The 112,973-nt window shown below is 61.6% G+C and carries 113 protein-coding genes and 1 tRNA gene (1 of these 114 running past the window's edge); 49 read left to right on the top strand and 65 right to left on the bottom strand.

What is annotated here, in order from left to right; translation table 11 throughout:
• The 3 genes in view from F1609_RS23275 to F1609_RS23265 are tightly spaced (at most 21 nt apart) and all read left to right on the top strand, a layout consistent with a single transcriptional unit that may run on beyond the window.
• On the top strand, nt 1-897 hold the 3' portion of the coding sequence (locus F1609_RS23275) for an ABC transporter permease subunit (RefSeq protein WP_166879820.1). The gene continues 312 nt to the left of window position 1, outside the view; only the last 897 of its 1,209 coding nucleotides appear in the window; its start codon lies off the left edge, out of view; the stop codon is at nt 895-897.
• A 21-nt stretch (nt 898-918) separates the two neighbouring features.
• Nucleotides 919-1,692: an ABC transporter ATP-binding protein gene (locus F1609_RS23270; protein ID WP_167079041.1), complete on the top strand. Its 774-nt coding sequence runs from the start codon at nt 919-921 to the stop codon at nt 1,690-1,692.
• On the top strand, nt 1,689-2,414 hold the full coding sequence (locus F1609_RS23265; RefSeq protein ID WP_167079040.1) for an ABC transporter ATP-binding protein: 726 nt from the start codon (nt 1,689-1,691) through the stop codon (nt 2,412-2,414). Before F1609_RS23270 ends, F1609_RS23265 begins: the two co-directional genes overlap by 4 nt.
• A 370-nt stretch (nt 2,415-2,784) precedes the next feature.
• Here the strand turns inward: F1609_RS23265 and phaP are convergent, their stop codons facing one another.
• Nucleotides 2,785-3,354 carry a TIGR01841 family phasin gene (gene phaP, locus F1609_RS23260; RefSeq protein ID WP_167079093.1) on the bottom strand — a complete coding sequence of 190 codons (570 nt, stop codon included), beginning with the start codon at nt 3,352-3,354 and terminating at the stop codon, nt 2,785-2,787.
• A gap of 427 nt (nt 3,355-3,781) precedes the next feature.
• On the opposite strand from phaP, the gene F1609_RS23255 reads away from it, so the two are divergent.
• The 3 genes from F1609_RS23255 to pbpG all read left to right on the top strand — a co-directional run bounded on the left by F1609_RS23255 (nt 3,782) and on the right by pbpG (nt 6,563).
• Complete coding sequence (locus F1609_RS23255) at nt 3,782-4,627, top strand: DMT family transporter (RefSeq protein WP_229422013.1); 846 nt, start codon at nt 3,782-3,784, stop codon at nt 4,625-4,627.
• 8 nt (nt 4,628-4,635) lie between these two features.
• Complete coding sequence (locus F1609_RS23250) at nt 4,636-5,331, top strand: nitroreductase (RefSeq protein WP_167079038.1); 696 nt, start codon at nt 4,636-4,638, stop codon at nt 5,329-5,331.
• 152 nt (nt 5,332-5,483) lie between these two features.
• Nucleotides 5,484-6,563, top strand: a complete 1,080-nt coding sequence (pbpG, locus tag F1609_RS23245) for a D-alanyl-D-alanine endopeptidase (protein WP_167079037.1) — start codon at nt 5,484-5,486, stop codon at nt 6,561-6,563.
• Between the two features lie 84 nt (nt 6,564-6,647).
• Here the strand turns inward: pbpG and F1609_RS23240 are convergent, their stop codons facing one another.
• Nucleotides 6,648-7,430 carry an IclR family transcriptional regulator gene (locus tag F1609_RS23240; RefSeq protein WP_167079036.1) on the bottom strand — a complete coding sequence of 261 codons (783 nt, stop codon included), beginning with the start codon at nt 7,428-7,430 and terminating at the stop codon, nt 6,648-6,650.
• Between the two features lie 148 nt (nt 7,431-7,578).
• Between F1609_RS23240 and F1609_RS23235 the strand changes: the two genes are divergently transcribed.
• From F1609_RS23235 to F1609_RS23220, 4 genes are all read left to right on the top strand, one after another.
• On the top strand, nt 7,579-7,965 hold the full coding sequence (locus F1609_RS23235) for a diacylglycerol kinase (RefSeq protein WP_167079035.1): 387 nt from the start codon (nt 7,579-7,581) through the stop codon (nt 7,963-7,965).
• A gap of 116 nt (nt 7,966-8,081) precedes the next feature.
• The gene (locus F1609_RS23230) at nt 8,082-8,642 is read left to right on the top strand and encodes an RBBP9/YdeN family alpha/beta hydrolase (RefSeq protein ID WP_167079034.1); all 561 of its coding nucleotides are present in this window, start codon (nt 8,082-8,084) and stop codon (nt 8,640-8,642) included.
• A gap of 65 nt (nt 8,643-8,707) precedes the next feature.
• On the top strand, nt 8,708-9,346 hold the full coding sequence (locus F1609_RS23225) for a peroxiredoxin (RefSeq protein ID WP_167079033.1): 639 nt from the start codon (nt 8,708-8,710) through the stop codon (nt 9,344-9,346).
• 157 nt (nt 9,347-9,503) lie between these two features.
• A complete protein-coding gene (locus F1609_RS23220; RefSeq protein ID WP_167079032.1) occupies nt 9,504-10,277 on the top strand; it encodes a sulfite exporter TauE/SafE family protein in 774 nt (257 codons plus the stop codon).
• A 31-nt stretch (nt 10,278-10,308) separates the two neighbouring features.
• Here F1609_RS23220 and F1609_RS23215 read toward each other — a convergent pair whose 3' ends face one another.
• Nucleotides 10,309-10,719: a hypothetical protein gene (locus F1609_RS23215; protein ID WP_167079031.1), complete on the bottom strand. Its 411-nt coding sequence runs from the start codon at nt 10,717-10,719 to the stop codon at nt 10,309-10,311.
• Nucleotides 10,720-10,935: 216 nt separating this feature from the next.
• Here F1609_RS23215 and cysT point away from each other — a divergent pair, with 216 nt between their 5' ends.
• The 6 genes from cysT (at nt 10,936) to F1609_RS23185 (ending at nt 16,409) form a co-directional block, all read left to right on the top strand.
• Entirely contained in the window at nt 10,936-11,838 is a 903-nt protein-coding gene (gene cysT, locus F1609_RS23210; RefSeq protein ID WP_167079030.1) for a sulfate ABC transporter permease subunit CysT, read from the top strand.
• A complete protein-coding gene (gene cysW, locus F1609_RS23205; protein ID WP_167079029.1) occupies nt 11,835-12,770 on the top strand; it encodes a sulfate ABC transporter permease subunit CysW in 936 nt (311 codons plus the stop codon). Before cysT ends, cysW begins: the two co-directional genes overlap by 4 nt.
• Nucleotides 12,767-13,840 (top strand): sulfate/molybdate ABC transporter ATP-binding protein, encoded by a 1,074-nt coding sequence (locus tag F1609_RS23200; protein ID WP_167079028.1) that lies wholly within the window; start codon nt 12,767-12,769, stop codon nt 13,838-13,840. The genes cysW and F1609_RS23200 overlap by 4 nt, the downstream gene beginning before the upstream one ends.
• Entirely contained in the window at nt 13,837-14,775 is a 939-nt protein-coding gene (locus F1609_RS23195) for a CysB family HTH-type transcriptional regulator (RefSeq protein WP_167079027.1), read from the top strand. Before F1609_RS23200 ends, F1609_RS23195 begins: the two co-directional genes overlap by 4 nt.
• A 124-nt stretch (nt 14,776-14,899) precedes the next feature.
• Nucleotides 14,900-15,175, top strand: coding sequence for a hypothetical protein (locus tag F1609_RS23190; RefSeq protein ID WP_187363110.1), 276 nt, complete (start codon nt 14,900-14,902; stop codon nt 15,173-15,175).
• A 10-nt stretch (nt 15,176-15,185) separates the two neighbouring features.
• A complete protein-coding gene (locus tag F1609_RS23185; protein WP_167079026.1) occupies nt 15,186-16,409 on the top strand; it encodes a DUF2325 domain-containing protein in 1,224 nt (407 codons plus the stop codon).
• A 27-nt stretch (nt 16,410-16,436) separates the two neighbouring features.
• Here F1609_RS23185 and F1609_RS23180 read toward each other — a convergent pair whose 3' ends face one another.
• From F1609_RS23180 to F1609_RS23155, 6 genes are all read right to left on the bottom strand, one after another.
• Entirely contained in the window at nt 16,437-17,312 is an 876-nt protein-coding gene (locus F1609_RS23180; RefSeq protein WP_167079025.1) for an extracellular catalytic domain type 1 short-chain-length polyhydroxyalkanoate depolymerase, read from the bottom strand.
• A gap of 102 nt (nt 17,313-17,414) precedes the next feature.
• Nucleotides 17,415-18,461: an aldo/keto reductase gene (locus tag F1609_RS23175; protein ID WP_167079024.1), complete on the bottom strand. Its 1,047-nt coding sequence runs from the start codon at nt 18,459-18,461 to the stop codon at nt 17,415-17,417.
• A 24-nt stretch (nt 18,462-18,485) separates the two neighbouring features.
• Nucleotides 18,486-19,523 carry a quinone-dependent dihydroorotate dehydrogenase gene (locus F1609_RS23170; RefSeq protein WP_167079023.1) on the bottom strand — a complete coding sequence of 346 codons (1,038 nt, stop codon included), beginning with the start codon at nt 19,521-19,523 and terminating at the stop codon, nt 18,486-18,488.
• 76 nt (nt 19,524-19,599) lie between these two features.
• A complete protein-coding gene (locus F1609_RS23165) occupies nt 19,600-20,328 on the bottom strand; it encodes an arginyltransferase (RefSeq protein ID WP_167079022.1) in 729 nt (242 codons plus the stop codon).
• 95 nt (nt 20,329-20,423) lie between these two features.
• Complete coding sequence (gene aat / locus F1609_RS23160; RefSeq protein ID WP_167079021.1) at nt 20,424-21,152, bottom strand: leucyl/phenylalanyl-tRNA--protein transferase; 729 nt, start codon at nt 21,150-21,152, stop codon at nt 20,424-20,426.
• Complete coding sequence (locus F1609_RS23155) at nt 21,136-21,735, bottom strand: NUDIX hydrolase (RefSeq protein ID WP_167079020.1); 600 nt, start codon at nt 21,733-21,735, stop codon at nt 21,136-21,138. The genes aat and F1609_RS23155 overlap by 17 nt, the downstream gene beginning before the upstream one ends.
• Nucleotides 21,736-21,915: 180 nt before the next feature.
• On the opposite strand from F1609_RS23155, the gene F1609_RS23150 reads away from it, so the two are divergent.
• A tRNA-Met gene (locus tag F1609_RS23150) sits at nt 21,916-21,992 on the top strand.
• A gap of 66 nt (nt 21,993-22,058) precedes the next feature.
• Here the strand turns inward: F1609_RS23150 and F1609_RS23145 are convergent.
• The 4 genes from F1609_RS23145 to F1609_RS23130 all read right to left on the bottom strand — a co-directional run bounded on the left by F1609_RS23145 (nt 22,059) and on the right by F1609_RS23130 (nt 27,022).
• The gene (locus tag F1609_RS23145; RefSeq protein ID WP_167079019.1) at nt 22,059-23,633 is read right to left on the bottom strand and encodes a methyl-accepting chemotaxis protein; all 1,575 of its coding nucleotides are present in this window, start codon (nt 23,631-23,633) and stop codon (nt 22,059-22,061) included.
• Nucleotides 23,634-24,000: 367 nt separating this feature from the next.
• Nucleotides 24,001-25,032, bottom strand: a complete 1,032-nt coding sequence (locus F1609_RS23140; RefSeq protein ID WP_167079018.1) for a MerR family transcriptional regulator — start codon at nt 25,030-25,032, stop codon at nt 24,001-24,003.
• A 67-nt stretch (nt 25,033-25,099) separates the two neighbouring features.
• The gene (locus F1609_RS23135; protein ID WP_167079017.1) at nt 25,100-25,984 is read right to left on the bottom strand and encodes a DNA-3-methyladenine glycosylase family protein; all 885 of its coding nucleotides are present in this window, start codon (nt 25,982-25,984) and stop codon (nt 25,100-25,102) included.
• A 30-nt stretch (nt 25,985-26,014) separates the two neighbouring features.
• Nucleotides 26,015-27,022: an XdhC family protein gene (locus tag F1609_RS23130; protein ID WP_167079016.1), complete on the bottom strand. Its 1,008-nt coding sequence runs from the start codon at nt 27,020-27,022 to the stop codon at nt 26,015-26,017.
• Nucleotides 27,023-27,079: 57 nt separating this feature from the next.
• On the opposite strand from F1609_RS23130, the gene F1609_RS35105 reads away from it, so the two are divergent.
• Nucleotides 27,080-27,208, top strand: a complete 129-nt coding sequence (locus tag F1609_RS35105; RefSeq protein WP_267876807.1) for a hypothetical protein — start codon at nt 27,080-27,082, stop codon at nt 27,206-27,208.
• Nucleotides 27,209-27,213: 5 nt separating this feature from the next.
• Here F1609_RS35105 and F1609_RS23125 read toward each other — a convergent pair whose 3' ends face one another.
• The 15 genes from F1609_RS23125 to F1609_RS23055 form a co-directional block, all read right to left on the bottom strand.
• Entirely contained in the window at nt 27,214-27,612 is a 399-nt protein-coding gene (locus tag F1609_RS23125; protein ID WP_167079015.1) for a surface-adhesin E family protein, read from the bottom strand.
• Entirely contained in the window at nt 27,609-28,700 is a 1,092-nt protein-coding gene (locus tag F1609_RS23120) for a M48 family metallopeptidase (protein ID WP_167079014.1), read from the bottom strand. The genes F1609_RS23125 and F1609_RS23120 overlap by 4 nt, the downstream gene beginning before the upstream one ends.
• Before the next feature lie 12 nt (nt 28,701-28,712).
• Complete coding sequence (gene dut, locus F1609_RS23115; RefSeq protein ID WP_167079013.1) at nt 28,713-29,162, bottom strand: dUTP diphosphatase; 450 nt, start codon at nt 29,160-29,162, stop codon at nt 28,713-28,715.
• Nucleotides 29,163-29,176: 14 nt separating this feature from the next.
• The gene (gene coaBC, locus F1609_RS23110) at nt 29,177-30,397 is read right to left on the bottom strand and encodes a bifunctional phosphopantothenoylcysteine decarboxylase/phosphopantothenate--cysteine ligase CoaBC (protein ID WP_167079092.1); all 1,221 of its coding nucleotides are present in this window, start codon (nt 30,395-30,397) and stop codon (nt 29,177-29,179) included.
• Nucleotides 30,398-30,414: 17 nt separating this feature from the next.
• Nucleotides 30,415-30,933 (bottom strand): signal peptidase II, encoded by a 519-nt coding sequence (gene lspA, locus F1609_RS23105; RefSeq protein WP_167079012.1) that lies wholly within the window; start codon nt 30,931-30,933, stop codon nt 30,415-30,417.
• Nucleotides 30,934-30,954: 21 nt separating this feature from the next.
• The gene (ileS, locus tag F1609_RS23100) at nt 30,955-33,876 is read right to left on the bottom strand and encodes an isoleucine--tRNA ligase (protein WP_167079011.1); all 2,922 of its coding nucleotides are present in this window, start codon (nt 33,874-33,876) and stop codon (nt 30,955-30,957) included.
• A gap of 69 nt (nt 33,877-33,945) precedes the next feature.
• Nucleotides 33,946-34,917, bottom strand: coding sequence for a bifunctional riboflavin kinase/FAD synthetase (locus F1609_RS23095; RefSeq protein WP_167079010.1), 972 nt, complete (start codon nt 34,915-34,917; stop codon nt 33,946-33,948).
• 157 nt (nt 34,918-35,074) lie between these two features.
• Entirely contained in the window at nt 35,075-36,316 is a 1,242-nt protein-coding gene (locus tag F1609_RS23090; RefSeq protein ID WP_167079009.1) for a tetratricopeptide repeat protein, read from the bottom strand.
• 67 nt (nt 36,317-36,383) lie between these two features.
• Entirely contained in the window at nt 36,384-36,812 is a 429-nt protein-coding gene (locus F1609_RS23085; protein WP_187363109.1) for an ExbD/TolR family protein, read from the bottom strand.
• Between the two features lie 78 nt (nt 36,813-36,890).
• Entirely contained in the window at nt 36,891-37,331 is a 441-nt protein-coding gene (locus F1609_RS23080; protein WP_167079008.1) for an ExbD/TolR family protein, read from the bottom strand.
• A 6-nt stretch (nt 37,332-37,337) separates the two neighbouring features.
• Nucleotides 37,338-38,270, bottom strand: coding sequence for a MotA/TolQ/ExbB proton channel family protein (locus tag F1609_RS23075; protein ID WP_196785480.1), 933 nt, complete (start codon nt 38,268-38,270; stop codon nt 37,338-37,340).
• 88 nt (nt 38,271-38,358) lie between these two features.
• Nucleotides 38,359-39,024 carry an energy transducer TonB gene (locus F1609_RS23070; protein WP_167079007.1) on the bottom strand — a complete coding sequence of 222 codons (666 nt, stop codon included), beginning with the start codon at nt 39,022-39,024 and terminating at the stop codon, nt 38,359-38,361.
• A 647-nt stretch (nt 39,025-39,671) separates the two neighbouring features.
• Entirely contained in the window at nt 39,672-41,198 is a 1,527-nt protein-coding gene (locus F1609_RS23065) for a SpoVR family protein (RefSeq protein ID WP_167079006.1), read from the bottom strand.
• 30 nt (nt 41,199-41,228) lie between these two features.
• Entirely contained in the window at nt 41,229-42,497 is a 1,269-nt protein-coding gene (locus tag F1609_RS23060) for a YeaH/YhbH family protein (protein ID WP_167079005.1), read from the bottom strand.
• A gap of 88 nt (nt 42,498-42,585) precedes the next feature.
• Entirely contained in the window at nt 42,586-44,508 is a 1,923-nt protein-coding gene (locus F1609_RS23055) for a PrkA family serine protein kinase (RefSeq protein ID WP_099875539.1), read from the bottom strand.
• Between the two features lie 600 nt (nt 44,509-45,108).
• Between F1609_RS23055 and F1609_RS23050 the strand changes: the two genes are divergently transcribed.
• Both F1609_RS23050 and F1609_RS23045 read left to right on the top strand, forming a co-directional pair.
• Nucleotides 45,109-46,125 carry an adenosine deaminase gene (locus F1609_RS23050; RefSeq protein ID WP_167079004.1) on the top strand — a complete coding sequence of 339 codons (1,017 nt, stop codon included), beginning with the start codon at nt 45,109-45,111 and terminating at the stop codon, nt 46,123-46,125.
• 18 nt (nt 46,126-46,143) lie between these two features.
• Nucleotides 46,144-48,678 (top strand): ABC transporter permease, encoded by a 2,535-nt coding sequence (locus tag F1609_RS23045; RefSeq protein WP_167079003.1) that lies wholly within the window; start codon nt 46,144-46,146, stop codon nt 48,676-48,678.
• 35 nt (nt 48,679-48,713) lie between these two features.
• Here the strand turns inward: F1609_RS23045 and F1609_RS23040 are convergent, their stop codons facing one another.
• Entirely contained in the window at nt 48,714-49,706 is a 993-nt protein-coding gene (locus F1609_RS23040; protein ID WP_167079002.1) for a response regulator, read from the bottom strand.
• A 20-nt stretch (nt 49,707-49,726) separates the two neighbouring features.
• A complete protein-coding gene (locus tag F1609_RS23035) occupies nt 49,727-51,061 on the bottom strand; it encodes a sensor histidine kinase (protein ID WP_167079001.1) in 1,335 nt (444 codons plus the stop codon).
• Between the two features lie 152 nt (nt 51,062-51,213).
• On the opposite strand from F1609_RS23035, the gene cqsA reads away from it, so the two are divergent.
• From cqsA to F1609_RS23020, 3 genes are read left to right on the top strand one after another with little or no spacing between them, the layout of a single operon-like run.
• Nucleotides 51,214-52,458, top strand: a complete 1,245-nt coding sequence (gene cqsA / locus F1609_RS23030) for an alpha-hydroxyketone-type quorum-sensing autoinducer synthase (protein ID WP_167079000.1) — start codon at nt 51,214-51,216, stop codon at nt 52,456-52,458.
• Nucleotides 52,459-52,490: 32 nt separating this feature from the next.
• Nucleotides 52,491-52,880, top strand: a complete 390-nt coding sequence (locus F1609_RS23025; protein WP_167078999.1) for a group II truncated hemoglobin — start codon at nt 52,491-52,493, stop codon at nt 52,878-52,880.
• A gap of 4 nt (nt 52,881-52,884) precedes the next feature.
• Nucleotides 52,885-54,222, top strand: a complete 1,338-nt coding sequence (locus F1609_RS23020) for a DNA recombination protein RmuC (protein ID WP_167078998.1) — start codon at nt 52,885-52,887, stop codon at nt 54,220-54,222.
• Between the two features lie 5 nt (nt 54,223-54,227).
• On the opposite strand, the gene F1609_RS23015 is transcribed toward F1609_RS23020, so the two are convergent.
• From F1609_RS23015 to F1609_RS22990, 6 genes are all read right to left on the bottom strand, one after another.
• Nucleotides 54,228-55,100 (bottom strand): MHFG family PEP-CTERM protein, encoded by an 873-nt coding sequence (locus F1609_RS23015; RefSeq protein ID WP_167078997.1) that lies wholly within the window; start codon nt 55,098-55,100, stop codon nt 54,228-54,230.
• A gap of 309 nt (nt 55,101-55,409) precedes the next feature.
• Nucleotides 55,410-56,699 carry a molybdopterin molybdotransferase MoeA gene (gene moeA, locus F1609_RS23010; protein ID WP_167078996.1) on the bottom strand — a complete coding sequence of 430 codons (1,290 nt, stop codon included), beginning with the start codon at nt 56,697-56,699 and terminating at the stop codon, nt 55,410-55,412.
• Between the two features lie 20 nt (nt 56,700-56,719).
• The gene (mobA, locus tag F1609_RS23005; RefSeq protein ID WP_187363115.1) at nt 56,720-57,274 is read right to left on the bottom strand and encodes a molybdenum cofactor guanylyltransferase MobA; all 555 of its coding nucleotides are present in this window, start codon (nt 57,272-57,274) and stop codon (nt 56,720-56,722) included.
• Nucleotides 57,275-57,343: 69 nt separating this feature from the next.
• Nucleotides 57,344-58,456: a GTP 3',8-cyclase MoaA gene (gene moaA, locus F1609_RS23000; protein ID WP_167078994.1), complete on the bottom strand. Its 1,113-nt coding sequence runs from the start codon at nt 58,454-58,456 to the stop codon at nt 57,344-57,346.
• Entirely contained in the window at nt 58,449-59,783 is a 1,335-nt protein-coding gene (gene chrA, locus F1609_RS22995) for a chromate efflux transporter (RefSeq protein WP_167078993.1), read from the bottom strand. The genes moaA and chrA overlap by 8 nt, the downstream gene beginning before the upstream one ends.
• A 74-nt stretch (nt 59,784-59,857) precedes the next feature.
• A complete protein-coding gene (locus F1609_RS22990; protein WP_167078992.1) occupies nt 59,858-63,094 on the bottom strand; it encodes an Rne/Rng family ribonuclease in 3,237 nt (1,078 codons plus the stop codon).
• Between the two features lie 808 nt (nt 63,095-63,902).
• Here F1609_RS22990 and F1609_RS22985 point away from each other — a divergent pair.
• From F1609_RS22985 to F1609_RS22970, 4 genes are read left to right on the top strand one after another with little or no spacing between them, the layout of a single operon-like run.
• The gene (locus tag F1609_RS22985; RefSeq protein ID WP_187363108.1) at nt 63,903-64,895 is read left to right on the top strand and encodes an RluA family pseudouridine synthase; all 993 of its coding nucleotides are present in this window, start codon (nt 63,903-63,905) and stop codon (nt 64,893-64,895) included.
• Nucleotides 64,896-64,947: 52 nt separating this feature from the next.
• Complete coding sequence (locus F1609_RS22980) at nt 64,948-65,607, top strand: HAD-IIIA family hydrolase (RefSeq protein ID WP_167078990.1); 660 nt, start codon at nt 64,948-64,950, stop codon at nt 65,605-65,607.
• Nucleotides 65,607-65,981 (top strand): Rieske (2Fe-2S) protein, encoded by a 375-nt coding sequence (locus F1609_RS22975; protein ID WP_167079090.1) that lies wholly within the window; start codon nt 65,607-65,609, stop codon nt 65,979-65,981. Before F1609_RS22980 ends, F1609_RS22975 begins: the two co-directional genes overlap by 1 nt.
• A 44-nt stretch (nt 65,982-66,025) precedes the next feature.
• The gene (locus F1609_RS22970) at nt 66,026-67,018 is read left to right on the top strand and encodes a S49 family peptidase (RefSeq protein ID WP_167078989.1); all 993 of its coding nucleotides are present in this window, start codon (nt 66,026-66,028) and stop codon (nt 67,016-67,018) included.
• A 524-nt stretch (nt 67,019-67,542) separates the two neighbouring features.
• On the opposite strand, the gene F1609_RS22965 is transcribed toward F1609_RS22970, so the two are convergent.
• A complete protein-coding gene (locus tag F1609_RS22965) occupies nt 67,543-67,926 on the bottom strand; it encodes a hypothetical protein (RefSeq protein ID WP_167078988.1) in 384 nt (127 codons plus the stop codon).
• A gap of 247 nt (nt 67,927-68,173) precedes the next feature.
• Here F1609_RS22965 and F1609_RS22960 point away from each other — a divergent pair, with 247 nt between their 5' ends.
• A complete protein-coding gene (locus F1609_RS22960; protein WP_167078987.1) occupies nt 68,174-68,890 on the top strand; it encodes a pseudouridine synthase in 717 nt (238 codons plus the stop codon).
• Nucleotides 68,891-68,909: 19 nt separating this feature from the next.
• Complete coding sequence (locus tag F1609_RS22955; RefSeq protein WP_167078986.1) at nt 68,910-69,908, top strand: fumarylacetoacetate hydrolase family protein; 999 nt, start codon at nt 68,910-68,912, stop codon at nt 69,906-69,908.
• Here F1609_RS22955 and F1609_RS22950 read toward each other — a convergent pair.
• Nucleotides 69,905-70,393 carry a DUF6328 family protein gene (locus F1609_RS22950; RefSeq protein ID WP_229422012.1) on the bottom strand — a complete coding sequence of 163 codons (489 nt, stop codon included), beginning with the start codon at nt 70,391-70,393 and terminating at the stop codon, nt 69,905-69,907. The genes F1609_RS22955 and F1609_RS22950 overlap by 4 nt on opposite strands.
• A 160-nt stretch (nt 70,394-70,553) precedes the next feature.
• Between F1609_RS22950 and flhB the strand changes: the two genes are divergently transcribed.
• Nucleotides 70,554-71,732, top strand: coding sequence for a flagellar biosynthesis protein FlhB (gene flhB, locus F1609_RS22945; RefSeq protein WP_167078985.1), 1,179 nt, complete (start codon nt 70,554-70,556; stop codon nt 71,730-71,732).
• Nucleotides 71,729-73,813 (top strand): flagellar biosynthesis protein FlhA, encoded by a 2,085-nt coding sequence (flhA, locus tag F1609_RS22940; RefSeq protein WP_167078984.1) that lies wholly within the window; start codon nt 71,729-71,731, stop codon nt 73,811-73,813. Before flhB ends, flhA begins: the two co-directional genes overlap by 4 nt.
• Before the next feature lie 330 nt (nt 73,814-74,143).
• On the opposite strand, the gene F1609_RS34750 is transcribed toward flhA, so the two are convergent.
• Nucleotides 74,144-74,626, bottom strand: a complete 483-nt coding sequence (locus F1609_RS34750) for a GIY-YIG nuclease family protein (protein WP_229422016.1) — start codon at nt 74,624-74,626, stop codon at nt 74,144-74,146.
• Nucleotides 74,627-74,689: 63 nt separating this feature from the next.
• On the opposite strand from F1609_RS34750, the gene flhF reads away from it, so the two are divergent.
• The 6 genes from flhF (at nt 74,690) to F1609_RS22905 (ending at nt 79,705) form a co-directional block, all read left to right on the top strand.
• The gene (gene flhF, locus F1609_RS22930) at nt 74,690-76,018 is read left to right on the top strand and encodes a flagellar biosynthesis GTPase FlhF (RefSeq protein ID WP_167078983.1); all 1,329 of its coding nucleotides are present in this window, start codon (nt 74,690-74,692) and stop codon (nt 76,016-76,018) included.
• Between the two features lie 37 nt (nt 76,019-76,055).
• The gene (locus F1609_RS22925; protein WP_370661661.1) at nt 76,056-76,838 is read left to right on the top strand and encodes a MinD/ParA family ATP-binding protein; all 783 of its coding nucleotides are present in this window, start codon (nt 76,056-76,058) and stop codon (nt 76,836-76,838) included.
• Nucleotides 76,839-76,853: 15 nt separating this feature from the next.
• Nucleotides 76,854-77,585, top strand: a complete 732-nt coding sequence (locus F1609_RS22920) for an RNA polymerase sigma factor FliA (protein WP_167078981.1) — start codon at nt 76,854-76,856, stop codon at nt 77,583-77,585.
• A complete protein-coding gene (locus F1609_RS22915; RefSeq protein WP_167078980.1) occupies nt 77,567-78,313 on the top strand; it encodes a flagellar motor protein in 747 nt (248 codons plus the stop codon). The genes F1609_RS22920 and F1609_RS22915 overlap by 19 nt, the downstream gene beginning before the upstream one ends.
• Before the next feature lie 2 nt (nt 78,314-78,315).
• A complete protein-coding gene (motD, locus tag F1609_RS22910) occupies nt 78,316-79,074 on the top strand; it encodes a flagellar motor protein MotD (RefSeq protein ID WP_167078979.1) in 759 nt (252 codons plus the stop codon).
• 130 nt (nt 79,075-79,204) lie between these two features.
• On the top strand, nt 79,205-79,705 hold the full coding sequence (locus F1609_RS22905; RefSeq protein WP_167078978.1) for a hypothetical protein: 501 nt from the start codon (nt 79,205-79,207) through the stop codon (nt 79,703-79,705).
• Nucleotides 79,706-79,797: 92 nt separating this feature from the next.
• Here F1609_RS22905 and F1609_RS22900 read toward each other — a convergent pair whose 3' ends face one another.
• A complete protein-coding gene (locus F1609_RS22900) occupies nt 79,798-80,895 on the bottom strand; it encodes a M35 family metalloendopeptidase (protein WP_167078977.1) in 1,098 nt (365 codons plus the stop codon).
• A gap of 329 nt (nt 80,896-81,224) precedes the next feature.
• On the opposite strand from F1609_RS22900, the gene F1609_RS22895 reads away from it, so the two are divergent.
• Complete coding sequence (locus F1609_RS22895; protein ID WP_167078976.1) at nt 81,225-83,060, top strand: amidohydrolase; 1,836 nt, start codon at nt 81,225-81,227, stop codon at nt 83,058-83,060.
• Between the two features lie 159 nt (nt 83,061-83,219).
• On the opposite strand, the gene F1609_RS22890 is transcribed toward F1609_RS22895, so the two are convergent.
• The 4 genes from F1609_RS22890 to flgA form a co-directional block, all read right to left on the bottom strand.
• On the bottom strand, nt 83,220-83,798 hold the full coding sequence (locus F1609_RS22890; RefSeq protein ID WP_167078975.1) for a type 2 periplasmic-binding domain-containing protein: 579 nt from the start codon (nt 83,796-83,798) through the stop codon (nt 83,220-83,222).
• Between the two features lie 330 nt (nt 83,799-84,128).
• Nucleotides 84,129-84,608, bottom strand: coding sequence for a flagella synthesis protein FlgN (locus F1609_RS22885; protein WP_229422011.1), 480 nt, complete (start codon nt 84,606-84,608; stop codon nt 84,129-84,131).
• A gap of 24 nt (nt 84,609-84,632) precedes the next feature.
• Nucleotides 84,633-84,938 carry a flagellar biosynthesis anti-sigma factor FlgM gene (gene flgM / locus F1609_RS22880; RefSeq protein WP_166882390.1) on the bottom strand — a complete coding sequence of 102 codons (306 nt, stop codon included), beginning with the start codon at nt 84,936-84,938 and terminating at the stop codon, nt 84,633-84,635.
• A gap of 107 nt (nt 84,939-85,045) precedes the next feature.
• On the bottom strand, nt 85,046-85,750 hold the full coding sequence (gene flgA, locus F1609_RS22875; protein ID WP_167078974.1) for a flagellar basal body P-ring formation chaperone FlgA: 705 nt from the start codon (nt 85,748-85,750) through the stop codon (nt 85,046-85,048).
• 183 nt (nt 85,751-85,933) lie between these two features.
• On the opposite strand from flgA, the gene flgB reads away from it, so the two are divergent.
• The 11 genes from flgB (at nt 85,934) to flgL (ending at nt 97,058) form a co-directional block, all read left to right on the top strand.
• A complete protein-coding gene (flgB, locus tag F1609_RS22870) occupies nt 85,934-86,356 on the top strand; it encodes a flagellar basal body rod protein FlgB (protein ID WP_167078973.1) in 423 nt (140 codons plus the stop codon).
• Nucleotides 86,357-86,358: 2 nt separating this feature from the next.
• Nucleotides 86,359-86,760, top strand: coding sequence for a flagellar basal body rod protein FlgC (gene flgC, locus F1609_RS22865; RefSeq protein ID WP_167078972.1), 402 nt, complete (start codon nt 86,359-86,361; stop codon nt 86,758-86,760).
• A gap of 26 nt (nt 86,761-86,786) precedes the next feature.
• A complete protein-coding gene (locus F1609_RS22860; protein WP_167078971.1) occupies nt 86,787-87,500 on the top strand; it encodes a flagellar hook assembly protein FlgD in 714 nt (237 codons plus the stop codon).
• Between the two features lie 39 nt (nt 87,501-87,539).
• Complete coding sequence (locus tag F1609_RS22855) at nt 87,540-89,060, top strand: flagellar hook protein FlgE (protein WP_167078970.1); 1,521 nt, start codon at nt 87,540-87,542, stop codon at nt 89,058-89,060.
• A gap of 191 nt (nt 89,061-89,251) precedes the next feature.
• Nucleotides 89,252-89,998 (top strand): flagellar basal body rod protein FlgF, encoded by a 747-nt coding sequence (locus F1609_RS22850; RefSeq protein WP_167078969.1) that lies wholly within the window; start codon nt 89,252-89,254, stop codon nt 89,996-89,998.
• Between the two features lie 74 nt (nt 89,999-90,072).
• Nucleotides 90,073-90,855 (top strand): flagellar basal-body rod protein FlgG, encoded by a 783-nt coding sequence (flgG, locus tag F1609_RS22845; protein ID WP_167078968.1) that lies wholly within the window; start codon nt 90,073-90,075, stop codon nt 90,853-90,855.
• 19 nt (nt 90,856-90,874) lie between these two features.
• Nucleotides 90,875-91,519, top strand: coding sequence for a flagellar basal body L-ring protein FlgH (locus F1609_RS22840; protein ID WP_167078967.1), 645 nt, complete (start codon nt 90,875-90,877; stop codon nt 91,517-91,519).
• Nucleotides 91,520-91,530: 11 nt separating this feature from the next.
• The gene (locus tag F1609_RS22835) at nt 91,531-92,637 is read left to right on the top strand and encodes a flagellar basal body P-ring protein FlgI (RefSeq protein WP_167078966.1); all 1,107 of its coding nucleotides are present in this window, start codon (nt 91,531-91,533) and stop codon (nt 92,635-92,637) included.
• A 10-nt stretch (nt 92,638-92,647) separates the two neighbouring features.
• Nucleotides 92,648-93,646: a flagellar assembly peptidoglycan hydrolase FlgJ gene (flgJ, locus tag F1609_RS22830; protein ID WP_167078965.1), complete on the top strand. Its 999-nt coding sequence runs from the start codon at nt 92,648-92,650 to the stop codon at nt 93,644-93,646.
• 175 nt (nt 93,647-93,821) lie between these two features.
• Entirely contained in the window at nt 93,822-95,786 is a 1,965-nt protein-coding gene (gene flgK, locus F1609_RS22825; protein ID WP_167078964.1) for a flagellar hook-associated protein FlgK, read from the top strand.
• A gap of 33 nt (nt 95,787-95,819) precedes the next feature.
• Nucleotides 95,820-97,058, top strand: coding sequence for a flagellar hook-associated protein FlgL (gene flgL, locus F1609_RS22820; protein ID WP_167078963.1), 1,239 nt, complete (start codon nt 95,820-95,822; stop codon nt 97,056-97,058).
• Between the two features lie 80 nt (nt 97,059-97,138).
• Here the strand turns inward: flgL and F1609_RS22815 are convergent, their stop codons facing one another.
• From F1609_RS22815 to F1609_RS22715, 21 genes are all read right to left on the bottom strand, one after another.
• Nucleotides 97,139-97,960, bottom strand: coding sequence for a hypothetical protein (locus F1609_RS22815; RefSeq protein WP_167078962.1), 822 nt, complete (start codon nt 97,958-97,960; stop codon nt 97,139-97,141).
• Complete coding sequence (locus tag F1609_RS22810; RefSeq protein ID WP_167078961.1) at nt 97,957-98,304, bottom strand: hypothetical protein; 348 nt, start codon at nt 98,302-98,304, stop codon at nt 97,957-97,959. Before F1609_RS22810 ends, F1609_RS22815 begins: the two co-directional genes overlap by 4 nt.
• A 223-nt stretch (nt 98,305-98,527) precedes the next feature.
• A complete protein-coding gene (locus F1609_RS22805) occupies nt 98,528-98,716 on the bottom strand; it encodes a hypothetical protein (protein ID WP_167078960.1) in 189 nt (62 codons plus the stop codon).
• Nucleotides 98,707-99,030, bottom strand: coding sequence for a hypothetical protein (locus tag F1609_RS22800; protein ID WP_167078959.1), 324 nt, complete (start codon nt 99,028-99,030; stop codon nt 98,707-98,709). The genes F1609_RS22805 and F1609_RS22800 overlap by 10 nt, the downstream gene beginning before the upstream one ends.
• Entirely contained in the window at nt 99,014-99,754 is a 741-nt protein-coding gene (locus F1609_RS22795) for a hypothetical protein (protein ID WP_167078958.1), read from the bottom strand. Before F1609_RS22795 ends, F1609_RS22800 begins: the two co-directional genes overlap by 17 nt.
• 92 nt (nt 99,755-99,846) lie before the next feature.
• Nucleotides 99,847-100,611, bottom strand: coding sequence for a hypothetical protein (locus tag F1609_RS22790; RefSeq protein ID WP_167078957.1), 765 nt, complete (start codon nt 100,609-100,611; stop codon nt 99,847-99,849).
• The gene (locus F1609_RS22785; protein ID WP_167078956.1) at nt 100,608-101,096 is read right to left on the bottom strand and encodes a hypothetical protein; all 489 of its coding nucleotides are present in this window, start codon (nt 101,094-101,096) and stop codon (nt 100,608-100,610) included. Before F1609_RS22785 ends, F1609_RS22790 begins: the two co-directional genes overlap by 4 nt.
• A gap of 171 nt (nt 101,097-101,267) precedes the next feature.
• Nucleotides 101,268-101,735, bottom strand: a complete 468-nt coding sequence (locus F1609_RS22780) for a hypothetical protein (RefSeq protein WP_167078955.1) — start codon at nt 101,733-101,735, stop codon at nt 101,268-101,270.
• Nucleotides 101,736-101,871: 136 nt separating this feature from the next.
• Nucleotides 101,872-102,162, bottom strand: a complete 291-nt coding sequence (locus tag F1609_RS22775; RefSeq protein WP_167078954.1) for a hypothetical protein — start codon at nt 102,160-102,162, stop codon at nt 101,872-101,874.
• A gap of 118 nt (nt 102,163-102,280) precedes the next feature.
• Nucleotides 102,281-102,577 carry a hypothetical protein gene (locus F1609_RS22770; RefSeq protein ID WP_167078953.1) on the bottom strand — a complete coding sequence of 99 codons (297 nt, stop codon included), beginning with the start codon at nt 102,575-102,577 and terminating at the stop codon, nt 102,281-102,283.
• A gap of 154 nt (nt 102,578-102,731) precedes the next feature.
• On the bottom strand, nt 102,732-103,001 hold the full coding sequence (locus F1609_RS22765; protein ID WP_167078952.1) for a DUF7710 domain-containing protein: 270 nt from the start codon (nt 102,999-103,001) through the stop codon (nt 102,732-102,734).
• A gap of 2 nt (nt 103,002-103,003) precedes the next feature.
• Nucleotides 103,004-103,447 carry a hypothetical protein gene (locus F1609_RS22760; RefSeq protein ID WP_167078951.1) on the bottom strand — a complete coding sequence of 148 codons (444 nt, stop codon included), beginning with the start codon at nt 103,445-103,447 and terminating at the stop codon, nt 103,004-103,006.
• A 157-nt stretch (nt 103,448-103,604) separates the two neighbouring features.
• Complete coding sequence (locus F1609_RS22755; RefSeq protein ID WP_167078950.1) at nt 103,605-104,282, bottom strand: hypothetical protein; 678 nt, start codon at nt 104,280-104,282, stop codon at nt 103,605-103,607.
• 71 nt (nt 104,283-104,353) lie between these two features.
• On the bottom strand, nt 104,354-104,749 hold the full coding sequence (locus tag F1609_RS22750; protein ID WP_167078949.1) for a hypothetical protein: 396 nt from the start codon (nt 104,747-104,749) through the stop codon (nt 104,354-104,356).
• Nucleotides 104,750-104,878: 129 nt separating this feature from the next.
• Complete coding sequence (locus tag F1609_RS22745; protein ID WP_167078948.1) at nt 104,879-105,640, bottom strand: hypothetical protein; 762 nt, start codon at nt 105,638-105,640, stop codon at nt 104,879-104,881.
• Between the two features lie 57 nt (nt 105,641-105,697).
• Complete coding sequence (locus F1609_RS22740) at nt 105,698-106,204, bottom strand: hypothetical protein (protein ID WP_167078947.1); 507 nt, start codon at nt 106,202-106,204, stop codon at nt 105,698-105,700.
• Between the two features lie 306 nt (nt 106,205-106,510).
• A complete protein-coding gene (locus F1609_RS22735; protein ID WP_167078946.1) occupies nt 106,511-106,768 on the bottom strand; it encodes an immunity protein Tsi6 family protein in 258 nt (85 codons plus the stop codon).
• Nucleotides 106,765-111,201 (bottom strand): DUF6861 domain-containing protein, encoded by a 4,437-nt coding sequence (locus F1609_RS22730; RefSeq protein ID WP_167078945.1) that lies wholly within the window; start codon nt 111,199-111,201, stop codon nt 106,765-106,767. Before F1609_RS22730 ends, F1609_RS22735 begins: the two co-directional genes overlap by 4 nt.
• A gap of 167 nt (nt 111,202-111,368) precedes the next feature.
• The gene (locus tag F1609_RS22725; protein WP_167078944.1) at nt 111,369-111,875 is read right to left on the bottom strand and encodes a hypothetical protein; all 507 of its coding nucleotides are present in this window, start codon (nt 111,873-111,875) and stop codon (nt 111,369-111,371) included.
• 283 nt (nt 111,876-112,158) lie between these two features.
• The gene (locus tag F1609_RS22720; protein ID WP_167078943.1) at nt 112,159-112,431 is read right to left on the bottom strand and encodes a hypothetical protein; all 273 of its coding nucleotides are present in this window, start codon (nt 112,429-112,431) and stop codon (nt 112,159-112,161) included.
• Nucleotides 112,432-112,546: 115 nt separating this feature from the next.
• Nucleotides 112,547-112,973: hypothetical protein (locus F1609_RS22715; RefSeq protein ID WP_206752971.1), on the bottom strand; the 427-nt coding region annotated here is incomplete at its 5' end.

Raw genomic sequence — 112,973 nt, 5'->3', positions numbered from 1 at the left:
GGCGAATGGCTGGTGGCGATCATGGGACCGGAAATCAGGGAGAGCGGGATCCACCTGTCGGTCTGGCTGATCGTGCCGCTGGCGGCGGCCACGGCCGGCTTCTTCGGCGCCTTGCTGGGCGCGCCGACGCTCAAGCTGCGCGGCGACTACCTGGCCATCGTGACCCTGGGTTTCGGCGAGATCATCCGCATTTTCATGAACAACCTGAACGAGCCGATCAACTTCACCAATGGTCCGCAGGGCATTAACCTGATCGATCCGATCCGCATTTTCGGGGTCTCGCTGGCCGGCGAACCGGGTTCGAAAGCGACCGTCTTCATCGGCAGCTACGGCATGCCGTCAGTGAATGCTTACTACTTCCTGTTCCTGTTCCTGTGCATCGCCATCGTGTTCATCACCTCGCGCCTGCAGCACTCGCGCCTGGGACGCGCCTGGGTGGCGATCCGTGAAGATGAAATCGCCGCCAAGGCCATGGGCATCAACACCCGCAACGTCAAGCTGCTCGCGTTCACCATGGGCGCTTCGTTCGGCGGCGTGGCCGGCGCCATGTTCGCCTCGTTCCAGGGCTTCGTGTCGCCGGAATCGTTTTCGCTGACCGAATCGATTGCCGTGCTGGCGATGGTGGTGCTGGGCGGTATCGGCCATATTCCGGGCGTGATCATGGGCGGCATCCTGCTCGCGGCTTTGCCCGAAGTGCTGCGCCACGTGGTCGAACCCTTGCAAATGACCCTGTTCGGCAAGGTCCTGATCGAAGCCGAAGTGCTGCGCCAACTGCTGTATGGCCTGGCCATGGTATTGATCATGCTCAACCGTCCGGCCGGCCTGTGGCCGTCGCCCAAGCACGAAGACCGGCCCGATGCTGCCGAAACCAACAAAAATGGCGAGTTGCCGGCCTGATGGCCGCGTGAGGAAATCCAGATGAGCGAACAAGTCATTCTCCAGATCGACGGCGTTAATAAACGCTTCGGTGGTTTGCAAGCGCTGACCAACGTCGGCATCAAGATCATGCGCGGCCAGATTTACGGCCTGATCGGCCCGAACGGCGCCGGCAAGACCACTTTTTTCAACGTGATCACCGGGCTGTACCAGCCCGATACCGGCACCTTCGAGCTGGCCGGCAAACCGTATTCGCCGTCGGCCCCGCACCTGGTGGCCAAGGCCGGGATTGCCCGCACTTTCCAGAACATCCGCCTGTTCGGCGAGATGACGGCGTTAGAGAACGTGATGGTCGGCTGCCATGTGCGCACCCATCAAGGCGTGTTCGGCGCAGTGTTCCGGCACAAGGCGGCGCGCCTGGAAGAAGCGGCGATCCGCGCGCGCGCGCAGGAATTGCTCGATTTTGTCGGCATCGGCGCGTTTGCCAAGCGCACCGCCAAATTCCTGTCCTACGGCGACCAGCGCCGCTTGGAAATTGCGCGCGCCCTGGCGACCGACCCGCAACTGCTGGCGCTCGATGAGCCGGCGGCCGGCATGAACGCGACCGAAAAACTGGCGCTGCGCGAGCTGCTGATCAAGATCAAGAACGAAGGCAAGACCGTGCTGCTGATCGAGCACGACGTCAAATTGATGATGGGGCTGTGCGACCGCATCACCGTGCTCGAATACGGCAAACCCATCGCGGAAGGCTTACCGGCCGACATACAGAAAAATCCGGCAGTGATCGAAGCCTACCTGGGAGGTGCTCACGCATGAGCGACAACATTCTGAAAATCCAGGGCTTGAAGGTGGCCTACGGCGGCATCAAGGCCGTCAAGGGCATCGACCTGGAAGTGAACAAGGGCGAACTGGTGACCCTGATCGGCGCCAATGGCGCCGGCAAGACCACCACCCTGAAAGCCATCACCGGCACACTGCCCGATTGCAAGGTTGAAGGTACGATCAGCTACAAGGGCGCTTCGCTCAAGGGCAGTAAGTCGTTCGAGCTGGTGCAGCAGAAACTGGCCATGGTGCCGGAAGGGCGCGGGGTGTTTACGCGCATGTCGATCCAGGAAAACCTGCTGATGGGCGCCTACACGCGCAACGACAAGGCCGGCATCGAGGCCGATGTGGACAAGTGGTTCACGGTGTTTCCGCGCCTGAAAGAACGCGCGGCGCAGATGGCCGGCACCTTGTCGGGCGGGGAACAGCAGATGCTGGCCATGGCGCGCGCGCTGATGAGCCATCCGGAACTGCTGTTGCTGGACGAGCCGTCGATGGGCCTGGCGCCGATCATGGTGGAAAAGATTTTCGAGGTGATCCGCGACGTGCATAAGCAGGGCATTACGATCCTGCTGGTGGAGCAGAACGCGAAACTGGCGCTGGAAGCGGCCAACCGCGGCTATGTGATGGATTCGGGCGCGATCATCATGGGCGGCAATGCGCAGGACATGCTGCATGATCCGCGCGTGAAGGCGGCCTACCTGGGCGAGGAATAAGGCAGGAGGTTGCGGGCGCGTTATGTCGTTCGCTGGCCTGTCGCGTTATTTCAGCCACCGCCCTCGTCGTGGACCTGTCGCGTCATTCCAGCCACCGCCCCCCGTCGTCCCCGCGAAGGCGGGGACCCATAGCACGCGTGCGAGTGGATACCGTCGAGATTGACCTCTGAGCGACGGTGCTATGGATCCCCGCCTTCGCGGGGAAGACGGTAGTGGTGCGGGAGACGGTAGGGTACGGGAAACGGTAGTGGTGCGGAAGACGGCGCTGGTGCGGGAGGTCATGCCTGGCATGGAGTCTGCCCTGACGATTGCACCGCCCATAAAAAAACCCCGCAGCGCGGGGTTTTTTACTTCGTACAACAGCGGCAAATTAACGCTTGGCAGTGGTACGTGCAGCAACGTTCTGTGCAGCCTGGGTGAACTGCGATACCGCTGCGTTCACATTGGTTTCCATGGCTTCTTTGGCTTGCTTGGCGGTCTTGCTCATCTGCTCGTAACCGGCGTTGGCGTTACCGATCGATGCCTTGATCGCGGCAACCACGTTTTCCGAACCGGCCGGTGCATTCTTGCTCACTTCGTCAACCAGCGAGATGACCTTGCGGTTGGTTTCGGCGATCTGGAACTCGGCGGCTTTCGAAAATTCAGCCTGGGTGCCGGTAGCGATGGCAGCCAGTTGACGGCTGTACGACATCGCTTTTTCAGCGGTCGGCTGAGCCTGGGCAGCGGTCAGCGAGAAAAATTCTTGTGGATCCTTGCACGACAGCAGCTGCTTGGTAGCGATCGAGGACTCTTCCAGCGTTGCCTTGGCAGCGGTGATGTTCAACTCGACCAGCTTTTCAATGCTTTCGAAGGCCTTGGTCGTCAGCGACGAGTACAGCGCAAACTGCGATTCAAAGTTGGCTTTGGTGGCGTTTGAAAACTGCTCAGGGATTGCAAACATATATATTCTCCAAATATTGATTAATAGTATTGTTGATAAATGCTGCGTTGAACCGGTGAGGCAGAAAAATCTGTCAAGCCAAGGCTGAACAATAGGATTGTGCAGCGCAACAAAGTCTATTTTAATGATTTCCTGACCAGAGTCAAGCGAATCTTGTGCAGTGCACAAACGACTCGCGGCCAATTCAAATTGATGTGCTTGACAATATTGCGCAAGGCGATTCCATAGCGAAAACTGCCTCGCCTGTCATAGACAGAACCGGGCTTGGTAACATGGCAACGCGGCCCATGCTAGACTCGCTGTTCGCGCTGTCCCACCTGTTGATGCGGCGTATTGACGTTTCGGCGTCGAGCGCGACCCTTGATATATGTCAAACGAAACGTCTAAAAATGTTGCGCCGCGCCACAGTGCGTCCTGGCTGTCGCCGATGCCGGTGTTTTTCGTGCTGTTGTGGAGTACCGGTTTCATCGTGGCCAAGTTCGGCCTGCCGTATGCGCCGCCGCTGACCTTCCTGCTGCTGCGCTGCGCGGCGGTGCTGGCGGTGCTGCTGCCCATCGTGCTGATCTGGAAGGCGCCCTGGCCGACCGGCAGCATCGGCCATATCGCCGTGGCCGGTTTGCTGTTGCAGGCGGGCTACCTGGGCGGCGTCTGGTGCGCCATCAAGCTGGGCATGCCGGCCGGGGTCACCGCCCTGATCGTCGGCATGCAACCGATCCTCACCGCCGCCTGCGCGCCCCTGATCGGCGAAACCGTGCGTCCGCGCCAGTGGCTGGGCCTGCTGTTCGGCCTGACCGGCGTGGCGCTGGTGGTGTATGCCAAGATCACCCTGGTCGGCCTGTCGCCGCTGGCGATTGGCTTCAGCGTGCTGGCGCTGCTATCGATTACCGCTGGTACGATGTACCAAAAGCACTTTTGCCCGCGTTTCGACTTGCGCACCGGCACCGTGATCCAGTTCGCCTCCACCGTGGCGGTGCTGTTGCCGGTCGCGCTGCTGTTCGAAGGGCTCGACTGGTCGCTCAGCAGCATTACCTGGACGCCGCGTTTCATCGGCGCGTGGATGTGGTCGGTGTTTGCGCTGTCGATCGGCGCCATCTTCCTGCTGTTCCAGCTGATCCGCCGCAGCGATGCGACCCAGGTCACCAGCTTGCTGTATCTCACGCCGCCGACCACGGCGGTCATGGCCTGGCTGATGTTCGGCGAAGCCTTCAGCTGGCTGGGCGTGGCCGGGATGCTGGTGGCGGTCATCGGTGTGGTGTGTGTCGTCAAAAAATAGGAGAAACAATGTTGGCTAGTAAAGAACAAGCAATCGTGGACGCCGCCATCGGCTCGCGCCGTTCGATCCGTGCCTTCCTGCCGACCCCGGTCGCGCGCGAAGATATCGAGCAGATCCTGGCAGTGAGCGCGCGCGCCCCGTCCGGCACCAATATCCAGCCATGGAAGGTCACCGTGCTGACCGGCCAGGCCAAGGAGAGCCTGTCGCAAGCCATCCTCGCGGTCCACAACGACCCCGAGCAGGCCAGGCTGCACACGGAAGAGTATCCCTATTACCCGCGCGAATGGACCTCGCCCTACATCGAGCGGCGCCGCAAGGTGGGCCTGGACTTGTATTCGCTGCTGGGCCTGGAGCGCGACAACAAGGCCGGCATGCACGCCCAGTTCGGCCGCAACTACCGCTTTTTCGACGCGCCCGTGGGGCTCATTTTCACCATCGACCGGGTGCTGGAGCAGGGTTCGTGGCTCGATTACGGCATGTTTTTAGAGAACATCATGGTCGCGGCGCGCGGGCGCGGGCTCGACACCTGTCCGCAGGCGGCGTTTACCCCGTATCACAAGGTCATTGCCGCGCATCTTCAGCTGCCCCCCACTGAGATGCTGGTATGCGGCATGGCGCTCGGTTTCGCCAATCCCGGCAAGATCGAGAACACCCTGGTGACCGCGCGCGAACCTGTGGCAAGCTTTGTTCGCTTCATGGAATAAACGCGTACACTGTGACGGATGCAAGGGGCGTGCTGGCTAGCGACGTTGTAGCCCGGCACAAGACTTCCTCCGAATGTCAAATTCGTTTGCGATTGCTGAGTACTTTGCTAGACTTCAGCGATATCAGGTCAGCTCGCTTCAAAGGAATTCAGATGTATAAGTTTGTCTTGGGCGCTATCGCTTCCCTGCTGTTAGTCTTCACGCCGCCGGTCGAAGCCAAGGTCAAGGCCAAAACCAAGGCCGGGGTCAGTGCGGGCAAGGTCAAGGTCAAGAAGCCGGCCGCCGGCAAGGCGCGTTTCAAACGGCGCGAGATCGCGCCGCGCGTGGTGGCCGAAAGCCGCAATACCATGGTGCGCCGCACCGTCATGGTGCGCGGCAAGCGCAAGGCCGTGTATCAGCGCGTGATCGTTGCCGCCGCGCTGCCCGAACGGATCCGCCAGAGCGCCGGCGACCGTGCCGGCTTGAACCAGACGTCCGACCCGCTCGATCTCAAATCCAACGTCGCTTTCGTGCTCGACCAGAACAATGCCGAGGTATTGTTCGAGAAGAATGCGAATATCGCCTTGCCGATCGCCTCGATCACCAAGCTGATGACCGGCCTGATCGTGGTCGAAGCGCAGCAGGACATGGGCGAGGTGATCACGATCACCGACGATGATGTCGATCACGAAAAATTCACCAGTTCGCGCCTGCGCATCGGTTCCAGGATGACGCGCGCCAACTTGCTGCATATCGCGCTGATGAGTTCGGAGAACCGGGCGGCCTCTGCACTGGCGCGCAATTATCCGGGCGGCGTGGCCGGCTTTGTCGAGGCCATGAATGCCAAGGCGCGCCAGCTGGGCATGAACGATACGCGCTATGTCGATTCGAGCGGGCTGTCGAGCCGCAATGTGGCCAGCGCGCGCGACCTGGCCAAGCTGGCCATGTTCGCTTACAACCAGCCGCTGCTGCGCCAGTATTCGACCGATCCGAAATCGACGGTCGATGCCGGCGGCCGGCTGATGCATTACAACAATACCAACTACCTGGTCGCGATGCCGGATTGGGATATCGGTTTGCAAAAGACCGGTTTCATCAATGAAGCCGGGCGTTGCCTGGTGATGCAGACCGTGATCCAGGGCCGCGCCGTGATCATGGTGTTTCTCGATTCCAAGGGCAAGCAATCGCGCACCGCCGACGCGGGACGCATGCGGCGCTGGCTGGAAGCGTTACGGCAGCCGGGTTTGTCTTGATTTTCGCTGACGTTCGTTAATATCACTATCCTCAACACCGTCATTCCCGCGGGAATGACGGTCTTAAAGCAAGCGCTAAAAATACTAAACGGTCGGCCCGGTATACCCCAGGGTCGCCGAAATCTGGCTCGCGGTCGTCACCAGATCTTCCAGCCATTCCTCTTGCAAGCGATCGGCCGGCGCCGAAATCGACAAGCCCGCAATCAGCTTGCCCGAATCGTCATGGATGCCCGCCGCCATGCAGCGCACCCCCAGCTCCAGCTCTTCGTTATCGCGCGCATAGCCGCGCGTCCGGACCACGCTCAGCTCGCGTTCCAGCTTGCCCAGATCGGTAATCGAATTCTTGTTATGCCCGGCCAGCCCGGTGCGCGTGGCATAGGCCCGGATCGCCTTCGGTTCATCGACCGACAAGAACAGCTTCCCGGTCGAGGTCAGGTGCAGCGGACCGCGTCCGCCGATCGCGCGCACCACCTGCATGCCGGAGCGCTCCGAAAACGCGCGGTCGATGTAGACAATCTCATCGCCCTGGCGTACCGACAGGTTGATGGTCTGCTGGGTCTTCTTGTGCAGCGAGCGCATGAAGTCGAGCGCCGCTTCGCGCACCGACAGCCGGCTTTTCACCACATTGCCCAGCTCCAGCAAACGCATGCCGAGACGGTAGGTGCCCGGCTCGACCCGGTCCACGAAGCGCGTGATGACCATGTCGTTCAGGATCCGGTGCGCCGTCGAGGGATGCAGTCCGGATACCTTGGACAATTCCTTCAGGCTCACCGGATCGGTATAGTTGGCCAGCGCGTCGAGCAGGGCCACCATGCGCTCGATTACCTGGATCGAGGTTTTGGGTGCTTCAACGGTGTCGATTTTCATGATGTGGTTGGTGCAGTGCAGTATATGTCCTTTCTTTATACCACAATGTGAAAAGGATTGGCAATTTCCCTGCGCCGAGAGGCAAAGGTGGCGCGCTGGCGGCGGGGCGGGGCATAATGCGTTTTCCCTGTTATTTTGAAATGACTCCATGACCGAGCCTGTCAGTGAATTCAAGAGCAAAAGCGGCTTCAAACGCATCGTGGCGGCGACCGGCTATTCGATCGATGGCTTCAAATCGGCCTGGGCCAGCGAGCATGCCTTCCGCCAGGAACTGCTCATGGTCGTTATCGGCACCATCATCGCGCTGGTGCTGCCCATCTCTTCTTTCCAGAAACTGTTCCTGATCGCCGTGCTGGTACTGGTGCTGATCGTTGAGCTGATCAACTCGGCCATCGAAGCCGTGGTCGACCGGGTTTCGCTGGAGCGCCATCCGCTGTCGAAGAACGCCAAGGATTTCGGCAGTGCCGCCGTGATGCTGGCGGTTATGATTGCCGTGGCCTCGTGGGCGGTGGTGCTGTTCAACCGCTTTTATTAGCCAGTAAACTGAGCGATGCCGGCCCGCCTTATGCGTTGGCCGCATATCGAACCGCGAAACGATTCCTTCGTTTTTGTCCCATCGCGCCGTACTCTGGTGGTCCAGGAGGTGGCGCCATGATGGAACTCTTTCCCCATTTTCAAGTAATCGTGGTCAGCGGGCTGCATGACAGCGGGCCGGGCCATTGGCAGTCGCGCTGGCAGCGCCTGCATCCGGAATTCGTGCGCGTGCGCCAGGATGACTTCGGGCAGCCCGACCTGGCCGCCTGGGCTGCGCGCCTGGACCAGGTGCGGCGCGCCGATCCGCGTCCCGCGCTGCTGGTGGCGCACAGTTTCGGCTGCCTGACCGCCGTGCACAGCATCGCCCGCTCCAGCGAGGGCGTGGCGGGCGCGCTGCTGGTGGCGCCGGCCGATCCCGACAAGTTCGGCGTGGCCGACCGCCTGCCGGCGCTGTCGCTCGACTGCCCTAGCATATTGGTTAGTAGCGCCAACGATCCCTGGATGAGCGCGCCGCATGCGGCGCTGTGGGCGCGCCGCTGGGGAAGCGAGCTGGTCGAAGAGGGCAGGCTGGGCCACATCAACGCCGAATCGGGCCTGGGCGACTGGCCGTCCGGTTACAACTATTTGCAGCGTTTGGCCGAATTGGCGCACAATAGGGCGCTGGCCTTTTCGGCATGATTGACATCCGCGTATAAATTTCGAACCAGGTTCGAACAACTTTCGATGAACGATTGGAGATCACAATGAGTTTACGTCTGGGCGATACCGCTCCCGATTTCGAGCAGGATTCTTCGCTGGGAACGATCAAGTTTCACCAATGGGCGGGCGACTCGTGGGTGGTGCTGTTTTCGCATCCGGCCGACTTCACGCCCGTCTGCACCACCGAGCTGGGCCTGACCGCCAGGCTCAAGCCTGAATTCGACAAGCGCAACGTGAAAGCCATTGCCCTCTCGGTCGATCCGGCCGAGCTGCATAAAACCTGGATCAAGGATATTGAAGAGACGCAAAAGACCGTGGTCGGCTTTCCGATCATCGCCGATGCCGACAAGAAAGTCGCTGCCCTGTACGACATGATCCATCCGGAGCAGTCGGCCACGGCGACGGTGCGCTCGCTGTTCGTGATCGATCCGAAGAAAAAGATCCGCCTGACGATCACTTATCCGATGAGCACCGGGCGCAACTTCGACGAGGTGCTGCGCGTCATCGACGCCCTGCAACTGAGCGATGCCTACACCGTGGCCACGCCCGGCAACTGGCGCGATGGCGACGACGTCATCATCCCGCTGAGCGTGCAGGATCCGGAACTGATCAAGCAAAAGTATCCCAAGGGCTTTACCGCCGAGCGCGCCTATCTGCGCCTGACGCCGCAGCCGAACAAGTAAGCCGGCCTGTGCGGGAAGCCGGTTGCGCCAGTGGCGATCGGCATCCCGGCATGACCATTTTCGCCACGCCATCCTGGAACGCATAAGCAAATAAGCTTTCCGTTGTTTGAATCACGGCTCAGTCCCTATACCCTGAAGGTATTCTAGGGACTCATTCATGCAACTTACGTATATTGTTTCAGGTTTCGCCGTCGGCCTGCTGGTCGGCATGACCGGCGTCGGCGGCGGGTCCCTCATGACGCCGCTGCTCACGCTGCTGTTCGGCGTGCCGCCCTCGGTGGCCGTCGGCACCGACCTCGCGTTCGCCTCCATCACCAAATCTGCCGGTACCTTTACCCACCGCCTGCGCGGCACCGTGCGCTGGGATATCGTGCGCCATCTGTGCTTTGGCGCCTTGCCGGCCGCCGTGGCCGCCACCCTGGCGCTCAAGCAATTCGGCGCGCTCGACAAGGAAATCGGCCAGCTCATCCGTTACTCGATCGCCGGCTCGGTCATGCTGACCGTGATTGCGCTGCTGTTCAGAGGCAAGATGATGGCGTGGATCAACGCCAAGCCCGAGCGCCAGCTGCAGGGCCGGCCGCTGATGATCGCCACCATTGTTTCCGGTGCGGTGCTGGGGGTGCTGGTCACGGTGTCCTCGATCGGCGCCGGCGCCATCGGCGCAACCTTGCTGGTCATGCTGTATCCGCGCATGACCCCGGCCGAAGTGGCCGGCACCGACATTGCCTACGCCGTCCCGCTGACCGCGATCGCTGCCTTCGGCCACTGGTGGCTCGGGTCGATCGACTGGACCCTGCTCGCCATGTTGCTGATCGGTTCGCTCCCTGGCATTACCCTCGGCTCCTGGGTGGCCAAATCGGTGCCGGAAGGCTTCCTGCGCGGCTTGCTGGCGACGACCCTTACCCTGGTGGCGGTCAAGCTGGTGTTTTGATAGCTGCCGGGCCAGCTTGTTTTAGCTCCGCTTACGGCGGGCACGGCCAGGCCAGCGCCACCTGCGCGCGCAGGGCCGGGTCGGCGGCGACGATCGGCGCCAGCCAGCGCAGCACGGTCGCCGCTTCATGGCGCAGTTCGGTCCACAGCGCGAATTCGCAGTTGAGCGCGGCATTCACGTACACCCGCACCAGCAGCGCGCGCTCGACCGGCGTCGCCCCGGCCGCCGCGCCCAGGCGCACGTAGGCCGCCACCAGCGCCCGCATGTCGCCGTCGCGCGGCAGCATCGGCGCCGGATCGCAGTCCTGCGACCAGACCTGGAAGATGGCGCGCAGCCCCGGCGGCACGCTGACGCTGAGCACGGCGTCTTCGTCTTCTTCTTGCGCTGCCCGGCAACTGTCCGGCGCGCCGCCACTACCTTGCAAAGCTTGATGCTTGTCCATGGTTCCTCCTGATCGCTGCATGTCAGACAGCGCCGGGACGAGCCAGGTTCAGCCGTTCAAGCCGACCTTTGCGCCCGCTCAAGCCCACCGCATGGGCGCCGTCGGCGCAATCCTAATAGCTGATTGATCTATGCAAATAAGAAATGCTTCGTTTGCGTTATGAGGTTCTAGTGCGATTATTGCCGCCTATTAGACGAATTTGTAATAAGAGGCCCCATGTCCCCTTCATCTCCGAGCGACCAGCCGCCCCGGATCTTTCCCGGCTCCGCCTGGCTTTACCGCTGGTTCTATGTCAAGAGCCCGCGCCGGGTCTTGCCCGGCTTCGGCCTGACGCTCGGCTTCACCGTCTTCTACCTGTGCCTGATCGTCCTGATTCCGCTCTCGTCGGTGTTCCTCAAGACCTTCAGCATGACCTGGCCGGCGTTCTGGGAAGTGGTGGCATCGGAACAGGCAATCGCCTCCTACCGCCTCAGTTTCGGCGCCTCCTTCATTGCGGCGCTGATTAACACCTTCTTCGGCGGGATCGTCGCGTGGGTACTGGTGCGCTATGAATTCCCGGCCAAGCGCTTCATGGATGCGCTGGTCGACCTGCCGTTCGCGCTGCCCACCGCGGTGGCCGGCATCACGCTCACCGCGCTGTACTCGTCCAACGGCTGGATCGGAAAATACTTCACTGAGCTTGGCATCAAGGTTTCGTACACGCCGCTCGGCGTGGTGGTGGCACTGACCTTCATCGGCCTGCCCTTCGTGGTGCGCACCGTGCAGCCGGTGCTGGAAGACCTGGAAAAGGAACTCGAAGAAGCCGCCGCCAGCCTGGGCGCCAACGCCTGGCAGACGTTTACCCGCGTGGTGTTCCCGGCCGTGATGCCGGCCCTGGTGACCGGCTTTGCGCTCTCGTTCGCGCGCGCCACCGGCGAATTCGGCTCGGTTATTTTCATCGCCGGCAACCAGCCGATGATCTCCGAAATCACACCGCTGCTCATCTACATCAAGCTCGAAGCGTACAACTACGCCGGCGCCACCGCGATTGCCGTGGTCATGCTGGTGGCCTCGTTCGCGCTGCTGTTGGCGATTAATCTGCTACAGGCGTGGACCCGCGCCAGGACCGGTAAAAAATGAGCACCTTGACCAGCCAGGCCACCGCGCCAGAAGAGCGCCGCCCGCGCCGTTCGTTCCTCGAGCGTTTTTTGCGCCGCTCGCACCCGCTCGAACCGGTCTGGGTCAGCGCGCTGTTGAAACTCATCGCCCTGATTTTCCTGACCCTGTTCCTGTTCATTCCACTGGCCGCCGTGTTTGCGGAAGCGTTCAAGAAGGGCATCGACACCTATATCGCGGCGATCATTGATCCGGACGCCGTCTCGGCCATCAAGCTGACCGTCATCGCCGCCGCGATCTCGGTGCCGTTCAACCTGGTGTTCGGCGTGTGCGCCGCATGGTGCATCGCCAAGTTCGAATTCCGTGGCAAGTCGATCCTGCTCACCCTGATCGACCTGCCGTTCTCGGTCTCGCCGGTGATCGCCGGTTTGATCTATGTGCTCATGTTCGGCGCCCAGGGCTGGTTCGGCGAATGGCTGGCCAAAAACGATATCAAGATCCTGTTCGCGGTGCCGGGCATCGTGCTGGCCACGGTGTTCATCACCTTCCCGTTCGTGGCGCGCGAACTGATTCCGCTGATGCAGTCGCAGGGCAACGAGGAAGAAGAAGCCGCGCTGGTGCTGGGCGCCTCGGGCTGGGCCACGTTCTGGCGCGTGACCCTGCCGAACATCAAATGGGGCCTGCTGTACGGCGTGATCCTGTGTAACGCGCGCGCCATGGGCGAATTCGGCGCGGTGTCGGTGGTGTCGGGCCACATCCGCGGCGAAACCACCACCATGCCGCTGCACGTCGAAATCCTCTACAACGAATACAACTTCGCGGCCGCCTTTGCCGTCGCCTCGCTGCTGGCATTGCTGGCGCTGGTGACCCTGGCGATCAAAACCTTTGTCGAATGGCGGCTGCGCGAAACGCACGCGCTGCACGCCGCAGACCGCAACATGGAGCAGGGATCATGACGATCGAAGTCAAGAATATCAACAAGCGGTTCGGCGATTTCGTCGCCCTCGACAACGTCTCGCTGCAATTCCCGTCGGGCGAACTGACCGCGCTGCTCGGGCCTTCGGGCTGCGGCAAGACCACGCTGCTGCGCATCATCGCGGGGCTGGAGCATCCGGACCGGGGCAGCGTGCTGCTCGATGGCGAAGATGCGTCCGAGCGCCACGTGCGCGAGCGCCAGGTCGGCTTCGTGTTCCAGCACTACGCGCTGTTCAAGCACATGACGGTGTTCGAGAACGTGGCCTTCGGGCTGCGCGTCAAGCCGCGCCGCGAGCGTCCGAGCGAACAGCAGATCCGCCATAAGGTGCAGCAGCTGCTCGAACTGGTGCAGCTCGACTGGCTGGCCGACCGCCATCCGCCGCAGCTCTCGGGCGGGCAGCGCCAGCGCATTGCCCTGGCGCGCGCACTGGCGGTCGAACCGCGCGTGCTGCTGCTCGACGAGCCCTTCGGTGCGCTCGACGCCAAGGTGCGCAAGGAACTGCGGCGCTGGCTGCGCCGCCTGCACGACGACCTGCATGTGACCAGCATTTTCGTCACCCACGACCAGGAAGAAGCGCTGGAAGTGTCGGACCAGGTGGTCCTGATGAACAAGGGCCGGGTCGAGCAGCTCGGCTCTCCGGAGCAGGTGTATAACAATCCGGCCTCGCCTTTCGTGTACGGCTTTTTGGGCAATGTGAACCTGTTCCACGGGCGCGTGAACGACGGCGTCATGGCCAGCGGCGACGCCAGCTTCCTGGTACCGGAGCATGCCTCGGCCAGCAATGGGCAGGGCACCGCCTATGTGCGGCCGCACGACCTCGATATCGACCGCTATACGCCGGGCGCGGACGGCATCGTCGTCAAGCTGCGCCGCGCGCATGCGATCGGCCCGCTGGCGCAGCTCGATCTGGAGCGCGCCGACAATGCCGAATTGATCGAAGCGGTCATTCCCAACGAGCGCTATCGCCAGCTCGGCTTGAAGGAAGGCGAAACGCTGGTGGTGCGTCCGCGCCGGATGCAGGTGTTTGTCGACCAGGGAGCGGCGATATGAATTTCCAACAACTGCGGTCCATCCGCGAAGCGGCCCGGCGCGGCTACAACCTGACCGAAGTGGCCAATGCCCTGTTCACGTCGCAGCCGGGCGTGAGCCGCCAGATCCGCGAGCTCGAAGACGAACTTGGGGTGGTGATCTTCGAGCGTAACGGCAAGCGGCTGACCGGCCTGACCGATCCGGGCAAGGGCATTTTGAAGATCATCGACCGCCTGCTGGTGGAAGCCGAAAACCTGCAGCAGGCCAGCATGGAATACGCGGGCAAGAACAGCGGCACCCTGACCATTGCGGCGACCCACACCCAGGCGCGCTACGCGCTGCCGAAAGTGGTGCAGTCGTTCCGCAACGATTTTCCGGAAGTGCGCATCGCGCTCCAGCAGAGCGCTCCCGATCACATCGCCGAATGGGTCTTGTCGGGCAAGGCCGATATCGGCATCGCCACCGAGGGCCTGTCGCAGTTCCCCGACCTGGTGTCGTTCCCCTGCTACCGCTGGAGCCACCTGATCGTGGTGCCCGACGGGCATGCGCTGCTCAATTGCTCGCCGATCCGGCTGGAAGACCTGGCCGACTATCCGCTCATTACCTACGACGTCGGCTTCACCGGGCGCGGGCATATCGACGCGGCCTTCGCCAAGGCCGGGGTACGCCCCGACATCGTGCTCACCGCGATGGATTCGGACGTCATCAAGCAGTATGTGAGCCTGGGGATGGGCGTGGGGATCGTGGCCTCGATGGCCTTCGATCATGGCCGCGACAAGGGGCTGCGCGCGGTCGAAGCGTCGCACCTGTTCGCGCCCAACGTGACGCGCCTGGCGGTGCGGCGCGGCGCGTACCTGCGCGCGTATGCATATCACTTCATCGAGCAGTTCGCGCCCGATGTCTCGCGCGCCGACATCGAACGCGCGCTCGACGCCGACGCGCCGCGCGAAAGTTAGCCTGGGTCAGTGATTGCTTGCAAATGCGAATGATTCTCGTTTATACTTGATTTGAGCAAGCCATCCACCCACGCATAGCCCGCCGCCGCTGCCGCCAGCCACTGCACACCGTCAAGGAAGCATCGTGTCGAGCAAACATCCACAGAATCCAAGCGAGCCTTGCCAGCATGTGACGATCGCCGACAGCACCATCGGCCACGTCAGCATCTGCCCCGAATGCAGTGTGCTGCACCTGTCGCTGAACCATGTCTCGGTGCGCTTCACGCCGGAAGCGTTCCGCGCCTTGTCCGCCATGGTGGGCGACGCCCAGGCGCGCCTCGACCACGTGGCCCAGTCGAATGCCGCCGCCGCCGCCGCCGCCGTCATCGACGAAGCGCGCCACGGCCCCAAGCTGCACTAAGGAGAAGCGCATGTGCGACCACGATGCCAAAAAGCCGCTTGCGCGGTTCTTTCCTCCTGAAGGCGAAGCCGCTTCGCGCACTTCGTCGTCGCGCCGCCAGCGCCTGTGGGAGCTGCCGGCCAATACCCACTGCCCGGTGATCGGCGTGTGCCTGCCGCTGGGCGTGCTGCGTAAACTGGTGAACAAGGGCGTGCGCGGCCAGGCCCTGGCCGACGACTACGAAATCCACGTCGGCGCGGTGGCCGAATGCGCCAACCGCAACCGCATCTCAAACCTGCTGCAAGATGCGCTCGACCAGCGTTACGCGCTGGTGCTGCTGCGCTTTAAGGATGCGCGCAGCGGCGAGGCGGTCATGCAGCTGTGGCGCCAGGCGATCGCGCAGGGCGATGTGGCCGGCGCCTTCTGGGCCGCGCTGACACACCCGCGCAGCGACTTCCTGGTGCAGGACACGGTGCTGCGCGAGATGCACATGATCCAGCACCAGGCCGGGGCGACCACCCGCATCGACCATGCGCGCTACCTCGAACTGCAAGAAGAAAACGCGGCGCTGGCTACCGAACTGGCGCAGTCGCAGCAGCGCCACGTGCGCACCCTGGCCGACAAGGCGCGCGAGCTGGAACAGGTACAGGCGCAGTTGATGGCGGCGCGCGCCGAGCTGGTGGCGCGCGAGAGCAAGCTGGCGTTCCTGCAGGCAGATATGGCGGAGCTAAGCGCCTCGGTGCCGGAGCTGGAAGCGCGCACGCGGCTCAAGCAAAAGTTGGATGATGCCGGGCAGCGCTTGAATGCGCGCGACGTCCAGCTGGCGCAGCTGCGCCAGCAACTGGCGGCGTCCACGCGCCAGCTCGACGCCTTGCAGGCGGCGCGGCCGGTCGACGTGACGGTGTGCGAGGAAGACGCGGCCGAAGCCATCGCCGCCGCGCAGCTGGTCGACAAGACCTTGCTGTGCGTGGGCGGCCGGAGCGCCAGCGTGGCCAGCTACCGCTGCATGACCGAAGAAGCAGGCGCCCGCTTCGCGCACCACGACGGTGGCCAGGAGCACGGCGCCGATCTGCTCGACGCCAACCTGGCGGCGGCCGACCTGGTGATTTGCCAGACCGGCTGCATCAGCCACAATGCCTACTGGCGCGTCAAGGAGCACTGCAAGCGCACGGGAAAACAGTGCGTGTTCGTGGAAAATCCGAGCAGCACCAGTTTTTCGCGCGGGTTGCGCCAGATCGCGATTCTGGCCGCGTAGGCGTTTGCGCTCCCGCAGGCACAGCGCCTATTTGCGGTGCTTGGCCAGGAATTCCCAGATCACGGCATTGGCGTCGATATCGCGGCTGGTCCGGCCGAGCGGCAGGCCGACGTTGAAGGCGTCGGCGCCGGGCCAGGTATGGCCGCCATTCCTGACCGTGACCAGCGCCGCGCTCACGCCGTCGCGGCTTTGTTCGAGGTGCGTCACCTCGGTCTCGTCACGCTTGTCGCTATCGACCGTGCGCTCGCTCGCGGGTGCGCCATCGAGTCCGACATTTTTGAGCCAGTAGCGGTGCGACTCGCCGGCGGATAAATAATGCCCCGCCTTGCCCTCAAAAGCGACGATGGTGTCGGCCGTGCCGGCAATGTGCATGACCCCGATCCTGGCCGGTTTTGCATGCTGGTCGATGACCGTTTGCGGCGTCTGCGCGCCCACCACCGCCACCGCCGCAAAAAGATGGGGCAGTTCGGTCGCCACACGCAAGCTGAAAAAGCCGCCGCGCGACAGGCCGGTGGCGTACACGCGGCGCTGGTCGATGCGGTAATCGGCCTTCAGCCTGGCCAGCATCGCTTCGGTAAAACCGATATCGTCGCTGCTCTCCTTGCTGTCATGCGGCAGATTCACGTTCCAGTCCTGCTTGATCCCCTGCGGGTACACCACGATGAAGTTTTCGCGCTCGGCGCTCTGGTTCATGCGCGTGTAGAGCATCTGTTCGCGCATGGTCATGCCGCCGCCGTGGTAGTTGATCACGAGCGGGAATTGCTGTTGCGGGTTGGCGGCGTACGAGGCGGGCGTGTAGACGATGAATTTGCGCTTCACGTCCTGATGGACCAGCCGCTGTTCCTGCGCCGTGGCGGGAATCGAGGCGCAGAACAGGACGACGAGCGGGAACAGCGATTTCATGGGGCATCCTGGCGGAAGTGGAAAGACCCCAAGGTACGATACCGGATGTGAAAACCGTGTGAAGCCGCTGGCCGCCGCCAGCGGCTGGTTTATGCGCGTCGCTTATGCTCCCGGGTTGGTGATGCGCGCGTGGATTGCGTCGATCTCCGCCACCACTTCCGGCGCCAGGGTCACCGACACGGCATCGATGTTTTCCTTCAGCTGCGCCAGGGTGGTGGCGCCAATGATGGTCGAGGCCACGAACCAGCGCGAGTAGCACCACGCCAGCGCCATTTGGGTCGGCGTCATGCCGTTGGCGCGCGCCAGCTCAGCGTACTCCTTGACCGCCGCCAGCACCGGCGCGCGCAGATAGCGCGGGCTCCACGACGCCGGAAAAATCGTCAGCCGGCCACTCGCCTTGGGATCGTCCAGGTACTTCGCGCTCAACTGGCCGAACGCCAGCGGGCTGTAAGCCAGTAAACCCACCTCTTCGCGAAAGCAGGTTTCGTCCATCAGGCTGGTCTCGAAGGTGCGCGCGGTCAGGTTGTACAGGTTCTGCACGCTGGCGATGCGCGGCAAGCCTTTGATCTCGGCCTGCTTGACGAATTCGCTCACGCCCCACGCGCTCTCGTTCGACAGGCCGATATGACCGATCTTGCCGGCGTCGATCAGGTCCTTCAGACCGGCCAGGGTCTCCTCGACAGGAATCGCCGCGCGTTCCTTGGCCGGGTCGAACGCGGTGGCGCCAAAAACCGGCACATTGCGGCTCGGCCAGTGCAATTGGTACAAATCGATATGATCGGTCTGCAGGCGCCGCAGGCTCGTTTCCACCGCTGCGCGCAGGCTGGCGGCGTCCAGGTTCTGCTTTCCTTCGCGGACCCAGTGCAGGTTCGGATTCGGGCCGGCGGCCTTGGTCGCCAGCACGATCTCGCCGCGGCGGCCGGTCTTTTTGAGCCAGCTGCCGATAAAGCGCTCGGTGTCGCCCTGCGTCTGCGGACGCGGCATGACCGGATACATTTCGGCCGTGTCGACAAAATTGATGCCGCGTTCGAGCGCGTAATCAAGCTGGCTGTGCGCGTCGGCTTCGCTATTCTGCTCGCCGAAGGTCATGGTGCCGAGGCAGATCTTCGATACCTCGAGCGGCGTGCGTCCGAGCCTGGTCTTGATCATGGTGCGTTCCTTATGGTGCGTTCTTTACTGTCGAAGGGCCTGCGCGCAGTCGCGGATCAGGCCCGGTCCCTGGTAAATCAGGCCGGTGTACAACTGTACCAGCGAGGCGCCGAGATGGATTTTTTCTTTGGCGTCGGCGCCGCGCATGATGCCGCCCACGCCGATGATCGGCACCGCGTCGCCCAGTTCCTGACGCAGTGCGCGGATCACGATGTTCGACAGCTCGAACACCGGATCGCCCGAGACGCCGCCGGTTTCCTGGCCGTGCTTCATGCGCTCGACGTCGCGGTGACTGAGGGTGGTGTTGGTGGCGATGACGCCGTCGATCTTGTGGCGCAGCAGGGCGCCGGCGATATCCTTGATCTGGTCGCCGTCGACGTCGGGCGCGATCTTGAGCGCCAGCGGCACGTAGCGCTTGTGCTGGTCGGCCAGGCGCAGTTGCGCGTCTTTCAGGCGCGAGAGCAGCGCGTCGAGTTCCGATGCGCCCTGCAGCTGGCGCAGGTTGGCGGTGTTCGGCGAGGAGATATTGACCGTTACGTAGCTGGCGTACGGGTACACTTTTTCGAGGCAGTGCAGATAGTCGTCGACCGCGTTTTCGATCGGGGTGCTGGCGTTCTTGCCGATGTTCAGGCCAAGCACGCCCTGCTTGTCCTGGTAAAACTTCGAGGCCTGCACATTGGCGACGAAAGCATCGACGCCGCCATTGTTAAAGCCCATGCGGTTGATCACGGCGCGCTTGGCGGGGATGCGGAAAATACGCGGCTTGGGATTGCCCGGCTGCGGCCTGGGTGTGACGGTGCCCACTTCGATGAAGCCGAAACCGAGGGCGGACAAGCCGTCGATGTAGGCGCCGTCCTTGTCCAGCCCCGCGGCCAGGCCGACCGGATTGGGGAAGGTGATGCCCATGACGGTGCGCGGATCGGGCGCGGGTTTGCTCACCAGGCCGGTCAGGCCCAGCGCGGCCGCGCTACGCAGGAAGGGCAGGGTGACATTGTGCGCCGTCTCCGGCTTGAGGGTAAACAGCAGGGGACGACCTAAGGCATACAGCAGTTTCTGGGACATGGAGTGCTCGGGTTGGTGCGGGTCCGGCATTTTACCGTGAGCGGGGCCTGCCCGCTCACTATCGGCCAGCTCCCGGCTAGCGATCGAGCAGGCTCCAGATGCCGTTGACGCGCGCTTCCAGCGGCCGGAAGTTGATCTTGTAGGCCATCTTGGGACTTTGCTCGATCCAATATCCGAGGTACACGAAGGGCAGTTTCAGTTCGCTGGCCTGGGCGATCTGCCACAGCACGTTGTAGGTGCCGAAGGAGGCGCCAGGGACGTCGGGGTCGAAGAAGGTGTATACCGACGACAGGCCGTCCGACAGTACATCGATGATCGAGATCATGCGCAGCACGCCGTCGCCGTCGCGGAACTCCACCAGGCGCGTGTTGACGCGGCTTTGCAGCAGGAACTGGGCGTACTGGTCGCGGCTGTCCTGGTCCATGCCGCCGCCGACATGGCGCGTGGTCTGGTAGCGCAGGTAGAGCGCGTAGTGTTCGTCCGAAAAACTCAGGTTGGCGACGCTGGCCACCAGCGCCGCGTGACGAATCCAGGCGCGCCGCTGGCCGCGGCTGGGGGCGAATTCGTCGGCGCGCACGCGCACCGGAATGCAGGCGTTGCAGCCGTCGCAGTAAGGGCGGTAGGTGAAGATGCCGCTGCGCCGGAAGCCGTTTTTCACCAGTTCGGAGTAGACGTCGGCGTTGATCAGGTGCGAAGGGGTGGCCACTTGCGAGCGCGCCTGTCGTGCGTCGAGATAGCTGCACGGGTAAGGCGCTGTGGTGTAGAACTGCAGCGTCGAGAAAGGCAGGTCGTTTAAGTGCGTCATGCAGTCGCTTTCGATACGGCGTGGTTGCGAACGGGGTCCCTGGTTGCTTCCTTCGGTTCTATTGTAGCCAAACTTTACGCTGAACTTTACGCTGTTTACGCCATCTGTGTAAATGGCGATCCCGGTTTCCATTGCGCGATGCCGGGTTTGGCGATGGCGTCGCGTAAATGCGCCAGGAAGGTTCTGCGCGGGATTGGCGCTGCGCCCAGCGAGGCCAGGTGGCCGGTCTCCTGCTGGCAGTCGATCATGCTCACGCCCTGGCCGCGCAGGAAGGCAACCAGGAAGGCCAGCGCGATCTTGGAGCCGTCGGTCACGCGCGCGAACATCGATTCGCCGTAGAACATGCGGCCGATGCACACGCCATAGGCGCCGCCAACCAGTTCGCCATCGAGCCACAGTTCCGACGAGTGGGCGTACCCCATCGCGTGCAGGCCGCTGTAGCCGTCGACGATGTCGTCCGAAATCCAGGTGCCCGGGCCATCCTTGCGCGGGGCGGCGCAGGCGCGCATCACGTCCTCGAACGCGCTGTCGAAGCGCACCTCCCAGCGACCGCCTTCCTGCATGCTGCGCTCGACCCGGCGCAGGGCTTTGCGCAGGCTGTTGCTGATGCGAAAGTCTTCCGTCATCAGCACCATGCGCGGGTCGGTGCTCCACCAGAGGATGGGCTGGCCTTCGGAAAACCAGGGGAAGATGCCGTGCCGGTAGGCGCTCAGCAGGCGCTCGGGCGACAGGTCGGCGCCGGCCGCCAAGAGGCCCGGCGCCTCGGCCGTGAGCGCGGCGGAGACGTCAGGGAACGGCGAATCGGTTTCAAGCCAGGGAATCATGGTCGGGATCGCTGGAAATACGCATCGCCCGCAGCACGTCGTGCGTGTGGAAACCGAACGCGCCGCCCTCGCGCATGCGCGCGCAGTCGGCGAAAAACAGTTCCAGGGTGGTGCGGATGGTGGGGAAGGCCAGGTCGTCCCACGGAATCTCGTGCTCGGCGAACATGCGCGCGTCCAGGCTTTCGATGCCGGGCGCAAAGTCCAGGCTGCGCAGGCGGGCCAGGTAGAACAGGTGGACCTGGTGCACCTGGGCGACGTTGAGCAGGCTGAACAGCTTGCCGATCTCGATATCGGCGCCGGCTTCCTCTTCGGTTTCGCGAACGGCGGCCTCGGCGGTGGTTTCATTGTTTTCCATGAAGCCTGCCGGCAAGGTCCAGTAGCCGTGGCGCGGTTCGATCGCCCGCTTGCACAGCAGCACGCGCACTTCTTCGCCTTCTGGTTGCCATACAGGAATGGAGCCGACGACGAGTTTGGGGTTTTGGTAGTGGATCGCCGCGCATTGTTTGCAGACATAGCGCGGGCGGTTGTCGCCCTCGGGAATGAGCAGGTCGACGGGATGGGCGCACTCGGAACAAAATTTCATAGGAAAAGAGAAGAATGATTTTCGCTTACTGTACACCGATTGCGGGGCACATGCGGTGCGCGGCGGGCGTAAATGCGCGCTGGCGCACGGTCGCACGCCGTCCCCTTCCTGCTATCGCACATCTTGATTGGATTAATATTGCCTAATTCTGAAAAGCCCCCTATAATAGCTACATACAGACGCGGGGTGGAGCAGTCTGGCAGCTCGTCGGGCTCATAACCCGAAGGTCACAGGTTCAAATCCTGTCCCCGCAACCAAATTAGAAAAGCCCTTGATTCTGCAAAGAGTCGAGGGCTTTTTCCATTGTGGTTGTTGCCCGGCGGTTAGCGCTGCCGGCCAGGGGCGGCGTGGCGGTCGAGCTTGAATACGCTGAGCGCCTTGACCAGTACCGTGGTCTGCTCCTGCAGGCTGCCCGCCGCGGCGGCCGCTTCTTCCACCAGCGCGGCATTTTGCTGCGTCACTTCATCCATTTGCGTCACTGCATCGTTGACCTGGTTGATGCCGGCACTTTGCTCGCGCGAGGCCGAGGCAATTTCGTTCATGATGTTGGTCACCTTGTGCACCGATGCAATGATGTCCTGCATGGTGGTGCCGGCTTGCTGGGCCAGCGCCACGCCGCTGTCGACCTTGCCGATCGACACATCGATCAATTCCTTGATTTCCTTGGCCGCGGTGGCGCTGCGCTGGGCCAGGTTGCGCACTTCGGCGGCGACCACAGCGAAGCCGCGCCCCTGTTCGCCGGCCCGGGCCGCCTCCACGGCGGCGTTCAGCGCCAGGATGTTGGTCTGGAAGGCAATCCCTTCGATGATGCCGATGATGTCCACGATCTTTTTCGACGAAGCGCTGATATCGCTCATGGTGCTGGCGACCTGGGCCACCACGCTGCCGCCTTTACCGGCCACGGCGGACGCATCGTCGGCCATGGCGGTCGCCTGCTCGGCATTGCCCATGTTTTGCTGCACTGTGGAAGCCAGTTCCTCCATGCTCGACGCGGTTTCTTCCAGCGACGAGGCTTGCGATTCGGTGCGGCCCGACAAATTCATGTTACCGGCCGCGATTTCGCGCGTGGCCACGCCGATCTGCTGGGCGTTGCGGCGCACGTCGCCCACGATCGAATGCAGATTCACGCGCAGCTGGCGCAGGGTGCGCAGCAACTGGCCCATTTCATCGGCGCGGTCGCTGCTCATGTCGGTGGTCAGGTCGCCCCCGGCCATGATCTGGGTGGCGCGCAAGGCTTGCCGCAGCGGCCCCAGCACGGTGCTGTAGAGCACGTAGCACAGGTGCAGCAGGGCGACGATCGACAGGACCGCCAGCGCGATCAGCCACAGCGGGCGGGTGCTGCTGAACATGAGCGCCAGCATGGCAGCGAGCAGCAGGGTCACGGTGATGCCGATACGCTGGCCCAGCGAGATGCTCATCAGTGCGGACAGCTTGCCCAGCATCCCGTTGGCAACGGCGCGGCCATTACGCACGGCAAGCTGACGCGGATTGCCCGCTTTCAATTCGCGATACAGGGCGTCTGCCGCGCTGACCTGGGCGGCGGTGGGTTTGGTGCGCACCGACATGTAGCCGGTGGTCTGGCCATTGTCGAGAACCGGGGTGACGTTGGCCAGCACCCAGTAATAATCGCCATTCTTGCAGCGGTTCTTGACCAGGCCGCTCCACGATTGGCCGCTTTTGATGGTCGACCACAGGTCGGCAAAGGCTTCGACCGGCATGTCCGGATGGCGCACCAGGTTTTGCGGCGCACCGATCAGTTCTTCTTCGGTGAAGCCGCTGATCTCGATGAAGTACGGGTTGGCGTAGGTAATGTTGCCTTGGAGATCGGTCGTGGACACGATCGTTTCGGTATCACTGATGAGGATCTGCTTGTCAGTGACCGGCGTGTTAATCCGCATGTTTCCTCCGTACCTGTTGTCGGGGTGATAGCTCATACTAGTTCAGCCCGGGTATGGTGCGGAGAAATATTGCAAAGGTGTGGCGTATTCAGCGCATGTGAATATTCACAGTCCGCCGGTTCTGCTATTGGCTCCAGAGTAATCGCCAATGGCGGTGGCCGCCAGCGTGATGATCGCGCCAAAGACAAGCTGCATTCACAGCATCAGGTGCGCTTGCATGCCGACATCGCCATCTATGTCGACAACGTCGGGTGGCGGCGAGACCCCTGGATGCGGCCAATCTTTCCAGATCGTGAAAGTCTTCTTCCGACGCAAGGAGGATTCCCTTGCCCGTCGAGGGCGGACAAGGTTAACGCTATTTGAGGAACTAGCTCATCTGCTGGCGCATGGCCCCCATGGCTTGTCCGATGAACGCCTTCATCTCATCGGTGATCCAGCTGCCGATCATCAGCAGCGGTTCCTTGTCGTAAGCGAGGCGGATTTTCGCGTGGGTGGCGGGGTCGTCGCCGGCGAACGATTGCGACAAGTCGATCCACTCGCGCATCAACTGGCCCACCCGCGCATCGTCCGGCGCCGCGCCGTCGGCGATCGCCTTGCGCACCCGCGCGATCAGCGCCGGCCACTCGTCCATGCGGATGCGGTAGTGCGCATCCATGTACGCGAATTCTTCGGGCGAGACATATTTCTTGAACATCGCCAGGCGCGACTGGGCAAACGCTTCCTTCAAAAATGCTTCCACCTCCGGCGTGATGCCGTTCTGTTCGCGCAGCGCCGGTTCGCGCGCCTGCATGGCCAGGATGCGCACCATCACATCCGGGTCGCCGTTGGTATCGCGCTCGAGCTTGAGCATCCATTCCTGCGACAGCAATTGCGCTTCAAGGCTCGATGCCGGCGTGCCGGCGGCGAGCATCTGCTTGAAGCGCGCCACCATCGCATCCCACTCGGCGATGCAGGCGGCGTCGCCGGAGAAAAACGGCAGCTGTTTCAGTTCTTCTTTTGAAAAGTAAGTGTCGTACATGGTCATTAACTCCAAAGTGGTCAGCCACGCGGCCAGGTCCGGCTCCACCCCGGCACCGAGTTCGCCGTGCAGCCTTGTCAGCTGCGCGCGCAAGATGCCGGCCTGGTCGATCTGGCGGGTCAGCGCGGCGATCTGCTGCTCCACGATGTTCGACAGGCTGGAGGCCGGATTGGCCAGGAAGGTTCCGATATCGGCCAGCGACACGCCAAAGCGGCGCAGTGCCTGCACCTGATGCAGGCGGGCGATGTCGTCGCGGTTGTACAGGCGGTAGCCGGCCCCGGAACGCGCCGAGGGACTGAGCAAACCGATGGCATCGTAATGATGGAGCGCGCGTATGGTCAGCCCCGACCGTTTCGCCAGCTCGCCTATTTTTAACTTCATCGAATCGCTCCTTGTCTTCATGCGTGAACACAGTCTGGAGCCTGACGTGGCGTCAGGGTCAAGCGGATTATTCGCTGGCTGGCGGGTGCAGGCTGGCCCACAGGTGGGCCGCCGCCATGGTCCGGTGCGGCGCGTAGTTGGCCAGCAGCGCTTCGGTGCGCGCCATGTCCGGCTTGGCGTCTTCGCCCAGCAGGTGCTGCAAGGCCGCGCGGATGGCGACGTCGCCATGCAGCGAGCAGTCGGGGTAGCCGTAGCCGCGCAGCAGGGCGTAGTTGACGGTCCACGGGCCGATGCCTTTGACGGCCAGCAGCGACGCCGCGACCTGTCCCGCATCATGCCGGCGCTCGAGCGCCAGGGCGCCGCTGTCGACCAGTTGCGCAAGGCGCAGCAAGGTCTCGGCCTTGGAGCGCGAGAATTTGCGGGTGGTGAGCGTTTCCGCATTGAGGCGCGCCACATCGCCCGCTTCGGGGTAGCACCACAAGCCGCTGCTGTGCTGGCGGCCGGCCTGCAAGATGAACGTGCGGCGCAGCGCGATGGCAAAGGTGAGGTTGATTTGCTGGCCGATGATGGCCCAGGTCAGCGCCTCGAAAATCGTGGCCGACTGCACGATGCGTAAGCCCTGCTGGCGCCGCACCACGGGTCCGAGCAGCGGGTCGTGTGCCGCCGCCGCCAGGAACGGCGCCGGGTCGATCCGCAGCGCCAGGATGTTGAGCAGGGCGTCGTCGACCTGGCGCAGGCCGGCGCTCGTGAGCGCGCCGTCGGCGTCGACCGTGCACAGTGCGGCGTGCGGGCCGAGGGCGATGTCGAGCAGCACCGGCACGGCGCCGATCATCACGCCTTTGCGGATGCGCGCCGGCGCCACCTGTTCGGCCACGCCTTCAGGGTCGCGGCTGTGGAAGGCGGTAACGTCGGCGCTGCGGTAACCCGCCGGAAGAGGAATCGATTTTTGCACGAGGCGGGCCTGTTTCTGTTGGGAGATCGGCTACAGCGCACAGACCTCGGTGCTGGCCGGCTCCAGCGCCGCCGCATGGCGCACCTGCAGTTCGGCCGGCACGCCGTTCTTGACGGCGGTCAGTTCCGCGAGAATCGAGATCGCGATCTCGGACGGCGTCTTGCTGCCGATGTACAGGCCAATCGGCCCGTGCAGGCGCGCCAGTTGTTGGTCCGACAGGTCGAAGTGCTTGAGCCGCTCGCGCCGTTTGGCGTTGTTCAGGCGCGAGCCGATCGCGCCCACGTAGAACGCGTCGGACTTGAGCGCCTCCATCAGCGCCAGGTCGTCCAGCTTGGGGTCGTGCGTGAGCGCCACCACGGCGCTGCGGTGATCCAGCTGCGATTCGAGCACCAGGTCGTCCGGCATCATGTGCACCAGCTGCACCCCCGCCAGGTTCCAGCCGGCGCGGTATTCTTCGCGCGGGTCGCACACGGTCACGTAGTAATCCATCGCCGTGGCGATCTGCGCCAGGAAGCGCGAGAGCTGGCCGGCGCCGATGATGAACAGGCGCCAGCGCGGGCCGTGGATCGTGGTCAGCACGCCGCCGGCCAGCAGCTGGGCGTCGCCCGGCTGCGCCGCCGTCAAGGTGACCGCGCCGCTAGCCAGGTCGAGCCGGCGCGCCAGCAGTTCGTGCGCTTCCAGGCGCGCCAGCAGTTCGTCGATGGCGCTCGCTTTCGACAGCGGCTCGATCGCCAGTTCGATGGTGCCGCCGCAGGGCAGGCCGAAACGGTGCGCTTCGTCGGCGCTGATGCCGTAGCTGACCACCTCGGGAATGGCGCGCGTGATGCCGTGCCGGCGCACGCGTTCGATCAGGTCATCTTCGATGCAGCCGCCCGACACCGAGCCGACCACGCGGCCATCCTCGCAGATGGCGAGCGTGGCGCCGACCGGACGCGGGCTCGAACCCCAGGTCTTGATCACGGTGATCAATTCGCAGCGGTGACCGGCGGCGATCCACGCCGAGGCGGTCTTTAATACTTCCAGGTCTATGCTGTCCATTGGATCGAATATACTGGCGCTCCTGAATCGAGCACATGGTGGGTGGGAAGATGAGCAATGATACAAAAAAATGACGACGGTTCGCCGAAGTTCGGCCGTTTGCTGATCGTGCTGGTGGCGGTGGTGGTGTTTTGCGGCGTGCTGACGTGGATTATGGGGACGTATTTCCCCAATTTCCCGAGTTAGGCTTGTTATTTCCGGCGCTTGCAGATCACCTGCAGCGCGCCGTCCGAGACGCTGTCGGGCACGATGTCTTCGGGTGCGAATTTTTCGTACTTGAAGCTTTGCGAGACCGGCCCCTTGCCCATCGCCTCGGCGTAGTACACCTGGCTGAGCAGGGTGGTGGTGCGCTCCGCGCACGAATACAGGTGCAGCGCCTTCATCGACAGGTAGGGCGTGCCTTCGGGCGTGGCCTGCTCCTTCGCATACGACACCAGCGACCACACCTTGTAGCTCTTGTCGCTGCGGATGATGCTGCTCCTGTCGATGTACGACTGGCTGCCCGCGCTCGATGCGGCCGGCACCTTGACCCACTGCGCCGCCTGCGCGAGCAATGGGGCCATCAGGCAGGCGAGCAGCAGCTTTTTCATGGCGCGATGGGTTTCTTCGCCGCCTGCTTGGCCTTGATATCGGCCGTGGCCTTGTCGATCGCGGCCAGGCGCGCGGCCGTGGCAGGGTGGTTGGCGACGTAGCCGTTCAACACCGTGGCCGGATAGGCCGCGGCCAGGCGCTTCCAGAACGGCGCCGCGCCATGGATGTTCACGCCGGCGCGGGCCAGCAGGTACATGCTCAGATGATCGGCGGCGGCGTCGAGTTCGGCCGGCATGGCCTTGATGCCGCCGCTGCCGATCAGCATCGAGGTATCGGGACGCACGTTGGTCAGGTTGTCGATGATGCTGCCGATGGTGCCGACGTGGCGCTGCGCGGTGGCGTGTCCGAGGATGTTGTGCGCCATGCCCTTGGCCAGCAGGTAGGCGACTTCCTCGTCGTTTCTTGCGAACTGCAGCATGCCGCGCGTGACCATGACGCGCGAGCCATCGGCGTAGGAATTGATGTTATCGGCGTTGCCGAGTTCGATGACAAAACCGCAGGCGCGCGTGACTGGCACGGTCAGCTCGCGGGTCTTGTCGTCACGCTCGATCTGCAGCGCCAGGCTGGCCTGTTTGGCCACCAGCGGGCCGAACACCGAACCGACTGTGCTCGACGCACTGGGGCCGACCGGCAGCGTCTTGCCGCTGGCCGAAATGAGATTGTCGCCGCGCCGCAGGCCGGCACGCGCCGCGCCGCTGCCGGCCAGCACGCCGGTGACCTGGAGGCGCTCGCCCATGTCGAACGCAATCTGGGCCGCTTCGTTGTACTCGCCCGGATACCAGTAGCGGTTGCGCGCGGTGAAACCGAGCAGGTTGCGCGTGGACGACTTGCACAGGTCCGCGTTGTTGATCAGGATGGGGGCCGCGATGCGGTACAGGCGTTCCTGCAGGCTGGCCATTTTGGTCAGCGCCTCGGCTGCGGCGGCCATGCGCGGCGTGACCGCGCGCGCGGGCGGCTCGGCCGGTTGCTGCGGCATCGGGACGGTGGGAGTGGCATCGGGTGCTGGCCCGGTCGTCTCGCAAGCCGACAGCATCAGCGCCAGGCAGATGACCGGCACAGCCGGAAGCAGACCAGTGAAACGGGCCATAGAAGTCTCCAATTAGTGTTTTCCGGTGCTGCCGAAACCGCCGGCACCGCGTTCGCTTGTGTCGAAATCGTCGACGATGTTGAACCTCACCTGCACCACCGGCACCACGATCAGTTGCGCCAGGCGCTCCATGGGGTTGAGCGTGAAAGCGTTCTGGCCACGGTTCCAGGTCGATACCATCAGTTGTCCCTGATAGTCGGAGTCGATCAAGCCTACCAGATTCCCCAGCACGATGCCGTTCTTGTGGCCCATGCCGCTGCGCGGCAGGATCATGGCGGCGTAACCCGGGTCGCTCACGTGAATCGCCAGCCCGGTGGGAATGAGCACGGTGGCGCCGGCGTCGATGGTGATCGGCGCGTCGATGCAGGCGCGCAGGTCGAGGCCCGCGCTGCCCGGCGTGGCGTAGGCCGGCAGCTGGTCCTTCATGCGCGGATCGAGGATTTTGACGTCAATGGTTTTCATGGTGCGGATACTTTTTACTTGAGCAGGGAGCGCTGTTCGATGCGCCTTGCGATTTCTGAAATCAGCTGGCGCGCCAGGGTGAGCTTGTCGGCGCGCGGCAGTACGGTGTGGCCGGAGTCGTCGAACAGCATGATGCTGTTCTCGTCCTGGCCGAAGGTGTGGTGGCCGATATTGCCGACCAACAGAGGAATGCCCTTTTTTTCGCGCTTGACGGCGCCGTATTCTTCCAGGCGTTCCGATTCGGCGGCAAAGCCCACGCAGTACGGCCAGCCCGACACCGAGGTGGTGGCGGCGACCGACGCCAGGATGTCGGGATTCTGTTCGAACTCCAGGGTCGGCGTGGCGCCGTCGTCCTGTTTTTTCATTTTCTGGGTGCTGGCGTTGGCAACGCGCCAGTCGGCCACCGCGGCCACGCTGATGAACACGTGCTGGCCGCCGACGGCGTTCATCACCGCGTCGTGCATCTGGCGCGCGCTCTGCACGTCGGTGCGGCGCACCCCGTGCGGGGTGGCCAGCGCGGTCGGGCCGGAGATCAGGGTGACCTCGGCGCCGGCCTCGCGCGCGGCGCGGGCAATCGCGTAACCCATTTTGCCGGACGACAGATTGGTAATGCCGCGCACCGGGTCGATCGCCTCGAAAGTCGGCCCGGCGGTGATCAGGACGCGTTTGCCGGCCAAGACCTTGAGCTGGAACGAGGCGATGACTTCGTCGAGCAGTTCGGCGGGCTCCAGCATGCGGCCCAGGCCCGTTTCGCCGCAGGCCTGTTCGCCGGCGGCCGGACCGAAGATCCGTACGCCATCGGCGCGCAGCTGGGCGGCGTTGCGGCGGGTGGCGGGGTTTTCCCACATCTCGACATTCATGGCCGGGGCCACCAGCAGCGGTACGCGCTGCGGGCGCGCCAGGCATAAAGTGGAGAGCAGGTCGTCGCACACGCCGTGCGCGAGTTTGCGCATGAAGTCGGCCGAGCAGGGCGCGATCAGGATGGCATCGGCCCCGCGCGTCAGGTCGATGTGGGCCATGTTGTTGGCCACGCGCGGATCCCACTGGTCGGTGTGGACCGGATGGCCGGACAAGGCTTGCATGGTCACGGCGGTGATGAAGTGGGTGGCGGCGTCGGTCATGACCACCTGTACCGAGGCGCCCTGCTTGATCAGCGCGCGGCACAGGTCCGCCGCCTTGTAGCAGGCCACCCCGCCGGACAGGCCGAGGACGATCTTTTTACCTTGCAGGTCCATGCTCATGCGCCGTCTCCTTATTGCCGGTTTACGCGCCGCAGCTCGTCGAAGACGAACAGCGCGGCGCCGATGCAGATGGCGCTGTCGGCGATGTTAAAGGCCGGGAAGTGGCCCAGGCTGGCGATGTGGAAGTCGAGGAAGTCGACCACGTGGCCGTAGGCCAGGCGGTCGATGGCGTTGCCGATGGCGCCGCCCATGATCAGCGCGAGCGCCCAGCAAAACAGGCGCTGGCCGGCGTGGCGCTTCAACATGTACAAGATGAAGCCGACCGCGATGACCGCCACGCCGGTGAAAAAGTAGCGCTGCCACCCGGGCTGGCTGTTCAGGAAGCCGAAGGCGGCACCCTTGTTATAGGCCAGCACCAGGTTGAAGAAGGAAGTGATGACCTTCTCTTCGCCGAACACGAAGGTTTTCTGGATCGCGATCTTGGTGAGCTGGTCGAGCAGGATCACGATGGCGGCGATGCCCAGCCAGGGCATCAGGCCGGAACCGCCTTGCGGCGTGGACGAGAACAGCTGTTTCTTTTTGGTGGCCATGGGTCGGTTTCTTCTTTTTGTTTATGCGAAGGCGCGCTTCTCGCCGCTGCCGAACAAATTGCTGTAGCAGCGGCCGCACAGGCCCGCGTGCTCGGCGTGGGTGCCGACGTCGGCGCGGTAATGCCAGCAACGCTCGCATTTCGGCGCGCCGGAGGCGGCCACCTCGATCGCTTCACCGGCTTCGTCGGCCACTTCGCTCACTTGCGCCTGCGAGGTGATGAAGACGAATTTGAGGTCGTCGTCCAGGCTCGCCAGCAAGCGGTATTTGTCGCCGCTGGCCTTGATGGTCAGCTCGGCCTGCAGCGACGAACCGATGGCGCCGGACACGCGCAATTCTTCGAGCTGCTTGGTGACGTCGGTGCGCACCGCGCGCAACGTCGTGTACTTCTCGAGCAGGGCGGCGCCGTCGGCAACTTGAGGCATGCTCCAGAAGGTTTGCGTGAAGATGGTTTCGTCGCTGGCGGCAAAGGCCTCGGCGTCGGCAAACACGGCCCACGCTTCCTCGGCGGTGAAGCTGAGCATCGGCGCCATCACGCGCAGCAGGCTTTGCGTGATGTGCCACAGCGCGGTCTGGGCCGAACGGCGCGCTTGGGAATCGACGGCGGACGTGTACAGGCGGTCCTTGAGGATGTCCAGGTAAAAGCCGCCCAGGTCTTCCGAGCAGTAGTTCTGCAGCTTGGAGACGACCGGGTGGAATTCGTAGCGCTCGTAGTGGCTGGCGATATCGTTTTGCAGCGCACCCATGGCGGCGATGGCGTAGCGGTCGATCTCGAGCAGCCCGGCCATCGGCAGCGCGTGTTTGGCGTGGTCGAAGTCGGAGGTGTTCGCCAGCAGGAAGCGCAGGGTGTTGCGGATGCGGCGATACGATTCGGTCACGCGCTTGAGAATCTCTTCGGAGATCGACAGCTCGCCCGTGTAGTCGGTCGAGGCGACCCACAGGCGCAGGATGTCGGCGCCGAGGGTGTCGGAGATTTTTTGCGGCGCCATCGTGTTACCCAGCGACTTGGACATCTTCTTGCCCTCGGCGTCGACCGTGAAGCCGTGCGTGAGCAGGGCTTTGTACGGCGGGCAGCCATTGAGCATCGAGGACGTCAGCAGCGACGAATGGAACCAGCCGCGGTGCTGGTCCGAGCCTTCCAGGTACAGGTCGGCCGGGAAGTGCGACTGGGCCGCGTGCGAGCCGCGCAGCACGGTCTGGTGGGTGCAGCCGGAATCGAACCAGACGTCGAGCGTGTCCTTGTTCTTGACGTACATGTCGGCGTCCTCGCCGAGCAGGTCCTTCGGTTCGATGTCGAGCCAGGCGTCGATGCCGCGCTCTTCAAACATTTTGGCGATCTGTTCCAGCAGTTCGGGCGTGCGCGGATGCAGCTGGCCGGTTTCTTTATGCAGGAAGAAGGCCATCGGCACACCCCACTGGCGCTGGCGCGAGAGCGTCCAGTCCGGGCGGTTTTCAATCATGCCGTGCAGGCGCGCCTGGCCCCAGTCCGGGAAGAAGCGCGTTTCGGTGATGCCCTTCAAGGCGGTTTCGCGCAGGGTCGGGCCGCCGTCTTTTGGCGTCACGTCCATGCCGGCGAACCACTGCGAGGTGGCGCGGTAGACGATCGGCGTTTTATGGCGCCAGCAGTGCATGTAGCTGTGATCGAACATCTTCACTTCGAACAGGGCGCCGGCGGCGGTGAGCGCGGCGCAGATCGGCTTCGACGCTTCCCAGATGGTCATGCCGCCGAACAGCGGCAGGGTCGAGGCAAAGCGGCCGTCGCCCATGACCGGGGTCAGGATTTCGTCATCCTTCATGCCGTGCGCCTTGCACGAAATGAAGTCGTCCAGGCCGTAGGCCGGCGCCGAGTGGACCACGCCGGTGCCGCTTTCGGTGGTGACGTAATCGGCCATGTAGACCGGCGAGAGGCGATCGAAAAACGCATCGGACGCGTGCAGCGGGTGCTTGAAGGCGATGCCGTCGAAGGCGGCGCCAAGGCAGGTGGCGATGACTTTGCCTTCGAGCTTGTAGCGCGCCAGGCACGATTCGGCCAGGTCGGCGGCGAGAATGAGCAGCAGCGGCTTGCCATCGCGTGCGCTTTCAACCAGCGCGTAGCTTACTTCCGGATTGACGTTCAAGGCCTGGTTGGACGGGATGGTCCACGGCGTGGTGGTCCAGATGACGATGAAGCCATCGCCGGCCGGCAGTGCAGGCAGGCCAAAGGCGGCGGCCAGCTTGTCGGGCTGGGTAAAGGCGAAGCCGACGTCGATGGCCGGGTCGCGCTTGTCCTGATATTCGACTTCCGCTTCGGCCAGGGCCGAGCCGCAATCGAAGCACCAGTTCACCGGTTTCAGGCCGCGGTACACATAGCCTTTGCCCAGCAGGGTGCCGAGCGAGCGCAGTTCGTCGGCTTCGTTACGGAAGGCCATGGTCAGGTACGGGTTGTCCCATTCGCCGAGCACACCGAGGCGAATGAAGCCGGCGCGCTGGCGGTCGACCTGTTCGAGCGCGTAGGCGCGCGCCTTGGTGAGCACGTCGGCGGTCGGCAGGTTTTTGCCGTGCAGTTTTTCGATCTGGATTTCGATCGGCATGCCGTGGCAATCCCAGCCCGGCACATACGGCGCGTCGAAGCCGGCGATGCCGCGCGACTTGACCACCATGTCTTTCAGGATCTTGTTGACGGCGTGGCCGAGGTGGATGTCGCCGTTGGCGTACGGCGGGCCGTCGTGCAGCACGAACATCGGACGGCCCTTGGCCGCCTTGCGTACGCGCTCATAGATTTTTTTGTCTTGCCATTGCTTGACCCAGCCCGGCTCGCGCTTGGCCAGGTCGCCACGCATCGGGAACGGGGTGTCGGTCATGTTGACCGGGTACTTGCTCACCGGCTTGCCTTCTTTTTTAGGACCCTTGGGGGCTTGCGGGGCTTGCTGCTGCTCTGGTTTGCTGGTTTGGCTATTGTCGGACATATTTTTCTTCAAAGAGGTGTATCTGGGTGTCTTGGATCGTGACGCTCTGCTGCGTTCAAGCGGGTGGCGTCAAATTCGGTCTGGGGCGGTGAGGGCCGCGGCGCGCCGGGCGAACCAGGCGCGCGCCTGCTCGCTGTCGCGCGTGATCGCGGCGGTCAGGGTGGCCAAGCCGGTGTACTTTTCTTCGTCGCGGATCTTTTCGAGGAATTCGACGCGCACCATCTTGCCATAGCAGGACTGGGCGAAGTCGAACACGTGCACCTCGAGCAGCACGCGGCCGCTGTCGTCGACGGTGGGGCGCACGCCCAGGCTGGCCACGGCGGGCAGCGGTTCGGGCCCGAGGCCATGCACCTGGACGATGAAAATGCCCGACAGGGCAGGGCGGTGCGCCACGCGCAGGTTCAAGGTCGGAAAACCGAGCGTCCGGCCCAGCTTTGCACCGTGGATCACATGGCCCGACATGGCGTACGGGTGGCCGAGCAGCTGGCCGGCCTGCCCGAAGTCGCCCGCCGCCAGCGCCGTGCGCACCGCCGACGACGAGATGCGCTGGGCGCCGTGCATCACGGTGGGCAGCGTCTCGACATGAAAGCCGTGCTGCTTGCCCGCTTCGATCAGCATGGCGACGGTGCCGGCGCGCCGCGCGCCGTAGCAGAAGTCGTCGCCGACCATCAGCCACTTGACGTGCAGGCCTTCGACCAGCACGCGCTCGACGAAATCCTGGGGCGAGATGGCGGCGAAGTGTTCGTTGAAGTGTTCGACGATGACGCGGTCGATGCCGGCGTTCGAGAGCGACTGGAGTTTGTCGCGCAGGTTGGCGATGCGGTTCGGCGCGCGCGACAGGTCGCCGGCGCGGCGCGCGAAAAATTCGCGCGGATGCGGCTCGAACGTCATCACGGCCGCTTCCAGTCCCAGCTCGGAGGCGGCCGCGCACACGCGCGCCAACAATGCCTGGTGACCGCGATGGACACCGTCAAAGTTACCGATCGTGAGTGCGCAGGGGGCGCGCGCCCGGTCGTTGGGAAGACCGCGAAAAACCTTCATAGAGTGCTCTTGGGATGTCTGTGCATGAGGGAACCTCGAAACGGTCTTTCGAGGTCCCCATGAATAATCGAAGTAGCGATTATACGTTCAAAGCTAAAAAGCGCTGCCTGCAAGATGCAGACAGCGCTTTCGGGGGACTACCGTATCGCGGTGACGATCAAGCCATTGGATGGTTGATGGCCATGATCCAGTAGCGTGCCAGTTCGGCCGTGCCGTCCTTGCCGCCGACCGATTTGAGGGCGGTGATGGCTTTGGCTTTCTGGCCGGCCGCGGCGTACGCCTCGCCCAGGCGCAGCTTGGCGTCGTCGGGACGCTTGAGGCCACCGGCGGCGATGGCTTTTTCCATCATCGCCAGGCCTTTTTCGGCCTGGCCGGCTTGCACCATGCCGTAGCCCAGGCTCACCAGACCGTCTTTATCGGCGGCGGTTTGCAGCGCTGCCTCGGTGGTGGCGATGTTCTTGTTGAAGTCGGCCAGGGACTTGTCGGCCAGGTCTTTCAGGCGCTGGTGACGCGGCGCATCGGCGCCCACACCCAGGATGCCTGCCTTGTAGCCTTTTTCGACGATCTTGACCGCTTCGGCAGGGGCGCCGTCGCGCAGGACCAGCTGGGCCAGCTCCATGTACTCGCTCGGCTTTTTGAGCAGGTTGTTGGCCAGTTGCAGGCGCGAAACGTCGACGCGCAGGCGGTCGGCGAAACCAGGCTTGCTGACGATACGGTTCAGCAGGTCGGCCCAGTAGCTCGATTTCGGATGGTGGGCTGCCAGTTTTTCGATGGTTTCCACATAGCCGGCCTTATCGCCGCTCTTGTTCTGCAGATTGGCCATCATTTGCAGCGGTTCTTCCGGCGGCGTGCGGCCGGATTTGTCGTAGGCGGCCAGGTCTGCCTTGAGCAGGCGGGTGGCTTCGGCGGTGTTACCCATCGACATGTAATTCTGGATCAGGTAGGCGCGCAGCTTCGGATCGTCGCGGTCTTTCAGCGATTTCTGGATGGCGGCGTTGGCCTTGCCGAATTCCTTGGCGCGCATGTAAATGCCGATCAGGCCTTCGGAGAAATTGGCGCGTTCGCTGGCGGGCAGCTTGCCCGAGTCGATCAGTTTTTCGAACGAGCGGGCGGCGGTATCGTAGTCGCCGGCGGTCGAGGCGGCGGCAGCGCGCACGCGTTCGATCAGGTATTGCTCATTCGCGGTCGGGTTTTTGCTGTCGAGCTTGCGCAGTTCGTTCAGCGCGTCTTTCGCGCGTCCGGCTTGCATCATTTTCTGGGCAGCCTGCAAAGGACCACCGATTTCCGCGCGCACCGCTTCTGCTGCATAGGCAGTGGACAGTCCGACGACGGGCGTTGCTGCGGTAAAGCCAAGAGCGGCCATGGCGAGGCCGAGATGTGCGAGACGAAACTTGATCATTGGGACTCTTTCAATCAAAAGCGAAACGGCAGGATTACCCTGCCGTATCGTCAATTAGCAATAGCGCTTATTGGAACTGTTCGTTACCAACCATACCAATTTTTTTCACATTGAGGCGCTGCGCAGTTGCCATCACGCCGGCAACATACTTGTACTCAACCAGTTTGTTCGGACGCAGGTGCACTTCCGGCTGGTCGGCCATGGCAGCGACGGAATTCATCTTCGCTTCCAGGGCTGCACGGTCAGGAACGACCACGTTGTCCCACAAGATCGTGCCGTCGAAGTCGACGTCGATCGTGATGACCACAGGCGGTGTCGGCGGAACATCCGTTTTGCCGACAGGCATGTTCAGATTGACTGCATGGTTTTGTTTCGGAATCGTGATGATCAACATGATAATCAAGACCAACATCACGTCGATCAAGGGAGTCATGTTCATTTCCATCATTGGTTCCGGATCCGCGCCTGCGGCGGGAGAACCGACACTCATACTCATGATGTTTCCTTTTCTAATGTTGGAACCCGCAGGGCGCGGGACCGGTGCTGCTGGTCCCGCGTCCTGCTCAAGGAGGACTTAGCGGGTGCCGCCAGTTTTATCTGGTGGTTCCGTAATAAAGCCGACCTTCTGAATCCCAGCACGCTGTGCCGTGAACATCACCTTGCCGATGAACTCGTAACGGGTCTGTTGATCGCCGCGTACGTGCACTTCAGGCTGAGGCATCTTGACGGATTCCTTCTTCAGGAACTCGAACAGCTCGTTCGTATCGTTCAAACGGGTCTGGTTCCAGTACATGTCGCCTTCTTTATTGACGACGATGTTCACCGTGGTTGGCTTAGGTTTCAATGCCTGGTTGGTTTCCGAAGGCAACGCGATCTTTTGCAGCTTCAGAACCACCGGGCTCGTAATCAAGAAGATAATCAGCAGAACCAACATGATGTCGACAAGCGGCGTCGTGTTGATTTCTGACATGACTGCATCTTCTTCTCCGCTATCGGAGCCGACGCTCATGGACATGGTGAATTATCCGATCTTTTTAGCGCCGGCAGCACGGCCAGCTTCGCTGGTCGACATCGCACCCGAAATCAGGACCGAGTGAACGTCAGCGCTGAACGAGCGGACATCTTCCATGGCCGACTTGTTACGACGAACCAGCCAGTTGTAACCCAGAACCGCAGGAACCGCAACGAACAGACCGAACGCGGTCATGATCAGCGCTTCACCAACCGGACCTGCCACTTTATCGATCGATGCGTTACCCGACATACCGATGGCAGTCAGTGCATTGTAGATACCCCACACCGTACCGAACAGACCGATAAACGGTGCGGTCGAACCAACGGTTGCCAGGAACGACAGGCCGTCTTGCAGACGCGATTGAACTTTGTCAACAGCGCGCTGGATCGACATCGTCACCCAGGTCGACAGGTCGATCTGCTCAAGCAGGGCGCCGTCGTGGTGATTGGTTGCCTTGGTGCCGGTTTCAGCGATGAAGCGGAATGGGCTGCCTTCTTTCAGGGTAGCCGAACCAGCTGCGATCGACGATGCTTTCCAGAACTTAGCCTGGGCTTCTTTCGACTGCTTGAAGATTTTAGCCTGGTCGATCAGTTTGGTGATCAGGATGTACCACGAACCCATGGACATCAGCGACAGGATGATCAGCGTGCCTTTGGAAACGAAGTCGCCTTCGGCCCACAGTGCTTCGATACCGTACGGGTTGTGAACCGCTTCTTTTTCGCCTTCTTTGACTGCTGGTGCTGCTGCTTCAGGCGCCGGCGCTGCTGGAGCAGCCGCTTCAGGTGCTGGTGCAGGAGCTGGAGCTGCTGCGTCTGCCGCAGGGGCTGCCGCTGGAGCAGGAGCGTCAGCGAAAGCTGGTGCGGAAACCAGCGCCGAAGCTGCTGTAACCGAGAACAGGACAGCCGCCAGTGCAGCGGACAAACGGGTATTCTTAAACATGCTTCCTCCAAATTTATAAAATAATCAGTTCGCTGAACATAATGACAACGAAAATCACAGTAGTGAGACTAAACTGCCGCCTCGGTTCTTAATCCAGCGTCCAGACGTATTGCATTTGCATCCACGCTTGTTCCGGCTTGCCATCAACCATGGTTGGCTTGAACTTGCATTTACCGATGCCTTCTTTCGCTGCCTTGTCCAGGGCGCTGAAGCCGCTCGACTTGACAATTTTCGAATCGGCGACGCGACCGTCGGTACCGATCAGGAAAGACAGGGTGACCGTGCCGGTTTCTTCATTACGCAAGGAAGCTTTTGGGAACTCCGGTTTTGCGCAAGTGTTGAAGTCGGCGACCGCAGCGACGCGGACTGGATTCGGGTTGGCCGGTGGCGCTGCCGGTGCTGGCGGCGCAGGAGGCGCTGGACGTGGCAGTTCCGTCGTGGCCGGCTTGACATTGGTCGCCGTGGCGATCGTGTTCTGCACCGGTGGCGGTTGCTGTACGTTGACTTCGACCGGCGGAATGAACGGAGGCGGAGGCGCCTTCATTTCAGGCGGCGGCGGCGGTGGCGGAACATCCGGCGGAGGAGGCGGTTTGACCTCTTCGACAATCTTGGTTTCCACTGCTTCAGCCATTTTAGTGACCATGCGGGTACCCAGACCGCTTACGATCCCCCAAGCCACCAACGCGTGAATAGCAATGACGACCGCAATGCCAGTGAAATTCTTCCCGGGGTTCTTATCATGCGAAAAATTCATGCCTGCTTTCTCCAATACCAACTCTTTTTGTTGCTACTAAACCCACAAAACACGACAAGACCTTGAGCCGCATCCGGGACGTCGGCGAATTATACCTACGAATTCTTTTTTTACCATACATTTTTACGGCGCCAAACCGGTACGATCCGGAGCGTGAAAACGATTGTCAAGAGCCTCGCTAGAGCCATGACCTGCATCTTCCGGTAAAAAAAGCAATACTAAGATGCTACATTATTTGATGGGCATGTTTAAACGTACAAAATGCATGGAACAATGGATTGAACCCGTTGTTTCTTACACTTTGCTGACACTGCGCCAAATAACATTCGACCCCGACGTGGTGATTATGCTAACTATAGCTAGTTTCATTCATGGGGGTCGTCCTGTTGAAAGCCACGCTTGCGCATCCGGGAACTTGCTGTCGAAAGGCTGGCTGCGCAGCGCCGGAATGGTCGTCATCGGAGAGATGCCGGGCCAGCCTGGCGCGCCAAGCTATACGCCTGGCTAATGACTGTCATCACGTCAGCAATATAGCATATAGATGCGCGCGTACCAGTCTTTTTTGCGCGGACATGGACGATTCCGTTGCTCGCCTCTGGTAGGGCCGGGTGGAGCACCCGGAAGCCGGCGTTGCGCCGGCTGGCCGGCTACGAGCGATTGCGCTTCTCGCGCTTGCATTCGAGGCTGCTGAGGATGTTCCCGGAGGGGTCGACCGTGTCCAGATGGACATCGAAGCCCCACAGGCGGGCCACGTGCTTGAGCACTTCCTGGGCGTGCTGGTTGAGCGGACGGCGCTGGAACTGGGTGTGGCGCAGGGTCAGGGCCCGGTCGTCGCGCGTGTTCACTTGCCAGACCTGGATGTTGGGCTCGCGGTTGCCCAGGTTGTACTGTTCGGCCAGTTGCTGGCGCACGTAGCGGTAGCCGCGTTCATCGTGGATGGCCGAGATGGTCAGCTTCTCGTTCTTGTCGTCGTCGAGCACGGCAAAGAAGTGGAAGTCGCGGATCAGTTTTGGAGAAAGGTATTGGGCAATGAAACTTTCATCCTTGAAATTTCGCATCGCAAAGTCGAGCGCCACTCGCCAGTCGGTGCCGGCGATCGCGGGAAACCAGTCACGGTCTTCCTGGGTCGGGTTTTCGCAGATGCGGCGGATGTCGCTCATCATGGCGAAGCCCAGCGCGTACGGGTTGATGCCGCTGTAGTACTGGCTGGTGGCGGGCGGCTGGTAGACCACGTTGGTGTGGCTTTGCAAGAACTCCATCATGAAGCCGTCGCCAACGATGCCCTCTTTATATAGTTCCTGCAAGATCGTGTAGTGCCAGAAAGTGGCCCAGCCTTCGTTCATCACCTGGGTCTGGCGCTGCGGATAAAAGTATTGGGAAATCTTGCGCGTGATGCGGACCATTTCGCGCTGCCATGGCTCGAGCAGGGGCGCATATTTTTCGATGAAGTACAGCAGGTTTTCTTCGGGCTCGGGCGGAAAGCGGGGAATCGCCACGTCGGCCGCTTCCTCGTCGCGCCGCGGCACCGTGCGCCACAGTTCGTTGACCTGGGACTGGGCATATTCTTCGCGTTCTTTCTGGCGCGCGTTTTCTTGCGCCAGGGACAGCTTGGCCGGGCGCTTGTAGCGGTCCACGCCATAGTTCTGCAGCGCATGGCAGGAATCGAGCAGCAGCTCGACCGCGTCGATACCGTGACGCTGTTCGCACTCGGCAATGTAGTTCTTGGCGAACACCATATAGTCGACGATCGCATCGGCATCGGTCCAGGTGCGGAACAGGTAGTTGCCTTTGAAAAATGAATTGTGCCCGTAGGCAGCGTGGGCGATCACCAGTGCCTGCATGGTCAGGCTGTTCTCTTCCATCAGATAGGCGATGCACGGGTTCGAGTTGATGACGATCTCGTACGCCAGTCCCATCTGGCCGCGCTTGTAGCTCTTTTCGGTGGACAGGAAATGCTTGCCGAAAGACCAGTGGTTATACGAGACCGGCATGCCGACCGAGGTGTAGGCATCCATCATTTGCTCGGCGGTGATGATTTCGAGCTGGTTGGGGTAGGTGTCGAGCCCGAAGTTCCTGGCGACACGGCGGATTTCTTCGTGCGCGTGCTCGATCAGGTCGAAAGTCCATTCCGACTGTTCGGGCAGGGCGCGCGGGTGTTTGGGGTCTCTTGGCATGGCTGTGTTCTCCTGGTGCCGACGAGTTGCTTATTTGGGTTGCTTCTTGAATAGTTCACGGAAGACCGGATAGATGTCGGCCGGTGTGACGATTTTTTGCATCGCAAAGTTCGGATGGTGGTCCGACACTTCGGCGTACTGCTCCCACAGGTTCTGCGGCGGGCCGTCGGTGATTTCGACATAGGTGTAGTACTGGACCGCAGGCATGATGGTGTTGATCAGCAACTGTTTGCACAGCACCGAGTCGTTGTCCCAGTTGTCGCCGTCCGAGGCTTGCGCGACGTAGCTGTTCCACTCGCCGCTGCCGTAGCGCTCGCCGATGACCTTGGTCAGCAGGTGCAGCGCCGACGACACCACGGTGCCGCCCGATTCGCGCGAATGGAAGAATTCTTCCTCGTCCACTTCGGACGCGGCCGTGTGGTGGCGGATGAACACCACCTCGATCTTGTCGTAGGCGCGTTTCAGGAACAGGTACAGCAGGATGAAGAAGCGCTTGGCGGTATCCTTGCGGCTCTCGTCCATCGAGCCCGACACGTCCATGATGCAGAACATCACGGCCTGGGTCATCGGCTTGGGCACCTTGATGCGGTTGCTGTAGCGCAGGTCGAACGGGTCGATGAAAGGAATCGCCAGCAGCTTGGTGTGCAGGTGATGGATCAGGCGCTTGAGTTCGACCACGCGCGGATCGTCCAGCGGCGTGCCTTCTTCGAGCAGCGCCACCAGTTCGTTTTCGGCCTCCAGCACCGCCTTGCGCGAACTGCCGCCGACCGCGATGCGCCGCCCCAGCGCCCCGCGTAAGGAGCGCAGCACGTGGATGTTGGACGGCGTGCCCGACATATTGTAGCCGGCGCGCTGGTTCTTGAATTCGGTGGTGGCGGTCAGCTGGGTCTTGACCATGTTGGGCAGTTCCAGGTCTTCGAAGAAGTAATTCATGAATTCTTCGCGCGAAAGCTCGAAGATGAAATCGTCTTCCGATTGCTGGTCGCTGTTGCCCGCCTTGCCGCGTCCCGATCCGCCGCCGCCCTTGGGCCGGTTGAACTGGTCGCCTTTTTGATATTCCTTGTTGCCGGGGTTGATGGTTTCCCACACGCCGCCGTGGGCGTGGCCGAAATTCGGCTCGTTCACATCCTTGACGGGAATCGATACCTTCTCGCCATTTTCGATATCGGTGATCGAGCGGCCCTTGATGGCCCGCCCGACAGCGTCCTTGATCTGGCTTTTATATCGCCGCAAGAAGCGCTCTCGGTTGATCGCAGACTTGTTCTTGCCTTGCAAGCGTCGGTCGATGAGGTAAGTCAAAACGGGCCTCCTGCTTCAAATCCTGTTTGCGCCCGGGCAAGCGCCGTAGCGCGCCGGGCGGACCGCGACGGCCCGCTATCCGGCCGTCTTACGACGACTTGCGCACGCGCAGATACCATTCGCACAGCAGGCGCACCTGCTTGGCGGTGTAGCCTTTTTCCACCATGCGCGCCACGAAGTCGGCGTGCTTGTTCGCATCCTCGGCACTGGCCTTGGCGTTGAACGAAATGACTGGCAGCAATTCCTCGGTATTCGAGAACATCTTCTTCTCGATCACGGTGCGGAACTTTTCATAACTGGTCCAGGCCGGATTCTTGCCGCCGTTGGTGGCGCGGGCGCGCAAGCCGAAGTTGACGATCTCGTTGCGGAAATCCTTGGGATTGCTGATCCCGGCCGGCTTCTCGATCTTTTCCAGCTCGTTGTTGAGCGAATCGCGGTCGAAACTCTCGCCGGTGTCGGGATCGCGGAATTCCTGGTCCTGGATCCAGAAGTCGGCGAAGGTCACGTAGCGGTCGAAAATGTTCTGACCGTATTCGGAATAGCTTTCCAGGTAGGCGGTCTGGATTTCCTTGCCGATGAATTCGACATAGCGCTGCGCCAGGTGCTCCTTGATATACGAGAAGTAGCGCTGCTCGGTTTCGGGCGGGAACTGCTCGCGCTCGATCTGCTGCTCCAGCACATACAGCAGGTGCACCGGATTGGCCGCCACTTCGGTATTGTCGAAGTTAAACACCTTGGACAGGATCTTGAAGGCAAAGCGGGTCGAGAGCCCGTTCATGCCTTCGTCCACCCCGGCGTAATCGACATACTCGTGCATCGACTTGGCCTTGGGATCGGTGTCTTTCAGGTTCTCGCCATCGTAGACCAGCATTTTAGAGAAAACACTCGAATTTTCCGGGTCCTTCAGGCGCGACAAAATCGCGAACTGCGCCATCATCTTCATGGTGCCGGGCGCGCACGGCGCCTGCTCCAGCGAGGAATTGCGGATCAGCTTGTCGTAGATCTTGATTTCGTCGGACACGCGCAGGCAGTACGGCACCTTGACGATATATATACGGTCGAGAAACGCTTCGTTGTTGCGGTTGTTGCGGAAGGTTTTCCACTCCGACTCGTTGGAGTGGGCCAGGATGATGCCGTCGAAGGGAATCGCGCCGAAGCCCTCGGTGCCCTTGTAATTGCCTTCCTGGGTGGCCGTCAGCAGCGGATGGAGCACCTTGATCGGCGCCTTGAACATCTCGACGAATTCCATCAGCCCCTGGTTGGCCAGGCACAGGCCGCCCGAATAGCTGTAGGCGTCCGGATCGTCCTGGGCATAATCTTCGAGCTTGCGGATATCGACCTTGCCGACCAGCGAAGAAATATCCTGGTTATTCTCATCGCCCGGTTCGGTCTTGGAAATGGCGATCTGCTTGAGTACCGACGGATAGCGCTTGACCACGCGGAACTGGTTGATATCGCCATTGAATTCGTGCAGGCGCTTGACCGCCCACGGGCTCGGAATGGTGCGCAGGTAACGGCGCGGAATGCCGTAGTCTTCTTCGAGGATGACGCCGTCTTCTTCCTCGTTGAACAGGCCGAGCGGCGATTCGTTCACCGGCGAGCCTTTCAGCGCGTAGAAGGGCACCTGTTCCATGAGTACCTTGAGCTTTTCGGCGATCGACGACTTGCCGCCGCCGACGGGCCCGAGCAGATACAGGATCTGCTTGCGTTCTTCCAGTCCCTGCGCGGCATGGCGGAAGTACGACACCACCTGCTCGATGACTTCCTCGGTGCCGTAGAAATCGCGGAAGGCCGGATAAATCTTGATGACCTTATTGGCGAAGATGCGCGACAGGCGCGTGTCGTTGCGCGTGTCCACCAGGGTCGGTTCGCCGATTGCGGCCAGCATGCGTTCGGGCGCGCTGGCGTAGGTCAGCTTGTCCTTTTTGCACAGTGCCAGATACTCAGAGAGGGAATACTCCTCTTCGCGGGTACGCTCGTAGCGAGCTGCGTAGTTGTCAAAAATGGTCATTTGAATGTCCTTTAATGTGCTGTCACTACTTCACTGTCACTGGCAGTCTTACCGCAGGCGTGCTGTCAGCCCTGGATGTTAGGTACTCCTTGTGAGCCGTCGCCGGCTTTCCTGTTCCAGCAATCCCGAAACAAAAAACGGCTAACGATATTTATTATTTTTACCGGTGTTGCCCGGTGTTTTTGCGCGTATCGACAAGCTCTTCTTACGCCTGTGAAATTTATTATGTGCCTAATGGTTGCGGAAGTCAAAGTAATGTAGAGTAAGCTGATGTAACTGTTCTAAGTGATTGATTTAAAAAGAAAAAACAGTATGTTTACGGTCCATTTTGTTGTCTCATTTTGGCCTTGGATGTTTGTTATGCATGCCGTCTTGATCAAGGTTTCCTGCACTAATGAAAGAACGTCATCGCCACCATCGCGGGTGATTGGATAGTGCACGAACTCTGCGACCGATGGCGCACGAAAATCAGCGTTCGTGACACACATTTTCCGCCCCCAAACTTAGGCGGCCCTTGGCGCTGGCGCGCTGGCGCGCTTGCGGCGAGCGCTTGCGCTACACTGCGGTCTGACGACACACCCATTACCGACGGAGAACCCCATGCTGAACGACCAGATGAGAAATATTGTGCAACAGATGCCAAAGGCCGAATTGCACATCCACATCGAAGGGTCGCTTGAACCGGAGCTGATCTTTGCGCTGGCGCAAAGAAATGGTGTTTCCCTGGCTTATGCCTCGGTGGAAGAGCTGCGCGCGGCCTATGCCTTCAGCGACCTGCAATCCTTCCTCGACATTTACTACGCCGGCGCCAGCGTCTTGCTCAAGGAGCAGGACTTCTACGATATGACCATGGCTTACCTGGTGCGTTCCCACGCCGACAACGTGCGCCATGCCGAAATCTTTTTCGACCCGCAAACCCACACCGCGCGCGGCGTGCCTTTCGACATCATGATCAACGGCATCTGGCGCGCCTGCCAGGACGGCCCCATCAGCGCGACCCTGATCATGTGTTTCCTGCGCCACCTGAGCGAAGACGACGCTATTGCCATCCTGGAAGAAGCGCTGCCGTTCCGCGACAAGATCATCGGCGTCGGCCTCGACTCGTCCGAGCGCGGCCATCCGCCCGAAAAATTCGCGCGCGTGTTCGAGCGCTGCCGCCAGCTCGGCCTGCGCCTGGTGGCCCACGCCGGCGAAGAAGGCCCGCCGGCCTACATCGAAACCGCGCTCGATGTCTTGAATGTCGAACGCATCGACCACGGCGTGCGCTGCCTGGAAGACGCGGAGCTGACCGCGCGCCTGGCCAGAGAGCAGATCGCGCTGACCGTCTGCCCGCTGTCGAACGTCAAGCTGCGCGTGTTCGGCGAGATGGAAGAACACAACCTCCTGACCTTGCTCGACGCCGGCCTGGTGGCCACCGTCAACTCGGACGACCCGGCCTACTTCGGCGGCTACATGAACGATAACTTCGTGGCCGTGTTCGACGCGCTGCCCCTGACCGCCACCCACGCGCGCCAGCTGGCCCGCAACAGCTTCACGGCGTCCTTCCTGGCGCCCGAGGCCAAGCGCGCCTTCCTCGCGCAAGTCGATCAGTATTTTGCCACCACCGGCGCCATTTAAACCATTACCCGCCACCCCATGCTGATTCAATCGCTTCGAATGACCGCGCGCGACTGGCGCGCCGGTGAACTGCGCTTTTTGCTGATCTCCCTGATCATCGCTGTCTCGGCGCTGTCGGCGGTGGGGTTTTTCATCGACCGCATGCGCAACGGTCTCAATCGCGATGCGCACCAGCTGCTTGGCGCCGACCTGCTGGTCAATGCCGACCAGCCGCTCGATCCGGCCTGGCGCGCCGAAGCCGTCAAGCGCGGCCTGGTGCTGGCCGATACAGTGACGTTTCCCAGCATGGCGCAGGCGGGCGAGGGCGAGCAGTCGGTCTCGCAGCTGGCGGCCATCAAGGCCGTCTCGCCCGCTTACCCGCTGCGCGGCCAGCTGCGCATCACGACCAATCTGGAGCAGGCCAGCGCCGCCCTGGGCGAGAAGACCGACGCCACGCCCGCAGCGGGCACGGTGTGGGTCGACCCGAACATCCTGACCGCGCTCAAAGTGAACGTCGGCAGCCGCATCCGCGTCGGCGACAAGGAATTCACGATCGCCCAATTGATCGCCTCGGAGCCGGACCGCGGCCCCTCGTTCGCCAATTTTTCGCCGCGCGTGATGCTGCCGCTGGCCGACCTGGCTGCCACCGGCCTGGTCGACACCGGCTCGCGCGTGACCTACCGCCTGCAGGTGAGCGCCCCGTCGACCAACGACACCAGGGCCGTCAAGGCCTATGAAGCATGGATCAGCGAGCGCATCGAAGCTGAAAAAGTGCGCGGCGTGCGCGTCGAATCGCTCGAAAACGGCCGTCCCGAAATGCGCTCCACCCTGGACCGCGCCGACCGCTTCCTGTCGCTGGTCGGGCTGCTCTCGGCCATGCTGGCGGCAGTCGCCGTGGCCATGGCCGCGCGCCGCTTCATGCTGCGCCACCTGGACGCCTGCGCCATGTTGCGCTGCCTCGGGCTGACCCAGAACCAGGTCACCGCGCTGTACCTGATCGAATTCGCGCTCATTGGCCTGGCCGGCAGCACGCTCGGGGTGCTGGTCGGCTTCGGCGGCCACTATATATTGATGGAACTGATCGGCGCCATGCTCAGCACCGACCTGCCGCCCGTATCCTTTTTGCCGGCCGTGCAGGGCATCGCCACCGGCATGCTGCTGCTGGTCGGCTTTGCGCTGCCGCCGGTCCTCCAGCTGCGCAACGTGCCGCACAACCGCGTGATCCGGCGCGAGCAGGCCGCGCCCAAGCCAATGGCGCTGGCCACCTATGGCCTCGGCCTGGTGGTGTTCGTCGGCCTGCTGCTGTGGCAGGCGGGCGACGTCAAGCTGGCGCTGTCGACCGCGGCCGGCTTCCTGGGCGGCTTTGCGATCTTTGCGCTGGTGGCGTGGGGCGGCCTGGCCGCGCTCAAGACCCTGCGCGGCGCCATCGACAACCAGAGCTGGCGCTTCGCCGTCACCTCGCTGCAGCGCCGCCCGGGCGCCACTATCGTGCAGGTGGTCTCGCTGGCGCTCGGCCTCATGGCCCTGCTGCTGCTCACCGTGGTGCGCGGCGACCTGATGACCGCCTGGCGCAGCGCCACCCCGCCGGACGCGCCGAACCGCTTCATCATCAACATCCTGCCCGAGCAGAAGGATGACGTGGCCAGGCGCATCGCCGCCGCCAAGGTCAGGGAAGCGCCGCTGTTCCCGATGATTCGCGGGCGCCTGGCCGCCGTCAACGACAAGCCGGTCAGCGCCGCGACCTATGCCGACGACGACAATGCGCAGCGCCTGTCCGAGCGCGAATTCAACCTCTCCACCACGCCCGATTTGCCGGCCTCGAACGAGATCGTGGCCGGCCAGTGGTACAAGGACGGGCCTAACGTGGCCGAAGCCTCGGTCGAACAGGGCATCGCCAAGACCTTGCGCCTGAAACTGGGCGACACCTTGCGCTTCGATGTCGGCGGCACCCTGGTCGACGCCAAGGTGACCAGCCTGCGCAAACTGGAATGGGGCTCGATGCGCGCCAACTTTTTTGTCATCATCAACCCGGCCGCGATGGAGAAGACCTCGCAAACCTTCATGACGGCGTTTCACCTGCCGCCGGCCCAGGGCACCTTCACCAATGGCCTGACGCGCGATTTCCCGAACCTGACCGTGATCGACGTGAGCGGCATCATCCGCCAGTTGCAGGAAGTGCTGGACCAGGTGGTGACCGCGGTCGAATTCCTGTTCATGTTCACCCTGGCCTCGGGCGTGCTGGTGCTGTACGCGGCGCTGATGGGCTCGCAAGACGAGCGCACCCGCGAGTCGGGCCTGTTGCGGGCCCTGGGGGCCACGCGGCGCCAGCTTTCGCGCGCGCAGTGGATCGAATTTTCGCTGGTGGGCGGCCTGGCGGGCCTGTTGGCCGCGTCGGGCGCGGCGGCGCTGGGCTGGGCCCTGGCCACCTACCAGTTCAAGTTCCCGTGGACCTTCAGCCCGATGGTGTGGCTGGCCGGCCTGGTGGTGGGCGCGCTGTGCGCCATCATCGGCGGCTGGCTCGGCCTGCGCAACGTGCTGCGCCAGCCGCCGCTGCAGACCCTGCGCGGCACGTAAGAGCGCGGGCAGGCGGCCGGACGGGCGCAATCGCCTCAAGTGGCGGCCTCGCGCTCGCGCAGGAAGCTTGAAAACGGGTGGGCCGGCTGTTCCAGCTCACCCGGCGCCAGCGGGAACAGGGCCCAGTAAAAGTCCTGGGCGCCCCGGCAGCGCTGGGCCGGCGCGGTCCAGCGATGCCAGTTCCTGGCGAAATCGCGCGCATACATGCCGTCGCCCTCGCGAAAATACGGCACGATGCAGCGCTCGCGCACCGCCTGCAGGAACGACTGCGGCGCATCGTTGTCGCAGCCGACTTCATAATGCGCATTCATCCCCGCCTCGGTCTCGACCACCATCAGCTGCGCGTGTCCGTGCGCGTCGTACAGCAACATCCCGGCCGGATTCGGATACAGATAGTGCTCCACGATCCCGTGCTGTTCCACCACCATGCGCACCACCGCGCTGAACGCCGGGTCGCTCAAAAAACTGTGGTTGTGCAGCTTGAGCATGTCGCGCAGCGGGTCGGAGCGGGCCGCGAAATACTCGCCTTGCAAGGCCAGGATTTCGGCCTCCAGCTTGTCGAGCGCGCCGTCGTCGCTTTTCTTGATGTAGCGGTCGATCAGGCCGCGGTTGAAGGCGTCGACCGCCACCTTTTCGTCGGCCACGCCGGTAAACAGGATTTTCTTGCACGGCAGGTGGCGCAGCGCCTCGCACAACTCGAGGCCATCCATCTGCGGCATCGAATAATCGACCACTACCACCGACGGCGTCATGAAGCGTTCCGGCTCGAAGCTGATGCGGTGGATCTGCGCGATGTCGAGCGCCACGTTGCAGCGCTCTTTGGAATCGGGATAGGTATCGTGGCTGGCCGCCAGCCGGCCCGGCTGGGGTTCGCCGTGGGCGCCGATCCAGGCCAGCGCGCTGCTGGTATCGGCAAAGCACTTGCTGGCCAGGGCGGGGTCGAGCTGGAAGGCGACGCTTTTCAGGAAGCTGTCGCTGTCGTCGATCAGGACGGTCAGGCTGGGATGGCTGTAGATCGGCAGGGGCATGCTGGGCCTTTCGTAAGAAGTCAATGCGGGTCCGGCACCGCGGCCACGCGCGGAAATTCGAGCACGAACATGGTGTAGCCAAGTTCGCGCGAGACGCAGCGGATGCTGGCGTGCCAGGCATCGATGATGTCCTTGCACAGGGCCAGGCCGATGCCGGCGCCGGAACTGGGAGGGTAGGAGTAAAAGCGCTGGAAGATCAGCGGCAACTGGCGCTCGGCGATGCCGCAGCCGGTGTCGATGACCAAGAGGCGCGGCAGCTCGGGGCGGCCATCGACCACGATGCGGATGCGTCCCTTGCCGGCCCGGTGCAGCGCCTTGAGCGCGTTGCGCAGCAGGTTGAGCAAGATGACCACCGACAGCTCGTGCTTGCCGGCGAAGCGGAAGTCGGTGCGGATGTCGACGCTGACCGCGTCGCGCTGCGACTGCGCCGCGAACGGATAGCGCCGGACTACCGAATCGACCACCTCGCGCATCGACACCACCTCGGTCGCCTCTAACTGCTGCTCGACCGCGCTGGCCGAGAGCAGGAACAGGTCGATCATGTGCTTCATGTGGCGCACCTCGTACTGGATGCGCGCCATGGCCTCGCTCATGGCCTGCCAGTCGGCTTCGCTGGCCCTGGCCGGCGGGGCGATGCGGCGGCCGATGCCGCGCACATTCGCTTCCACGCTCACCAGCGGCGTGCGCAGTTCGTGCGACACGCTGGCCAGGGCGTGCGCCATGCCGGCCAGCTTCTCGCGCGCCAGCGCACCGCGTCCGGCCTTGGCCACCGAGACGGCGATGATGGTAAACGCATAGATCGGCAGCTGTTCGAGCACCGTGGAAGTGAGCATGAAGGCGGCGTCGCCCACCAGCGCGAACAGGGCGCAGGCCAGCGCGCTGCCGGCGGCGCAGGCGGCCAGCGCCCAGCGCGTGCGGAAGTGGAACAGCACGGTCAGGGCGATCAGGAGCGACTGGCTCCACACGGCCGAACCGTGGTTCATCAGGTACATGAAGGTGAACTGGAACGGCAGCACGTAGGTGACCGCGACGAACAGGTAGGCGTTGACGAAGCGCCCGCGCAGCAGGCGGCCAGGCGCCAGCGCGGGCAGGCACAGGGCCGCGCCGGCGAGGCGCAAGGTGAGACTTTCGAACTCCTGCGGGAACCAATAGGTCCAGATCGAATAGTAGGCCGGCATGCCCAGGAAGCCGATCCACGCCAGCAGGATGAAGCGCCCGGTAGCGTGCGCGTGGTGGCGCTCGTGCTGCACCAGCCATTGCAGCAGCGATTGCAGCAGCCGTTGCAGCAGCCCATGCTGCAAGGAGTGACGCAGGCGGTCGGCGGACAAGGTGGCAGTGGCGCTGGCAAAGGTCATAGAAAGCTTTCCTGGCTCGCACGGATGGGCGGCAAAGGACAATCTTGACCTATGTTGATATTTTGCAATTTGATATATGTCAAGGTCCATCGATGTTGCAGGATTGTCAAGGAAGGGCGACGCAAAATGGATGCTTTTTCCAAGGAGAATTCATGTCTTTTGCTGTCGATCAAGTTTCGCCTGCGGTGCGCCCCGTACCGGCCATGCCATCGTTCGTCACCGGCCGCATGGACGAGCACTACGTCACGCGGGTGGCGCAGTTGCTGGGCGGCGAGCACCTGCATGTGTGGACCGCACCCCAGCCCGGCGCAATCATGTTGGCCAGCAACGATTACCTGTGCATTTCCGGCGAAGCGGCCCTGCTCGATGCGCAAGCGCGCTGCCTGGTGCGCAACCGGGGCGGCATGCTGATGTCGTCGGTGTTTCTGCAGCAGGGCAGCGCCCAGCACCGGCTGGAAGCAAAGCTGGCCGCCTTCATGGGGGCCGAGGACGGGGTGCTGACCCAGTCCGGCTGGGCCGCCAACGTCGGCCTGCTGCAAACCATCGCCGGGCCCGGGGTGCCGGTGTATCTGGACATGATGGCGCACGCCTCGCTGTGGGAAGGCGTGCAGTCGGCGCAGGCCACGGCGCTGCCGTTCCTGCACAACGACGCGGCGCATCTGGAGCGCCAGGTGCGCAAGCACGGTCCCGGCGTGATCGTGGTCGACGCGCTGTACAGCACCAACGGCAGCGTCGCGCCCTTGACCGGGATTGCGCGCATCGCCACCACCAGCGGCAGCATCCTGGTGGTCGACGAATCGCATTCGCTCGGCACCCACGGCCCGCGCGGGGCCGGGCTGGTGGCGCAACTGGGCCTGGCCGGGCAGGTGCATTTTCGCACCGCTTCGCTGGCCAAGAGCTTTGCCGGGCGCGCCGGCTTCATCACCTGTTCCAGCCATTTCAAGGGCTACTTCCTGTCGGCGTCGCGCCCGGCGATTTTCAGCTCCTGCCTGCTCGAACACGAGCTGGCGTGGTTCGACGCCGCGCTCGACTTCATCTCTGGCGCCGACGGGCGCCGTGCTGCGCTGGAGCGCGTGACGCGCACGGTGCGCGACGGCCTGCGCGCGCTGGGCTACAACGTCGACGACGGCAGCGAACAGATTGTCGCGCTCGAAGCCGGGCCGGAACCGCGCACGCTGGCGCTGCGCAAGGCGCTGGAACGGCGCGGTATTTATGGCGCCGTGTTCTGCGCGCCGGCCACCGCCAAGAACCGCTCGCTGGTGCGCCTCACGCTCAATAGCGGCTTGACGGACGCGCAGTGCGCGCGCCTGCTCGACGCCTGCGCCGACATGCGGCTGGAAGTCGGGATGGACAGCTGGCCGTCGACGCGGCGCCTGCGCCGTCTCACACTGGTCTGACAGCGGCGCGCATGCTGCGCTATCATGGTGGCATGAGTGAACCACAAACCCTGTATGACGTCATCGGTGGCGCAACGCGCGTGCGCGAGATGGTCGACCGCTTCTACGACCTGATGGAACTCGAACCCGAGTTTGCCGGCATCCGCGCGCTGCATCCGCCCTCGATGGACGGCTCGCGCGACAAGCTGTTCATGTTCCTGAGCGGCTGGATGGGCGGGCCCGACCTGTTCGTCGAACAGTATGGCCACCCGCGCCTGCGCGCGCGCCACCTGCCGTTTGCCATCGGCAGCAGCGAGCGCGATCAGTGGCTGCGCGCCATGGCGTGGGCAATGGAAGATATCGGCATCGACGAAGCATTGCGCCTGCGCCTGATGGAGTCGTTCTACCAGACCGCCGACTGGATGCGCAACCAGCCGGGTTGATCTCATGACCCAGACCGAATTCCTGATCCTCGCCGCGCTGGCGCTTGTCATCATCGTCCTGCAAGCGGTCGCGCTGTGGCGCGCGCGCGGCAATGGCGACGCCGGCGCCCAATCGGACAAATTGCAGCTCGAACGGCTCGAACGCGAGCTGCGCCTGGAGTTCCAGGCCGGCGCGCAAGGCACGCGCCAGGACATCGGCGCCAGCCTCGCGCAGTACCACGGCGCCACCGTGCAGCAGCTCGACAGCATGCGCCAGCAGATCCACCTGGCCAGCATCAGCGGGCGCGAAGAGCAGTCGGCCACGCTCAAGCGCTTTGCCGACACCATGCACCAGACCCTGTCGGCGCTGACCGAATCGAACGCCCAGCGCATGCTGGAAGTGCGCTCGACGCTGGAAGCGAAGATCCGCGACCTGCAGAACGATAACGGCGCGCGCCTGGAAGAAATGCGCAAGACGGTCGACGAGAAGCTGCATGCGACGCTCGAGACGCGTCTGTCCGAATCGTTCCGCCAGGTGTCGGAACGGCTGGAGCGGGTGCACCAGGGGCTGGGCGAGATGCAGCAGCTGGCCATCGGCGTGGGCGACCTGAAACGCGTGCTCACCAACGTCAAGACGCGCGGCACCTGGGGCGAAGTGCAGCTCGAAATGCTGCTCGAACAGGTGCTCACGGTGGACCAGTACGCGAAGAACGTCGAGACCATTCCGGGCACCGGCGCGCGGGTCGAGTTTGCGATCAAGCTGCCCGGTCACGTGGAAGGGGGCACGCCGGTGTGGATGCCGATCGACGCCAAGTTCCCCAAGGAGCAGTACGAACGCCTGCTCGACGCGGCCGACCGGGCCGATGCCGACGGCGTGGCGCTGGCCGGGCGCGAGCTCGAACGGGCGGTGCGGCTGGAGGCCAAGACCATCTGCGACAAGTATGTGTCGCCGCCGCTGACGACCGATTTTGCGATCCTGTTTTTACCGACCGAAGGATTGTATGCGGAGGTGATGCGCAGGCCGGGACTGGCGGACGATTTGCAGCGCACCTTGCGCGTGTCGATTGCGGGGCCGTCGACCTTGTCGGCGATCCTCAATAGCTTGCAGATGGGATTCCGTACGCTGGCGCTGGAAAAGCGCTCGTCGGAAGTGTGGCAGGTGCTGGGGGCGGTGAAGACCGAATTTACCAAGTTCGGCGATGTGCTCACGCAGACCAAGCTGACCCTGGAAAAAGCGGCCAAGAATATCGAGAGTGCCGAAGTGCGCAGCCGCCAGATGGCGCGCAAGCTCAAATCGGTGGAGGCGCTGCCGAGCGAGGCGGCGCAGTTGATGCTGGGGCCGGACCTGGACAGCGAGGCGTAGCGCGCCTAGCGCGCCCGCATACGCCGCCGGGCGGCACCGATCACCGCCATCAGCCCCAATCCCAGCATCATCCATTGTCCCGGCTCCGGCACCGGCACCGCCGGCACGTTGGTTTCGGGGACCGGCGTAACGTCGATGCCGGTGATGGGCCCATCCCTGAACGGCGGCCCGAAACCACCGGTGCCGATCGGCGTCACCGGAATCCCGCCCTGGTAGCCGATCGAGCCCGGAGGCACGGCTGGCGAGCGTTCCAGTACCACCGGCCTGGTCGTGGTGCTGCCGCCGCGCGGCACGATCGCCAGTTCGCTGCCGGGCGGCGCCGGCGCGTCGGCCAGGGAGGTCGACGAACCCGGCCCGCCAGCTTGCGCACGGCCGCGCGACGGTCCGCTGGTGCCCAGGCGGTGAATGCGGCTCACGTTGCGGCACACGGTCGGCACCAGGATGCAGTGATCGCCTTCGCAGTAGACCAGGCCAGCCTGTTTTGTGCGCGCGCTCCAGCCGGCGCGCGAGACGTTGCCGCACACCGTGCCGGCGCCGAAATGCATGTCGCGGATGTTCGGGTCGTAGTCGTTCTGGCCCTTGATCGAATCGCGTCCGATGGTGACGAATTCGTCGAAATTGCGGTCCGCCATGCGCTCTTTGAGGCGCGTGCGCACCAGCGGCGGAATGTCGCGGTAGCGGTCGACCGCAGCGACCACGTCGCCCATGAACGGGTTCACGCCGGGACGGTCCCAGTCGCACTTGGCGACGCGGCTCGCGCTAGCCGCCTGGGATGACGTGGACGCCAGCATCAGCGCCGCTCCCAGCATCAACACGCAGGCCGATACAGGCCCCGCGACCTTGTAACTTGCGACGGTAATGCGGCTTGCGCGCTTCATGATCTCTGACCAAATAGGTTTGCCTGGAGATCAATACTAACAAGCGTATTTCAAAAAAACGTAGCTATTTTAATAATAGTAAAATGCTATTGGTGATGTTGTTAAGTCATTTTCCCTATGAAAATGGCGTGGATAAGGCGGCAATAAAAATTCAAGCTATAACAAAACAGGGTGACTTCAAAACAACATAATTATCAGAAATGCCACAATATAGCCTCATAAATAATGCTTTTTTACACTAAATTTCCACATAGACAAATTTAAGTTATAAATATGCCATTGTTAAAACGATCGGTGGTTTGGCGTTTTTTAAATCAAACCCTCGAACAGCATGACATCGACCAGATCGCCCGCCTCGACGTTTCCTTGCTCATCGTGCAAGATCACCATGCAGTTAGCCTCGCTCATCGAGCGCAGGATGCCGGAGCCTTGCGAGCCGGTGATGCGTACTGTTTGCACGCCGTCGCCGTTGTCCGCGCGCGCGAGGATGCCGCGCTGGTACTCGGTGCGTCCCGGTTTCTTGCGGATGGCGCAGCTTGATCGCACCTTGAACAGCGGCAGCGGCGCCTCGGCGCCCATCATGCGCAGCAGCGCGTCGCGCGCGAAGAAGTAGAACGACACCATCACCGCCACCGGATTGCCGGGCAGGCCGAACAGAAAGGCACTGTGGCCGTTCGAGGCGATGCGTCCGAACGCGAGCGGGCGGCCCGGGCGCATGCCGATCTTCCAGAAGCTCACGTCGCCCAGCTTGGCCATGATCTCGCGCGTGTAGTCGGCAGCGCCGACCGACACGCCGCCCGAGGTGACGATGGCGTCCACGTTCTCGCAGGCGTGGCGCAAGGCGTCTTCAAGCGCTTGCGGGTCGTCGCGCACGATGCCCATGTCGACGATCTCGCAGCCCAGCCGCGTGAGCATGCCGTGCAGGGTGTAGCGGTTGCTGTCGTAGACGCAGCCGGCGTCGAGCGGCTGGCCGATCGAGCGCAGTTCGTCGCCGGTGGAAAAGAAGGCCACGCGCAGGCGCCGCGTTACCGGCACCGTGGCGATGCCGAGGGAGGCCAGCAGCCCCAGGTCGGCCGGGCGGATGACTTTACCCTTGCGCAGGGCGGCGCTGCCGGTCGACAGGTCTTCACCGGCGAAACGGCGGTTGTCGCCGCTGCGGATCACGCCCGGCGCGATGGTGATGCTGCCGGCGCCGATGCCAGCGACCAGTTCCTGTGGAATCACGCTGTCGCAGCCGGCCGGCATGACGCCGCCGGTCATGATGCGCACGCACTCGCCGCTGGCCGGCACCACAGCGCACGGACGGCCGGCGAACACGGTGCCCACCACCGCCAGCGTGAGCGGGCCCGCCCCGGCCAGGTCGGCCCCGCGCAGCGCGTAGCCGTCCATGGCCGAATTGTCGTGCGCCGGCACGCTGATCGGCGAGATGATGTCCGCCGCCAGCACCCGGTCCAGCGCCGCCAGCAGCGGCACCTGCTCGATGCCGGCGACCGGCTTGATGAAGTCGCGGATGATGCGCTGGGCGTCGCGCACGGGCAGGGCGTCGGGGTCGTAGGCGGACAGGCAGCTGGTGACGTCGTTCAGGGTCGGCGGAATCATGGTGTGCGCAGGTAAGGGGATTATTCTGGTTCGCACTGGCGCAGTTCGTCCAGCGTATTGATGTTGCGGAAGGCGCTGGCATCGTCGAAGCGCACGCGCGCGACCGCGATGCTGGCGTACCAGCCGTCCATGCGGCGTCCGCCGCCGGCGAGGTAGGCTGCGAGGTGGGGCAGGGCGGCAGTTCGCACCAGGGCGAAGACGGGTTGCGGCTGGACGCGCGGGGTGCCGTCGGCGCCGGGTTCCTCGGTTTCGGCCAGCGCCAGGTCGGCGCCGTTGGCCGTCAACGCCTGGTGCAGGCGCGCCACCAGGTCGGGCGGCAAAAACGGCGAGTCGCAGGGCGCGGTGACCAGCAGCGGCGTGGCGCAGCGGGCCATGCCGGTCGCCAGCCCGGCCAGCGGGCCTTCGAAACCGGTCAATTGATCGGGCCAGACCGGCACGCCGAAAGCGGCGTAGACGTCCAGGTTCTGATTGGCGTTGATCGCCAGCGCGCCCACCTGCGGCGCCAGGCGGCGCAGTACATGCTGCGCCATGCTGGCGCCGCGGAAGGCTTGCAGGCCTTTGTCGACGTGGCCCATGCGGGTGCCGCGTCCGCCGGCCAGAACCAGGCCGGTGATGTCGTCAAGTGGTGTCACTGATATTGTCACTTAGCCGCCGATGTACGACATTTCGACGCGTTTTTCTCGATGTTCATCAATGCCGCTCGTGTTGATGGTACGGGTTTCGGAATAGCGGTCGGCGCGCACGTTCCACAGCGCGCCGATGGCGCCCGAGATCTCGGCATCGCTGCGGCCATCGCGCAGCAGGGCGCGCAGGTCGTGGCCACGGCTGGCGAACAGGCAGGTGTACAGCTTGCCCTCGGTCGACAGGCGCGCGCGCGAGCAATCTTTGCAGAACGCCTGGGTGACGCTGGAGATGAGGCCGATCTCGCCGCCACCGTCGGCATAGCGCCAGCGCGAGGCGGTTTCGCCGTTGTAGTTGGCCTGCAGCGGCAGCAGCGGCATCTCGGCCGAGATGCGGCGCGCCACGTCGGCCGACGGGATCACTTCGGCCAGGTTCCAGCCGTTGGAGGCGCCGACGTCCATGTATTCGATGAAGCGCAAGATATATGGGCTGCCCTTGAAGTGGCGCGCCATCGGCACGATTTCCTGGTCGTTCATGCCGGCCTTGACCACCATGTTGATCTTGACCGGTCCCAGGCCCACGGCGTGCGCCGCGTCGATCCCGGCCAGCACGTCGGCCACCGCAAAGTCGACATCGTTCATGCGCTTGAAGGTGGCGTCGTCGAGCGAGTCGAGCGACACGGTGACCCGGCTCAGGCCCGCGTCTTTCAGCGACTGCGCCTTTTTCGCCAGCAGCGAGCCGTTGGTGGTGAGGGTGATGTCGAGCGCGCGCCCGCCCGGGGTGCGCAGGGCGCTTAACATGCCGACCAGGCGTTCGAGGTTCTTGCGCAGCAGCGGTTCGCCCCCGGTCAGGCGCAGCTTTTCGACGCCGTGGGCCACGAACAGGGTGGCGATGCGGGTGATTTCTTCGAACGAGAGCAGCGAGGCATGCGGCAGGTAGGCGTAGTCCTTGTCGAACACCTCTTTCGGCATGCAGTAGACGCAGCGGAAATTGCAGCGGTCGGTGACGGAAATGCGCAGGTCGTGCAGGGGCCGCCCGAGCGCGTCGGCCAACAGGCCGGTGGGCGCATCGAGCCGCGCGGGGATTGCCGGCGGCGGCGCGCGGCCGTCGCTGAGCATGATAATTTTTTCAGCCATGCCGATACGATAGCACGAGCCCCGCCACGGCACAGGCGGCGAGCAGTTTGATGGTGCCCGCCTTGTAGCGCAGCAGGGCCACGCAGGCGGCCGCGCCGATGGCGATGGCGGCGATGTCGAGCTGTCCGGCGCGCACGAACACGTGCTGGCCGAAGAACAGCGCCAGGCTGACGATCACGCCCACCACGGCCGCCGAAATGGCGGTCAGCGGCGCCGTCATGCGCACATTGTCGCGCGTCGCTTCGACCAGCGGGCCGCCGGCCAGGATGAACATGAACGAAGGCAGGAAGGTAAAGAAGGTGGCCACGCAGGCGCCGGCCACGCCGGCCAGCAGTACGCTGCCGGGACCGAAAATGGCGTGGCTCCAGGCGCCCACGAAGCCCACGAACGCGACGATCATGATCAAGGGGCCGGGCGTGGTTTCGCCCAGCGCCAGGCCGTCGATCATCTGGGCGGCGGTGAGCCACTGGTAGTGTTCCACGCCGCCCTGGTAGACATAGGGCAGCACCGCGTAGGCGCCGCCGAAGGTCATCAGGGCGGCCTTGGTGAAGAACCAGCCCATCTGCGCCAGCGCCCCGGCGGCGCCGTAGCGCCAGGCCAGCAGCAGCCACACGGCGCCGCCCAGCGCCAGCCCGCCCAGCGCCACCCGCGCCAGGCGCGGCCAGGTGAAGCGCGCGTGGGCCGGCGTGGGGGTGTCGTCGTCGATCAGGGCGATGCCGTACGAGGCGCGGCTGTCCGGGTGCTTGCCGCCGACCTGGAAGTGGGCCGGCAGCAGGCGTCCGCCAAGCATGCCGATGGCCCCCGCCAGCAGCACGATCAGCGGGAACGGCAGCTCGGCGAAGGCGATGGCGACAAAGGCGGCGACGGCGATTCCCAAGAGGGTGCGGTTTTTCAGGGTGCGCGAGCCGATGCGCCAGGCTGCCGCCAGCACGATCGCCACCACCGCCGGCTTGATGCCGTACAGGATGCCGGCGACGACCGGCAGGGTGCCGTAGGCCATGTAAATCCACGACAGCACGATCAGGATCAGCAGCGAGGGCAGGAAAAACAGCAGGCCGGCCAGGATGCCGCCGCGCGTTTTGTGCATCAGCCAGCCGATGTAGATGGCGAGCTGGGTCGCTTCGGGGCCGGGCAGGAGCATGCAGTAGTTGAGCGCGTGCAGGAAGCGCTGTTCCGAGATCCAGCGGCGCCGCTCGACCAGTTCGGTGTGCATCAGCGCGATCTGGCCGGCCGGGCCGCCAAAGCTGATGAAGCCGAGCTTGAGCCAGTACCAGAAGGCGACGCCCAAGGGGACGGGATCGGGGCGGGTGTCGGCGGGCAGGTTCATTATTCGTGTCAATACGTGGTGTTGTGGCGTAAAAAAGGGAAGCCGAAGCTTCCCTTTTTCATGTGACCGCGTGATTACTGGCGGCTGGTGTCGACCTGGATCAGCGGCTCATCGACTTGCGGCGGCAGCGGCTTGCGCTCGCGTGGCACGCGCACCGGTGGCGCTGCGCTGGCGGCAGCTTCCTGGGCAGCGCGCAGCTTTTCAGGATCGGTCGCCGCCAGGGTCAGGCCGGCCGAACCGAGGATCTCGGTCAGGTTGGCAACCGGTGCCGGGGCCGGCGCTGGAGCAACAGGCGCAGGCGCTGGCGGGGCGACAGGGGCCGGTGCAGGTTCTGCGACTGCAACCGGCTCAGGTGCTGGAGCGGCCACAGGGGCAGGTACTTCCTCGGCGACCGGCTCGGCAGGGGTGAACATGGTTGCAGGCACGATTTCTTCACGAACCGGGGCAACTTCGGCAACCGGTTCGGCCGGGGTGAACATGGTTGCCGGTACGATTTCTTCACGTACTGGAGTCACTTCCGGCGCGGCTTCGGCTGGCGCAGCTTCGGCTGCCGCAGCTTCGGCTGCCGCAGCTTCGGCTGGCGCAGCTTCGGCTGGCGCAGCTTCGGCTGGCGCTTCCGCAACAATGTCGGCCACCGGTGCTGGCTCGGCCGGGGCCGCTGCAGCATCGACTGGTGCTGGCGCTGGTGCTGGTGCTTCCACCGGCGCTGGCGCCACCACGTATTCCGACACCGGCTCGGGTGCGGCGGCTGCTTCGGCTTGCGCTTCCGATGCTGCTACCGGAGCGGCAGCTTCGGCAACGACAGGCTGGGCCACGACAGGTTCAGCGGCGGCGAACACCGGGGCTGCAACCTTGTCGAACGACACGTTTGCCTCCGCTGGCGCTGGTTCCACGGTGAAGCTGGCTTCGTTGACGCTGTCGCCATCTTCGCCGTCCATGCCCTCGGCCTGGTCGCGGTCGCGGCGATTGCGGTTGCGTCCGCCACGACGACGACGACGGCGCGGCTCATCGCCACCGGCTTCGACTTCGATTTCTTCACCGTTCGGGCCGATCGTGGTGATCATTTTCGGCGCGGCGGCTTCTTCTTCGCCTTCCGGCACCGACACATTGACTGCGGCTGCGGCGGCCACGACGGGCGACACGGCCAGTTCATCGGTCTTCGCTTCGGCTACCGGAGTACGGTAGTCGGCACGCTCGCGCGGTGGACGCGGGGCACGCTCGACGCGCTCGCCACGTTCCGGACGCTCGCCACGCTCAGGGCGTTCGCCACGTTCAGGACGTTCGGCACGCTCCGGGCGCTCCGCCCGTGGTGCCACTGGCGCGCCGGCGGCGTCGACCTGCGGCTCACGCGGTGGACGTGGCGGGCGCGGCGGACGGGCGGCCTTGTCGGCGTCGCCCGGCTTGCCGGCTTCTTCCAGTGCGGCAGGCTTGCCCGGCTCGCGCTCGGGACGGCCATCCGGTTTGCCGCCACGGCCAGGGCGGGCACGCGGGCCACGGCCGTTGCGGTCTTCGCGGGCGGCAGGGGCTGCGGCCGGCTTGACCGGGGCCACGGGTGCGGGCGCGATGACGACCGGCGCTTCTTTCTTGAAGAAGAAATTCATGATCTTGGCCATGAAACCCTCTTCCTCGGGCGCGGTCAGCACCGGCGCCTGGACTGGCGGGGCGACCGGCTTGAGCACTTCGGAGCGGTCCACCACCGGGGCAGGCTGGTCCGGGGTGATGGTCTTGACGACGGCTTCCTGGCGCGGCTTGACTTCTTCCTTCTGGCGCTTGCTGTAAGCCATGTCGGTTTCAGCTTCTTCGGCCAGGTTGTAGCTGGCCTGGCTATCTTCGAGGCGCGGATCGTCGTGCTTGATGCGCTCGAGCTTGTAGTGCGGCGTGTCCAGGTGCTTGTTCGGGATCAGGATCACGCTGATGCGGTGGCGGTTCTCGATCTTGAGCACTTCGCCACGTTTTTCATTGAGCAGGAATGCGGCAACATCGACCGGCACCTGCACGTGGATGGTGGCCGAATTTTCCTTCATCGCCTCTTCCTGGATGATGCGCAGCACCTGCAGGGCGGACGATTCGGTATCGCGGATGTGGCCGGTGCCGGAGCAGCGCGGGCAAGTCACGTGCGAGCCTTCCGACAGCGACGGACGCAGACGCTGGCGCGACAGTTCCATCAGGCCGAAGCGGGAAATCTTGCCCATCTGAACCCGTGCGCGATCATGGTGCAGGGCATCTTTAAGGCGGGTTTCGACTTCGCGCTGGTTCTTCGCCACTTCCATGTCGATGAAGTCGATGACGATCAGGCCGCCAAGGTCGCGCAGGCGCAGCTGGCGTGCTACTTCTTCGGCCGCTTCGCAGTTGGTATTGAATGCGGTGGTTTCGATGTCGGAGCCGCGGGTGGCGCGGGCCGAGTTGACGTCGACGGAAACGAGGGCTTCGGTGTGGTCGATGACGATGGCGCCGCCGGACGGCAGGGGCACGGTGCGCGAATACGCGGTTTCGATCTGGTGTTCGATCTGGAAGCGCGAAAACAGCGGTACATCGTCGCTGTAGCGCTTGACCCGGTGGATCATGTCGGGCATCACGTGGCGCATGAACTGGTGCGCTTGTTCGTAGATATCGTCGGTATCGATCAGGATCTCGCCGATATCTGGCTGGAAGTAGTCGCGGATCGCGCGGATCACGAGCGACGATTCCTGGTAGATCAGGAAGGCGCCGCTGGCCGACTTGCCGGCGCCTTCGATCGCGCGCCAGAGTTGCATCAGGTAATTCAAGTCCCACTGCAGTTCTTCGACATTGCGGCCGATGCCGGCGGTGCGGGCAATCACCGACATGCCCTGCGGCAAGTCCAGCTTGTCCATGGTTTCGCGCAGTTCCTGGCGCTCTTCGCCTTCGACCCGGCGCGAGACGCCGCCGCCACGCGGGTTGTTCGGCATCAGGACCAGATAACGGCCGGCCAGGGAAACGAAGGAGGTCAGGGCCGCGCCCTTGTTGCCGCGTTCTTCTTTTTCGACCTGGACCATGATTTCCTGGCCTTCGCGCAGCGCTTCCTTGACCGAAGCGGTACGCACATCGACGCCTTCGCGGAAATAGGTGCGGGCGACTTCCTTGAATGGCAGGAAACCGTGGCGGTCTTCGCCGTAACTGACGAAGCAGGCTTCGAGCGACGGTTCGATACGGGTAATCACGCCCTTGTAGATATTCGATTTGCGCTGTTCGCGACCGGCGGTTTCGATATCGATGTCGATCAGTTTCTGACCGTCGACAATCGCTACGCGCAGTTCTTCCTGCTGCGTAGCGTTAAACAACATGCGTTTCATTTTTATTGACTCCGCGACCCGGGGGCCGTTCCAGTGCCACCTTGCGCTGGGCGCAGGGCGGCGAAAAGTACAGGGGATGTACGCGGGAAGGGAAGTGGAGGGTGGGTATGCCTTTTCGCACGGCGCAGCAACGCAAAGCGTCGCGGCCGCGACAGGGCGCGGTGGGGTCGATCGACATGCCGAGTGACGCATCGCCTGCAACTTCAGCTGCAGCAGCCCCGGATTATGCGGGGTACAGACAAAGCCAGGCCGAGCGAAATCAGTGAGCCAGACCGTCGCCAGCGAACATACTAAGACTTCGATATCAGGCTTAAACACCAGCCCTTGGGGGGCTCGAAAAACCGTAGCGAGCGGCGCAAGTGCCGTCCGAGAAACGCAGCCGTACGAAGGTACGGTGAGCATCGCAGGGCGGCAATTGCGCCGCGCAGTAGGTTGTTCGAGCTCCCTTATTCTCAAGCCTTCAGGATGAGGCTTACTTCGGGTCGGGCGAAAACGACAAGCGTTATCGACGCCATCATCCGGCGAGCTGGCCCCGAGGGACAGCTTGCCAGTACTTATCCTTACAATTCCAAACAATCCATTCCGCAGCCTTGCGCGTTATCCGATTACAACAACGGTGCAACCTTGATTCGCGCCGGGATGTGCGTACACATTTTTTCCATCGAATTTGCAATTTGGCGGGGCCGATGGAGACGCCCCTGTGTAAAATATCGTTTTAATTCTTACACCAGCAGAGGTTTGACCGCCGCCTGTCGATTATATATTCAAAATGAAGGACTTAGAGAGAATTTCTGGGAAGACAGAGCAAATGAAGATGCAAAACGATGTTGTTCCCCCTTCATCACAGGCCCCCGTTCAAGCCCAATTTGTCACAATCACCGAAGAAGAAGCCGGACAGCGGATCGACAACTACTTGTTGCGGGTCTGTAAGGGCGTACCAAAAAGCCATATTTACAGGATCCTGCGCTCCGGCGAGGTGCGCGTCAACAAGGGCCGGATCGACCAGCTGTACCGGCTTGAAAGCGGCGACGTGGTGCGCATTCCGCCGGTGCGGGTGGCCGAGAAGTCGACCGCCGTGGTGCCGGGCGCCGAATTCCCCATTTTGTTCGAAGACGCGCACCTGCTCATCATCGACAAGCCGTGCGGCGTGGCGGTGCATGGCGGTTCGGGCGTCTCGTATGGCGTGATCGAACAGTTGCGCGCGGCCCGGCCGGACGCCAAGTTCCTGGAACTGGTGCACCGGCTCGACCGCGAAACTTCGGGTTTGTTGTTGTTGGCCAAAAAGCGTTCGGCCCTCACCAACCTGCACGAGCAGATGCGCGACGGCCTGACCGACAAGCGCTACCTGACCATGGTTGCGGGCGACTGGAAAAACGCGCGCCAGCACATCAAGCTGCCGCTGCACAAGTTCACCACCGCCGACGGCGAACGGCGCGTGTGCGTACAGGCCGGCGGCATGGAATCGCATACCGTGTTCAGCCTGCTGCGCAAGTTCGACAAGTTCGCCCTGCTCGAAGCCGAACTGAAAACCGGACGTACCCACCAGATTCGCGTTCATCTGGCTTCGTCGGGCTTTGCCATTCTTGGCGATGATAAATACGGCGATTTTGCGCTAAACCGCGTGCTGCTCAAGGGCGACGCCACGCGCGGCGCGCTCAAGCGCATGTTCCTGCACGCGCATCAAATCACGTTTACCCACCCGGAAAGCGGCAAGGATGTAACGATAAATGCACCGTTGCCAGCAGAATGCGAACGTTTCTTGGTAAGCTTGGGCAAACCGCTGAACTCAGCACCGCGCTAAAGCGCGTCGAACCATCCTGGAAGGAGCCGGCCGCCACAAGCGGCCGCAATACATGGCACGTAAGCAATTTGATCTGATCGTTTTCGACTGGGACGGCACCTTGATGGACAGCACGTCCACCATCGTCAAGTGCATCCAGGCCGCCGCCAGGGACCTCGGCTTGCCGATCCCGCGCGACGATGCCGCCTCGCACGTCATCGGCCTCGGTTTGCACGAAGCGATGCAGGCCGTGATGCCGAATATCGATCCCGCGTTTTATCCGCGCATGGTCGAGCGTTACCGGTTTCACTATTTGTCCAAGGACCACGAACTGGTGCTGTTCGACGGCGTTCGCGAGATGTTGACCGAACTTTCGCAGGAAGCCTATTTTCTGGCAGTGGCCACCGGCAAAAGCCGCGTCGGCCTGAACCGGTCGCTCAATGCGGTCGGACTGCTCTCGCTGTTCGACGCCACCCGTTGCGCCGATGAGACATTTTCCAAGCCGCACCCGGCCATGCTGCAGGAACTGACGCGTGAACTGGGGCAGGATCTCAAGCGCACGGTGATGATCGGCGACACCACGCATGACTTGCTGATGGCAAATAATGCCGGCGCGGCCGGGATCGCCGTGCAGTACGGCGCCCATCCGCACGAGCAACTGACCGCCTGCAAGCCGATTTACTCGGCGCAGACGGTGGCCGAGCTGCGCACCTGGCTGAGCGAGAACGCATGATGGCCGGACAGGGCGGCGTACTGGTCTGTGCATCCGGACAGGTGCTCGAAGGCGGCAAGGGCGTACGCTTCGGCGTCCTCGCGTTCGGCGACAAGGCCACCGGCTTCGTGGTGCGCCACAAGGGCGTGGTGTACGCCTACCTGAACCGCTGCGCTCACGTGCCAATCGAGCTGGACTGGGCCGAAGGCGAGTTCTTCGAGTCGAGCGGCGTGTACCTGATGTGCTCGACCCACGGCGCCATCTACGTTCCCGAGAGCGGCTTTTGCGCGGGCGGACCGTGCAAGGGCGCTCGCCTGCGTCCGATCGGCGTGCGCGAGGAAGACGGGCAGATTTACTGGGAACCCGACGAGTTCATCCAACCGCCCGTCGCCTGAAGCGCCAGCAGCATTCACCGGCAACTATTTAAGTAAAGCGATTTATGAGCGACAACACTTTTGGCCAGGACAGCACGCTGGCAGCGGTCCCGACCACGGGCAACTGGGAACGCGAAACCCTGGAAAAGCTGGTCTTTGCCACGGTACGCGAACAGCGCGCCACGCGCCGCTGGGGGATTTTTTTCAAGCTGACGTTTCTCGGGCTGGCGTTTTTCGCGCTGTGGGCATTTTTCGATTTCGATTTCACCGGTTCCGACAGCGAGACGCTGGGGCGCCATACCGCCCTGATCGAAATCGACGGCAGCATCGAATCGGAAGGCAGCGGATCGGCCGACGTGGTGATTCCCTCCTTGAACAAGGCATTTGCCGATTCCGGCTCGGTGGCGGTGGTCCTGCGGATTAACAGCCCGGGCGGCAGTCCGGTCCAGGCGGGCAATATCGTCGATGAGATCGCGCGCCTGAAACAGGCGTATCCGGCCAAGCCGGTGTACGTGGTGGTCGATGAAATCTGCGCCTCGGGCGGGTATTACATCGCCGCCGCGGCCGATAAGATCTTTGTGAACAAGGCCAGTATTGTCGGTTCGGTCGGGGTGCTGATGGACGGTTTCGGCTTTACCGGCACCATGGAAAAACTCGGGGTCGAGCGGCGTTTGCTCACGGCGGGCGACAACAAGGGTTTCCTCGATCCTTTCAGCCCGCAATCGGACAAGCACAAGGCGCATGCCCAGGCCATGCTCAACGAAATCCACCAGCAGTTCATTTCGGTGGTGCGCACCGGCCGCGGCAAGCGCCTGAAAGAGACGCCGGAGACGTTTTCGGGTCTGTTCTGGAGCGGCGCCAAGGCGGTCGAGATGGGCCTGGCCGATGGTTTCGGTACGGTCGAGACAACCGCGCGCGATGTGGTCAAGGCCGAAGATATTGTCGACTACACGGCGCATGAAGGTTTGCCAGAGCGGGTGCTGAAAAAATTCGGTGCGTCGGTCGGGGCGGGCATGGTGAAAACACTGGGGCCATCGGCCCGGCCAGTGTTGCGTTGAGTTCGAAGATGAAATATTTTCCTTGAAAGTTCGGACAGGTGTTCTATATTGGACCTGTAGTTCTTTCCAAGGGAGGCCGATATAAAAAGTAAAGCGTGTGTTGGCAGCAGTTTGTTTGAAATGAACTACTAACCGCATCATGATGCGGCATAGAGAGAATTACAATTCCTCGCAAGTAGTCCCCGCATGGGGACATGGAAGCGGCGGTGTGAAAGCCGCCGTTTTCCATCCATCTTTTTCCACCCCTTATTCCTGTGCCTTTGGCGAATGCGACGCGTGCTGCATTGTTGCCTGTTGATTTTTCAAACCCAAGATTCAGATCCGTCATTTTTACCATTGGTAGAAATGACTTCCCGCGCAGACTCCTAGGCGCTCCCACGGCAATCCAGGGCATTTACGCTAAGCGACGGTGCCTTGGATTCCCGCCTGCGCGGGAATGACCGGAACATCGGGTTTGGGGCAGAATTGCGCTGTGCGGGATGCGTAACGGTACGGCGGGTACGGCGGCCATCCGCACGGCGAAATCAATCCAGGCAAAAATCGCTGTTCTCGGCGTCCACCGTGCGCAGCCGGTCCGACGCGGCCACGTCGAGCACAACGCGGCCTGCGCAATCGGTGCGCAAGGCGGAATCGGCGCTTGCACCAGCATCGCCATCGGCGCCCTGGAAGCCACCCTCGCTCAGCCACTCCTGGAAGCCCTGGTTGGCCTGGGCATACCAGCGCGCCTGGGGCGACACCCGCACCATGCCCGGCACCAGCATGCGCGGCAGGTGGATGCCGCCGGTCCAGCGGGCGATCGCATCGCGCGTGGTTTCCAGCGCCGACTGCGCCAGCGGATTGTCGGGGAGATTGTCGGCGGCCGATTCCAGGAAGTCGGCGTTGTCCAATGGCGTCGCGGCGTTAGTCATAGTGCGCATCCTGGTCCTCATCATGTTTGTACTGTTCAGTTATCCTAGTGGTGCCGTAAGCATTAGCAGGTGGCGTTAGGCCGATTCCTACTGAAGTTTCAGTGTAACAACCGGACTCCTGTCACTCTTGATCTGTGTCAAAGATGCTCAATGGCTCTTCCGTAATTCGCGCTTGTTCGGCATTTCTCCTACAACCGACTAAGCCGATTCCTATCCGCTACGGGGCGCATCTGGTAAAGTCTCGCCCATGAGTAAATTATCCCTGGACCGCATCCTGCAATCGCAGGGATTCGGCACACGCAAATATTGCCGCACCCTGATCGACGATGGTGAAATCGTCATCAACGGCGCCCCCCATACCGACTACAAGACTGCCATCGACACCGAGGGCCTGGTCATGACCATCTTCGATGACGAGTGGGTCTACCGCGAACATGTGTATATCGCGCTGCATAAACCGGTCAACGTCGAGTGTTCGCGCAAGCCGAGCCACCATCCTGGCGTATTGACATTGCTTCCCGAACAATTCACCTGGCGCGACGTGCAACCTGTCGGCCGGCTCGACCATGACACCACCGGCATGTTGCTGATGTCCGACGACGGGCCGTTCATCCACACCCAGTCCTCGCCCAAACGGCACGTGCCCAAGATATATCAGGCCACCACGCAGGACAGCGTCACGCCGGAACTGATTGCACAACTTCTGTCCGGCGTCAAACTGCATGACGAGCCAGCGCCACTGGCGGCGCTCAGCTGTGTGCAGCGCGGCGAGCACCAGCTCGAAATCGTGCTGGAACAAGGCAAGTATCACCAGGTCAAACGCATGCTGGCCGCCGCCGGCAACCATTGCAGTGCGCTGCACCGGTCCGCCATCGGCCAGCTGACCCTGGCGTCGCTCGGTCTTGCCGAAGGCGAATGGTGCTATCTGGACCAGGCGCAGCGCGACTTGCTGGTGCCGGGCTGATTGCGTCTTAGCTCACATCATGAAATTAGCCACACTCAAGGACGGTAGCCGCGACGGCCAGCTGGTGGTGGTCGCGCGCGACCTGAAAACGGCGCACGTGGCCGATGGCATCGCGCCCACCTTGCAGGCGGCGCTGGACGACTGGGCCTTCATTTCGCCCCAGCTGAACGACCTGTATCTTCTGCTCAACACCGGGCGCGCGGCGCGCAGCTTCGATTTCGATCCGGCCCAATGCATGGCGCCGCTGCCGCGCGCGTTCCAGTGGGTCGATGGCTCGGCGTATGTCAATCACGTGGAGCTGGTGCGCAAGGCGCGCGATGCCGAGATGCCGGCCTCGTTCTGGGATGATCCGCTGATGTACCAGGGCGGCAGCGATGATTTTCTCGGCCCGACCGACGACATCGTGCTGGCGCATGAAGAATGGGGTATCGATTTCGAGGCCGAGGTGGCCGTGATCACGGGCGATGTGCCGATGGGCAGCACGCCGCACCAGGCCTTCGACCAGATCCGCCTGCTGGTGCTGGTCAATGATGTGTCGCTGCGCAACCTGATTCCGGCCGAACTGGGCAAGGGATTCGGCTTCCTGCAGTCCAAGCCGGCATCGTCGTTTTCGCCGGTGGCGGTCACGCCCGATGAGCTGGGCGACGCCTGGCAAGACGCCAAGGTGCATTTGCCGCTGCGCTCGACCTGGAACGGCAAGCTGGTCGGCCAGCCGCATGCCGGCGTCGATATGGTGTTCAACTTCGCCCAACTGCTGGCACATCTGTGTAAAACACGCAATGCGCGTGCCGGCACGATTCTCGGGTCCGGCACGGTGTCGAACAAGGATGCCAAGCGCGGCTATTCGTGCATCGCCGAGAAGCGCGCGCTGGAGATGATTGCCGATGGCGTCTCAAGCACGCCGTTCATGCTGTTTGGCGACACCATCAAGATCGAGATGCTCGATGGCGCGGGCAAGTCGGTGTTTGGCGCCATCGATCAGGTGGTGAAACAGGCCCAGGCGAAGAAGATCCGTTAATACCCGTGCATCCGCTTCAAATAGGCTGGCAAAAACCACCATACGCAGGTGATGAAGGTGGCGATGCCGCCGGCCATGATCAGCCCCACCACATGCCCGAACACTTCCGACATCACCAGGTTGGTTGCCAGGATCAGCGCAATCGCCAGCGCAAACGCCCCCGCCACGATCTGCCGCGTCGCCACCTGCTTGAAGCGCGCGCGGTCGTTGAGCGGGCGCATCAGGCGGTGCTGGATCGCCGGCGCACTCAATAGCACCAAACTCATCAGGGCCAGCACGAAGGTTGCCAGGAACACGATCTTCTCGGTCTGCACGATCTGCTTGAAACCGCCGTTGAAGGGCAGGATGATCAGGAACGCGGTCAGCATCTGCGCACCCGGCAGCAGGATGCGCTGTTCGCTGAGCATGTCGGAAAAGTCGCCATCCTCCTTGAGGTCGGCGTCGACCAGGGCTTCCTGGGGCTCGGGTGGGGCCATCGAATTCATACTATTCGTGTAGAGGTTGATAATTTTCGATTATACGAGAGCCTGTGCCATCGCCCCGTTCGCCAGCCACCAGCCGAATTGAGCCCTGTTTGCCGTCCTAATCGCTAGATAGCTTCAGAGCAATATCGCGAATAATGGCATCTGTTAACGGGAGCCTGGCATGTCAGACAGTAGCGACGCAGAAAAGACAGAAGCAGCGTCACCCAAGCGATTGGAGCAGGCGCGTGAAGAAGGCGACGTGCCCCGCTCGCGGGAAGTGGCGACATTCACTGTCCTGATGACGGCTGGCTGCACCCTGTGGTTCTTCGGCGCCGGCATCGTGCGCCAGCTCAACGCGACCATGGTCTCCGGCATGGCCATGGACCGCGAGCAAATCTTCAACCCGAACGCCATGATCCTGCGCGTGGCCAGCGATATCGCCCAGGTCATGCTGGCCTGCCTGCCCCTGGCGCTGGCCGTCATGCTGGTGGCGCTGGCCTCGCCCCTGCTGATCGGCGGCTGGCTGTTCAGCAGCAAGTCGTTCATGCCGAACTTTAACAAGCTGAACCCGGTGCGCGGCCTGACCAACATGGTCTCCACCAATGCGCTGGTCGAATTGCTCAAGGCGATCGCCAAGACCATCGTGGTCGGCACCATCGCCTGGATGGTCGTGATGAGCCAGAAAGAGGCCGTCATCGGCCTGGCCGTCGAGCCACTGAAAAGCGGCAGTGCCCACATGGTTGACCTGATCGGTTCGGCCTTCCTGTTCATCGTCGGCGGGCTCGGCATCGTGGCCGCGATCGACGGCCCTTACCAGATCTGGCACTACGCGAACAAGCTCAAGATGACGCGCCAGGAAATGATCCAGGAGTCGAAAGAGTCGGACGGCAATCCTCAGATCAAGGGCAAGATCCGCCAGATGCAGCGCGAAATGTCGCAGCGCCGCATGATGGCCGACGTGCCGACCGCCGATGTGGTGGTCACCAACCCGACCCACTATGCGGTGGCGCTGAAATACGGCGACGGCCAGCGCGGCGCGCCGCGCGTGGTGGCCAAGGGCGCCGATGAGGTGGCGGCCAAGATCCGCGAACTGGCCAGGGAAAACAATGTGGCCATGCTGGAAGCGCCGGCGCTGGCCCGTGCGCTGCACAAGCACACCGAGATCGGCGAGGAGATTCCGGAAGCGCTGTACTCGGCGGTGGCCGAAGTGCTGGCGTATGTGTTCCAGCTGCGCACCTACAAGAAGGACGGCGGCACCTATCCCGACCGGCCGACCAGGCTGCGCGTACCACCCGAGCTCGACCCGCATGACCCGGCATCGCAAACGAAACCTGAACCGAAGAACGGAGCCACACCATGAACCGCCTGAATATGCCCTCCTGGTTAAGTGGAATGAAAGGCGGCGGCAACGCCCTGGCGGCGCCGGCCATCATCATCATGCTCTTGATGATGATGATCCTGCCGCTGCCGGCCTTCGTGCTGGACGTGTTCTTCAGCTTCAACATCGCGCTGTCGGTCATCGTGCTCCTGACCAGCCTGTACACGGTCAAGCCGCTCGACTTCATGGCTTTCCCGACCATCCTGCTGGTGTCGACCATGCTGCGCCTGTCGCTGAACGTGGCCTCGACCCGGATCGTGCTGACCGAAGGCCACACCGGCGGCGCCGCAGCCGGTAAAGTGATTGAAGCCTTCGGTCACTTCCTGATCGGTGGCAACTACACGGTCGGTATCGTCGTGTTCATCATCCTGACCATCATTAACTTTACCGTCGTCACCAAGGGTGCCGGCCGGATCGCCGAAGTGGGTGCGCGTTTCGCCCTGGACGCCATGCCTGGTAAACAGATGGCGATCGACGCCGACCTCAACGCCGGCCTGATCGCCGAAGACGAAGCGCGCCGCCGCCGTACCGAAGTCGCCCAGGAAGCCGAATTCTACGGCGCCATGGACGGTGCCTCGAAATACGTGCGCGGCGACGCGGTGGCCGGCATCATGGTCACGGTGATCAACGTGATCGGCGGCTTGCTGGTCGGTGTCTTGCAGCATGACATGGCCTTCGGCGAAGCGGCCAAGACCTACACCCTCTTGGCCATCGGCGACGGCCTGGTGGCGCAGATTCCCTCCTTGATCATCTCGACCGCAGCCGGTATCGTGGTCTCGCGCGTGGCCAGCGACCAGGACATCGGCACCCAGCTGGTGCGCCAGTTGTTCGCCAAGCCGGAAGTGCTGTACATCACCGCCGCGATCATCGGCGGCATGGGCTTGATTCCCGGCATGCCGAACATGGTGTTCCTGTTGCTGGCCGGCGCGCTGGGCGGCACTGCGTATCTGATCAACAAGAAGGCCAAGGCGCCGCCGCCGGAAGAAATCGAAGCACCGACCCCGCCGGCCCCGACCGAGCAGGAAGAAGCCAGCTGGCAAGACATCATGCCGGTCGATACCCTGGGGCTGGAAGTCGGTTACCGTTTGATTCCGCTGGTCGACAAGACGCAGGGCGGCGAGCTGCTCAAGCGCATCAAGGGGATTCGCAAGAAGTTCGCGCAGGAAGTCGGCTTTTTGGCGCCGCCGGTGCACATCCGCGACAACCTGGAACTGAAACCGTCGGCCTACCGCATCACCCTCAAGGGCGTGGAAGTGGGCAGCGGCGAGTCGATGAACGGGCAGTTTTTGGCGATCAATCCGGGCATGGCCAGCGGCAGCCTGGCCGGGCTGGTGACCACCGATCCGGCGTTCGGCTTGCCGGCGGTGTGGATCGACGCCGGCCTGCGCGACGAAGCGCAGAGCATGGGCTATACGGTGGTCGATGCCGGTACCGTGGTGGCGACGCACCTGAACCATTTGATCACCACCCACGCGTCGGAATTGCTCGGCCGTGCCGAAGTGCAAGCTTTGCTCGACCACCTGGCCAAGGAAGCGCCGAAGCTGGTGGAAGACCTGGTGCCGAAGCTGGTGTCGCTGTCGACCCTGCAAAAAGTGTTGCAGAATCTGCTGATTGAAGGCGTGCACATCCGTGATATGCGGACCGTGATCGAGACCCTGGCCGAGTATGCGCCGCAGACCCAGGATCCGGCTGATCTGACCGCCGTGGTCCGGATTGCGCTGGGGCGGGCGATCGTGCAGCAGTTGTTCCCGGGCACGAATGAGTTGTCGGTGATGACCCTGGATAACCGGCTTGAGCGTTTGCTGATGCAGGCCATGGGCGCCGGTGGCGATGGCGCCGGGATCGAGCCGGGCCTGGCCGATACGATTGCGCAGCAGGCTGGCGCGGCGGCGGCGCAGCAGGAGCAGATGGGCTTGACGCCGGTGCTGCTGGTGCCGGGGCCGTTACGGGCCTTGCTGTCGAAATTCCTGCGCCGCGCGTTGCCGCAGTTGAAGGTGCTGTCGCATAATGAGATTCCGGAGACCAAGACGATTCATGTGACGAATCTGGTGGGTGCGCAGTAAGTCGTCCCTGAGTTGAGTCGAGCTGAGCTGAGCGCTAAGGTATCGTTGTTCTCCAGCGTTAGCTCGTCTCTCCTGCGAAGGCGGCAGCCCATAGCACCTTCGCTCATCACAGGTGCTATAGACTCCCGCCTGCGCGGGAGAGACGGTTTGACGGTCTGTGGCCGGAGCCGTTGCTCCACCTCTACCTCGTCGTTCCCGCTCCGCCCCTACCACGTCGTTCCCGCGCAGGCGGGAATCCATAGCACCTTCGCTAAGCATAGGTGCCATGGGCTCCCGCCTGCGCGCAAGAGACGGTTTGACGGTCTGTGGGCGGAGCCCTTGCCGCATTTTTCACGGTGTAAAATCTTCATATAAATCCCGCCAGGTCGGATTGCTGGTCGAAATCATCTTCACCTTCCACGCCCGCTCCCATTTCTTGAGCCGCTTCTCGCGCTTGATCGCTTCCATGATGTCGCCGTGGGTCTCGTACCAGACCAGCCTGTGGATCTTGTGCTGTTTGGTGAAGCCTTCGACCACGCCATGACGGTGCTGCCAGACGCGCTTGACCAGATCCGATGTCACGCCAATATACAAGGTGCCGTAGCGGGTGCTGGCCAGCATATAAACATAGCTGTACTTGTCCATTCGATCATTCTGGTTGGAAGGCTGCCGGTGATCGTGGCGCTGATCAAATGTGCTTGGATTCCCGCCTGCGCGGGAAGTCGGTTGCGGCAATGCCGGGAACGACGGTGGCGATGCGCTCAGCGTACAAACCTTGAAACCGAAATGAACCCCTTTTCCCATCCTCCTCCCCAGATCGTTTCCATCCTGCATCGTCAATAATGGACCCTGTCAGTGCTCATGTGAGCACCCAGCAGGAACCCCCAGGAGTTGGCGATGAATGTCAAAAAATTTACGGCTGCAACATCACGCGACGCACTGCGTAAAGTACGCGAAGCGCTCGGGCCCGACGCCGTCATCCTGTCCAATCGCCCGGTCGATGGCGTGGTCGAAATCCTGGCACTCGCCAGCGATGACGTCGCCTCGATCTCTTCGCCCGCGCCGGAATCCGAGATGGCCCAGCCGCGCCCATCCCTGTCGATCCCGCCGGACACCTACGCCAACCGCCGCGTCGCCCCAACCCCGGCCCCGGCCTACGCGGTCCAGCCGGAACAGTTCGACATGTCGATGATGGCCTCGCAAATGTCGTCGATGATGATGCAGGCCATGAATCAGGCCAAGGACAGCGCCGCCGCCGAAATGTCGGGCATGATGAATGAAATCCGCGCCATGCGTGGCTTGATGGAAAGTCAACTGGCCGAAATCGCCTGGGGCACCACCCAGCAGCGCGAACCACAAAAAGCCGGCGTGCTGCGCGAAATGCTGGCCGCCGGTTTCTCGCCCAGCCTGTCGCGCTACCTGATCGAAAAACTCCCGGCCGGCAAGGATGCCGCCGAGAGCCTGCGCTGGATTAAGACCGTCCTCGCGCGCAACCTGACCAGCATCTCGAACGAAGATGAAATCCTGGAAAAGGGCGGCGTGTTCGCCCTGGTCGGCCCGACCGGCGTCGGCAAGACCACCAGCACCGCCAAGCTGGCGGCGCGCTGCGTGATGCGCCACGGCCCGGAGAAACTGGCCCTGATCACCACCGACGCCTATCGTATCGGCGGCCACGAACAACTGCGCATCTACGGCAAGATCCTGGGCGTGATGGTGCACTCGGTGAAAGATGAATCGGACCTGCGCATCGCCCTGAAAGAATTGCGCAACAAGCATACCGTGCTGATCGACACGGTCGGCGTGTCCCAGCGCGACCAGAACGTGGCCGAACAGGTGGCGATGCTGTCCGAGACCGGCGCCGACGTCAAGCGCCTGCTGTGCCTGAACTCGACCTCGACCAACGAAACCCTCAACGAAGTGGTGCGCGCCTACCAGGGCAGCGGCCTGGCCGGCTGCATCATGACCAAGCTCGACGAAGCGGCCTCGATCGGCAATGTGCTCGACGTCGTGATCCGCCAGAAACTGAACCTGTTTTATGTCTCGAACGGCCAGCGCGTGCCGGAAGACCTGCACCTGGCCGACCGCAACATGCTGGTCGACCGCGCCTTCCGCCTCAAGCGCGACGCCGCCGCTACCCAGTTTTCGGATGCCGAACTGCCGCTCTTGATGGCCAACACCAGCAGCGCCCGCAACGACCGCAGCCTGCGCGAGGTGTCCCTTGGCTAATCACTTCGATTTCGACCAGGCCGAAGGCCTGCGCCGGATGCTGGCCGGACCCAAGCCACGCATCGTCACCTTTCTGTCGGCCACCCCCGAAGACGACAAGGGCGCCATGCTGGTCAACCTGGGCGCCTCGCTGGCCCGGGCCGGCAACGACGTGCTGATCGTCGACGCCTGCGACCGCGAATACGGCGTGGCCCAGCGCCTCGGCGTGGCCGACCGCGCCAGCCTGCTGCAGGTGGCGCGCCAGCAATGCGCGCTGAACCAGATCATCCACCAGGTGCCGCAGGGCTTCGGCGTGGTCAGCATGGCGCGCGCGCGCGGCGGCCCGGACGAAGCGCGGCGCCTGGCCAAGACTTTCGAGGTGCTGGTCAAGCAGACCGGCATCGTCATTGTCGACGGCGAATTCGGCGACGACGACACCTTTCCGGTGCCGGTCATGGAGAGCGCCGAAATCGTGGTCCAGGTGTCCACCAGCGCCAGCTCGATCACCGCCGCGTACGCCCTCATCAAGCGACTTTCGCAACAGTTGGGACGCCGTCCGTTCGGAATTCTGGTCACGGGCGCATCCGAAGCCGAAGCCAAGGTGGTATACGATAATATGTCATCTGCGGCAAGTCGTTACCTTGCCGTACAGCTCACGTCGATGGGCTCGGTCCCGGCGGATGAATACCTGCACCGGGCCGCGCGCTTGGGCCGGGCCGTGGTCGACGCGTTCCCGCTGGCGGGAGCCTCGGTTGCATTTCGCCAGCTGGCGGGGCGCTTTGCCCTGTCGGCCATGCCGCAGCTCGGGCACACAGGGGGGACTTCCCATTTTGGCTCTTAAAACATACTGAGATCTATGTACACCGTCAAAGGGAAAGCGGACAAGAACCATTTACTGACCGAGCATATGCCCTTGGTGAAGCGGCTCGCCCACCACATGAAGGCCAAGCTGCCGCCCAGCGTGGAAGTGGACGACCTGGTCCAGGCCGGCATGATCGGCCTGCTCGACGCCATCAGCCGCTATGAAGAAACCCACGGCGCCCAGTTCGAAACCTATGCCGTGCTGCGCATCCGCGGCGCCATGCTCGACGAACTGCGCAGCAGCGACTGGCTGCCGCGCTCGATGCGCCAGAACATGCGCAAGATCGAAACGGCGATGAGCACCCTGCAGCAAAAGCTGGGCCACCCGCCCACCGAATCGGAAGTGGCCAAGAGCTTGAAACTGTCCTTGGCCGACTACCAGGACATGCTCACCGACGGCGGCGGCCACCAGCTGGTCTACTACGAAGATTTTCACGACAACGAGGGCGGCAACGACAGCTTCCTCGACCGCTATGCGGTGGACGATGCCGATCCGCTGCGCAGCCTGCTCGACGGCGACTTCCGCCAGGCGGTCATCGATGCCATCGACAACCTGCCGCCGCGCGAGAAAATCCTTATGGGTCTGTACTACGAAGAAGAACTGAACCTGAAAGAGATCGGGGCCGTCATGGGTGTATCGGAATCGCGCGTGTCGCAATTGCACACCCAGGCGGTCGCGCGCCTGCGGGCGTGCCTGAAGGAGCAGGCGTGGACCGGGCCAGCGTAGCGGGGATTTTCCTGGCGCTGGCCGGCCTCCTGGTCGGCCAGGCGCTCGAGGGCGGCAAGCTGTCTTCGCTGGTGCAGCCGGCGGCGTTTGCCATCGTCGTCATCGGCACCGTCGGCGCCGTGCTGCTGCAAAGCGAAGCGCCGACCTTCATGCGCGGCGTGCGCATGCTGCGCTGGGTGTTTTCGCCGCCGCCCTCCCAGCGCGCCGCGCTGGCGCGCGAGATCGCCGTGTGGGGCTTGCATGCGCGCCGCGATGGGCTCTTGTCGCTGGAAAAATACATGGCCGTCAACAAAGATAAATTCGTGCAGAAGGGCCTGCGCCTGGTGGTCGACGGCATCGCCCCCGACAAGCTGCGCAGCCTGCTCGAGATGGAAGTGACGGCCTACGAATTCGGCGAACGCCAGGCGGTCAAGATCTGGGAAGCGGCGGCCGGCTACTCGCCCACCATCGGCATTCTGGGGGCGGTGCTGGGGCTGATCCACGTGATGGAAAACCTGAGCGACCCGGGCAAGCTCGGCAGCGGGATCGCGGTCGCTTTCGTGTCGACCGTGTACGGGGTCGGGCTGGCCAATATGTTCTTCTACCCGATCGCCAACAAGCTCAAGACCATCGTCGCCGAACGGGTGACCCAGTACGAAATCCTCACCGATGTCTTTCATGACATCGCCAGCGGCGACCATTCGCGCGTGATCGAAGAACGCGTCGCCTGCCTGCTTTCGCGGCCCTGACCATGGCCCGCAAAAAGTACGAAGCCGAGCACGAAAATCACGAACGCTGGCTCATTTCGTACGCCGATTTCATCACCTTGCTGTTTGCGTTTTTTGTGGTCATGTATGCCATTTCGGTGGTCAACGAAGGAAAATACAAGGTGTTTTCGGTCTCGCTCGGCGACGCTTTTGGGGGCAAGGACCAGAAGACGGCCAGCGTCGCCAGCAGCGATGTGCCGCAGCTGATCGTGCTGCCCGACCCGCTGGTCAAGCGGCGCGCCGAAGCCATGCGGCGCGAGAAGGAACGCCTGACCCAGCTGGCGCAAAAGCTGACCTCGACCCTGGCCCCGCTGGTGCGCGAAGGCAAGGTGCGGGTGACGCAGAACAGCCGCGGGGTGAGCGTGGAGATCAATGCCAGCGTGCTGTTCGACCCGGGCGACGCTGCGCTCACGCCCGAGTCGGACCAGGCCCTGCGCGCGCTGGCGGTGCTGCTCAAGGACGACCCGCACGCGGTGCAGGTAGAAGGCCATACCGACCCGACCCCGATCCGCAACGCGCTGTTCCCGTCGAACTGGGAATTGTCGGCGGTGCGCGCAAGCAGCGTGGTGCGCCTGTTCATCGACAGCGGCGTGGCGCCCGAACGCCTGACGGCCGTGGGGCATGGCGCCAATATCCCGGTCGCCTCCAACGCCACGCCCGAAGGCCGCGCGCGCAACCGGCGCGTGGCGGTGACGATCCTGTCGGCCCTGCCCGATACCACGACCGAAATCCCCACCCGTTGATTCAACCGGGCTGGCTTGCGCGCTGAAACGGTGCACAATGGCCGGGAACGGCGCAGGCGGGCGACCCGGACCCGTTTCAGGCACAGCGCTTTCGGCCGGGACCGACAAGTACGAGACAAGGAGCGAGGCGATGAAACGATCAGTGGCGGGCGTGTTGATGCTCATGGCGCTGGGACTGGCCTATGCAAAAGAGAAGCCGATCAGTGGCGTAAGCGAGAAGGTATCGGTCGCTTCGCGCGGCGGCAAGGTGCTGGTGACCTTGACGGTGACCAACAGGACCAGGCAGCCGATTTATCTGTGGAAAGTAACCTACCAGGGCCGCCAGCTGTTCGGGCCCGATTTCGACATCAGCCTGGCGGGCAGCGCGGCGCCGGTCAATTACATCGGCCCGGTGGTCAAGCGCGCGCCGCCGCAGGCCGACGATTATTTCAAGGTGGAGCCGAACGGCGTGCACCGCAATACCATCGACATCACGCAGTCGTATGATTTTGCGCCGGGCAAGCAGCGCTACCGGCTCAGCCATACGGGAAGTTACGTGCTTGACTTGCAGCAGCTGGATAATCCGCTGGCCATGAAACCGGCCTCGACGGTGTTCACGCATACCCAGGTGGCGCGGCCGGAAGAACAATAGGAATGCAGCACGGCCAATAAATGCGACGGGCTGGCGATAAAAAAACAGCCTGGCCACTCACGCGGCCAGGCTGTTTTTCATGGCGCGCCAGCTTACGGCAGCGACGGCGTATTCTCGCTGAAATATTCGTGCGAGTCGGCATTGTCGACCGCCTTGGTCGGATTGCTGGTCGCCAGGCTGGCGGCGGCCGACTGGCCATACGCCCAGTCATCCGTTCCCGCCACCACGTTGAAATGGCTCAGCTCGTGGATCAGGGTGCCGCCTTTCGAGTCGGTACCGGCGGTCGGCGCCGTCCAGAAGGCGTTGCAGACGTAGATCTTGTAAGGCTGGGTCGGGTACACATAGGCGTAGTACGATTCCTTGCAGCTGCAATCGACCACGATCGGCTTGGAATCGAGCGCGCCCTTGATATTGGTGAAGTGCGATTTCACCGTCGAGTAGCGGCCCGAGGTGTAGGCGCCGAACCATTTTTTATAGCGCGTGCCCTGCAGGTTGCTGTTGAGATAGCTGACGCTGCCGTTGGCCATGGTCTTGGCGGCCGACAAGGCCGAGTTGATCGAGGTCTGCTGCGACGAGCTGCAGCTGGCGAACGAAATGCCGGCCGGTCCCACCGCCTGGCGTGCCAGCTCGTTGGCGTCGGCCACCACCGTGCCGCGCTCGAGGCGGCCATCGATCCACAGCGATACCGGCGCCGATGCGATCTCGCCGATCTCGCGCTCGCCCTGGCGCGCGGTCAGGCTGTTCTCGTCGTCGTCCGTCGAGTTGAACAGGTTGAACGAGGCCGCGTGGTAGCGGATCGCGTAGTCGCCGGTGACGCTCATGTCGTACATGGACGACAGTTCCACCTTGGCGGTGTGCGAGGCGCCCGGCTTGAGCAGGTAGTAATCCTTGGCGGTCGGGGCAGGGCGCTTGTAATGGCGGCCCTGGTACGGTACGTCCACGCCGTCGCGGGTGACGTCGAACAGGTGGTCTTCGACACCGGCAAACGGGGTGTGCCATTTGAGCACGTATTGCGGCTTGGACGAGGTATTGGTGATGGTGACGCGCACGACCACGTCATCCTGCTTGCCGAGCGAGGATTTTTCAGCACTCAGGCTGACAGTCACCCCGTTCGACCCCGCCTGGGCTGCCAGGCAGGCTGCTGCTGCAACGATACCGACGCTTGCTTTTACCAAGTGATTCCAGTTCATACAGTTCTCCGTGAGTGATGTGCTTGTTCTGAGTGCCGGGCCAAAGGCGGCCTCAACAACCCATCGTTACACGGCACAAAGGCATACGACAGTCATATTCATCGGTAATTGTGTCGTTCCGGCGAATTCTGAACGTATCGTTGTCGCTCAAAAAAGAATGTGTAGTCGCACAATTTCCCCAATGAAATCAAGCTTGTTGACCGCAAAAATTTCCATCGATAATTAACAAAAATGTTAAATCTTTGACGCTGGCGTGCCGGGCTGCGTGCAAGCGTGTATTCTGGCGGCGGGGCTCGACGGGGCCCATCGCTGGCACTGAAGGGGAAGAAATGACAAAGAAAAACAACTGGCCGCAGTGCGGCGTTGCGCTGGCGCTGGCATGCGTGTTGCCGGCGGCCGGGGCGGGGGCGCCGCGCGGCAGCGTCGACGCCGCCGAGACGATTTACCGCAACGGCTACATCTACACCGTTGACGCCCAGGACAGCGTGCACCAGGCGCTGGCCGTGCGCGCCGGGCGCATTGTCTACGTGGGCGACAACGCCGGCGCGGTCGCGTTCAAGGGCAAGCAGACCCGCCTGGTCGACCTGCAAGGGCGCATGCTGATGCCCGGCCTGATCGACGCCCACATGCACCCGCTGTCCGGCGGCAAGCGCCTCCTGCATTGCAACCTGAACTACGAAGCGCTGACCGTGCCGCAGTTCCAGGCGCGCATCCAGGCTTGCGCCGACAAGGACCGTGGCGCCAAAGGCGGCAAGACCGGCAATAGCGGCAAAAAGTGGCTGCAAGTGGTCAACTGGTTCCAGCAAAGCATGCTGCCGGCCGGCGTGGAAACCACCCGCGCCACGCTCGACGCCATCAAGACCGAGCGTCCGATCGCGGTGCGCTCCTCGTTCGGCCACTCCTACCTGGTCAGTACGCGCGGCCTGCAAGCGGCCGGCATCGGGCGCGCTACACCCGACCCGGAGACCGGCAAGATCGTGCGCGACGGCGGCGGCGAGCCGACCGGCCTGCTGGAAGACGCGGCCATGGAAATGGTCAGCAAAGTGCTGCCCAAGACCACGGCGGCCGAGAACGTGACCGCCGCCAGTTTCGCCATGCAGGCGCTGGGGCGCCAGGGCGTGACCAGTTTTCTCGATGCCAGCAGCGACGAGGAAATCTTTACCGCGTTCACCGCCATCGAGCGCCAGGGCAAGCTGAGCGCGCGCGCGCATTTCGCGGCCGAGGTGTCGACCGACGACGCCCTCGACCCGGCGCGCGCGGTGGCGTCGGTGCTGAAGATGGCCAGGCGCTACCACCAGGATGGCGACGGCGTTGAGCCGGCCATGCGCGTGCGCCACGCCAAGATCTACATGGATGGCGTGATCGCCGCGCCGGCCTTCACCGGCACCATGGTCGCGCCGTATTTCGTCAACCGTGGCACGGCGCAGCAGCCGCACTGGGTGGCGGGCGACAGCAAGGGGCCGCCGACCTACTTCAAGCCGGAAGCGCTGAAAGCGATCCTGATCGGGCTGGCCAGGGCCGGCATCGATGCCCACGTGCACGCCGACGGTGACGGCGCGGTACGCGAAACGCTCGACGCCGTTGAAGCCATGCGGGCCGCGCCCGGCGGCAAGGACGCACGGCCGGCGCTGGCGCATGCCGAAATCGTCGATCCGGCCGACTTTGGCCGGTTTGCCGCGCTCGACGCCAGCGCGGTGCTGTCGTTCCAGTGGGGCAAACCGGCGCCGGACACGGTGGCGGGGTTGAAAGATTACCTGGGACCGGCGCGCTACGCGATTCTCGAGCCGCAGTCGCTGCTGCTCGACGCCGGCGCGCGCGTGGTGTTCGGCAGCGACTGGCCGGTCGATGCGCTCGACCAATGGTTCGCGCTCAAGGTCGGCGTGACCCGCACCAACGCGCTGGCGGCCGGGCCGGCGTTCGCCGGTCAGCTGGGCCCGGCGCCGGGCATGCCGCGCGCCGCCGTGTTGCGGGCGGTGACCATGAACGCCGCGTACACCTTGCGCCAGGAAGGGCAGGTCGGGTCGCTGGAAGTGGGCAAACTGGCGGATATGATCGTGTTGGACCGCAATTTCTTCCAGATACCGGATGAAGAGATTGCCGACATCAAGGTGCTGCAGACGGTGGTGGGCGGCAAGCTTGTGTATCAGAATCCGGCTTTGCCTTAGGCCGACGTAGTCCGTGCCCCGTCGCATTGACAACGGCGCGCGCGATGATCGTGCTGGCGGCAGCGGCACAGGGATGGTCGCTCAGCTTCGGCAGGTAATTGCCGGACAGAACAATGATGCCGGGACGAGGTCGCCGCCGCGCCATTGACAGCTGCGCGATCAGTGCGCCGCGCCCTTGACCGCCTTTTGGTAATACGCGCGATAGGCGGCTGACTTGCCGATGCGTCCGATAGCGTCCCACAGGCGTTCGACCGCAGCAGGATGCGCGCTGTGATAGTCGCTGGCCACACCCAGGAAATACGGTTCTTCCGAGAACGGTACCGGCAGCATTTCCAACTGGGTGGCGAAACGCGGTTCAGTCAGATGGGCGATGCCGCTGTATTCAGCGCCGATGGCGGCGTCGCCGCGCTGGGCCGCCAGCTTGGCGAAAATCAGGTCGAGGGTTTTGCCCTTGTCGTCGTGCGGCACCCCCATCGCTTGCAGGCGATCGAGCAACAGCACAGCGCCGAACGGGACCAGCACGGGCAAGTTGCGGTGGCTGAACTGCTTGCCGTCCCAGTCCAGCGCGCTGCCCTTGCGCCGAAAGACCATGGCACGCGCTAGCATGACGGCGCGCGTGTTGTCCGGCGCCGCCCCATGCATGGGAAACGACATGAACGAAGTCAGGCTCGGGGTGTATGGGGCGGTCGGAAAACCGTCCGCTACGCCGGCACGAATTTCTTCACGGCAGCGGACCACAGGCGCTCCATAAAACGTCACTTCGATCCCGCTTTCCCTGGCGGCCTGGCGGATTAATTCTCCGGCCGTGCCTTTGCCATCGGCCGTGATGAAGGGCAGGTGGGCGCGCTCATCGACGCACAGGCGCAGGGTCAGTGTGTGGGTAAGCGTGCTGTGCTGTGCTGGCGCGTCAGCGTTAGCCTGAGCACAGCATGCGACGGGGAGCAGGGAAAGGAAAAAAGCAGCGCAAGCGAACGCGCTTGGCTTGTTGCTTGGAGATAGCACCAGCATAGGTTCCTGCCTGTGTATTGGCGACGGCGCAAGGACTCTGGCGCCGCCTGTGTATCTTGCTCACCCCACCACGTAGCGCTTCGACGGTCCGCCCGGCGCGGCCTGGCCGCTCTTGCCGTACACCGCCGCGTCGCCGCCGCCGGCCGGGGTGCGCATGGCGTTGATCAATCCCTGGGTATGCGACAGCTGCCGGGTGATCAGCATGCCGTTGATACGGTTCAATTCTTTTGCCTCGCGCGTCTTGTCCAGCAAGGCTTGCCAGCCAGACAATGCATCGGCCGCGCCGCTGCCTTCCACCCACGCCTGCATGCCGCCATCGTCCGCCGCAAAACCGGCCGCCGCCAGGCACGCGTGGCGCTCGCGGGCCAGCGCCGTCATGGCGACCACCACCTGGGCCTTGCGCGGAGTAAGCTCGTCGAGACCGGCCGTGTCCGCGCTGACCAGCAATTGCTGCTCCTGCGTCATCAAGTCCAGCACGGACGTGATCAAGGCAAGTTCCTGCGCCAGGGTCGTGCTCGGAGTGGCTGTTGGCATGGTCATGGTATCGCCGGAAAACCGGCGCGGTTAGCGTTGACGGGAATGCAGCAGGTCGCGCACGGTGTCGAGCAAGCCATCCGCAACTTTCTCGGAATTGACCTGGAACTGGCCGTCGGCGATCGCCAGCTTGATGCGCTCGACTTTTTTGGTGTCGAACACGCTATTGCTGTTGCCAACCGAACTGGCCATGGCCTGGCCCTGCGACGACAGCTTGACGCTGTCGGTGCTGGCCGGGGCCGCGCTGGCGGCTTTTTCGGTGCTCTTGGCGTTGGCTGCGGGTGTACTCGCCGCAGGCAGGCCGGGGTTGGTCTTGAGGTTGTCGTTAATTTTCACAGCATCATCCTTCTCTGGGCGGAGCGGTAAAAACTCCAGGGTCTGCGTAAGTAACGGCGCATGCGGCGTAAACTTTAGCGCATTCCTGCGGGAGTTTGAACCCTTGTCTAAAAGACCACCTCCACCAGGCCGCCCGCCCTGGCCACCCCGCTGAGGATGGCGCCGGCCGGCGTTCTCACTTGTACCACCTGGCCATCGCTGGCATTGCCGATTGCGCGCGCTTCGGCAGATACCCGGAAGCCATTGCCGCTCGACACTACCCTGACCAGTTGCCCTTGCTGCACCACCGGCTTGCCGCGCAGCGCGTCGAGGCGCAGCGGGGTGCCGGAGGCGAGCGACACCGTACTGGTGCGTCCGACCGCTTGCGCCATGTCGGTCACGACCCCGTTCGGCATCGTTCCAATGTCGCCTTTAAGCAACACTAATTGCGATTGTTCAATTGTCTGGCCCTGGACCAGCGGCACGGCGGTGGCCACGTAAGCGGTCACCACGCTCACCTGTGCCTGAATATACACCGTCCACGCGACCGGCGCGGTGCAGCGCACGCCGACCGTGGTTTTTCCGGACGTGCGCGCCCCCGGCTGCTGGAAAGCCTGGGGTTCAGGGCAGGAGGCCAGGCTCATGCGCTGGTTGACCGGGCCGGCCGTGACCGTCACCTCGCCCGCCACGGCCGCGTTCTGGGCGCGCAGGTAGTCTTCGGCCACGCGCTTGAGCACCGCCGGGTCCTGCAAGGCCGGCGCCGGGGCGGCGGCTGGCTGCGCGAAGCAACATTGCGAGGCAAGCAAGAGGGCCGTAAACAAAGTGATTTTCATGGTGATTGCTTTCAGGAATGAGAGCATCATAGACGTCACGCGCCGCCAGCGAATCCCTGAATAGCCGTGTTTTGGCGTTCCTTATCGTTCGATTGGGCAAGCAGGGCGGGCCGTATGATTCATCCTGTCATCACAAGTACATTGCCGCCAACCCGGAGGCAGTCGACAGATGCGGAGCACGACATGATTGGCAAACTCGACGATTACATGCGCTTTAACGAGACGGCCCTGAGCCTGCGCTCGCAACGCCAGGAATTGCTGGCGTCGAACATCGCGAATGCGGATACGCCTAATTACAAGGCGCGCGATATTGATTTCGCCAGCGCCCTGCAAGGCGTGCTGGCCAAGAATACGCCGCCGGCGGGCGTGCTCAAGCAGACCGCCGCGGCCCACATGCCGGCCGGCGCCGCCAAGGGCGACGTGCTGGCCAACGGCACCCCGGTGATGTACCGCACCCCGGCCCAGGGCGCGGTCGACGGCAATACGGTCGACATGGATGTCGAGCGCAACCAGTTCGCCGACAACGCCCTGCGCTACGAAGCGGCGGTGACCTTCATTAATATGCAGATTCGCGGCATGACCATGGCCGTCCAGGGAGGCCAGTAACCATGTCGCTGTTTAATATCTTTAACGTGTCCGGCTCGGCCATGAGCGCCCAGGCCCAGCGCCTCAACGCCACCGCCAGCAACCTGGCCAACGCCGACAGCGCCACCAGTGCCAGCGGCGAAGCCTACCGCGCCAAGCAGGTCGTGTTCGAGGCGGTCCCGACCGGCGGCGCCGGCACCGCCGTCAAGGTGCGCGAAGTGATCGACGATCCTTCCCCGCTCAAGCAGGTGTACGACCCGAAACATCCGATGGCCGACGAGAAGGGTTATGTGGCCATGCCGAACGTGAACGTGGTTGACGAGATGGTCAACATGCTGTCGGCCTCGCGTTCTTACCAGACCAATGTCGAAACCATGAACGCGGCCAAGTCGCTGTTGATGAAAACGTTGACCATCGGTCAATAACCTGAGTCATACACTGAGAAGCCGCCATGTCAACCGTCAATTCCAACGCCCCCGTGATGTCGCAAGACTTGCTTAACGCCGTCAATCCCAAGAAGCCGAAAGCGGTCGAAGGCAGCGTCGAGGCCGACACCAATAAGTTCATGACCCTGCTGGTCACCCAGCTCAAGAACCAGGATCCGATGAATCCGCTCGACAATGCGCAGATCACCAGCCAGCTGGCCCAGCTGTCGACGGTGACCGGCGTCAACAAGCTGAACACGACCATGGAATCGCTCAAGTCGAGCTACCAGAGTTCGGAAGGCTTGCAGGCCGCTAACCTGATCGGGCACGGCGTGCTGGTCGACGGCAATGGCGTGACCCTGGCCGGCGGCAAGGGCATCATGGGCGTGCACATGGCTACCCCGGCCGACAAGGTGCAGCTGATTGTCACCGATCCGAAGACCGGCAAGGATGTCCAGACCATCGACCTCGGCAAGCAGGCGGCCGGCACCGTGCCGGTGGCCTGGGACGGGGTGGTCGACCCGACCAAGCTCGACGCGGCCGGCAAGCCGATCGCGCTCAAGGATGGCAATTACCTGATCCGTATCGTCGCCGAGCGCGGCGGCGAAGTCTTAAAAGATGCCAAGGCCCTGTCGTTCGACACGGTCGCCAGCGTGACCACCAGCGCCAAGGATGGCGTCAAGCTGAATCTGCCCTCGCGGGGCGTCGTATCAATGAGCGACGTCAAGCAAATTCTGTAAACAAGCCGCTACTACTTATTCATTTTCAGGAGAAACACCATGTCGTTTCAACAAGGACTTAGCGGCTTGAATGGCGCAGCCAAATCGCTCGACGTTATCGGTAACAACATCGCCAACGCCAGCACCGTCGGTTTCAAGGGGTCGCAGGCGCAGTTTGCGGACATGTACGCCAATTCGCTCAACGGCGCCGGCGGCAACCAGGCCGGGATCGGCGTGAAAGTCTCGCAGATCGCCCAGCAGTTCACCCAGGGTAATATCGAAAGCTCGAACAACCCGCTCGACATCGCGATCAACGGCGCCGGTTTCTTCCGCACCGATGTCAACGGCGACGTGCAATATTCGCGCAATGGCCAGTTTTCGCTCGACAAGAACGGCTTCGTGATCAACGCCCAGGGCGCCAAGCTGACCGGGTATACCGTCGGCGAAAGCGGCAACATCCTGACCGGCTCGGCCGTGCCGCTGAAGATCGACAACAAGGACATGGATCCGCTCGAAACGACCCGAGTCGATACCAAGCTCAACCTCGATTCGCGCAGCCCGCTGCCGATCAAGGTGCCGTTCAACGCGGCCGATCCGGAAACCTACAACAAGCAGACTTCGATCGACGTCTTCGACAGCCTCGGCAACTCGCACGTGATGTCGACCTACTACGTCAAGACCGGCCCTGGCGCGTGGGACGTGTACGTCGGTTCGGACGGGGTGGAAATCACCAACCAGGCCGTGGCCGCCGCGGCCCAGACCGATACCGGCGCGACCACCGCACGCACCGCCTTCCAGACCGCCGCCACCGCCGTGCCGCCGGGTAACCTGGCCGCCGCCGCCGCCGCCTACGCCACCGCCGCCGGCGCCGCCGTGGCCGCCGCCGCGGGCACCAAGGGCGCCACCGCCGCCCAGCAGACCGCAATTACCACCGCCGCCACCAGCGCCGGCGGCACGCCCGGCATCACTCCGGCCGAGATCGACAAGCTGATCGCCGCCGCCGTTAAGGTCCCGGGCGTGCGCGCCGGCCACCTCAATTTCGATACCAATGGCGTGCTGAACGCCGCCGCCATGGCGCCGCAGACCTTGCCATTGCAGATCGAATTGCCGGTGTTCCCGCTGACCGGTTCCAAGCCGACCATCGAATTCGACCTGTATTTCGCCGGTTCGACCCAGTATGGCGACGCCACGGAAGAGAAGAAATCGAGCCAGGACGGCTACACGGCGGGTAACCTGCAGCGTTTCTCGGCAGGGCCTGACGGCACCATCCTGGGACAGTACAGCAATGGCGAATCGCGTCCGCTGGGACAAGTGGTGCTGGCCAATTTCGCCAATCCGAACGGGCTGCAACCGCTGGGCAACAATGCCTGGGCGCAGACGCCGACCTCGGGCGGCCCGCTGATCGGTACGCCGAATTCTGGCAGTTTCGGCAATTTGCAGGCCTCGGCGGTGGAGAGTTCGAATGTCGACCTGACGGCGGAACTGGTCAATATGATCACGGCGCAGCGGGTGTACCAGGCCAATGCGCAGACCATCAAGACGCAGGATTCGGTGTTGCAGACGCTGGTCAACCTGCGTTAAAGCTAGCTCGTCGTTCCCGCGCCAAGGCGGCACTCGGCGGGAATCCATAGCACCGATGTGCTGCGGTGGTTCAAGCGTGCACCGTTTCCCCGCTTACGTGCTATGGGTTCCCGCCAAGGGGGCCGCCGAGGCCGGGAACGACGGGGTAACGGGCGGGAATGGTGTTAGCGGTATGCATCTAGGAGAAGATCATGGACAGACTCATCTACACAGCCGGCAGCGGCGCCAAGCACATCCTGGAGCAGCAGGCGACCACCTCGCACAACCTGGCGAACGTCACCACCACGGGTTTCCGCGCCCAGATCGACGCCTTCCGCGCCGTGCCGATCGTTGGCGAGAACCTGCCGCTGGCCACGCGCGCCTTCGTGGTCAACACCACCGCCAGCACCGATTTTACCTCCGGACCCCTGCAATTGACCGGGCGCGACCTCGACGTTGCGCTCAAGGGCAAGGGCTTTATCGCCGTGCAAATGCCCGACGGCAGCGAAGCCTACACCCGCAACGGTGCCCTGCAGATGAATGAAAACGGCCTGCTCACCAACAGCGCCGGCTTTGCCATCCAGGGCGATGGCGGCAGCATTACCGTGCCGCCCGAGGTGTCGGTCTCGATCGGCGGCGACGGCACCATCTCGACCATCGCCACCACCACCAAGCCGGGCGCGCCGACCATCCTGGGGCGCCTGAAACTGGTCAACCCGCCCGAGCAGGACCTGGTGCGCGGCGACGATGGCCTGTTCCGCCTGAAAAGCGGTGTGGCGGCCGAGGCCGACCCGCAAGTGGCGGTCGCCGGCGGGGCGCTGGAAGGCTCCAACGTCAGCCCGGTCGATGCCATGGTGACCATGATTTCGCTAGCCCGTTCGTTTGAACTGCAAATGAGCCTGATGAAGAATGCCGAGAACAACGCGGCGAAAGCCACCCAGATCCTCGCTTTGGGTTAACACCGGGCAGCGCATAATGGCTTCATTGATCGGTGCGTGGCGATGTTCGCCGGCCGCCGTTACTGGAGAAGACCATGATTCGTTCCCTTTTTATCGCCAAGACCGGCCTCGAAGCGCAGCAGACCAACCTGGACGTCATCACCAATAACCTGGCCAACGTCAGCACCAACGGCTTCAAACGCAGCCGCGCCGTGTTCGAAGACTTGCTTTACCAGAATGTCCGCCAGCCCGGCGCCCAATCCTCGCAACAAACCCAGCTGCCCTCGGGCCAGCAAATCGGCACCGGCACGCGCGTCGTCTCGACCGAACGCATTCACACCCAGGGTAATCCCCAGCAGACCGGCAACTCGAAAGACGTGATGGTCAACGGCGCCGGTTTCTTCTCGGTGCTCATGCCCGACGGTACCGCCGCCTACACCCGCGACGGCTCGTTCCAGACCGATTCCAACGGCCAACTGGTGACCTCGTCCGGCTTCGTGGTGCAGCCGGCCATTACCGTGCCGTCCAACGCGCTGTCGCTGACCGTGGGGCGCGACGGCACCGTCTCGGTGACCCTGCCGGGCACCGGCGCGCCATCCCAGATCGGCAGCCTGCAACTGAGCACCTTTGTGAACCCGGCCGGGCTGGAGTCGAAAGGCGAAAACCTGTACGTGGAAACTGGTGCTTCCGGCAATGCCAACACCAACACCCCGGGCACCAACGGCTCCGGCGTGCTGCTGCAAGGCTACGTGGAAACATCGAACGTGAACGTGGTCGAGGAAATGGTGAACATGATCCAGACCCAGCGCGCCTACGAGATCAACAGCAAGGCGATCACCACGTCCGATCAGATGCTGCAAAAACTGTCGCAGCTGTAAGCGCGGCCAGGAGATTTTCATGAAGACCTTTCTTATCGTTTCCCTGCTGGCGCTGAGTGGCTGCGCCGCCACCCCGAGCTCGATCGTGCAGCGTCCGACCAGCGCGCGTCCGCTCATGGCCGAGCAGGGCGCGCCCGCCAACGGCGCCATCTACCAGAGTTCGCAGTACCGCCCGCTGTTCGAAGACCGGCGCGCGCGCCATATCGGCGACATGCTGACCATTAACATCACCGAGCGCACCTCGGCCGTGAAAGCCGGCGCCAGCTCGGGCAACAAGTCCGGCTCGGCCAGCTTTGCCGCGCCAGGCGTGATCAAGGGCGTGTTCGGCGCCGCGGTCGGGGTCGAAGGGGCCAACAAGTTTTCGGATTCGGACAACCAGAGCGCCAGCAATACCTTTACCGGCACCATCGGCGTGACCGTCACCGAAGTGTTGCCGAACGGGAACCTGATCGTGGCCGGGGAGAAGCAGGTGGCGATGAACAAGGGCGTCGAGTTCATCCGCTTCTCGGGGATGATCAGCCCGGACAATATCGGCACCGGCAACACGGTCTCGTCGACCCAGGTGGCCGATGCGCGGGTCGAGTACCGCACCAACAGCCAGATCGACCGCGCCGAAATGACGGCGATGGTGTCGCGTTTCTTCCAGTCCCTGCTGCCATTCTGATCGGAACTTTCATGCGTGCATTCCTGAACACCGCTGCTTTGGCACTCTCGCTGACCCTGCTGCCGCAGGCCGTCCAGGCCGAGCGCCTGAAAGACCTGACCACGATCGCCGGCGTGCGCCAGAATCAGCTGAGCGGCTACGGCATCGTGGTTGGCCTGGACGGCAGCGGCGACCAGACCACCCAGACCCCGTTCACGGTGCAATCGATCATGTCGATGCTGCAGGCGAAGGGCGTGAACATGCCGCCGGGTACCAGTTTGCAGCTCAAGAACGTGGCCGCCGTCATGGTGACGGCCTCGCTGCCGGCCTTCGCCCAGCCGGGCCAGACCATCGATATCACGGTGTCGTCCATCGGTAACGCCAAGAGCTTGCGCGGCGGCACCTTGATCATGACGCCGATGCAAGGCGCCGATGGCCAGGTGTACGCCATGGCGCAGGGCAATGTGCTGGTCGGCGGCGTCGGCGCCCAGGCGGGTGGTGCCCAGGTGCAGGTCAATCATCTGGCGGTGGGCAAGATTTCCGCCGGCGCCACGGTGGAGCGCGCCGTCGCCTCGAACCTGGGCGAGAACAACCAGATTCGCCTGGAACTGAACACCACCGATTTTTCCACCGTGGCACGGGTGGTCGAAGCGATCAACAACCATTTTGGTCCAGACATCGCCACCGCGCTCGACGGGCGCGTGATCCGGGTACGCTCGCCCTCGTCGAGCGACCAGCGGGTGGCCTTCATCGGCATCCTGGAAGGGCTGGAAGTCAATCCGTCCAGGCTGGCCGCCAAGGTCATCATGAACGCGCGCACCGGCTCGGTGGTGATGAACCAGACCGTCACGCTCGACACCTGCGCCATTTCGCACGGCAACCTGTCGGTGACGATCAGTTCCGATCCGCAGGTCAGCCAGCCGGGACCGTTTTCGGGCGGGCAGACCGTGGTCACCCAGAACACCCAGGTCGAAGTGAAGAAAGATCCGGGCAAGGTGGTCATGCTCAAGGGCGGCGCCTCGCTGGCCGAAGTGGTCAAGGCGATGAATGCGATCGGCGCTTCGCCGCAAGACTTGCTCTCGATCCTGCAGGCGCTGAAAGCGGCCGGATCGCTGCGTGCCGAACTCGAAATCATTTGAGGATGCCATCATGATCGGCCCATCGAACGACCTGAGCAGCAAATTCGCCCTCGACACCAATGCCTTGGGCGGGCTCAAGCAGTCGGCCAAGGCCGGCTCCCCGGAAGCGCTGAAAACCGCGTCGACCCAGTTCGAGGCCATGTTCATCAATATGATGATGAAAAGCATGCGCGACGCCACGCCGCAGGGCGAAGGCATGCTCGACAGCCAGCAAACCAAGACCTTCACCACCATGCTCGACCAGCAAATGAGCCAGAACCTGGCCAAGCGCGGGGTCGGCCTGGCCGACGTGCTGATCCGCCAGCTGAGCACCACCGCCGCCAATGCGCAGGCGCTGGCGATTAATGGCGATCCGATCGCCCAGCCGGCCCAGCCGTTTACCATTGCCAACGACCAGCCGGCCAAGCGGATCGCCATGCCGCCCGGGCGCGATGCCGGTGAAATGATCACCTCGCCACGCGCGCTGCTCACGCCGACCACGACCAGTCCCGCGCCGGGCGCCAGCGGCGCCCCGTCCACCCCCGGCGTGAGCGCGAGCGGACGGCCGCAGTCGCCGCATGTGCGCGCGTTCCAGGAAAAGCTCGGTGCGCATGCCGACGAAGCGGCGCGCGCGACCGGGATTCCGGCCAAGTTCATGCTGGGCCAGGCCGCGCTCGAATCGGGCTGGGGCCGGCGCGAGATCCGCAACGCCGACGGCGCCACCAGCCACAACCTGTTCGGCATCAAGGCCGGTCCTGGCTGGACTGGCAAGGTTGCCACGGCGGTCACGACCGAATACGTCAACGGCAAGCCGCAGACCCGGGTCGAGAAATTCCGCGCCTACGATTCGTATGCCGACAGCTTCAAGGATTACGCCAAGCTGATCACCAACAACCCGCGCTACGAAAAAGTGCTGGCCAACGCCCAGGATGCTGCCGGGTTCGCCCAGGGCTTGCAGAAAGCCGGCTACGCCACCGACCCGCTGTACGCGGCCAAGCTGACCAAGATTATCCAGCGCAACCTGGCGTAGATTAGCCTGGCGCCAAGGGTGCTGACGTCAGCACCGCCCGGCATACGTGCCATGGATCCCCGCCGAGGGCCGCCTTGGCGCGGGGGCGACGGCTGACGGCGGCATCGTTGGCCTCCGGCTCAAGTTTTTTGATAACTTGCCGTAGACAGAGATATTCAAGGAAAGAAACCACATCATGTCTGGAAATCTCCTCAACATCGGCAAGACCGGTTTGTTCGCCGCGCAAGTGGGCCTGTCCACGACCGGGCACAACATTGCTAACGCCAACGTGGCCGGCTACAGCCGCCAGACGATTATCCAGTCGAGCGGGATCGCCCAGAACTATGGCTATGGTTTCGTCGGCAGCGGTACCGAGGTCGAGCAGATCAAGCGCTATTCCGACAGCTTCCTCAACGGCCAGGTGCGTTCGGCCCAGACCCAGGTCAGCTCGCTCAACGCCTTCTATTCGCAGATCAGCCAGGTCGATAACTTGCTGTCGGACACTACTTCCGGCCTGTCGCCGGCCTTGCAGGATTTTTTCAAGGGCGTGCAAGACATGGCCTCGAACCCGTCCTCGGCCGCCTCGCGCCAGGCGGTGCTGTCGAATGGCGAATCGCTGGTGTCGCGTTTCCAGGGCATCAACGACCGCCTGAGCGAGATCCGCCAGGGCGTCAACAGTGAAATCACCTCCAAGGTCGGGGTGATTAATTCCTACGCCGAGCAGATTGGCCAGCTCAACGACAAGATCGCCCAGCTGAGCACCGGCTCCGGCGCCGAGCCGAACGACCTGATGGATGCGCGCGACCAACTGATCGCCGACCTGAACAAGGAAGTCAAAACCACGGTCACGCGCGGCAACAACAACAGCCTGACGGTGGCCATCGGCAGCGGCCAGCCGCTGGTGGTGGGCAACAAAGCCTTCCAGCTGACGGCCACCACCTCGCCGACCGACCTGAGCCGGGTGCAGGTCGGCCTGGTCACGGGCAGCAATGTGACCGTGCTGGCCGACAGCGCGCTCTCGGGCGGCGAACTGGGCGGCTTGATGGAATTTCGTTCCGGCACGCTCGACCGGACCCAGAATTCGCTCGGCAGGGTGGCCATTACCCTGGCAGAAACCTTTAACGCCCAGCACCGCCTCGGCATCGATTCGGCCGGCAATCCGGGCGGCAATTTCTTCACGGTGGGCGCGCCGGTGGTCGGGCGCAACATCAATAACGCGGTCGGCAGCACCACCGATGTGAAGGCCGCCATCGTCGACCCGGCCGCGCTGACCCAGAGCGATTACAGCGTGAGCTACGACGGCAGCAATTACACGGTGACGCGCCTGTCGGACAAAAAACCGTTCCCGGTCACCCCGTTCCCGCAGACCGGGCCGCAGGTCATCGATGGCGTGGCGTTCACCGTGACCGGCAGCGCGAGCGCCGGCGACAGCTTTCTGGTGCGCCCGACCGTGAATGGCGCGTCCGACTTTTCGATGGTCGTCAACGAGCGCAATTCGATTGCGGCGGCGGCGCCGATCAGCACCAGTGTGCCGCTCAGTAACAAGGGCACGGCGACCATCAGCGAAGGCAATATCGACGCCGCTTACCTGACGCCGGGCAATGCGCTGACGGCGCCGGTCAACCTGACCGTGGGCGGCACCCCGGCCGGCCTGTCGGGATTCCCGGCCGGCCAGGCCGTGACGGTGACCAACAATGGCACGTCCACGACCTATCCGGCCGGCACCGCCTCGATTCCGTTCACCGCGGGCGCCAATTACAACTTTGGCGGCGTGAACCTGAAGTTTGCCGGCACCCCGGTGGCGGGCGACACCTTCACGGTCGCGCCCAACAGCAACGGCACGGCCGACAACCGCAATGCGCGCCTGCTGGGCAATTTGCAGACCAAGCCGATCCTCGATGGCGGCAAGGCCACCTACCAGTCGGCCTACGCCGAACTGGTCAGCTTTGTCGGCAACAAGACGCGCGAAGTGCAGGTCAACAGCCAGGCTGGCGATACCTTGCTGAAACAGGTGACGGCGGCGCAGCAGGATGTGTCTGGCGTGAACCTGGATGAAGAAGCGACCAACCTGCTCAAGTACCAGCAAGCCTACCAGGCTGCGGGCAAGGTGATGCAGATGGCCAGTACCCTGTTCGACACGGTTTTGTCGATCAGTCGTTAATTACATAGCCTTAGCAGAGTCGGGGAAACCAGCATGCGCATCAGCACCAACACCATCTACGCCAACGGCACTGGCCAGCTCGGCAGCTTGCAGAGCCAGTTGGCCAAGACCCAGATGCAGCTGTCGACCAACCGCCGCCTGGTGACGGCCGCGGATGACCCGGTCGCGGCGGCGCGCGCGCTTGAACTGGCGCAGTCGCAGTCGGTCAACGAGCAGTTCAAGGTCAACCGCATGAACGCCAACAGTTCGCTGGGGCAGGTGGAGGGCGCGCTCACCAGTGCGACGACCCTGATGCAGGAAATCCAGCGCCTGTCGGTGTATGCCGGCAATGGCGCGCTGACCCCGCCCGACCGCGAAGCGATCGCGATCGACCTCGAGTCGCGCCTGCAGGATTTGCTGGCGGTGGCCAATACCGAGGATGGCGTGGGCGGCTATCTGTTTGCCGGGCACCGCGCCAATACCCAGCCGTTCACCCAGACCGCTGGCGGCGCCCAGTACAACGGCGACCAGGGCCAGCGCATGTTGCAGGTCGGCTCCTCGCGCACGATGCCGGTCAGCGAGACCGGGAACACCATTTTTGAACGGAATATGACCGGCAATGGCGACTTCCAGACCCGCGCCGCGCCGGGCAACACCGGTTCCGGCCTGATTTCGCCGGGGACGGTGACCAACAAGTCGGCGCTGACCGGGCACAATTACAGCGTGACGTTTGCGGTGACGGCGACCACGCCGCCGGTGACGACGTATATGGTGACCGATACCACCACCAATGAAGCGATTCCGCGCCCGCCGGCCGTGGCCACGCCACAGCCATACAAGACCGGGCAGCAGATTGCCTTCGACGGCATGGCGATGGACGTCAAGGGCGAGCCGGGCAACGGCGACAGTTTTACCACCGAGCCGAGCGTGAACCAGTCGGTGTTCAAGACGATTACCGATCTGGTGTCGGCGCTGCGCCAGCCTGTGATCGGCGCCGGTGGCAAGGCCCAGCTTGCCAATAACCTGAGCGTGGCCAATGCCAACCTGACCTCGTCGCTGGATAATATTCTGTCGGTGCGCGCCTCGTTCGGCTCGCGCATGCAGGAACTCGATTATCTGGACAGCGCCGGGTCGGACCGCGATATCCAGTATCAGACCGCGATATCGAACCTGGTGGACCTGGACATGGTCAAGGCGCTGTCGCAGTTCGCGCAGCAGCAAACCACGCTGGAGGCGGCGCAGAAATCGTTCAAGGCCCTGTCGGGGTTGTCGCTGTTTAATTACATCGGGTAGCAGGGCAGGGGAGCGGCCTGGCCGCTGCCCCGTCGCCCGCTGCAAGGCTGGTAAAAAGCCACCGTGGTTGCGGTGGCTTTTTACTTGACAGCGACATTCACCGTTTTCTCCAGAAGGTCGCGTAATTGATCCACGTACTGCGCTCCCCACTTGCGCGCCAGCGCGTCGTCGAAATTTGTGATCGTGTATGAATCGGCTTTGTCAAAGTGCGAAAAAACGCATCTGAACGTGCAAGAAATTATCCAGGCCAGTAATTTATAGTTTTCTTTTGGCGCTGCGTAGTTGTCGAGAACGACGTCCATGTCGTCGCATACCGATACAAACAGGTGTTCATCGAAATTTCCCAGCTCAAATAATTCATAGCAAAAGGTGTTCTCAATCGCGTCATTTTTATTGCGGGCCAGTCTGTGCCAGGCATTTTCAACACGGGCATCGGGGTCTTGACAGAGGTCAGGGTCGTTCGTTGCTTGCGAACCGGCGTCACGTCTCAATTTTGATGCCGCGAGTTCTTCTTTTTCGATATGGATGGCGCCTATGTTGTCATTGGGGACTGTCCAGATAAGGCCGGAGCTGGTCCGGAATCGAACGCCATCTTCATTGACTTCAACGCTGGTAAAGGGATTCGATTCTGTGGACATGACTATCCAGTCCAGCAAGCCGCCGGTCCGTTTGCAGAAAAAGCCGCAGGAGCCATGGGAGGCTGCCTCGCCGCCGGAATACGTCGAGTTTCCGATTTTCACGGAAAAATTTTCGAATATGAGCGTCAAATCGGATTCGTCCACGACGATGGCATCATCAATCTCGACTTTGTCATTCCTTATTTTGTATCCCATCACGCGCGAAGAGTTTGTAGCTACGCAGTCCGCGTAATAGAAATGTTCCTGATCAATCAGTGTGTTCATAGCCGCAACCGCTGGCCAATCACCATTGGTGCCGCATGCCGAAAAGTCGCTGCGAACGTAGTCCGCCAGCGCATTCTCCGGATTGAATGCGTTCTGATAAAAGGGCGCCTGATTGCCAGGGTGCAGATGTCTGCGGCGGGTAGCACGGTCAGCAATTCGCCATTCATTGCGGTCAAGGCAAATCCAGATTCGGCCAGGTATTCATCAGAGACATGCATGAGCTTGTGGATCAGCCGTATGTCCGACCAGACTACCGGCAAGGCCACCATCTCCGGCGTATCTGCTGCGCTGACTACCTCGAAGGTGAGTGTGCCAATCTCTTCCCAGTCGCTGAGATCATGCATGTCCACGCCCACCCTCAGGGTTCGACCATCGCACAACTGCAACCAGAGTGACGATGGGGGCCCGACCTGAGGAGTGTTGACGGCGTACGCCGTCACACCACTGCGCAAGCCAGCTGACAAGCACGGAGAGAACAAACATCGAACACCAGTAATTTTTTCATGAAATTCTCCGATCCGCAGCACGCAAGTGCCGATCTATCTGGTGCGTTCATACGCACGTTATTTACGACAGCTTGGCTTTTTCAACCATGCGGACAAATTCGGGATTTTCCAGCCGAAAAATATATTTCCGGCCATCTGTACTTGTGGCAATCACCTCATTATGGTCAATCTCTGCTGATTCGAATGGATTTGAGGAGGTCAAAAAAGCCAGCCAGATCAGAGCGCCCGTCGATAAACGGGCTAGTGACACGAAACCATTTTCTCTGAACAGCATTCGCCGCACCTCAACACCAGATCCAGATGCGGCAAGTCCTTGCGATAAAGCGATGTGAATCCTTCGTTTAAATTGTCGCTGTCATCCATGCCGGGCACCTGTGAAACCGGCATCCACGCTATCGAGTTCGTGCAGCACTTATCAGATATTTTCTGATCATTTGCTTGCAATGAATAGATTCTTCCATCGGCATGCATGATCAGGTCGAAGTGGGGACACTCTTCATTATCCCACAGTCGCCTGGCCAGAATTTCATCTACGTCCATGCCACGCTCATGAAAGGCGGCCATACCGAGCCTCCATATCAATTTTGAACTCGGCAGCCAGTTCTCGCACCTCGGCATGTTCATGTCTTTCGCCAAGAAATATATGGTCTTCAATTAGCTGCGTCGCATTCAAGGCCAGGATAATGTCTCGGGAGTATTGATACACGTAGTATGCATCTTCCGAGCCCGGTCCCAATTTGGAAAAATGTTCAGATACGCAGCCAGGAAGAAGTTCAATCAGGATTGATGGATCAGTATATTTTCTGGCAAAGATGCGGTGAATGATAGTGCGGTCTTCATCGTTGCCGTCCATTGCCAACATGAGTAATTGACGTGAAATTCGCTGCATGAATTTTTCGGAGAAAAAACCATCCCTGATGATACACAAAACCTGCCTTCGTATCTGAGGATCCATGGAATCAATGCCCTTTTCAAGCATGTCTGCATGAGTGCTGCCTCCAAATTGCCGGCTCAGATTGCAGAAATACCGCTGTACGCTATCTTCATATGAACTCAAATATTTTGAGGAAAACAGGTCTTCGCAAACGTCTGTAAACAGCTTATGCCGTGCGGCATTTAAATCTGTTTCGCTTTGATCAAAAAGCAGCAGTGCTTCTTCAAATGCGCTCTTCATTTTGATCATTTCTCCTTGTTGGTGTGTGTGGATGGCGCCGCTGCTGCCAAAACGGTACGATCGGGCCGTGTCCCCGCCGCTATTTTTCCGATGCAGCGTTGCATTGGCTGGCAACGGTGGAGCGCCTTCGCGTCGCGTCTGTCAGTCCATTTTCCTGCTCCAGGCAGGTAATGCCGATTGGGTTGCAACGCAGCCGTCATGACATGTCAGCGCTCCAGATAGTGGCTTCTCAACTCTCCCAGCGATTCTTCCAATAGCCTCCGCCTAAGCTGACCCTTGACCTCAAAAATTCGGCGCGAGTCAATTACTTCCAGTAGCTTTTCAACCATCAACTCATTTTCGTAATCAAACGCCAAACTTTCGTTGTCGCTAAAAATCTCAAAAAAATCGGCATATACGCGATAGGTATGGTCATCCACCGGCTCTGGATCTTTTTCACCCTGGAAAGATTCTGCAATGCTTTCCAGGGGCGAAGAAAGAACCCAGCCCGATAAAACGTTCTGCATATTGAAGATCAAGGACAAGTCCTGGGTGATCCGGACAACCGTTTTCGCAGTGTCGTTTTTTGTGAAGCAATGTAGCTCACGCCGAACCGGGTCGAAGGACCTGCAACTCTGGACAGGAACAGTGAAAAATTCTACATCTGGAGATAGCCTGAGTGAAAAATATCCTTCCTGCGCTTGCGGAATCAAGCCATCAAACTGCGCATTTTCATCAGGCACTCCCAAAATAACTGAATGCAACTGACGGGAATGATCGAATCTGAAAAACTCCGATTCTTCTGTGAACCAAGGTTCACCCCCTATCGTTTCAGAAACAAGCGTAGCGATCGTCCCATTCGCTTGTGTCAGAATTCGGCCGGTTGCAGCAAGCGACCCGTTGGAAGCGACTATTAATTTTGCGTCGCCAAAGGGGGCGACACTGGGAATAAGTTCAATTTGGACATTTGGTGCCAGAAAAAATTTACTCACACGGGCTCCATTCCGTCATCTTTCGCAATAGCCTTGTGGTTAGGCAAATCGGCGCTCTGCTCAATTCTTTCGTTCATCCCCAGGTTCTCTTTTGCGAAGTAATAGACTCTGTCAAAATCGACCTGGATAGAAGTGCAAGCAATAACTACCCTCCGTGATTCGTCTGTCTTAAACACAATCACATTGCAGGGCGTTTCAAGGCTATATTCATTAATCATGCGAAGTGCGTCGCTTTCAGGCAGAACTTCAGTCAATCCATCGGGAGGATCGCTACCCCAAAGCATCGGCCCGCTAAAATACCTGACTCCAGAAAATTCAATTTCGCAATCATGGTAGTAGCAAAAATCCGTACTTGCCTTTAACTTCAATATTTCGTGGTGAAGACTTACAACTTCGAAATCCAACCACAATTCTTGTAAAAACCTCTGGTTGAGAGCGTCAACAACATTATTAAACGCTTCAATCATGCCAATGTCTTTTGTCATTTTCTCCCTCCTGCGAAACGGCGCCGATGTGATGGGTCTGGTAGCCGCTGCGGTAGCAATCGACAGCATAACTTTTCGCGATGTGTCAAGGTATATAGTTGTTTGCCTGTTGCAATTCTATCCGGCCATGCCTGATGTGCGCTTTCGACCCTTCGTCCCCACCGCGACGAACTACATAACCAGCTCCTCGACTTGACGTAATTTGTCCAAGCTCTCGTGTGCCATCCCGTCGAGTAATTGTCGAAAATCGGGATCCCATTCTTCCCGTGATAATTCTGTGTTGACGTACTCAATATCTAGCTCCGGCATATCGTACGCATCTGAAATATCGACCAGCTCACGTTCAAAATCAACGCGTCCTATCTCATCCTTTTGAAGTCGCAAGTAGAGTAAGCCAATTAATAAACGCGGGAAAATGGTCTCCACATTAATACCTGAACTGAACAGCTCTTCCTTGATTGCATTTTCACTGCAAGCCAGCGTTTGACAGAATTCAAGCTGTTCCAGCCAATACTCATGTACCGATAGCTTGCCCATCACGCCAATAGCCCAGCAATTTAAAAAGCCGACATCATGATAATTAGTTTCGATTATGGCTAACAGGGTAGTTAGAAATTCGTTTTTGTTAATATTAATCATAAAGAATCTCCGTGATCGGTCAATCTCTCCCCAGACACACAAACTGTCTGGCGCAAGCCCAAACTCACATTACTTTCAATTTCTTTCGCGTCCGTCTTCTTGCCCCCACCTTTTATGGCAACAAAACCAGTTAAATTTATTTTGGAAACGCACGGCGCATCAGTTCGCTTCTTATGTCTGCACAGTCCTCGTACCACCAATAAGGCACATCCTCGTCGGGCCGTGCATGTTCATGAATGCCGACCAGTCCGAGCAATTCTATGGGATTTTCGGCCTTAAAGATAAACCCATCTTTTTCGGCGAGCCACAAGGCATCATTTGGCCAACAACCGCCTTCATCCAGCTCCCCTTCAATGGAAAGCGCATAACTTTTGCCTCGAATAATCTTCAGGCAGGTGTTCCAGATATTAAAATTGGATGCCAACATCTCGTATCCTCTATTCCCATGTATATAGGCTGGTGGTTTTGACCGTGACCGCCCAGCAAGGCTGAGGCGCTGACAGAAACCCTGCCGATACGAGCTGGGATCCCGTGAAACTCACCCGTCAATGGGCTTCCGATTCGTATCGCACTCCATTCCTATCTATTCGACAACACCATTTTGCAACTTTCGCCCACGGCTCAGGCGCCAAATTCCTCTCGACTTTACCTTCAGCAATGAGGTCGTCGCGCAGCTTATCTGCGTTCCCGTCTTCGCTATAAATTGCAACGTCCATTCCTTCATAAAGCGTAATTACTGCGCCGCTGGAGTCTGTTTTGGTATCGTTTTTCGTCAGTAAAACCAGATCAGGTTCAAGCATTTCATTAAAATCAACACATATGCGTGGAATCTTTTTTAGCATGTAAAATCCCCCGCGCTCTGTTTGAGTGGTACCGGATAGTTGACGGCGCGTGCAAAAGGTTTCTTTGGCTTGCCTTGGGAGTGGGCTGTTGGTTTTTTTCGGGTGCGATGCTTACTTCAAGGTGCCTGAAGTAAATGATGGAGTTCATTACACTCTATTGAGCGATGCCATTTTCAAAGTGGTCGTGTTCCTGGGCGGCCGAGGAAAAATTCTGGATGAACGCCGACGATGTCCGTTGCACTTTCGTCACGCTAAATTGACCATTTTCTTGTGCCCACTCGTACACCGAGATGCCTACAGGATACTTCGTCAATACTCCAGTTAAGGCGTTTTTCGTTATCCAGTCTTGCGCCTCGGCTCGCCCCTCGAACACTGCGGATGGAAACCGTCCCCCGGCCCCATTGAAGACCCACACTTCTTTCATGGTCACTCCTTTATACTGAAGTGCCAGCCTTGCGTGGAATCGCTGGTGATCTGGCTGGCAGGTTGTAGCGCTCGATAAACAACTTTTTCGAAATTGAATTCAATGAACGCTGCAGCGAGAATGATTTTTCGCGTACCTTCTGTGTTGAACGAAATAGCTATGCCATATCCGCGTTCTAACAAAAGTTCGTCACTTAGTGGTAAAACTTCCATGAATCCGCCGGCCGGTCTGCTTCTCCAACGCATAGGCGCATTAAAGTACTCAACTAGAGAAAACACCATTTCGCATTCGTGGAAGTGGTGAATGTCGGAACTAGCTTTGATCTTCAATGTTTCATCTTGGCAACTTATCACCTGAAAATCCAGATAAGGCGTTGTTGAAAATTGTGCATTTACAGCGTCTGCGATGCGCTGAAAATTGTCAGTTAAGTGGGAACAATCTGTCATCTATTTACCTCCGTCATGTCGCGTCTGTTGGGCTACATGTCGTGTTCGGGTTCGCGTGATGGGTTCAGGCGATGCGGTTTTAGAAAGCTTAGGCGCAGACCTGTTCACACTGGTGATTCGTGCTCCATTCGTGGCCCTACAGCAGAGACAGGGGGAATCAGCCCTCTTCAATCCACTTCAGCAAGCCTGCGTTCATCAATTTATCCATGGCCAGCTGAGTATTTTGTATTGCGGTTTTTTTTGATCCGACATCAAGCACGTCGTTATACACTACTGCATAATCTTGCCCAGTGTAAAACGACATTGTCTCTGCGAGATTTCGGTCGGACATGTGCTCGTATAGTATGCACAATACGGCCTTGTACTCATCATCCGGGATTCCTGCGGAATAGGCAGATTTGATCAGAGACACTGTTTTCATCAAGTGTTCCGCTATCTGTTCTTCTTTTTGTTCTGTGATCACAACGCTACCTCCCGTGACATAAAAACTGCCTTCTTGCCGAACCTGTTTGAGTGAAGATGGAACACCGCCCGTGTAGTTGCCGTCGATGTCAAGACACCACAAATCCCCGACATGGAAGAGTTTTACTCCGGATGAGATACGGTGAAGGTCATTTTTCTTCAATTTCGCACATATGTCGAGAACATTTACTATATTTATCTCTACGGTGCGCCACGGATTATTTGTCAAGCTGTGATTGCAAGCACTGAAGACTAATTTGGCACGCATCTTCTCGGCCCGGCTTTCAGAATACGCCAATGAAATCAATGAGCTTCCTATAAAGCTATTGTAGTTCCGAAATATTTCTTTGATGTTATCGGGAATGTTTTTCATTCTGTACTGGGAGATTATGTGAATCGGCTGGTTGACTTCGTCTATCGCATGTAAAGCCGTTCATTTAGGAACTATTCGCCACGTAACTCTTCAGCAGAAACGCGTTTCCCGATGAGATAGTAATCTCCATCCTCTCGGACTTCGGTCAGGGTTACAGGACCGCCAGTCGACGAATAATTCCCATCAACATCAATGCAAATGAGGTCGTCATATTCCAGAATCCTGACGCTAAGTAGTATTGTATTAAGTAGATCGCTTCTGACCTTCATATACATTTCCTCGACCTCGTCCATAGTAATCGCGATTTTTTTCCATTGCTGGTTCTCCTTATTTTTGGCAGGAAATACGATCTTCGCTGAAGTACGTAGGTTCGATCTAAAGACGCATTCACAGGATATTATGGCACCGTCACAAAAATTTCCATATCTTTCAAGGATGCTATGCGTTTTCAATCTGAATGCATTCATTTTTCTTGCCTGAAGAACGTTGATAGTGTGTGCCGTGCTTGAGGCTGTTCCTATCATTTCGGCGACAGCCTGATCCTTCTCTCCACTGAAATCATTTTTGCTCAGCAGTATAATGATTTTTTCGGTACTTCAAGTATCGAGAAAATACTCCTTTAAGTCCTTCTGGGTTGTTTCGAGTGCTTGCCGGCGTATATTCCCACATATTTTGGAAGTTCTTTCGGGACCGATTTCAATCAAGAGCTTTTCAATTACTGTTTCGTAATCGTCGTGCAGCGCGTCTTCATTTTTGCTGACAATATCGAAAAAATCGGCAAAAATCTTGTACGTCTCATCGTCTACTTCAATCGTATCTTTTTCACCCTGAAAAGAAGTCGTGATGTTTTCTAAAGGGTTATAAAAAATCCATCCAGCGAATACGTTGTCGTCATTAAACATCAGCGATAAATTTGCCGTAATCTTAAAGACGGTCTTGGGGGCGATATTATCGGTAAAGCAGTATAACTCCCTTCTGGAAGAATTGAACGATCGGTACACCTGAGGAGTAACAATGAAAAACTTTTCCGCTGTGCAGAGCTTGATGGAAAAATACCCCTCATGAGATTGCTGGATTGCATAATCAAATGGGGCATTTTCTTCAGATATATCCAGTATGATCGAATGTAGCTCACCTGAATCGTAAAACCGGAAAAAATCGGTATTTTCGGTAAACCAGGTTTCGCTTCCGATGCTTTCATCAATAAGGTTGTTGAGAGTTGTATTGGTTTGTCTGATAAACTTGCCAGCTGCAGCGAGCAACCCGCCGGAACTGAATATGAAATTAGTCTCGCTAATTGGTGTTGAGGCAGGAGTGAATTTTATCTCAATGTCCTTCGTTAAGAAAAATCTATTCATTTCATTTGTTTTTTGCCGATGCAGGCAAAATTCCATTATTTGAGGGGAAATTCTCCATCAGTATTTGTTCGAACGACCCCAATAGTCCTGTAAATCCCGAAGCGCTTCTTCCATTAGTCGCCGCCTTGTCGTTCCGGTTATTCTCGATATTCTTTCCGAACTAATTTCACTCAGTAATTTTTCGACTAGCACTTCAAGATCATCATCGTATGTTTCAAGTTCGTTGTCGCTGAAAATTCTGTAATAATCGGAAAACACTTTGTAAGTAGCGTCATCCACCACGCCCGTATCGTTTGCGCCGAGATAGGAATCGGATATATTTTCCAAGGGCTGGTAAAAAATCCATCCGCTTAGAACGTTACTATCATCAAAAATTAACGATAAATTCGATGCGATTCGATAAACGGTTTCAGATGCGGTGGTTCGGGTAAAGCAGTGTAAGGTTCGTCGAACTGGATCGAAGTTTCGATAAATCTGGGGCGGGACGGTAAAACCTTTTTCCTCGGATGTCAATCTGATGGAAAAATATCCGTCCTGAGGTGGAGGAAGGCAGTTTTCGAGCAAGGCGTTCTCTGGCGGTACCTTCAATATCAATGAATGCAGCTCGCCGGAGTGTTGAAACCTGAAAAATCCGAATTGTCGGTGAACCAGGGGTCACTCCCGATGCTTTCCGATAAAAGACTGCGGACGGTTCCGTCACCTTCTGTAAGAATTTTCCCACATGCAACAAGCGAAACACTTGATTCGAACAGAAACTTTGTGTCGCTAGTTGGTCTGGGTACAGGGAAAAGCTTTATTCCAATATTTTCTGCTAAAAGAAGATTCTTCATTGTCTACCTGCGGCCCCCTGAGCGGCATGTGTCCCGTTAATTACATCCGCTTTGCCTCGCTCGCGATTTGGTAGAAGGTCTCGGCTGCGTCATCGTCCAAAGGTTCAATTTCTCGCGCGGTAAGGACGCCGATGATGATTTCTTTTAGCCTGGATCTGTCTGTGATGGTCCCGTTGTCTAATCCGATCAGATACTCGATCTGGCGTAACACCGACAACAGCGCGGTGCTACTTGGGTATTGGGCAAGCAAGGCGCTGCACTTCTGCCGGCCAAGCTCTAAAAGTTGCTCTCTGCTCATGGTGTTGGAACCTCTACAAAAATGCTCTTGTCTTTGACGAAATATTGTATGCCGCCGCCCTGCGTCATGTACGGCTGCGTTGGAACCGTCCAGGTATCAAGGATATCGGCGGCAGTGCTCTGTAAGGCCGGGGTGTTCTTGGTCGGCGTGTAGAGCGTCGGCACACGTCCGGCAGGATTGATGCCGATGGTCTCCGCCGGCGTGCCAATGGTCGTGAAATAGTTACCCATTTTTCCATCCATCGGATACTGCAAATAGTTTTTACCCGCCGTCAATTCGGTCAGTGATACGGGTAGTGTAAAGTCAATTCCCGCCAGGTGGCCGGCAGCGCGATCCGCGGAATAACCGGCGTCTGCATAGAACTTGTAGGCCGTTTCGTAGCGGCTTAGCTGTTGAAATTGCGAGGACGCGCGTGCCGCCTGGCTATCGGCGATATTGCCCAAGACCCGCGCGCGGATCGCTGCCGGATCTGCGGCGGACGCCTTGTTCGCTCCATCACACGCGCATGTTTTCGCCAAGCCAAGCGGATCGACCCACGCGCTCGGATTCGGCGCATATTGGTACGAGTTACTTCCTCCCGCAAGTCCGATCGGATCGAGCGACACATAGCGCCCGCAGTCCGCGTCGTAGTAGCGGAAGCGGTTGTAATTCAAGCCGGTTTCGCTGTCGTGATACTGCCCGAGGAAGCGGATCGGCTGGAACTGTGCAGCGTCATTGGCCGCCTCGGCCTCGACAGCGGCCACACTGTGGCGCGTCGGCGCCGCATGCACGACGCGCAGCACGTTGCCCCACGCCTTGTACTGCGTGGCCCAGACAATCTCGCCTTGCTGGTCGGTCACTTCATTCGGCGTGCCCAGATGATCGGTGTGGATGTAATGGACTTCGCTGCGGCGTTCGCTGTCGCCTTCGCCTGCAAGCGAATCGAGCTGCGCCAGCGGCACGAACGAGTCCGGCTCATAGACATAGGTGCGCTCCCATTTGCCGCGCGCCTCGCACAGCAAGCGATTGCCTTCCCACACAAAGCGCGTCAGGCCAAAGCCATCGCGCTTGATCATCCTGCGCCCGAACGGATCGTAGGCGTACTTGACGGTCTGCACCGTTGGATTCGATTCCTGGGCATTGCGCGTGACCACCGACTTGACCAGCTGATGCGCCGCATTCCATTCCAGCTTCAGGCGCGTGTGCTTGCCGGTCAGTTTTTCGGTCAGGTTGCCGTGCGCGTCGTAGTCATAGCGCTTGTCTTCGAACACGCGCACGCGGTTGCCTTCGACCCGGCCGGCGCTCGCCACCGTCGTATCGAGCAGATTGTGCGCCGGGTCGAACGCGAAGCGCTCCGCCAGGGTCGGCTGTACTGCGCTCATGATGCGGCCGAGCACGTCGTAGCTGTAGGTCTTGCGGCCGTTGCGCTTGTCGTCGACCGCGAGCAGGTTGCCGCTCTCGTCGTACTGGTAACGGCGCGCGATTACGGGCTCGGTGCTGGCGCCCACGCCCAGATGGCCGGCAACCTGCGCCAGCAGCCGTCCGACCGGGTCGTACTGGAACTGGCTGGTCAGCGCACCCTGGGTGCGGCTGGTGGCACGGTGCAGCTGGTCGCGGTCGATATCGGTGATGACCTCGCCGTCGATGTTGATCTGGTGCAGGTGTCCCGAGCCGTAAAACAAGTTGTTCAGCACGCGTCCGTCGGGTAAGACCGTTTTGATCCGGTTGCCCAGCTCGTCATACTCGTGGCGCAGCTCGGTACTGAAGTCGCGCGCTGTGGTCTGCTCACCCACCAGCTGGCCCAGCGCATCGTAGCGCAGGTTCACTTCGGCGTCCGCATTAATGGCCTGGGTCATGCGTCCGACGGCATCGTAGGCGTAACGCAGGCGCAATTGTTCAGCCTGGGTGTCGCCGGTGGCGCGCGAGATCAGCGTTTCGACCAGCTGGCCGCCGCTGTCGCGACTGTAGTGGGTGTCGATGCGCGTGTACTCACTGCGCTCGCCGCTGCCGAGTTCTTCCTTGGCAGTGAGCAGACCGCTGTTGTCGTAACGGTAACGCGTCAGGCGCGCGTCGAAACCGGTTTCTTCGATCAGGCGATCAAATGCGTCGTAGACGAAGCGGTGGGCGTCGCCGTTTTCGTTGATCAGCTCGGCCAGACGGCGGGCATCGTCGTAGCGGTATTCCATCACGCCCCCGCGCGCGTCAATGCGCTTGAGCGGCTGGCCATCGGTGTCGAGCACGTAGCTGGTGCGGTTGCCGAGCGGGTCGATGTGCGCGGTCAGGCGTCCCAGCGGATCGTACTCGTAGCGTTCGGCACCCTGGGCCTGGTCGGCCCCTGCAGGCCGGCCGAGCGGCTCGTAGTTGTAGACGGTGCTGTTGCCGCTGGCGTCGGTGGCGCGCAGCAGGCGGCCCTTGTCGTCGTAGTTGAAGTGGGTCGTGTTATTGGAACAATCGGTATAGCTGATTAGTTGTGCGCCGCGGTTGTAATCGAGCCGCTTGACGCCGCCGGCCGCATCGGTCACCTTGACCGGCAAGCCGTTTGCATCGTACTGGTAGGACGTGCGCTGGCCCAGCGCGTCGGTCACGCTGGCCAGGTTGCCGAACTCGTCGTAGCGCAGGGCAGTGGTGGCGCCGAGCGCGTCAGTGATCAGCGCCGGTTTGTCGACGCGGGTGTCGTAGACGATGCCGGTGCCCTTGCCGTCGCTGTCGATGCGGGTCACGCGGCCGCGCTGGTCGTAGCGGTAGCTCACGCTGCGCCCGCCGGCATCGACGATGGCCAACACGTTGCCGTTGCTGTCGAGATGGCGCGTGGTCACGCCGCCGGCCGCGTCCACCTTGCCGATGAAGCGCTTGCTGGCGTCGAAGCGGTAGCGCTCTTCGCGCCTCAGATTGTCGGTGACGACGGTTTCCTGTGCCAGATAGCGCAGGTTCCACGAGCGGCCATCGTTGACCCAGTTGCGCGTGACCTTGCCGCTGGCGGCGTACTCGTCGTATTCATAGCGCGATACAAGTCCGCCTGGCTGGCTGTGTTCGACCATCACGTGATTGCGATAGACGAACTGGCGCATCACGGCGCCCTTGCCGTTGCTGACCGTGGCCAGGTTGCCGCTGGCATCGTAGTCGTACGAGACCAGCAGTTCCGGGTCGGTATCGATCTCGGGCTCGGCTGGCTGCACGGCAATGCTGCGCAGGCGCGGGTAGCCGCGGTGGTCTTCAAACGCCAGCAGGAAGCTGCGCCCGGCGCTGTCGTCGACCCGCTCGGGCAATTGGCGCAGGTTGTAGGAAATGGTGATGCGGTTGCCGTTGGCGTCGATCTGGCCGACCAGACGCGCGATGTTGCTGGCCGTGTCGGGCAGGGCGAACAGATCGCGTTCTCCGTTCTCGTCAACCAGCTCGAAGCAGCGCGCATCCGTGCGTACCAGGGTAATTTTCTCGGACGGCGAGTACAGCGATTCGCCGATGGCCGGCACCGAGAAGGTGATCTCGCGTGCGAAGGGCGCGAGCACAACAACGCTGTCGACGTTGATTTCGAGGGCAATCGACAGCGGTGTTTCCCAGCCGGAGCCGAGCCAGCCGGCCTGGCGTTGGGCCGAGCTGTAGGTGCGCTGCCAAATCAAGGGCAGCGCTGCCGGCAGGGCGAAGTCCAGGTCCATGGCGTCGGCGAGGAACTTGCTGCCGGTGATAGGGCTGATGGGAGCACCTACAGAGGGTACGCATTTTAGGCACGGTATGTTGGCCTGGCCTTCATTCCGGGCTGCGGCCGGCTTGGGCTTGGGAGCCTCCGCTTGCGCCGGCGCCGGTTTTGGCGCACTCGGCCCCTTGCCCGGCCCTTCGGCCGCCGCCGAGGTTTTGATCCGTAATTTGGGGTGGCTCATCACGATCTGCTCGTTCTTTGCCAGCCAGGTGGCAAATCCCTGTCCTAATTTGCCGCCTGCGATTTTTTTGAGTACGGCGGACGTGAGTTTGCCCGCGTACACCGCCGCGACCGCGCCCAGCAGCCCGATAATCAGGAAGAATTTGCCTTCTGCAAAAGATACCGCCGCCTGATTGATCATTTCGTGGCGTCTTGCGCTCTGGTTAAGCGGCAGCATGCCGGCACGCACCGCTAAAGCGAAGCCGTCGATGATGGGCGAAAACAGCTTCGACACCATGGGAACGAAAGCGACCGCCAGGTCGTGCAAACCCACCAAGGCCATGATCGCCATGGCAATATCGATGCCCACCTGCGCGCCCACGACCGCACCCGGTATCGCGCCGACGCCGCCGGCCAGCGCGCCGAGAGCGCCGCCCACCGCGCCACCCAGCACAGCGCCACCGCCAAGATACATGGCAATTTCTTTGGCGACGCCGATCAGGATCGGCCGCACCATGCTGAAGTCGAGCCCCTCGACCGTCGACGCCAGGCGCGCCAGGACAAGGTGGTTCGAGGTCTCCAGCGCCTGCTCTACCGCCATGATGATGCGGCCTTGCGGAAATTGCTCCGCGACATCCCGCATGCTGGGTAGAGGATACGATTTAGACAATCGTTTCAGGCGTTCATGAAAATCCTCGACCGCCTTCGCGCCACTCGGCAGATAGGTCCGCTCCAAGTCGTTCAGGACTCTGCCAAATTGCGGAAAATCTAGAGAGAGGTCAACATTGAACATGGAGAGGATCTTTCTGCGGGTGTAACGGAAATCAGCGGGGTTGATACTGGGAATGCAATCTTGTGCGTCCACCATTTTATACGATATTGAACTGGGGACTTAAAAAACGGATTGTCGGTGGACGACCGTTTTCTGGTCCAGGTAGCGATGGTTCCACGCGTGGCCGTCGTTGCCGCAGGTGCGCGTGATTTTGCCGCTGGTGGCGTATCCGTTGTATTCATGGCGCGGTGCCAGTGCGCTTGGCTGGCTGTGTTCGACCATGACAGAGTGCCCTTGCCGTTGCTGACCATGTCTAGCGTGCCGCTTGCATCGTCGTCGTACGAGACCAGCAGCCTGGGATCAGGGCCTATATCGGGCTCGCCCGGCCACGTGGCAATGCTGCGCAGGCGCGGATAGCCTTGAAGGTCTTCAAACGTCAGCAAGAATTTACAACCGGCGTTGTCTTCGAGCGGTTCAGCCAGCCGGCGCTGGTCGTAGGCCATCTGGTCCGGTAGTCGTTGGCATCGGCCTGTCCGAACAAGCGCGTAATGTGGGTAGCCGTGTGGGGTAGGGCGGACAGGTCGCGCGTTCTTTTGTCGTCAACCAATTCGACGCAGCAGTCGTGCGTGCGCGCGAATGTGGTTCTCGTACGACGAGTAAAACTATTCTCCGATGCCCGGCAGCGACTAATTAATCTCGCCTGAAAAGCATCGAATGTTCACTCTAAGGGGACACGGGCCTCCATAATGACAATATTCCAAGATTCGCGACACCTATGCCAAATTGTCAGCTATCAATTGCTCCCTTTATTAAGGGATAAATCATTTCCTCGATTTTTTCGTCCGAGTAGACTTGCCCACCGAGGTAGTACGCTCCTGATAGCTCCCGCACCTGTACGAGGGATAAATTAAATGCCTCCATAAGATAGCTCATGGCTGTAAAAGAGTTAAATGCGCCAGGGGAGACAGAAGTTCGAATCTCTTCTAAAAGGGAGCAAACATCGCTGCCTTTTAGCGCGGCAATCCTTAATGACTCTACAATTAACAAGCGATCACTCATCTTTATTTCCCTACTCATCTGGAAATAAGGTTTCCAATTTGGAATAATTTCGTGGCTTGAAAGCATTCAAGCCGGTAGTTTGTAGGTGCCGACCCGCGCGGCTCTGTTTGGGCGATTAAAGCTCTACAACATTCATTTCTGCAAGAGCCTTGCCAAGAGGTAGAGACAATTCGGCGTCAATAACTGCCCACTCGTTGAGATCAAGTTTTCGCAGCAAGTCAAGCAACTTTTCAGTGCCATTGAAATGCATGACATACCAAATTATGTCATCGTCAAATCCATTTTCCTGATCACCTTGCTCTAACAGGTTTCTGATTTCTTTTGAGCTTTTTCCTTGGTAATCGTCTATTTCTGGGTGCGGGCTAATAAGCTGTGCATCCAGCATTGCGCAAATGAGTAAGAGTACGCTTTCACGCCATGCTGTGGTCAAGTAATTTCGGACACCACGATAGGTTCGCGTACTGCCATTTTCCGTTCGTAGACGGCGGGCGACAGATTGCCCAATGCTGAATTGATGCGTTTGCAGTTGTAGAAGCCGACGA

The organism is Massilia aquatica (assembly GCF_011682045.1).
Lineage (GTDB): Bacteria > Pseudomonadota > Gammaproteobacteria > Burkholderiales > Burkholderiaceae_D > Telluria_A > Telluria_A aquatica.
The sequence above is the reverse complement of the archived record's forward strand: the minus strand, read 5'-3'. Positions and strand labels throughout refer to the sequence as shown.

Bases quoted from the DNA above. Each gene is read 5' to 3' on its own strand.
- F1609_RS22815 (WP_167078962.1), bottom strand. From the start codon at position 97,960: ATGAACACACTGATTGATCAGGAACATTTCTATTACGCGGACTGCGTA.
- F1609_RS23070 (WP_167079007.1), bottom strand. From the start codon at position 39,024: ATGAATTTTTCGCATGATAAGAACCCCGGGAAGAATTTCACTGGCATT.
- moaA (WP_167078994.1), bottom strand. From the start codon at position 58,456: ATGGCTGAAAAAATTATCATGCTCAGCGACGGCCGCGCGCCGCCGCCG.
- F1609_RS23165 (WP_167079022.1), bottom strand. From the start codon at position 20,328: ATGACGCACTTAAACGACCTGCCTTTCTCGACGCTGCAGTTCTACACC.
- moeA (WP_167078996.1), bottom strand. From the start codon at position 56,699: ATGATTCCGCCGACCCTGAACGACGTCACCAGCTGCCTGTCCGCCTAC.
- F1609_RS22960 (WP_167078987.1), top strand. From the start codon at position 68,174: ATGAGTAAATTATCCCTGGACCGCATCCTGCAATCGCAGGGATTCGGC.
- mobA (WP_187363115.1), bottom strand. From the start codon at position 57,274: ATGGGCCACGTCGACAAAGGCCTGCAAGCCTTCCGCGGCGCCAGCATG.
- F1609_RS23125 (WP_167079015.1), bottom strand. From the start codon at position 27,612: ATGAAAAAGCTGCTGCTCGCCTGCCTGATGGCCCCATTGCTCGCGCAG.
- F1609_RS23065 (WP_167079006.1), bottom strand. From the start codon at position 41,198: ATGCCAAGAGACCCCAAACACCCGCGCGCCCTGCCCGAACAGTCGGAA.
- F1609_RS23120 (WP_167079014.1), bottom strand. From the start codon at position 28,700: ATGGCCCGTTTCACTGGTCTGCTTCCGGCTGTGCCGGTCATCTGCCTG.
- F1609_RS22760 (WP_167078951.1), bottom strand. From the start codon at position 103,447: ATGACAGATTGTTCCCACTTAACTGACAATTTTCAGCGCATCGCAGAC.
- F1609_RS22980 (WP_167078990.1), top strand. From the start codon at position 64,948: ATGGCACGTAAGCAATTTGATCTGATCGTTTTCGACTGGGACGGCACC.
- F1609_RS23085 (WP_187363109.1), bottom strand. From the start codon at position 36,812: ATGAGTATGAGTGTCGGTTCTCCCGCCGCAGGCGCGGATCCGGAACCA.
- F1609_RS22955 (WP_167078986.1), top strand. From the start codon at position 68,910: ATGAAATTAGCCACACTCAAGGACGGTAGCCGCGACGGCCAGCTGGTG.
- F1609_RS23140 (WP_167079018.1), bottom strand. From the start codon at position 25,032: ATGAAGTTAAAAATAGGCGAGCTGGCGAAACGGTCGGGGCTGACCATA.
- F1609_RS22735 (WP_167078946.1), bottom strand. From the start codon at position 106,768: ATGAGCAGAGAGCAACTTTTAGAGCTTGGCCGGCAGAAGTGCAGCGCC.
- F1609_RS23200 (WP_167079028.1), top strand. From the start codon at position 12,767: ATGACGATCGAAGTCAAGAATATCAACAAGCGGTTCGGCGATTTCGTC.
- F1609_RS35105 (WP_267876807.1), top strand. From the start codon at position 27,080: ATGATACAAAAAAATGACGACGGTTCGCCGAAGTTCGGCCGTTTGCTG.
- F1609_RS22965 (WP_167078988.1), bottom strand. From the start codon at position 67,926: ATGACTAACGCCGCGACGCCATTGGACAACGCCGACTTCCTGGAATCG.
- F1609_RS22900 (WP_167078977.1), bottom strand. From the start codon at position 80,895: ATGAACTGGAATCACTTGGTAAAAGCAAGCGTCGGTATCGTTGCAGCA.
- F1609_RS23225 (WP_167079033.1), top strand. From the start codon at position 8,708: ATGAGTTTACGTCTGGGCGATACCGCTCCCGATTTCGAGCAGGATTCT.
- coaBC (WP_167079092.1), bottom strand. From the start codon at position 30,397: ATGGACCTGCAAGGTAAAAAGATCGTCCTCGGCCTGTCCGGCGGGGTG.
- motD (WP_167078979.1), top strand. From the start codon at position 78,316: ATGGCCCGCAAAAAGTACGAAGCCGAGCACGAAAATCACGAACGCTGG.
- flgL (WP_167078963.1), top strand. From the start codon at position 95,820: ATGCGCATCAGCACCAACACCATCTACGCCAACGGCACTGGCCAGCTC.
- F1609_RS23020 (WP_167078998.1), top strand. From the start codon at position 52,885: ATGACCCAGACCGAATTCCTGATCCTCGCCGCGCTGGCGCTTGTCATC.
- F1609_RS23215 (WP_167079031.1), bottom strand. From the start codon at position 10,719: ATGGACAAGCATCAAGCTTTGCAAGGTAGTGGCGGCGCGCCGGACAGT.
- F1609_RS23155 (WP_167079020.1), bottom strand. From the start codon at position 21,735: ATGAAATTTTGTTCCGAGTGCGCCCATCCCGTCGACCTGCTCATTCCC.
- F1609_RS22950 (WP_229422012.1), bottom strand. From the start codon at position 70,393: ATGAATTCGATGGCCCCACCCGAGCCCCAGGAAGCCCTGGTCGACGCC.
- flgJ (WP_167078965.1), top strand. From the start codon at position 92,648: ATGATCGGCCCATCGAACGACCTGAGCAGCAAATTCGCCCTCGACACC.
- F1609_RS22850 (WP_167078969.1), top strand. From the start codon at position 89,252: ATGGACAGACTCATCTACACAGCCGGCAGCGGCGCCAAGCACATCCTG.
- F1609_RS23145 (WP_167079019.1), bottom strand. From the start codon at position 23,633: ATGCGGATTAACACGCCGGTCACTGACAAGCAGATCCTCATCAGTGAT.
- F1609_RS23185 (WP_167079026.1), top strand. From the start codon at position 15,186: ATGTGCGACCACGATGCCAAAAAGCCGCTTGCGCGGTTCTTTCCTCCT.
- F1609_RS22925 (WP_370661661.1), top strand. From the start codon at position 76,056: ATGCTGGCCGGACCCAAGCCACGCATCGTCACCTTTCTGTCGGCCACC.
- cysW (WP_167079029.1), top strand. From the start codon at position 11,835: ATGAGCACCTTGACCAGCCAGGCCACCGCGCCAGAAGAGCGCCGCCCG.
- F1609_RS22905 (WP_167078978.1), top strand. From the start codon at position 79,205: ATGAAACGATCAGTGGCGGGCGTGTTGATGCTCATGGCGCTGGGACTG.
- F1609_RS22855 (WP_167078970.1), top strand. From the start codon at position 87,540: ATGTCGTTTCAACAAGGACTTAGCGGCTTGAATGGCGCAGCCAAATCG.
- F1609_RS23095 (WP_167079010.1), bottom strand. From the start codon at position 34,917: ATGAAGGTTTTTCGCGGTCTTCCCAACGACCGGGCGCGCGCCCCCTGC.
- F1609_RS23240 (WP_167079036.1), bottom strand. From the start codon at position 7,430: ATGAAAATCGACACCGTTGAAGCACCCAAAACCTCGATCCAGGTAATC.
- F1609_RS22765 (WP_167078952.1), bottom strand. From the start codon at position 103,001: ATGAAAGAAGTGTGGGTCTTCAATGGGGCCGGGGGACGGTTTCCATCC.
- F1609_RS22975 (WP_167079090.1), top strand. From the start codon at position 65,607: ATGGCCGGACAGGGCGGCGTACTGGTCTGTGCATCCGGACAGGTGCTC.
- phaP (WP_167079093.1), bottom strand. From the start codon at position 3,354: ATGTTTGCAATCCCTGAGCAGTTTTCAAACGCCACCAAAGCCAACTTT.
- flgK (WP_167078964.1), top strand. From the start codon at position 93,822: ATGTCTGGAAATCTCCTCAACATCGGCAAGACCGGTTTGTTCGCCGCG.
- F1609_RS23050 (WP_167079004.1), top strand. From the start codon at position 45,109: ATGCTGAACGACCAGATGAGAAATATTGTGCAACAGATGCCAAAGGCC.
- F1609_RS22990 (WP_167078992.1), bottom strand. From the start codon at position 63,094: ATGAAACGCATGTTGTTTAACGCTACGCAGCAGGAAGAACTGCGCGTA.
- ileS (WP_167079011.1), bottom strand. From the start codon at position 33,876: ATGTCCGACAATAGCCAAACCAGCAAACCAGAGCAGCAGCAAGCCCCG.
- F1609_RS23250 (WP_167079038.1), top strand. From the start codon at position 4,636: ATGTTGGCTAGTAAAGAACAAGCAATCGTGGACGCCGCCATCGGCTCG.
- F1609_RS22920 (WP_167078981.1), top strand. From the start codon at position 76,854: ATGTACACCGTCAAAGGGAAAGCGGACAAGAACCATTTACTGACCGAG.
- F1609_RS23270 (WP_167079041.1), top strand. From the start codon at position 919: ATGAGCGAACAAGTCATTCTCCAGATCGACGGCGTTAATAAACGCTTC.
- cqsA (WP_167079000.1), top strand. From the start codon at position 51,214: ATGTCTTTTGCTGTCGATCAAGTTTCGCCTGCGGTGCGCCCCGTACCG.
- F1609_RS22720 (WP_167078943.1), bottom strand. From the start codon at position 112,431: ATGAGTGATCGCTTGTTAATTGTAGAGTCATTAAGGATTGCCGCGCTA.
- F1609_RS23265 (WP_167079040.1), top strand. From the start codon at position 1,689: ATGAGCGACAACATTCTGAAAATCCAGGGCTTGAAGGTGGCCTACGGC.
- F1609_RS34750 (WP_229422016.1), bottom strand. From the start codon at position 74,626: ATGCAGGATGGAAACGATCTGGGGAGGAGGATGGGAAAAGGGGTTCAT.
- F1609_RS23025 (WP_167078999.1), top strand. From the start codon at position 52,491: ATGAGTGAACCACAAACCCTGTATGACGTCATCGGTGGCGCAACGCGC.
- F1609_RS23195 (WP_167079027.1), top strand. From the start codon at position 13,837: ATGAATTTCCAACAACTGCGGTCCATCCGCGAAGCGGCCCGGCGCGGC.
- lspA (WP_167079012.1), bottom strand. From the start codon at position 30,933: ATGGCCACCAAAAAGAAACAGCTGTTCTCGTCCACGCCGCAAGGCGGT.
- F1609_RS22895 (WP_167078976.1), top strand. From the start codon at position 81,225: ATGACAAAGAAAAACAACTGGCCGCAGTGCGGCGTTGCGCTGGCGCTG.
- F1609_RS23220 (WP_167079032.1), top strand. From the start codon at position 9,504: ATGCAACTTACGTATATTGTTTCAGGTTTCGCCGTCGGCCTGCTGGTC.
- dut (WP_167079013.1), bottom strand. From the start codon at position 29,162: ATGAAAACCATTGACGTCAAAATCCTCGATCCGCGCATGAAGGACCAG.
- F1609_RS22755 (WP_167078950.1), bottom strand. From the start codon at position 104,282: ATGAAAAACATTCCCGATAACATCAAAGAAATATTTCGGAACTACAAT.
- flgC (WP_167078972.1), top strand. From the start codon at position 86,359: ATGTCGCTGTTTAATATCTTTAACGTGTCCGGCTCGGCCATGAGCGCC.
- F1609_RS22775 (WP_167078954.1), bottom strand. From the start codon at position 102,162: ATGTTGGCATCCAATTTTAATATCTGGAACACCTGCCTGAAGATTATT.
- F1609_RS22860 (WP_167078971.1), top strand. From the start codon at position 86,787: ATGTCAACCGTCAATTCCAACGCCCCCGTGATGTCGCAAGACTTGCTT.
- F1609_RS22745 (WP_167078948.1), bottom strand. From the start codon at position 105,640: ATGAATAGATTTTTCTTAACGAAGGACATTGAGATAAAATTCACTCCT.
- F1609_RS23090 (WP_167079009.1), bottom strand. From the start codon at position 36,316: ATGATCAAGTTTCGTCTCGCACATCTCGGCCTCGCCATGGCCGCTCTT.
- F1609_RS22835 (WP_167078966.1), top strand. From the start codon at position 91,531: ATGCGTGCATTCCTGAACACCGCTGCTTTGGCACTCTCGCTGACCCTG.
- flgB (WP_167078973.1), top strand. From the start codon at position 85,934: ATGATTGGCAAACTCGACGATTACATGCGCTTTAACGAGACGGCCCTG.
- F1609_RS22785 (WP_167078956.1), bottom strand. From the start codon at position 101,096: ATGACAAAAGACATTGGCATGATTGAAGCGTTTAATAATGTTGTTGAC.
- F1609_RS23015 (WP_167078997.1), bottom strand. From the start codon at position 55,100: ATGAAGCGCGCAAGCCGCATTACCGTCGCAAGTTACAAGGTCGCGGGG.
- F1609_RS22970 (WP_167078989.1), top strand. From the start codon at position 66,026: ATGAGCGACAACACTTTTGGCCAGGACAGCACGCTGGCAGCGGTCCCG.
- F1609_RS23170 (WP_167079023.1), bottom strand. From the start codon at position 19,523: ATGTCCCAGAAACTGCTGTATGCCTTAGGTCGTCCCCTGCTGTTTACC.
- F1609_RS22725 (WP_167078944.1), bottom strand. From the start codon at position 111,875: ATGGCCTACGACCAGCGCCGGCTGGCTGAACCGCTCGAAGACAACGCC.
- F1609_RS23180 (WP_167079025.1), bottom strand. From the start codon at position 17,312: ATGAAATCGCTGTTCCCGCTCGTCGTCCTGTTCTGCGCCTCGATTCCC.
- F1609_RS23175 (WP_167079024.1), bottom strand. From the start codon at position 18,461: ATGATCAAGACCAGGCTCGGACGCACGCCGCTCGAGGTATCGAAGATC.
- F1609_RS23230 (WP_167079034.1), top strand. From the start codon at position 8,082: ATGATGGAACTCTTTCCCCATTTTCAAGTAATCGTGGTCAGCGGGCTG.
- F1609_RS22730 (WP_167078945.1), bottom strand. From the start codon at position 111,201: ATGGCGGTAGAGCAGGCGCTGGAGACCTCGAACCACCTTGTCCTGGCG.
- F1609_RS23055 (WP_099875539.1), bottom strand. From the start codon at position 44,508: ATGACCATTTTTGACAACTACGCAGCTCGCTACGAGCGTACCCGCGAA.
- aat (WP_167079021.1), bottom strand. From the start codon at position 21,152: ATGATTCCCTGGCTTGAAACCGATTCGCCGTTCCCTGACGTCTCCGCC.
- chrA (WP_167078993.1), bottom strand. From the start codon at position 59,783: ATGAACCTGCCCGCCGACACCCGCCCCGATCCCGTCCCCTTGGGCGTC.
- F1609_RS23255 (WP_229422013.1), top strand. From the start codon at position 3,782: ATGCCGGTGTTTTTCGTGCTGTTGTGGAGTACCGGTTTCATCGTGGCC.
- F1609_RS23080 (WP_167079008.1), bottom strand. From the start codon at position 37,331: ATGTCCATGAGCGTCGGCTCCGATAGCGGAGAAGAAGATGCAGTCATG.
- F1609_RS23040 (WP_167079002.1), bottom strand. From the start codon at position 49,706: ATGCCCCTGCCGATCTACAGCCATCCCAGCCTGACCGTCCTGATCGAC.
- F1609_RS22750 (WP_167078949.1), bottom strand. From the start codon at position 104,749: ATGAATGCATTCAGATTGAAAACGCATAGCATCCTTGAAAGATATGGA.
- F1609_RS22800 (WP_167078959.1), bottom strand. From the start codon at position 99,030: ATGGCCGCCTTTCATGAGCGTGGCATGGACGTAGATGAAATTCTGGCC.
- F1609_RS22840 (WP_167078967.1), top strand. From the start codon at position 90,875: ATGAAGACCTTTCTTATCGTTTCCCTGCTGGCGCTGAGTGGCTGCGCC.
- flgG (WP_167078968.1), top strand. From the start codon at position 90,073: ATGATTCGTTCCCTTTTTATCGCCAAGACCGGCCTCGAAGCGCAGCAG.
- F1609_RS22810 (WP_167078961.1), bottom strand. From the start codon at position 98,304: ATGCATGATCTCAGCGACTGGGAAGAGATTGGCACACTCACCTTCGAG.
- pbpG (WP_167079037.1), top strand. From the start codon at position 5,484: ATGTATAAGTTTGTCTTGGGCGCTATCGCTTCCCTGCTGTTAGTCTTC.
- F1609_RS23075 (WP_196785480.1), bottom strand. From the start codon at position 38,270: ATGTTTAAGAATACCCGTTTGTCCGCTGCACTGGCGGCTGTCCTGTTC.
- flgA (WP_167078974.1), bottom strand. From the start codon at position 85,750: ATGAAAATCACTTTGTTTACGGCCCTCTTGCTTGCCTCGCAATGTTGC.
- F1609_RS23035 (WP_167079001.1), bottom strand. From the start codon at position 51,061: ATGACCTTTGCCAGCGCCACTGCCACCTTGTCCGCCGACCGCCTGCGT.
- cysT (WP_167079030.1), top strand. From the start codon at position 10,936: ATGTCCCCTTCATCTCCGAGCGACCAGCCGCCCCGGATCTTTCCCGGC.
- F1609_RS23045 (WP_167079003.1), top strand. From the start codon at position 46,144: ATGCTGATTCAATCGCTTCGAATGACCGCGCGCGACTGGCGCGCCGGT.
- F1609_RS22885 (WP_229422011.1), bottom strand. From the start codon at position 84,608: ATGACCATGCCAACAGCCACTCCGAGCACGACCCTGGCGCAGGAACTT.
- F1609_RS23130 (WP_167079016.1), bottom strand. From the start codon at position 27,022: ATGGACAGCATAGACCTGGAAGTATTAAAGACCGCCTCGGCGTGGATC.
- flhF (WP_167078983.1), top strand. From the start codon at position 74,690: ATGAATGTCAAAAAATTTACGGCTGCAACATCACGCGACGCACTGCGT.
- flhB (WP_167078985.1), top strand. From the start codon at position 70,554: ATGTCAGACAGTAGCGACGCAGAAAAGACAGAAGCAGCGTCACCCAAG.
- F1609_RS23235 (WP_167079035.1), top strand. From the start codon at position 7,579: ATGACCGAGCCTGTCAGTGAATTCAAGAGCAAAAGCGGCTTCAAACGC.
- F1609_RS22985 (WP_187363108.1), top strand. From the start codon at position 63,903: ATGAAGATGCAAAACGATGTTGTTCCCCCTTCATCACAGGCCCCCGTT.
- flhA (WP_167078984.1), top strand. From the start codon at position 71,729: ATGAACCGCCTGAATATGCCCTCCTGGTTAAGTGGAATGAAAGGCGGC.
- F1609_RS22780 (WP_167078955.1), bottom strand. From the start codon at position 101,735: ATGATTAATATTAACAAAAACGAATTTCTAACTACCCTGTTAGCCATA.
- F1609_RS22770 (WP_167078953.1), bottom strand. From the start codon at position 102,577: ATGCTAAAAAAGATTCCACGCATATGTGTTGATTTTAATGAAATGCTT.